The organism is Streptomyces sp. NPDC104371 (genome assembly GCF_055583785.1).
On record NZ_JBVJNF010000011.1, the window covers coordinates 55,713 to 167,410 of the forward strand.

The 111,698-nt window shown below is 68.3% G+C and carries 101 protein-coding genes, 1 tRNA gene and 26 pseudogenes (1 of these 128 only partly in view); 73 read left to right on the plus strand and 55 right to left on the minus strand.

Annotated elements, in window-relative coordinates; genetic code table 11:
• A protein-coding gene (locus tag ACZ60T_RS28250) for a hypothetical protein (protein WP_469668430.1) crosses the window boundary here: on the minus strand, window positions 1–26 show its 5' end (the start). 157 nt of this gene lie to the left of the window's left edge; 26 of the gene's 183 nt are visible here — the first part of the coding sequence; its start codon is at window positions 24–26; its stop codon lies off the left edge, out of view.
• A gap of 320 nt (window positions 27–346) precedes the next feature.
• Window positions 347–1,594, minus strand: coding sequence for an MFS transporter (locus ACZ60T_RS28255; RefSeq protein WP_469668431.1), 1,248 nt, complete (start codon window positions 1,592–1,594; stop codon window positions 347–349).
• Window positions 1,595–1,682: 88 nt separating this feature from the next.
• Here ACZ60T_RS28255 and ACZ60T_RS28260 point away from each other — a divergent pair, with 88 nt between their 5' ends.
• Entirely contained in the window at window positions 1,683–2,048 is a 366-nt protein-coding gene (locus ACZ60T_RS28260; RefSeq protein ID WP_469668433.1) for a hypothetical protein, read from the plus strand.
• A gap of 60 nt (window positions 2,049–2,108) precedes the next feature.
• On the opposite strand, the gene ACZ60T_RS28265 is transcribed toward ACZ60T_RS28260, so the two are convergent.
• Window positions 2,109–3,377: a M20 metallopeptidase family protein gene (locus tag ACZ60T_RS28265; protein WP_469668629.1), complete on the minus strand. Its 1,269-nt coding sequence runs from the start codon at window positions 3,375–3,377 to the stop codon at window positions 2,109–2,111.
• Window positions 3,378–3,695: 318 nt separating this feature from the next.
• Window positions 3,696–4,304, minus strand: a complete 609-nt coding sequence (locus tag ACZ60T_RS28270; protein ID WP_469668434.1) for a hypothetical protein — start codon at window positions 4,302–4,304, stop codon at window positions 3,696–3,698.
• Between the two features lie 406 nt (window positions 4,305–4,710).
• Between ACZ60T_RS28270 and ACZ60T_RS28275 the strand changes: the two genes are divergently transcribed.
• The gene (locus ACZ60T_RS28275) at window positions 4,711–5,457 is read left to right on the plus strand and encodes an alpha/beta hydrolase (RefSeq protein ID WP_469668435.1); all 747 of its coding nucleotides are present in this window, start codon (window positions 4,711–4,713) and stop codon (window positions 5,455–5,457) included.
• Between the two features lie 247 nt (window positions 5,458–5,704).
• Here the strand turns inward: ACZ60T_RS28275 and ACZ60T_RS28280 are convergent, their stop codons facing one another.
• The 4 genes from ACZ60T_RS28280 to ACZ60T_RS28295 all read right to left on the minus strand — a co-directional run bounded on the left by ACZ60T_RS28280 (window position 5,705) and on the right by ACZ60T_RS28295 (window position 9,892).
• Window positions 5,705–6,541 carry a prephenate dehydratase gene (locus ACZ60T_RS28280; protein ID WP_469668436.1) on the minus strand — a complete coding sequence of 279 codons (837 nt, stop codon included), beginning with the start codon at window positions 6,539–6,541 and terminating at the stop codon, window positions 5,705–5,707.
• A 365-nt stretch (window positions 6,542–6,906) separates the two neighbouring features.
• The gene (locus ACZ60T_RS28285) at window positions 6,907–7,608 is read right to left on the minus strand and encodes a class I SAM-dependent methyltransferase (RefSeq protein ID WP_469668437.1); all 702 of its coding nucleotides are present in this window, start codon (window positions 7,606–7,608) and stop codon (window positions 6,907–6,909) included.
• 362 nt (window positions 7,609–7,970) lie between these two features.
• On the minus strand, window positions 7,971–8,624 hold the full coding sequence (locus ACZ60T_RS28290) for a response regulator (RefSeq protein WP_469668438.1): 654 nt from the start codon (window positions 8,622–8,624) through the stop codon (window positions 7,971–7,973).
• Entirely contained in the window at window positions 8,621–9,892 is a 1,272-nt protein-coding gene (locus ACZ60T_RS28295) for a sensor histidine kinase (protein WP_469668439.1), read from the minus strand. Before ACZ60T_RS28295 ends, ACZ60T_RS28290 begins: the two co-directional genes overlap by 4 nt.
• A 328-nt stretch (window positions 9,893–10,220) precedes the next feature.
• Here ACZ60T_RS28295 and ACZ60T_RS28300 point away from each other — a divergent pair, with 328 nt between their 5' ends.
• Together ACZ60T_RS28300 and ACZ60T_RS28305 are read left to right on the plus strand one after the other, a co-directional pair.
• Window positions 10,221–10,793 (plus strand): GlcG/HbpS family heme-binding protein, encoded by a 573-nt coding sequence (locus tag ACZ60T_RS28300; RefSeq protein WP_469668631.1) that lies wholly within the window; start codon window positions 10,221–10,223, stop codon window positions 10,791–10,793.
• A 206-nt stretch (window positions 10,794–10,999) separates the two neighbouring features.
• Window positions 11,000–11,650, plus strand: coding sequence for an ankyrin repeat domain-containing protein (locus tag ACZ60T_RS28305; protein WP_469668440.1), 651 nt, complete (start codon window positions 11,000–11,002; stop codon window positions 11,648–11,650).
• Between the two features lie 264 nt (window positions 11,651–11,914).
• Here the strand turns inward: ACZ60T_RS28305 and ACZ60T_RS28310 are convergent, their stop codons facing one another.
• Window positions 11,915–13,444 (minus strand): APC family permease, encoded by a 1,530-nt coding sequence (locus ACZ60T_RS28310; protein ID WP_469668441.1) that lies wholly within the window; start codon window positions 13,442–13,444, stop codon window positions 11,915–11,917.
• 149 nt (window positions 13,445–13,593) lie between these two features.
• On the minus strand, window positions 13,594–14,859 hold the full coding sequence (locus tag ACZ60T_RS28315) for an amidohydrolase family protein (protein ID WP_469668442.1): 1,266 nt from the start codon (window positions 14,857–14,859) through the stop codon (window positions 13,594–13,596).
• A 175-nt stretch (window positions 14,860–15,034) separates the two neighbouring features.
• On the opposite strand from ACZ60T_RS28315, the gene ACZ60T_RS28320 reads away from it, so the two are divergent.
• From ACZ60T_RS28320 to ACZ60T_RS28335, 4 genes are all read left to right on the plus strand, one after another.
• Window positions 15,035–15,754 (plus strand): GntR family transcriptional regulator, encoded by a 720-nt coding sequence (locus ACZ60T_RS28320; protein WP_469668443.1) that lies wholly within the window; start codon window positions 15,035–15,037, stop codon window positions 15,752–15,754.
• A gap of 302 nt (window positions 15,755–16,056) precedes the next feature.
• A complete protein-coding gene (locus ACZ60T_RS28325) occupies window positions 16,057–16,539 on the plus strand; it encodes a MarR family winged helix-turn-helix transcriptional regulator (protein WP_365626028.1) in 483 nt (160 codons plus the stop codon).
• The gene (locus tag ACZ60T_RS28330; protein WP_469668445.1) at window positions 16,536–17,957 is read left to right on the plus strand and encodes an MFS transporter; all 1,422 of its coding nucleotides are present in this window, start codon (window positions 16,536–16,538) and stop codon (window positions 17,955–17,957) included. The genes ACZ60T_RS28325 and ACZ60T_RS28330 overlap by 4 nt, the downstream gene beginning before the upstream one ends.
• Window positions 17,958–18,007: 50 nt before the next feature.
• The gene (locus tag ACZ60T_RS28335; protein ID WP_469668446.1) at window positions 18,008–18,604 is read left to right on the plus strand and encodes a cysteine hydrolase family protein; all 597 of its coding nucleotides are present in this window, start codon (window positions 18,008–18,010) and stop codon (window positions 18,602–18,604) included.
• Between the two features lie 243 nt (window positions 18,605–18,847).
• On the opposite strand, the gene ACZ60T_RS28340 is transcribed toward ACZ60T_RS28335, so the two are convergent.
• Together ACZ60T_RS28340 and otr(A) are read right to left on the minus strand one after the other, a co-directional pair.
• Window positions 18,848–19,516 (minus strand): antibiotic biosynthesis monooxygenase, encoded by a 669-nt coding sequence (locus ACZ60T_RS28340; protein ID WP_469668447.1) that lies wholly within the window; start codon window positions 19,514–19,516, stop codon window positions 18,848–18,850.
• 400 nt (window positions 19,517–19,916) lie between these two features.
• The gene (gene otr(A) / locus ACZ60T_RS28345; RefSeq protein WP_469668448.1) at window positions 19,917–21,806 is read right to left on the minus strand and encodes a tetracycline resistance ribosomal protection protein Otr(A); all 1,890 of its coding nucleotides are present in this window, start codon (window positions 21,804–21,806) and stop codon (window positions 19,917–19,919) included.
• A 689-nt stretch (window positions 21,807–22,495) separates the two neighbouring features.
• On the opposite strand from otr(A), the pseudogene ACZ60T_RS28350 reads away from it, so the two are divergent.
• Window positions 22,496–22,597 (plus strand): annotated as a pseudogene (locus tag ACZ60T_RS28350) (transposase); the annotation flags it as partial.
• Between the two features lie 473 nt (window positions 22,598–23,070).
• The gene (locus tag ACZ60T_RS28355) at window positions 23,071–23,646 is read left to right on the plus strand and encodes an RICIN domain-containing protein (RefSeq protein ID WP_469668450.1); all 576 of its coding nucleotides are present in this window, start codon (window positions 23,071–23,073) and stop codon (window positions 23,644–23,646) included.
• 467 nt (window positions 23,647–24,113) lie between these two features.
• Here ACZ60T_RS28355 and ACZ60T_RS28360 read toward each other — a convergent pair whose 3' ends face one another.
• From ACZ60T_RS28360 to ACZ60T_RS28370, 3 genes and pseudogenes are all read right to left on the minus strand, one after another.
• Window positions 24,114–24,317: a hypothetical protein gene (locus ACZ60T_RS28360; protein ID WP_469668451.1), complete on the minus strand. Its 204-nt coding sequence runs from the start codon at window positions 24,315–24,317 to the stop codon at window positions 24,114–24,116.
• Window positions 24,318–24,377: 60 nt separating this feature from the next.
• Window positions 24,378–24,506 (minus strand): annotated as a pseudogene (locus tag ACZ60T_RS28365) (Tn3 family transposase); the annotation flags it as partial.
• 10 nt (window positions 24,507–24,516) lie between these two features.
• Window positions 24,517–24,879: a Tn3 family transposase gene (locus ACZ60T_RS28370; protein WP_469668452.1), complete on the minus strand. Its 363-nt coding sequence runs from the start codon at window positions 24,877–24,879 to the stop codon at window positions 24,517–24,519.
• 211 nt (window positions 24,880–25,090) lie between these two features.
• On the opposite strand from ACZ60T_RS28370, the gene ACZ60T_RS28375 reads away from it, so the two are divergent.
• Window positions 25,091–26,260 carry an outer membrane protein assembly factor BamB family protein gene (locus tag ACZ60T_RS28375; protein WP_469668453.1) on the plus strand — a complete coding sequence of 390 codons (1,170 nt, stop codon included), beginning with the start codon at window positions 25,091–25,093 and terminating at the stop codon, window positions 26,258–26,260.
• Window positions 26,261–26,466: 206 nt separating this feature from the next.
• The gene (locus ACZ60T_RS28380; RefSeq protein WP_469668455.1) at window positions 26,467–26,610 is read left to right on the plus strand and encodes a zinc finger domain-containing protein; all 144 of its coding nucleotides are present in this window, start codon (window positions 26,467–26,469) and stop codon (window positions 26,608–26,610) included.
• Between the two features lie 179 nt (window positions 26,611–26,789).
• Here the strand turns inward: ACZ60T_RS28380 and ACZ60T_RS28385 are convergent, their stop codons facing one another.
• The 7 genes and pseudogenes from ACZ60T_RS28385 to ACZ60T_RS28415 all read right to left on the minus strand — a co-directional run bounded on the left by ACZ60T_RS28385 (window position 26,790) and on the right by ACZ60T_RS28415 (window position 31,543).
• Window positions 26,790–28,193: a hypothetical protein gene (locus ACZ60T_RS28385; RefSeq protein ID WP_469668457.1), complete on the minus strand. Its 1,404-nt coding sequence runs from the start codon at window positions 28,191–28,193 to the stop codon at window positions 26,790–26,792.
• 410 nt (window positions 28,194–28,603) lie between these two features.
• Window positions 28,604–28,789 (minus strand): hypothetical protein, encoded by a 186-nt coding sequence (locus tag ACZ60T_RS28390; protein WP_469668458.1) that lies wholly within the window; start codon window positions 28,787–28,789, stop codon window positions 28,604–28,606.
• 333 nt (window positions 28,790–29,122) lie between these two features.
• Complete coding sequence (locus ACZ60T_RS28395; protein ID WP_469668460.1) at window positions 29,123–30,370, minus strand: thymidylate synthase; 1,248 nt, start codon at window positions 30,368–30,370, stop codon at window positions 29,123–29,125.
• Between the two features lie 249 nt (window positions 30,371–30,619).
• Window positions 30,620–30,916: a hypothetical protein gene (locus ACZ60T_RS28400; RefSeq protein ID WP_469668461.1), complete on the minus strand. Its 297-nt coding sequence runs from the start codon at window positions 30,914–30,916 to the stop codon at window positions 30,620–30,622.
• A complete protein-coding gene (locus ACZ60T_RS28405; protein WP_469668633.1) occupies window positions 30,889–30,996 on the minus strand; it encodes a hypothetical protein in 108 nt (35 codons plus the stop codon). Before ACZ60T_RS28405 ends, ACZ60T_RS28400 begins: the two co-directional genes overlap by 28 nt.
• A gap of 15 nt (window positions 30,997–31,011) precedes the next feature.
• Window positions 31,012–31,113, minus strand: a pseudogene (locus ACZ60T_RS28410) (transcriptional regulator); the annotation flags it as partial.
• 70 nt (window positions 31,114–31,183) lie between these two features.
• Window positions 31,184–31,543, minus strand: a complete 360-nt coding sequence (locus ACZ60T_RS28415) for a winged helix-turn-helix transcriptional regulator (protein WP_469668463.1) — start codon at window positions 31,541–31,543, stop codon at window positions 31,184–31,186.
• Window positions 31,544–31,620: 77 nt separating this feature from the next.
• Between ACZ60T_RS28415 and ACZ60T_RS28420 the strand changes: the two genes are divergently transcribed.
• Entirely contained in the window at window positions 31,621–32,031 is a 411-nt protein-coding gene (locus ACZ60T_RS28420; RefSeq protein WP_469668464.1) for a RidA family protein, read from the plus strand.
• Between the two features lie 51 nt (window positions 32,032–32,082).
• Here ACZ60T_RS28420 and ACZ60T_RS28425 read toward each other — a convergent pair whose 3' ends face one another.
• A complete protein-coding gene (locus tag ACZ60T_RS28425) occupies window positions 32,083–33,411 on the minus strand; it encodes an aspartate aminotransferase family protein (protein WP_469668635.1) in 1,329 nt (442 codons plus the stop codon).
• Window positions 33,412–33,714: 303 nt separating this feature from the next.
• On the opposite strand from ACZ60T_RS28425, the gene ACZ60T_RS28430 reads away from it, so the two are divergent.
• Window positions 33,715–36,441, plus strand: a complete 2,727-nt coding sequence (locus ACZ60T_RS28430; RefSeq protein ID WP_469668465.1) for a fibronectin type III domain-containing protein — start codon at window positions 33,715–33,717, stop codon at window positions 36,439–36,441.
• Between the two features lie 89 nt (window positions 36,442–36,530).
• On the opposite strand, the gene ACZ60T_RS28435 is transcribed toward ACZ60T_RS28430, so the two are convergent.
• Complete coding sequence (locus ACZ60T_RS28435) at window positions 36,531–36,824, minus strand: hypothetical protein (protein WP_469668466.1); 294 nt, start codon at window positions 36,822–36,824, stop codon at window positions 36,531–36,533.
• 114 nt (window positions 36,825–36,938) lie between these two features.
• Between ACZ60T_RS28435 and ACZ60T_RS28440 the strand changes: the two genes are divergently transcribed.
• Both ACZ60T_RS28440 and ACZ60T_RS28445 read left to right on the plus strand, forming a co-directional pair.
• Window positions 36,939–37,412, plus strand: coding sequence for a cupin domain-containing protein (locus tag ACZ60T_RS28440; protein WP_469668467.1), 474 nt, complete (start codon window positions 36,939–36,941; stop codon window positions 37,410–37,412).
• Between the two features lie 121 nt (window positions 37,413–37,533).
• Entirely contained in the window at window positions 37,534–38,067 is a 534-nt protein-coding gene (locus ACZ60T_RS28445; RefSeq protein ID WP_469668468.1) for an SDR family NAD(P)-dependent oxidoreductase, read from the plus strand.
• 309 nt (window positions 38,068–38,376) lie between these two features.
• Here ACZ60T_RS28445 and ACZ60T_RS28450 read toward each other — a convergent pair whose 3' ends face one another.
• Together ACZ60T_RS28450 and ACZ60T_RS28455 are read right to left on the minus strand one after the other, a co-directional pair.
• Window positions 38,377–39,453, minus strand: a complete 1,077-nt coding sequence (locus ACZ60T_RS28450; protein WP_469668469.1) for an MFS transporter — start codon at window positions 39,451–39,453, stop codon at window positions 38,377–38,379.
• Window positions 39,441–39,869: an MFS transporter gene (locus ACZ60T_RS28455; protein WP_469668471.1), complete on the minus strand. Its 429-nt coding sequence runs from the start codon at window positions 39,867–39,869 to the stop codon at window positions 39,441–39,443. Before ACZ60T_RS28455 ends, ACZ60T_RS28450 begins: the two co-directional genes overlap by 13 nt.
• 129 nt (window positions 39,870–39,998) lie before the next feature.
• Here ACZ60T_RS28455 and ACZ60T_RS28460 point away from each other — a divergent pair, with 129 nt between their 5' ends.
• Entirely contained in the window at window positions 39,999–40,265 is a 267-nt protein-coding gene (locus tag ACZ60T_RS28460; RefSeq protein ID WP_469668472.1) for an Lrp/AsnC ligand binding domain-containing protein, read from the plus strand.
• 441 nt (window positions 40,266–40,706) lie between these two features.
• On the opposite strand, the pseudogene ACZ60T_RS28465 reads toward ACZ60T_RS28460, so the two are convergent.
• A pseudogene (locus ACZ60T_RS28465) lies at window positions 40,707–41,406 on the minus strand (IS701 family transposase); the annotation flags it as partial.
• A gap of 100 nt (window positions 41,407–41,506) precedes the next feature.
• On the minus strand, window positions 41,507–42,061 hold the full coding sequence (locus ACZ60T_RS28470; protein WP_469668473.1) for an AAA family ATPase: 555 nt from the start codon (window positions 42,059–42,061) through the stop codon (window positions 41,507–41,509).
• Window positions 42,062–42,423: 362 nt separating this feature from the next.
• Between ACZ60T_RS28470 and ACZ60T_RS28475 the strand changes: the two genes are divergently transcribed.
• On the plus strand, window positions 42,424–42,969 hold the full coding sequence (locus ACZ60T_RS28475) for a hypothetical protein (protein WP_469668474.1): 546 nt from the start codon (window positions 42,424–42,426) through the stop codon (window positions 42,967–42,969).
• 113 nt (window positions 42,970–43,082) lie between these two features.
• Here the strand turns inward: ACZ60T_RS28475 and ACZ60T_RS28480 are convergent.
• Window positions 43,083–43,577: pseudogene (locus ACZ60T_RS28480) on the minus strand (GNAT family N-acetyltransferase).
• Between the two features lie 158 nt (window positions 43,578–43,735).
• Here ACZ60T_RS28480 and ACZ60T_RS28485 point away from each other — a divergent pair.
• Window positions 43,736–43,912, plus strand: a pseudogene (locus tag ACZ60T_RS28485) (IS5/IS1182 family transposase); the annotation flags it as partial.
• 130 nt (window positions 43,913–44,042) lie between these two features.
• Entirely contained in the window at window positions 44,043–44,768 is a 726-nt protein-coding gene (locus ACZ60T_RS28490; RefSeq protein WP_469668475.1) for an alpha/beta fold hydrolase, read from the plus strand.
• Window positions 44,769–45,343: 575 nt separating this feature from the next.
• Here the strand turns inward: ACZ60T_RS28490 and ACZ60T_RS28495 are convergent.
• Window positions 45,344–45,862: a hypothetical protein gene (locus ACZ60T_RS28495; protein WP_469668476.1), complete on the minus strand. Its 519-nt coding sequence runs from the start codon at window positions 45,860–45,862 to the stop codon at window positions 45,344–45,346.
• 459 nt (window positions 45,863–46,321) lie between these two features.
• Between ACZ60T_RS28495 and ACZ60T_RS28500 the strand changes: the two genes are divergently transcribed.
• Entirely contained in the window at window positions 46,322–46,936 is a 615-nt protein-coding gene (locus tag ACZ60T_RS28500) for a hypothetical protein (RefSeq protein ID WP_469668636.1), read from the plus strand.
• Window positions 46,937–47,000: 64 nt separating this feature from the next.
• Here ACZ60T_RS28500 and ACZ60T_RS28505 read toward each other — a convergent pair.
• Window positions 47,001–47,818: pseudogene (locus tag ACZ60T_RS28505) on the minus strand (helix-turn-helix transcriptional regulator).
• Here ACZ60T_RS28505 and ACZ60T_RS28510 point away from each other — a divergent pair.
• Window positions 47,767–48,122, plus strand: a pseudogene (locus ACZ60T_RS28510) (ATP-dependent DNA helicase); the annotation flags it as partial. The pseudogenes ACZ60T_RS28505 and ACZ60T_RS28510 overlap by 52 nt on opposite strands.
• An 89-nt stretch (window positions 48,123–48,211) precedes the next feature.
• On the opposite strand, the gene ACZ60T_RS28515 reads toward ACZ60T_RS28510, so the two are convergent.
• Window positions 48,212–49,327 (minus strand): PP2C family protein-serine/threonine phosphatase, encoded by a 1,116-nt coding sequence (locus ACZ60T_RS28515; RefSeq protein ID WP_469668477.1) that lies wholly within the window; start codon window positions 49,325–49,327, stop codon window positions 48,212–48,214.
• Between the two features lie 212 nt (window positions 49,328–49,539).
• On the opposite strand from ACZ60T_RS28515, the gene ACZ60T_RS28520 reads away from it, so the two are divergent.
• A complete protein-coding gene (locus ACZ60T_RS28520) occupies window positions 49,540–49,725 on the plus strand; it encodes a hypothetical protein (protein WP_469668478.1) in 186 nt (61 codons plus the stop codon).
• 580 nt (window positions 49,726–50,305) lie between these two features.
• A pseudogene (locus tag ACZ60T_RS28525) lies at window positions 50,306–50,467 on the plus strand (IS1380 family transposase); the annotation flags it as partial.
• A 9-nt stretch (window positions 50,468–50,476) separates the two neighbouring features.
• Here ACZ60T_RS28525 and ACZ60T_RS28530 read toward each other — a convergent pair.
• Window positions 50,477–50,599 (minus strand): annotated as a pseudogene (locus ACZ60T_RS28530) (IS701 family transposase); the annotation flags it as partial.
• Window positions 50,600–50,826: 227 nt separating this feature from the next.
• On the opposite strand from ACZ60T_RS28530, the gene ACZ60T_RS28535 reads away from it, so the two are divergent.
• From ACZ60T_RS28535 to ACZ60T_RS28545, 3 genes are all read left to right on the plus strand, one after another.
• Window positions 50,827–50,901 (plus strand) — tRNA-Pro (locus ACZ60T_RS28535).
• Between the two features lie 591 nt (window positions 50,902–51,492).
• Entirely contained in the window at window positions 51,493–52,359 is an 867-nt protein-coding gene (locus ACZ60T_RS28540) for a GNAT family N-acetyltransferase (protein WP_469668479.1), read from the plus strand.
• Window positions 52,360–52,486: 127 nt separating this feature from the next.
• Window positions 52,487–52,753: a hypothetical protein gene (locus tag ACZ60T_RS28545; protein WP_469668481.1), complete on the plus strand. Its 267-nt coding sequence runs from the start codon at window positions 52,487–52,489 to the stop codon at window positions 52,751–52,753.
• A 193-nt stretch (window positions 52,754–52,946) separates the two neighbouring features.
• Here ACZ60T_RS28545 and ACZ60T_RS28550 read toward each other — a convergent pair.
• A pseudogene (locus ACZ60T_RS28550) lies at window positions 52,947–53,892 on the minus strand (helix-turn-helix domain-containing protein).
• A gap of 89 nt (window positions 53,893–53,981) precedes the next feature.
• On the opposite strand from ACZ60T_RS28550, the gene ACZ60T_RS28555 reads away from it, so the two are divergent.
• Complete coding sequence (locus ACZ60T_RS28555; protein ID WP_469668482.1) at window positions 53,982–54,941, plus strand: saccharopine dehydrogenase NADP-binding domain-containing protein; 960 nt, start codon at window positions 53,982–53,984, stop codon at window positions 54,939–54,941.
• 286 nt (window positions 54,942–55,227) lie between these two features.
• Here the strand turns inward: ACZ60T_RS28555 and ACZ60T_RS28560 are convergent, their stop codons facing one another.
• Entirely contained in the window at window positions 55,228–55,830 is a 603-nt protein-coding gene (locus ACZ60T_RS28560) for a TetR/AcrR family transcriptional regulator (RefSeq protein WP_469668484.1), read from the minus strand.
• 80 nt (window positions 55,831–55,910) lie between these two features.
• Between ACZ60T_RS28560 and ACZ60T_RS28565 the strand changes: the two genes are divergently transcribed.
• From ACZ60T_RS28565 to ACZ60T_RS28575, 3 genes are all read left to right on the plus strand, one after another.
• Window positions 55,911–56,972, plus strand: coding sequence for an alpha/beta fold hydrolase (locus tag ACZ60T_RS28565; RefSeq protein ID WP_469668485.1), 1,062 nt, complete (start codon window positions 55,911–55,913; stop codon window positions 56,970–56,972).
• Between the two features lie 239 nt (window positions 56,973–57,211).
• Window positions 57,212–57,784 carry a cupin domain-containing protein gene (locus tag ACZ60T_RS28570; protein WP_469668487.1) on the plus strand — a complete coding sequence of 191 codons (573 nt, stop codon included), beginning with the start codon at window positions 57,212–57,214 and terminating at the stop codon, window positions 57,782–57,784.
• 198 nt (window positions 57,785–57,982) lie between these two features.
• Window positions 57,983–59,587 (plus strand): MFS transporter, encoded by a 1,605-nt coding sequence (locus ACZ60T_RS28575; RefSeq protein ID WP_469668488.1) that lies wholly within the window; start codon window positions 57,983–57,985, stop codon window positions 59,585–59,587.
• A 290-nt stretch (window positions 59,588–59,877) separates the two neighbouring features.
• Here the strand turns inward: ACZ60T_RS28575 and ACZ60T_RS28580 are convergent, their stop codons facing one another.
• Entirely contained in the window at window positions 59,878–60,522 is a 645-nt protein-coding gene (locus ACZ60T_RS28580; RefSeq protein WP_469668489.1) for a TetR/AcrR family transcriptional regulator, read from the minus strand.
• Between the two features lie 69 nt (window positions 60,523–60,591).
• Here ACZ60T_RS28580 and ACZ60T_RS28585 point away from each other — a divergent pair, with 69 nt between their 5' ends.
• From ACZ60T_RS28585 to ACZ60T_RS28595, 3 genes and pseudogenes are all read left to right on the plus strand, one after another.
• Complete coding sequence (locus ACZ60T_RS28585; protein ID WP_469668490.1) at window positions 60,592–61,425, plus strand: class I SAM-dependent methyltransferase; 834 nt, start codon at window positions 60,592–60,594, stop codon at window positions 61,423–61,425.
• Window positions 61,426–61,558: 133 nt separating this feature from the next.
• Window positions 61,559–62,440, plus strand: coding sequence for a class I SAM-dependent methyltransferase (locus ACZ60T_RS28590; RefSeq protein ID WP_469668492.1), 882 nt, complete (start codon window positions 61,559–61,561; stop codon window positions 62,438–62,440).
• 21 nt (window positions 62,441–62,461) lie between these two features.
• A pseudogene (locus ACZ60T_RS28595) lies at window positions 62,462–62,862 on the plus strand (transposase); the annotation flags it as partial.
• Window positions 62,863–63,228: 366 nt separating this feature from the next.
• Here the strand turns inward: ACZ60T_RS28595 and ACZ60T_RS28600 are convergent.
• Window positions 63,229–63,676, minus strand: a pseudogene (locus ACZ60T_RS28600) (Tn3 family transposase); the annotation flags it as partial.
• Window positions 63,677–63,767: 91 nt separating this feature from the next.
• On the opposite strand from ACZ60T_RS28600, the gene ACZ60T_RS28605 reads away from it, so the two are divergent.
• Entirely contained in the window at window positions 63,768–64,241 is a 474-nt protein-coding gene (locus ACZ60T_RS28605) for a hypothetical protein (RefSeq protein ID WP_469668637.1), read from the plus strand.
• A gap of 731 nt (window positions 64,242–64,972) precedes the next feature.
• Here the strand turns inward: ACZ60T_RS28605 and ACZ60T_RS28610 are convergent.
• A pseudogene (locus tag ACZ60T_RS28610) lies at window positions 64,973–65,902 on the minus strand (Tn3 family transposase); the annotation flags it as partial.
• 1 nt (window position 65,903) lies between these two features.
• Between ACZ60T_RS28610 and ACZ60T_RS28615 the strand changes: the two are divergent.
• The 3 genes and pseudogenes from ACZ60T_RS28615 to ACZ60T_RS28625 all read left to right on the plus strand — a co-directional run.
• Window positions 65,904–66,113, plus strand: a pseudogene (locus ACZ60T_RS28615) (NADP-dependent oxidoreductase); the annotation flags it as partial.
• Between the two features lie 243 nt (window positions 66,114–66,356).
• Window positions 66,357–66,976 (plus strand): annotated as a pseudogene (locus ACZ60T_RS28620) (ISKra4 family transposase); the annotation flags it as partial.
• Window positions 66,977–67,264: 288 nt separating this feature from the next.
• Window positions 67,265–67,675 (plus strand): MarR family winged helix-turn-helix transcriptional regulator, encoded by a 411-nt coding sequence (locus ACZ60T_RS28625; RefSeq protein ID WP_469668493.1) that lies wholly within the window; start codon window positions 67,265–67,267, stop codon window positions 67,673–67,675.
• Between the two features lie 271 nt (window positions 67,676–67,946).
• On the opposite strand, the gene ACZ60T_RS28630 is transcribed toward ACZ60T_RS28625, so the two are convergent.
• Both ACZ60T_RS28630 and ACZ60T_RS28635 read right to left on the minus strand, forming a co-directional pair.
• Window positions 67,947–68,915, minus strand: a complete 969-nt coding sequence (locus tag ACZ60T_RS28630; RefSeq protein ID WP_469668639.1) for a heme o synthase — start codon at window positions 68,913–68,915, stop codon at window positions 67,947–67,949.
• Window positions 68,916–69,445: 530 nt separating this feature from the next.
• A pseudogene (locus tag ACZ60T_RS28635) lies at window positions 69,446–69,832 on the minus strand (hypothetical protein); the annotation flags it as partial.
• A 4-nt stretch (window positions 69,833–69,836) separates the two neighbouring features.
• Here ACZ60T_RS28635 and ACZ60T_RS28640 point away from each other — a divergent pair.
• A pseudogene (locus ACZ60T_RS28640) lies at window positions 69,837–70,084 on the plus strand (transposase); the annotation flags it as partial.
• Between the two features lie 38 nt (window positions 70,085–70,122).
• Here the strand turns inward: ACZ60T_RS28640 and hemQ are convergent.
• Window positions 70,123–70,662, minus strand: a pseudogene (hemQ, locus tag ACZ60T_RS28645) (hydrogen peroxide-dependent heme synthase).
• The gene (locus tag ACZ60T_RS28650; protein WP_469668650.1) at window positions 70,619–70,741 is read right to left on the minus strand and encodes a hypothetical protein; all 123 of its coding nucleotides are present in this window, start codon (window positions 70,739–70,741) and stop codon (window positions 70,619–70,621) included. The pseudogene hemQ and the gene ACZ60T_RS28650 overlap by 44 nt, the downstream one beginning before the upstream one ends.
• Before the next feature lie 89 nt (window positions 70,742–70,830).
• On the opposite strand from ACZ60T_RS28650, the gene ACZ60T_RS28655 reads away from it, so the two are divergent.
• The 7 genes from ACZ60T_RS28655 to ACZ60T_RS28685 all read left to right on the plus strand — a co-directional run bounded on the left by ACZ60T_RS28655 (window position 70,831) and on the right by ACZ60T_RS28685 (window position 75,688).
• Complete coding sequence (locus ACZ60T_RS28655) at window positions 70,831–71,682, plus strand: IS5 family transposase (RefSeq protein WP_469668641.1); 852 nt, start codon at window positions 70,831–70,833, stop codon at window positions 71,680–71,682.
• Window positions 71,683–71,818: 136 nt separating this feature from the next.
• Complete coding sequence (locus ACZ60T_RS28660) at window positions 71,819–72,364, plus strand: DUF6879 family protein (RefSeq protein ID WP_469668494.1); 546 nt, start codon at window positions 71,819–71,821, stop codon at window positions 72,362–72,364.
• A 16-nt stretch (window positions 72,365–72,380) separates the two neighbouring features.
• A complete protein-coding gene (locus tag ACZ60T_RS28665) occupies window positions 72,381–73,229 on the plus strand; it encodes a helix-turn-helix domain-containing protein (RefSeq protein WP_469668495.1) in 849 nt (282 codons plus the stop codon).
• 94 nt (window positions 73,230–73,323) lie between these two features.
• A complete protein-coding gene (locus ACZ60T_RS28670; protein WP_469668496.1) occupies window positions 73,324–73,506 on the plus strand; it encodes a hypothetical protein in 183 nt (60 codons plus the stop codon).
• Entirely contained in the window at window positions 73,503–73,898 is a 396-nt protein-coding gene (locus tag ACZ60T_RS28675) for a DUF6415 family natural product biosynthesis protein (RefSeq protein ID WP_469668497.1), read from the plus strand. The genes ACZ60T_RS28670 and ACZ60T_RS28675 overlap by 4 nt, the downstream gene beginning before the upstream one ends.
• A 168-nt stretch (window positions 73,899–74,066) precedes the next feature.
• Complete coding sequence (locus ACZ60T_RS28680; RefSeq protein WP_469668498.1) at window positions 74,067–74,564, plus strand: hypothetical protein; 498 nt, start codon at window positions 74,067–74,069, stop codon at window positions 74,562–74,564.
• A gap of 566 nt (window positions 74,565–75,130) precedes the next feature.
• Window positions 75,131–75,688, plus strand: coding sequence for a hypothetical protein (locus tag ACZ60T_RS28685; RefSeq protein WP_469668500.1), 558 nt, complete (start codon window positions 75,131–75,133; stop codon window positions 75,686–75,688).
• Window positions 75,689–76,342: 654 nt separating this feature from the next.
• Here ACZ60T_RS28685 and ACZ60T_RS28690 read toward each other — a convergent pair.
• A complete protein-coding gene (locus tag ACZ60T_RS28690) occupies window positions 76,343–77,056 on the minus strand; it encodes a DUF4232 domain-containing protein (RefSeq protein ID WP_469668501.1) in 714 nt (237 codons plus the stop codon).
• 385 nt (window positions 77,057–77,441) lie between these two features.
• On the opposite strand from ACZ60T_RS28690, the gene ACZ60T_RS28695 reads away from it, so the two are divergent.
• Both ACZ60T_RS28695 and ACZ60T_RS28700 read left to right on the plus strand, forming a co-directional pair.
• Window positions 77,442–77,966: a DUF1877 domain-containing protein gene (locus tag ACZ60T_RS28695; protein ID WP_469668502.1), complete on the plus strand. Its 525-nt coding sequence runs from the start codon at window positions 77,442–77,444 to the stop codon at window positions 77,964–77,966.
• A gap of 174 nt (window positions 77,967–78,140) precedes the next feature.
• Window positions 78,141–78,423 (plus strand): annotated as a pseudogene (locus ACZ60T_RS28700) (IS630 family transposase); the annotation flags it as partial.
• Between the two features lie 11 nt (window positions 78,424–78,434).
• Here the strand turns inward: ACZ60T_RS28700 and ACZ60T_RS28705 are convergent.
• From ACZ60T_RS28705 to ACZ60T_RS28720, 4 genes are all read right to left on the minus strand, one after another.
• Window positions 78,435–78,866 carry a DUF6924 domain-containing protein gene (locus ACZ60T_RS28705; protein ID WP_469668503.1) on the minus strand — a complete coding sequence of 144 codons (432 nt, stop codon included), beginning with the start codon at window positions 78,864–78,866 and terminating at the stop codon, window positions 78,435–78,437.
• Between the two features lie 61 nt (window positions 78,867–78,927).
• Entirely contained in the window at window positions 78,928–79,653 is a 726-nt protein-coding gene (locus ACZ60T_RS28710; protein ID WP_469668504.1) for a GNAT family N-acetyltransferase, read from the minus strand.
• Between the two features lie 340 nt (window positions 79,654–79,993).
• Window positions 79,994–80,527 carry an MATE family efflux transporter gene (locus ACZ60T_RS28715; RefSeq protein WP_469668642.1) on the minus strand — a complete coding sequence of 178 codons (534 nt, stop codon included), beginning with the start codon at window positions 80,525–80,527 and terminating at the stop codon, window positions 79,994–79,996.
• On the minus strand, window positions 80,452–81,234 hold the full coding sequence (locus ACZ60T_RS28720; RefSeq protein WP_469668505.1) for an MATE family efflux transporter: 783 nt from the start codon (window positions 81,232–81,234) through the stop codon (window positions 80,452–80,454). The genes ACZ60T_RS28715 and ACZ60T_RS28720 overlap by 76 nt, the downstream gene beginning before the upstream one ends.
• A gap of 523 nt (window positions 81,235–81,757) precedes the next feature.
• Between ACZ60T_RS28720 and ACZ60T_RS28725 the strand changes: the two genes are divergently transcribed.
• The 11 genes and pseudogenes from ACZ60T_RS28725 (at window position 81,758) to ACZ60T_RS28775 (ending at window position 91,850) form a co-directional block, all read left to right on the plus strand.
• Window positions 81,758–82,366 (plus strand): hypothetical protein, encoded by a 609-nt coding sequence (locus tag ACZ60T_RS28725; protein ID WP_469668506.1) that lies wholly within the window; start codon window positions 81,758–81,760, stop codon window positions 82,364–82,366.
• A gap of 115 nt (window positions 82,367–82,481) precedes the next feature.
• A pseudogene (locus ACZ60T_RS28730) lies at window positions 82,482–83,603 on the plus strand (IS630 family transposase).
• Window positions 83,604–83,939: 336 nt separating this feature from the next.
• Window positions 83,940–84,410, plus strand: a complete 471-nt coding sequence (locus ACZ60T_RS28735; RefSeq protein ID WP_469668507.1) for a hypothetical protein — start codon at window positions 83,940–83,942, stop codon at window positions 84,408–84,410.
• A 668-nt stretch (window positions 84,411–85,078) separates the two neighbouring features.
• Window positions 85,079–85,676: pseudogene (locus ACZ60T_RS28740) on the plus strand (aldehyde dehydrogenase family protein); the annotation flags it as partial.
• Between the two features lie 113 nt (window positions 85,677–85,789).
• Complete coding sequence (locus ACZ60T_RS28745) at window positions 85,790–87,007, plus strand: Dyp-type peroxidase (protein ID WP_469668643.1); 1,218 nt, start codon at window positions 85,790–85,792, stop codon at window positions 87,005–87,007.
• Window positions 87,008–87,086: 79 nt separating this feature from the next.
• A complete protein-coding gene (locus tag ACZ60T_RS28750; protein ID WP_469668508.1) occupies window positions 87,087–87,548 on the plus strand; it encodes a COG4315 family predicted lipoprotein in 462 nt (153 codons plus the stop codon).
• 54 nt (window positions 87,549–87,602) lie between these two features.
• A pseudogene (locus tag ACZ60T_RS28755) lies at window positions 87,603–87,891 on the plus strand (IS630 family transposase); the annotation flags it as partial.
• Between the two features lie 586 nt (window positions 87,892–88,477).
• Window positions 88,478–89,104 carry a LysE family translocator gene (locus tag ACZ60T_RS28760; RefSeq protein ID WP_469668509.1) on the plus strand — a complete coding sequence of 209 codons (627 nt, stop codon included), beginning with the start codon at window positions 88,478–88,480 and terminating at the stop codon, window positions 89,102–89,104.
• Between the two features lie 416 nt (window positions 89,105–89,520).
• Entirely contained in the window at window positions 89,521–90,486 is a 966-nt protein-coding gene (pip, locus tag ACZ60T_RS28765) for a prolyl aminopeptidase (RefSeq protein WP_469668511.1), read from the plus strand.
• Window positions 90,487–90,774: 288 nt separating this feature from the next.
• Complete coding sequence (locus tag ACZ60T_RS28770; protein ID WP_469668513.1) at window positions 90,775–91,281, plus strand: Mu transposase domain-containing protein; 507 nt, start codon at window positions 90,775–90,777, stop codon at window positions 91,279–91,281.
• Window positions 91,278–91,850: a hypothetical protein gene (locus ACZ60T_RS28775; protein WP_469668514.1), complete on the plus strand. Its 573-nt coding sequence runs from the start codon at window positions 91,278–91,280 to the stop codon at window positions 91,848–91,850. Before ACZ60T_RS28770 ends, ACZ60T_RS28775 begins: the two co-directional genes overlap by 4 nt.
• Before the next feature lie 171 nt (window positions 91,851–92,021).
• Here the strand turns inward: ACZ60T_RS28775 and ACZ60T_RS28780 are convergent.
• Window positions 92,022–92,180 (minus strand): annotated as a pseudogene (locus tag ACZ60T_RS28780) (NAD-dependent deacetylase); the annotation flags it as partial.
• 63 nt (window positions 92,181–92,243) lie between these two features.
• On the opposite strand from ACZ60T_RS28780, the gene ACZ60T_RS28785 reads away from it, so the two are divergent.
• Window positions 92,244–92,816, plus strand: coding sequence for a helix-turn-helix domain-containing protein (locus ACZ60T_RS28785; protein WP_365633477.1), 573 nt, complete (start codon window positions 92,244–92,246; stop codon window positions 92,814–92,816).
• Window positions 92,817–92,839: 23 nt separating this feature from the next.
• On the opposite strand, the gene ACZ60T_RS28790 is transcribed toward ACZ60T_RS28785, so the two are convergent.
• The gene (locus ACZ60T_RS28790) at window positions 92,840–93,892 is read right to left on the minus strand and encodes an NAD(P)/FAD-dependent oxidoreductase (protein ID WP_469668644.1); all 1,053 of its coding nucleotides are present in this window, start codon (window positions 93,890–93,892) and stop codon (window positions 92,840–92,842) included.
• Window positions 93,893–94,198: 306 nt separating this feature from the next.
• Here ACZ60T_RS28790 and ACZ60T_RS28795 point away from each other — a divergent pair, with 306 nt between their 5' ends.
• From ACZ60T_RS28795 to ACZ60T_RS28805, 3 genes are all read left to right on the plus strand, one after another.
• Window positions 94,199–94,888, plus strand: coding sequence for a rhodanese-like domain-containing protein (locus tag ACZ60T_RS28795; RefSeq protein ID WP_469668516.1), 690 nt, complete (start codon window positions 94,199–94,201; stop codon window positions 94,886–94,888).
• Window positions 94,889–95,118: 230 nt separating this feature from the next.
• The gene (locus tag ACZ60T_RS28800) at window positions 95,119–96,483 is read left to right on the plus strand and encodes an MBL fold metallo-hydrolase (protein ID WP_469668518.1); all 1,365 of its coding nucleotides are present in this window, start codon (window positions 95,119–95,121) and stop codon (window positions 96,481–96,483) included.
• Window positions 96,484–96,628: 145 nt separating this feature from the next.
• Window positions 96,629–97,378: a sulfite exporter TauE/SafE family protein gene (locus tag ACZ60T_RS28805; protein ID WP_469668520.1), complete on the plus strand. Its 750-nt coding sequence runs from the start codon at window positions 96,629–96,631 to the stop codon at window positions 97,376–97,378.
• A 328-nt stretch (window positions 97,379–97,706) separates the two neighbouring features.
• Here the strand turns inward: ACZ60T_RS28805 and ACZ60T_RS28810 are convergent, their stop codons facing one another.
• Entirely contained in the window at window positions 97,707–98,507 is an 801-nt protein-coding gene (locus ACZ60T_RS28810) for an MBL fold metallo-hydrolase (RefSeq protein ID WP_469668522.1), read from the minus strand.
• Between the two features lie 51 nt (window positions 98,508–98,558).
• Here ACZ60T_RS28810 and ACZ60T_RS28815 point away from each other — a divergent pair.
• Both ACZ60T_RS28815 and ACZ60T_RS28820 read left to right on the plus strand, forming a co-directional pair.
• Window positions 98,559–99,056: pseudogene (locus ACZ60T_RS28815) on the plus strand (IS5 family transposase); the annotation flags it as partial.
• A gap of 131 nt (window positions 99,057–99,187) precedes the next feature.
• Window positions 99,188–99,418: pseudogene (locus tag ACZ60T_RS28820) on the plus strand (ATP-binding protein); the annotation flags it as partial.
• A gap of 245 nt (window positions 99,419–99,663) precedes the next feature.
• On the opposite strand, the gene ACZ60T_RS28825 reads toward ACZ60T_RS28820, so the two are convergent.
• A complete protein-coding gene (locus ACZ60T_RS28825; protein ID WP_469668523.1) occupies window positions 99,664–100,137 on the minus strand; it encodes a nuclear transport factor 2 family protein in 474 nt (157 codons plus the stop codon).
• Window positions 100,138–100,613: 476 nt separating this feature from the next.
• Between ACZ60T_RS28825 and ACZ60T_RS28830 the strand changes: the two genes are divergently transcribed.
• Window positions 100,614–101,447, plus strand: a complete 834-nt coding sequence (locus tag ACZ60T_RS28830) for an NAD(P)H-binding protein (protein ID WP_469668524.1) — start codon at window positions 100,614–100,616, stop codon at window positions 101,445–101,447.
• Window positions 101,448–101,560: 113 nt separating this feature from the next.
• Here the strand turns inward: ACZ60T_RS28830 and ACZ60T_RS28835 are convergent, their stop codons facing one another.
• Window positions 101,561–102,199: a LysE family translocator gene (locus ACZ60T_RS28835; protein WP_469668525.1), complete on the minus strand. Its 639-nt coding sequence runs from the start codon at window positions 102,197–102,199 to the stop codon at window positions 101,561–101,563.
• A 318-nt stretch (window positions 102,200–102,517) separates the two neighbouring features.
• On the opposite strand from ACZ60T_RS28835, the gene ACZ60T_RS28840 reads away from it, so the two are divergent.
• Both ACZ60T_RS28840 and ACZ60T_RS28845 read left to right on the plus strand, forming a co-directional pair.
• On the plus strand, window positions 102,518–103,099 hold the full coding sequence (locus ACZ60T_RS28840; RefSeq protein ID WP_469668526.1) for a TetR/AcrR family transcriptional regulator: 582 nt from the start codon (window positions 102,518–102,520) through the stop codon (window positions 103,097–103,099).
• Window positions 103,100–103,138: 39 nt separating this feature from the next.
• Window positions 103,139–103,897 carry a (R)-mandelonitrile lyase gene (locus ACZ60T_RS28845; RefSeq protein WP_469668527.1) on the plus strand — a complete coding sequence of 253 codons (759 nt, stop codon included), beginning with the start codon at window positions 103,139–103,141 and terminating at the stop codon, window positions 103,895–103,897.
• Between the two features lie 257 nt (window positions 103,898–104,154).
• On the opposite strand, the gene ACZ60T_RS28850 is transcribed toward ACZ60T_RS28845, so the two are convergent.
• Window positions 104,155–104,487, minus strand: a complete 333-nt coding sequence (locus ACZ60T_RS28850; protein WP_469668528.1) for an ArsR/SmtB family transcription factor — start codon at window positions 104,485–104,487, stop codon at window positions 104,155–104,157.
• Between ACZ60T_RS28850 and ACZ60T_RS28855 the strand changes: the two genes are divergently transcribed.
• Entirely contained in the window at window positions 104,474–105,448 is a 975-nt protein-coding gene (locus ACZ60T_RS28855; protein ID WP_469668529.1) for a DMT family transporter, read from the plus strand. The two genes, ACZ60T_RS28850 and ACZ60T_RS28855, sit on opposite strands and share 14 nt — an antisense overlap.
• A gap of 310 nt (window positions 105,449–105,758) precedes the next feature.
• Here ACZ60T_RS28855 and ACZ60T_RS28860 read toward each other — a convergent pair whose 3' ends face one another.
• Entirely contained in the window at window positions 105,759–106,553 is a 795-nt protein-coding gene (locus ACZ60T_RS28860; RefSeq protein ID WP_469668530.1) for a DJ-1/PfpI family protein, read from the minus strand.
• 594 nt (window positions 106,554–107,147) lie between these two features.
• Here ACZ60T_RS28860 and ACZ60T_RS28865 point away from each other — a divergent pair.
• Window positions 107,148–107,939: a class I SAM-dependent methyltransferase gene (locus ACZ60T_RS28865; RefSeq protein ID WP_469668531.1), complete on the plus strand. Its 792-nt coding sequence runs from the start codon at window positions 107,148–107,150 to the stop codon at window positions 107,937–107,939.
• 351 nt (window positions 107,940–108,290) lie between these two features.
• Here ACZ60T_RS28865 and ACZ60T_RS28870 read toward each other — a convergent pair whose 3' ends face one another.
• Entirely contained in the window at window positions 108,291–109,046 is a 756-nt protein-coding gene (locus tag ACZ60T_RS28870) for an MgtC/SapB family protein (protein ID WP_469668532.1), read from the minus strand.
• Window positions 109,047–109,399: 353 nt separating this feature from the next.
• Between ACZ60T_RS28870 and ACZ60T_RS28875 the strand changes: the two genes are divergently transcribed.
• The 3 genes from ACZ60T_RS28875 to ACZ60T_RS28885 all read left to right on the plus strand — a co-directional run bounded on the left by ACZ60T_RS28875 (window position 109,400) and on the right by ACZ60T_RS28885 (window position 111,689).
• Window positions 109,400–109,807, plus strand: coding sequence for a hypothetical protein (locus tag ACZ60T_RS28875; protein ID WP_469668645.1), 408 nt, complete (start codon window positions 109,400–109,402; stop codon window positions 109,805–109,807).
• A gap of 875 nt (window positions 109,808–110,682) precedes the next feature.
• On the plus strand, window positions 110,683–111,330 hold the full coding sequence (locus ACZ60T_RS28880; RefSeq protein ID WP_469668533.1) for a biliverdin-producing heme oxygenase: 648 nt from the start codon (window positions 110,683–110,685) through the stop codon (window positions 111,328–111,330).
• Between the two features lie 158 nt (window positions 111,331–111,488).
• On the plus strand, window positions 111,489–111,689 hold the full coding sequence (locus tag ACZ60T_RS28885; RefSeq protein WP_469668534.1) for a hypothetical protein: 201 nt from the start codon (window positions 111,489–111,491) through the stop codon (window positions 111,687–111,689).
• Window positions 111,690–111,698: the final 9 nt, after the last annotated feature.

Genomic DNA, 111,698 nt, shown 5'->3' on the forward strand with positions numbered 1-111,698 from the left:
GTGTTCCTGAACGCGGCGGTGCTCATCCGGTTCTCCTCGCCTCGCGGTAACTGCCGCCAGAATTCGCGCAGTCGGCCGTGCCGGTGAAGAGACGGCGGTCACCCTTCGGTGTCCGGGGGTCCCACCGTCGTCGGGCGCGCTATGGCTGGCGCCACACGGGCGGGCGCTGCGCGGGCCGCGGACAGGGCGGTACGAGGTGTGGCCGGACCACCACCGCGACGGCGCGCGTATTGGTGGTCCGGGAACGGAGGAGCGGAGGGAGCGGAGGCAGGAGGTCCCAGGTGGCCGGCGCCTCCGGCTCATGGTTCACCGGCGCTGTCCCGTGCTTCCGGGCCCGCGGAGTGGGTCAGGTCAGCAGGAGGGCCGCGATCGCCGGGCCGAAGGCGCCGCCCAACTGGTAGCAGAGCGTGAAGAGCCCCAGTCCAGTGGGGCGTTGACGCTGCGGTACGCCGTGCGCGGCCACCATCGAGAGGGTGGCCTGACCGGAGGCGGCGACGAAGACGGCGACTCCGGCGGTCGCCAGCAGCACCGGCGCCGCCGCCGTGACGGCCGCCGTCACCGGGGCCAGCACGCCCAGGGCCAGGAGCACCGTGAGAACGGTCGTACGGCTGAGCCGGTGGGCGTACGCGGCCATGCCCCAGGACGCCGCCGAACCGACCAGCAGTGCGACGAGGCTGCCCACGCCGACGTCGGCGGCGCTCCAGTCGGCGTCGTCCTGGAGGAACCGGGGCACCGTGTACAGAAGTGCGAAGTAGACGGTCGACAGGGCGCACACCACGCCGCTCGCGGTCAGGAAGGCGGGGGAGCGCAGCACGGCGGAGGGCAGGAAACCCTCCGGCTCGCGCCGGATCCACGCGGTCAGGGCGATGCCCAGGACGGTCGCGCACACCAGTGCCGGGACAGGGAAGCGGGCCAGGAGGACCAGCGCGCAGACCAGAGCCACCGTCAGGGAGGCGCCCACGGGGTCGAAGGGGGCGCGGGCCTCTCCCGGGCGGGGCGCCGGGGCGCGCAGGACGACGTAGGGAACCGCGAGGAGGGCGACGGCCGACAGCGCCAGGGGGACGTGCCAGGAGACGTGGTCGCTGAGCAGGGACCCGGCGAGCGGGCCGAGTGCACCGCACATGCCACTGCCGGCCGTGACCACGCCCATGCGGCGCGGGGTGCCCGCGAGGTTGATGGCGGTGGTGACCAGGCCACTGCCGCCCAGGGCCTGGGCGGCCCGTCCGGCCAACAGCCCAGGCATCGACTCCGAGGCCACCACCAGGACGGTACCGACGGCCACCAGGACGGCGCTGGTCAGTACGACGGCGCGGATGCCGCGATAACGCAGCAGGGCGGCCGCGAGCGGGGTGCACACCGCCACGGCCAGGCCGAAGGCAGTGGCCAGCCACGTCGCCGTGCTGACGGACACTCCGATGTCGTGGGCGATGTCGGGCAGCGTCGTGGTCGTGGTGTTGGCGCTCAGGGCGGTCGGGGTGGCCAGCAGACCCAGCGCGACGGCGGATATCCGGGCGTGCGGGGCGTCGGCTCCCGCGGTCAGGGTGTCGGTCGATGGCGTACGGCGGCTCTGCCGGCCGGTTAATGAGCGGTGCATGACGGTGCCTCCTCGCAGCACGGCGGTCGATGTGAAGACAGACTTCGAAGGTAAACTACACCGTGCAGTGCAGAGAGTGCACTGATGAGTGCAATCTCAGCTGTTCCAGACCGTGGCCCTGGAGGGCGCCGAGCAAGTCCCCCAAGCCATCGCGGAGATCCTCGAACGCCATCTGCGCAAGGTCGTCGACGTGCGGGAGGACCTCATCGCCTTCGGTCTTGAACGGGTCGCGGCCGTCACGGCGTTCCCCGACCACTTCGCCCTGGTGCGCACCATCGAGGCAGAGGCCACGAAGCCCCGCGGGGCGCGCGGGCCCGGAGCACGGCTCCGAGTTGCGCTGCCCAGGGCGCCGCACGGCTGCGATACGACTGTTGGCCGCACTCACAGTACGCAAGGTGATCCGCCCGGCAGCCGTGCGGCGAACAGGCCGCTCGGTGGTGAGACTTGGGACTGACGAGCCGGAGCCCGAGTGCGGGAGTCAGCCGCCTCGGGTCCTGAGCCCGGCTGGCAAGTCCTACGCCCCGTGGGTGCGTTGCGCGATCCAGCCGGCCATCGCCCGTACACCGATGCCGATGGCACGCTCGTCCGGGGAGAAGTCCGGATAGTGGGGGTAGCTCGTGGTGATGGGTGCTCCAGGAGCACGGACGCCGAGAAACGTGTACGTACCGGGGATCCGGTCCAGGTAGAGGGCGAAGTCCTCGCCGCTGAAGGGCGGGAAGGCGGTCTGAAGCTCGATGACCGTGTCACGGCCGACGGTGCGGCGTAGGTGACGGGCGAGCAGGTCGCCGTCGTGCTCGGGGCAGACCAGGGCCGGGAACGGCTCGGTGGGGAATCGTGTCACGGTGCCCGCGTACGCCATGCTCGCTCGGCGGATGTCCCCGCGGACCTCCACATACCGCTCCGGCGGCCAGCAGCGATAGGACACGTTCACCGTGGCCTCCTTGGCCGTGGCCCGGAGGGCTACGAACCGTGCCAGCGGACCGTCGGGTGTCCTGGAGTCGGCGATGATGCGCTCCAGGTCCGCAGGGGTCTGCGGCAGTGCCACGGTGGCGAGCGCGTCGATGTCGGCGCTCAGGCGTCGCGCGGCATCGACCGCGTCCGGCCCGGAGAGGGTCACCTCCGCCTTGTCCTGGCCCGGCATCCCGTAGCCCGAGGTCACGGCGAACCGGCCGACCGGGAACGGGCCGCAGTGCAGCGCATGGATCTCCTCGATACCCATACGCTCCAGCACACCCGCGTCGATCAGCGCGCGGGCGCCGGACAGGGCCTCCTCGGCAGGCTGGAAGAGGAAGACCACCGTTCCCCTCAACTGCTGCCGCAGCCGCGCCAGGACCCGAGCGACGCCGACACCCACCGCGGTGTGGACATCGTGGCCACAGACGTGGGCCGGCGCCGGACCAGTCCCGACGATATCCGAGGGCGGAACCGCGTCCATGTCCGCCCGATAGGCAACGGTCCGGCCCGGACGCGTACCCCGCAGGACACCGACGACGCCGTGGCCGCCCACCCCGGTGGTCACGGTCAGCCCCGCCGCCCGCAGCTCCCGGGCCACCACAGCGGCCGTACGCTGCTCCAGTCCCGGGGCTTCGGGGTGCTGGTGGATGTCCCGCCGCAACTCGATCAACGTGCGCTCCAGACGCGCCACTTCGGCGTCCACCGCCGCCTGTCTCACCGGCCCTCCCCACCCTCCGGCCGCAGCCGTGTCCGCGCCTGCGAACACCGTTCCCGCACCGGCCGCCGCTGCCCCGGCCAGTATCGTGCGGCGCGTGAGAGCGTGTTCCATGGGACGACTCACTGGTTTCTCCTTCGGCTCACGTTGTTGTCCGGGAACCACGATCGCCGCACACCGATGCCGCCGCCCATCCGGCCAGCCACCATGGGGGAGTGGGGGTACCCCCCTGAACGCTGTGATGACGATGCTGACGGGGCGGCCTCGTGTTCCAGGCCGACGGCGGACCCACCAGCCGTCCGGCCGCGGAGCGTTACGTGTGCAGGGCGGCTCGGCTGCGTTGGACGAAAGGAGCAGGTCGAGGGGCGTCCCATCTCACCAGGAGCGGGCGCCCTCGTGCGTAGGCGGACCGTGGCGACGATGAGTCCCGCATCACTGCCGTTCGCGCTCGGGTGGTTGGTGCTTCCTGATGGTGTGGAGGAACGCGGTCACCAGCAGCGCGGTCACCGTGACCGTCGCGGTCAGGCCCACCGCCCCGATGTACGGGAGCTGTTCGTGCACCCAGCAGGCGCCACCCGTGCGATAGCAGGAGGCGTTCCAGTCCGTGTGTCGTTTGGGGCGCCAGGTCGAGCCGATCACTCCGGCGACGAGCCAGCAAGCGGTCAGACCCGGAAGGGAGGCAGCCACCCAGGCCAGTGAACGAGCCTTGCTCACCTTCCAGTTGAGCAGTACCAACGGTGCCGCGAAGGCCACAAGAACGAGCGGTACGAGCGCACCGACGGTGGCGGCGAAAGTGTAGGCCCCGCCCGGCCAGGCGGGAGCGAGGCTGCCCCAGATGGTGCGGCCCCAGTGCATGTCGATGACGATCACGGGCGCGAGGAGGACGAGGAACACCGGGATGGTCAGGCAGCCGAACGTCGCTTCGCGGCCACTCAGCCGGGTGCGCGGCGGATCCGCAGACGGCCTGCCCGAGCGGTGCACGTAGCGCGGGCCCGAACCCGCCGCTCTGCGCCGTTTCGGCTTCGCCGAACCTCCGCCCACACCCGGTCACTCCCCGTCTTCCCGCCAACACCGTGTCCGCGGCAGCGAACGAACACCATCACCTCGGCCACCGCCCGCGTAACGTTCCAGCCCGCGCTCTGCCGCGAACACCACGAGGCGGGTGGATCTCTCGGTGCCCATGCGTGGCTGCGGCTGAGCACGATACCCGGCCCAGATGGGCAACTCCGGTGCGATGTTCCGACTCCTCGGCATCGACCACGCACCTCGTCTACGAACTCGTTTGGCGGACCGCCGCGACCACTGCTAAGTTTCCGGAGGCCGTGCGAGAGATCGAGGAGGTGGTACCCGTGAACGCAGTATCGACATGGGTGCTCCCCTCTGGAGCCACGGTCGGGCGGTAGGTCGTCCGGGAGCGCCCTTCAGTGCACTCCCGAAAGGCACGACCATGCATTTCACTTCTGAGCAGCGTCTCGACGACGGTGTCCTCGAGCGCGAATTCACCCTCGGCGAGATCCCCGGCATCCTGTGGACGCCCGCATCCGCATCCGCTTCCGCCTCCGCACCGGTGCCGCTGATCCTTCTCGGCCACCCCCCGCTCGGACTGCGCAAGATGTACCCGCGGCTGGTGGGGCGGGCCCGGCACGCCGTGGCGGACGGCTTCGCCGCGGCCACCATCGAGCTCCCCGGGAGCGGCGACCGGCCCCGTTGGCCCGCTGCCGAGCAGGCCCGCGCCGACCTGCGCCGGGCCATGGAGGCCGGCGAGCCGGTCGGCGACGAGATCATCGACGCCCTCATCCTCCCGCTTGTCGAGAAGTCGGTCCCGGAATGGCAGGCGGCCTTGGACGCCCTCCTGTCGCTCCCCGAGATCGGCGGCCCTGTCGGATACTCAGGGGGAGTGATCTCCATCGGCGTTCGCCTCGCGGTGGTCGAGCCGCGCATCGTGGCCGCCGGTCTCTTCGCCGGGAGTTTCGTGCCTCGCGCCATGCTCGAGGAGGCCCGCCAGGTCACCATCCCGCTGCACGTCCTGCTGCAGTGGGACGACGAGGGGAACAACCGGCAGGCGGCCCTCGACCTGTTCGACGCCTTCGGCTCCAAGGAGAAGTCCCTGTACGCCAATATGGGCGGGCACACCGGCGTCCCGCAGTTCGCGGGGGACGCCGCGGCCCAGTTCTTCACCCGGCACCTGAGGTGAAGCCGGGCCGTCAGGCCACCAGCAGACGGTAAGCCGCGCTGACCAGGACGCTGCTCACCAGGGGAACGTCCCGGCGCGCCTCTGCTGCTTGTGCCGTGGGCCCTTGCCGACTCGGCGGGGCCCACGCCGCGAGCTTCGGGCCGGGCATCGGGACCGAACACCCGGAGGAGCGAGCCGAGTTGCATGACACCTCTCGTGGCTCCTCAGGCAGTGAGCTGGTTCGCGGCGGCGTCGAGCGAAGGCGTGGTCAGCCCTTCAGCCGGTGCGGATGCGCGGGGTACACGCCGAGGATCCGTACCTCGGAGGAGAAGAAGCGCAGTTCGTGCAGAGCGAGGGCGATGCGTTCCTCGTCGGGGTGTCCCTCGATCTCGGCATAGAAGCGGCTGGCGTTGAGACCCGCCCCGATCTGGTAGCTCTCGATCTTGGTGAGGTTCACCCCGCTGCTCGCGAACCCGCCGAGCGCCTTGTACAGCGCGCTCGGGATGTTGCGGACACAGAAGAACAGGCTCGTCATCGTAGGCTCCCCCATGTACGGAGCCGGGGAGGACTCTCGGGACAGGACGACGAACCGCGTGGTGTTGTCCGGGTCGTCCTCGACGCCGGGGCGCAGCACGTCCAGGCCGTAGAGCCCGGCCGCGGCGGGCGGGGCGAGCGCCGCATGCCGCGGGTCGCCCAACTCGGCCACCTCACGCGCCGCTCCGGCCGTGTCGTCGCTGACGAGGGTGCGCCAGCCGCCCTCCCGCAGCAGCTTGCGGCACTGCCCCAGAGCGTGCACGTGGCTGCGTACGCACTCGACCTGGTCCAGCGTCGTGCCGGGCGCCCCCATCAGGTCGAAGCGGATGGCGAGGAAGTACTCGGCGATGATGAACAGCCCCGACTCCGGCAGCAGATGGTGCACATCCGCGACGCGACCGGCCGTGGAGTTGTCGACCGGGATCACGGCCACGTCGGCGGCGCCGAGTGTCACGGCGTCCAGGGCCTGTTCGAAGCCCGTGCAGGGCAGTTCGCCGCCCTCGGGGTACAACGCGCGTGCGGCGGTAGCCGAGTTGGATCCCCGCTCGCCCTGATATGCGATGGTCGTCACCGTGTTCAGCCTCTCTGAGGAACATCCTTCGTCGGGCGGCATCAACTGCGCCACATACCGCACCTGTTGCAGTATCGGCGCACGGGCTTCGATCAGTCACACTAGGCGGCGCAGGGCGGTAGCTGAGGGTGATGGGTTACGCTAGACTTGATCTTGAGCTGGTCACCCTGCAACTCGGGTCGGCTGGTGCTGCGTTGGTGGTCCAAGGAAAGACGCCCCGCTTCCTGCGGGGAGATGCAGGTGCAAGGCCTGCCCGGCGCTCTGATCCGAGCTCCGGTCCCCACAACGGGGGCCGGGGCTCGCGTGTTTGTGCCGTAGCCGCCGCCGCTCTGTTTGTCAGTGGCACGCTGGTCCTCGTTTGCCTGTCAGGCCGAGGAGTTCGCCCTCACCAGTAACGTATCGGCCGTGCGCGGCCCCTGCGTTGTGGTGCGCAGCAGGTCCACGGTGATCTGGGTGAACCCGGCCTCTTCGAGCAGTGCCGTCCACACCTGCTTCTGGAGCACCCAGCGGCGCATCGTGGTCTCCTCGCCGTCCGGCGTCCTGGCCATGACGTCGGCGGCCACCGCGTCAGGCTCGGCGGGGATCTTGTTCAGGTAGTGAGCGAGGGTGGAGAACACCAGTCGGCCGCCGGGCCGCAGTGCCGTTGCCGCCACGGGCAGGAGCAGGCGGGGGTCGGTGAAATCCAATGCTCCGAACACGCTGTACAGAACGTCATAGGTGTCGGCCGATGCGCGTAGATGGGCTACGGCGTCGGACGCCACGATGCGCAGGCGCGGCGCGAGGTGCCCGTACAGGTCGGTGGCCATCGCGTGCTGAGCGGGTGAGGCGTCCACGGCGACAACTCGGGCGGGCCGGTGACGGGTCGCCAGGTATGCGGCGTGCCGGGCCGTTCCCGCGCCGAGGTCTCCCACGCACCGGTCCTGCAAATCACCGAGGACTTCCGGGCCGGGGTCGTTGTCCTGGTTCCAGGTCCAGCAGAACGCTTCGGGGACGGCGCGGTCCGTGGCGGCACGGGATCGCCCGTAGTGGTGCCAGAGGTCTGGGGTGGTGGTCGTCACCCGCCTCATCCTGGCCCGCGTGACCCGGCCGTGGACCGTTTCACCGCAATCTCACCCGACTGTGTCCGGGGCGGGGCCGAGCGACCCCGAGCCCCGGATGCGTTCCGTCTGGTTGACCAGTGCGAGTGGTTGCCGAGGTAGCAGGGCCGGACTCGGCGGCGTCCGCCCACAGCGGCAGGCCGAGCTCCCGCGCCGTTGAAGGAGGTGACGGCTTTCGCGATGGGCGTCGGCTCGCTCGCCGCCACACCGCTACGCCGCCGCGCGGTGGGCGCGCTCGCGCTGATGGAGCTCGCGCTGATGGAGGAAGGACTGGCGTCGGCCGGGACCCCGGGCCGGACCGGGGCCGAAACCGGGGAGCCGCGCCATGTCCGTCAAGGCAGCAGCCGCTGCTCCTTGGCGACGGCCACGGCGCCGGCCCGGGTGTCGACGCCGAGCTTGTCGTAAATGCGCCCCAGGTGCGTCTTGACCGTGGCCTCGCTCAGGAAGAGGGCCTTGGCGATGTCCCGGTTGGTCAGCCCGCGGGCCAACTGGCCGAGGATGTCGCGCTGGCGGTCGGTGAGGCCGGGGCGCGGGCTGCGCATGCGGGTCATGACCCGCTGGGCGACGGGAGCGGACAGGGCGGTGCGGCCGGAGGCGGCGCTGCGGATGGCCGAGAACAGCTCGTCGGGGCGCTCGGCCTTGAGCAGGTAGCCGGTGGCGCCCGCCTCAATGGCACGGATGATGTCGGCGTCGGTGTCGTACGTGGTCAGGACCAGCACATGGACCGAGCCGCCGGAGTCGGCGGTGATCCGGCGAGTCGCCTCGACACCGTCCATCGCGTCGCCGAGTTGCAGGTCCATGAGGACCACGTCGGGGACGAGCTTCGCGGCGAGCGCGACGGCCTCCGCCCCGCTGTCCGCCTCGCCCACCACCTCGATACCCGGGGCACTGCCGAGCAGGGCGCACAGGCCGGCGCGGACCACAGCGTGGTCGTCGCACAGGACGAGCCGTACTGGCGCGGGCTCCGTATGTTCGGTCCTGGTCATGGCGTGGGGACCTCCGAAGGAGTGGGGCGGCGCGGGACGGCGACGGAGACGACCGTGCCGTCACCGGGCGCGGACTCAAGGGTGAGGGTGCCACCCAACTGGCCGACCCGGGCGCGGATCGCGGGCAGGCCGTGTCCGCGAACTCCGGCGGCGCGCTCCGGCAGTGCGTCGGTTTCGAAGCCGCGACCGTTGTCGGCGATGTCCAGCCGTATCTGGTCCCCGAGGTAGGTGAGGGTGAGCGCGGCCCGGGTGGCACCGGAGTGCTCCCGGACGTTGGCGAGGGTGCCCTGTGCGATGCGCAGCAGCGCGGACTGCACCCGGTCCGGCAGTCCGTGCGGCCCTGGCGTGCCGTCGACGAGACAGGACACGGTGCGTTCGGCCGTGGTCTCGCGGGAGGCCAGGCCCCGTAGGGCCGCCTCCAGGCCGCCGCCCTCGGCGAGGTCGGCGGGTGCCAGGTCGTGCACGAAACGGCGGGCCTCGGCCAGGCTGCTCTCGGCGATCGAGGCGGCGGTGCGCAGATGGGCTCGGGCCTGCGCCGGCTCGGCTTCCCATACCCGGTCGGCGGCCTGAAGGAGCATCTGCTGGCTGGACAGGCTCTGGGCGAGGGTGTCGTGGATTTCCATGGCCAGCCGCTGGCGCTCGGTGAGAGTACCCTCGCGGCGTTCGGTGGCGGCGAGTTCACGGCGGGTGCGCACCAGGTCGCGGATCAGGGCGGCCTGCCGGGTCGCCTGCCGGTCCATGTGGGTGAAGACCGCGGTCGCCAAGGCGGCGACGGCCGGCGGACCGATCACCAGGTCCACGTCGAGGCGGTCGGCCAGCCGCAACTGCGCGACGACCACGAAGGCGGTGAAGATCATCATGAGTGTGTACGCGGCAGGCGTCGGGAGGGTGCGCAGCGCGGTGTAGAAGAGCGGCACCGCGCACCAGGCGAAGCTGGGAGCCAGGACGACCAGCACGGCCCACACACCGACCAGCGCGCCCAGCCACAGCAGACCGGCGAGCGGAGGCCGGTCGGCGCTCGCGGAAGACGGGGCGACCGCCTCGGGGACGGCCGCCGTGCGACGACCGACGACGTACAGCAGGGCCAGCGCGCTGGTCAGGGCCAGGACGGCGGGCAACTGAGGCTGGGCGCTGTGCCGCTGGACGTATCGGGTCAGGGCGGAGCCAAGCAGCAGGAAGAACGCCAGGTGGACGGCGAACGCCGGCGTGCGAGCTTCGCGGTCGGCGGCCTTCGGGCCGCTTGGGGAGGGTCTGCTTCTCGACGGCATGGCTGCTCCTCCCTGGCCGGGACGTACGGACATGGCTGCCGTTCGGCGTGCGGGAGGCCTTTGGGCGGTCCTCGGCGGAGACAGCGAACACTGCCATTGTCAGCCGGGCAGTACTGGAGGGGGTCAACCGATCGGATGACCCTGCCGTCAGCCGTCCCGCGCGCCGGAACCAGCCGGTACGTCGACGGGCGCACGGGGTGAGCAGGCCGAGAGTGGAGGCACAGCGCAACGAGCGCTGCCTCCTCCGGCACCCGCACGGGTTCGGCCGTACCTACGTCGGCCACGGTCCGGGCCGGGAGGAGAGCGACACGACTGGGAGATGCTCGTAATGCAGCACAAGGCCAAGAAGTTCTCCACCCGCGCCAAGGTCGTCACCTCCGTGGCGGCCCTGGCAGCGGTCGGTGTCGGTGTGGTCGGCGCGGTGTCCGCCTCCGCCGACACCCCGGCCGCCGCGCCGGCCGCAGATGTGGCCGCGGTGAAGGACAAGGCCGCGACCACCAGCACCCACCTGACGATCGAGGCCGCCACCGACGCCGCGCAGGCGGCGCTGAAGGCCGCCCAGAAGGAGGGCCAGCAGGTCACCGTCGCGGTGGTGGACCGCGACGGCAACACGATCGTCACCCTGCGCGGCGACGGCGCCGGGCCCCAGTCCTACGACTCCGCGATCAGGAAGGCGTACACCGCCGTCTCCTGGAACGCGCCCACCTCCCAACTGGTCAAGCGCCTGGAGTCGGCCCCCACCCTCAAGGACATCCCGAACACGCTGTTCCTGGCGGGCGGCGCCCCGGTCGCCTACAACCACGCCCCGATCGCGGCCGTCGGCGTCGCGGGCGCCCCCTCCGGCGACCTGGACGAGAAGTTCGCCCAGGTCGGCGTCGCGGCGATCAGCAACGGCCGCTGACCCCACCGCTCGTACCACCCGAGTGAGCGGCGTCCCCGTCCGGGCGGACCGCTGGGCCACGGCGGCACGTGGGGTCCCCCGCCCCGCGTGCCACCGGTCGGAGCGCGCTCTCCCCACGTCCGCCCTCGCTTCCCTTCTCAGATGCTGCTCTACTTGCCGTCTTTGCCGTGCTGTTGTCCGTTGCCACTCCGTGGAGGAGTTCCGTCGTGGCCAAGAAGTCACTCTCCCCGACCGACCGCGCCCTGCTGGATGCCGCACAGCGCGGCGACGTCGCCGCCGTCCGCGAGGCGCTGGCGGCAGGCGCCGACCGGGAGGCGCGCGACGAGGAGGGCCGTACGCCCCTGCTACGGGCGGCCCTCGCCGACGAGGTGGCGGTGGCCCGGGTGCTGGTCGACGCGGGCGCGGACGTGAACGCGCAGGACGACCGCCTGGACAGCGGCTGGCTGGTGACCGGGGTGACCGGCAGCGTGGCGATGATGCGCGCGCTGCTGCCCGGCGGGCCGGACGTGACGGTGACCAACCGGTTCGGCGGGGTGTCGGTGATCCCGGCAAGCGAGCGCGGCCACGTGTCCTACGTACGCGCCGTGCTGGCCGAGACGGACATCGACGTCGACCACGTCAACCGGCTCGGCTGGACGGCGCTGCTGGAGGCGGTGATCCTCGGCGACGGCGGGCGCACGCACCAGGAGGTGGTGGAGGTGCTGCTCGCGGCGGGTGCCGACCCGCTGCTGCCGGACGCCGACGGGACGACGGCCCGTACCCACGCTGAGCGCCGCGGCTTCCGCGGCATCGCGGCCGTGCTGCGCGAGGCCGAAGACCGGGCCGGCACCGGGCAGGCGGAACGTCGGCAGCCATGAGCAGGCACACCGCGACGGCCACCCCGGTGGCATCGGCCGCCGTCACGATGCCGGCCGGGTGCGCGCCGAGCATCGACACCCCCGCCGCACCCTGACCTTCGTCGATCCCTCCCTGCGAGGCTAGGCGGCCAACTCGGGCTCGGTGGCGGTGGGGACGGCCGACCTCAGCGTCGCCGTCCGGCGTGGCCGACGCAGTCTGCCGGGGGCATCGGACGGGTGGCCGGGGGCGCTGGTTCGCTGCGGCCGCCCGTCCGGGCCCCGGGGTCAGTCGCGTTCCACGTCGACGGTGGTGAGCTGGGCGTACCGCCGTGGATCCGTGCGCCGGATGTACCGGGCCACGATGAGCCCGATGCAGAACACCACGGGCAGCGGGACGAGCAGTCCGATGTTGACCGCACCGGATGCCCCGGTGAGCAGGTCGAACCGCAGAGCCGCGAGGACGGTGAGCACACACAGCCCGAGGAAGGAGAGCAAGGGTGCCCACTGCGCCCGGAAGCCGGAAACCCCCCGGCGGTCGCGGCGGAAGAACCCGTACACCGCCAGGGCGGCGAGTGCCTGCATCGCCATGATGCCCAGGACTCCGGTGCCGTTCGGCCACAGGAAGACCACCGCGTACGGGTCGGCATCACTGAGGGCCCCTACGGCGATGAAGGCCGCCGCGAGGAGGCTCTGGACCACCACGGCGGTGCCCGGGGAGCCGCTGCGGGGCGAGACGCGGGCCAGCGGGCGGGGCAGCAGCCCCTCGCGGCCGAGGGCGTACATGTACCGGGCGGCGGCGTTGTGGAAGGCGAGGGTGGCGGCCAAGGCACTGGTGATGATCAGCAGATGCATGCTGTCGGAGAGCCACGGTCCGACGAATCGGCCGGCGGCGCTGAACACCATGTCGGGTCCGTTGCCGCCCCGCGCGACCCGCACGGCGTCCTCGGAACCGAAGGCGCCCATCACCACCCACACGGCGAAGGCGTAGAAGACGGCGAGGAAGCCGACGGCGATGAAGGTGGCCCGCGGCACCGTGCGCTTCGGCTCCCGCGCCTCCTCGGCGTAGATCGCGGTCGCCTCGAACCCGGTGAAGGCGCCGATGGCCAGGACGAACATGCCCGCCACCCCCGCGCCGCCCAGCGATGTCGGGTTCAGCACCGCGGGGTCGAGGGCGGCGGTGCCACGATGGTTCAGCACTCCGCCCTCCAGGATCAGCAGGACGAGGACCTCCAGCACCAGTGCGAGTCCCAGCACCTTGGCGCTGAGGGTGACCCGGAGCCAGCCGAGGACGCCGACGACGGCGACGCAGACCGCCGACCAGAGCCACCAGGGCGCGCCGAACCCGGTGAGGTCCTTCACCCCGCTCGAGGCGAAGAAGCCGAAGCAGGCGACGAGCCCGATCTCCACCAGGTTGTAGGAGAGGACGGCGACGTAGGCCGTCCCGATGCCGGTGGCCTTGCCCAAGCCGCGGGCCACATAGGCGTAGAAGGCGCCGGCGTTGCGGACGTGCAGGCTCATGGCGGTGAAGCCGGCGGCGAACAGCGCCAGCAGTCCGCCGGACAGGACGTATCCCAAGGGGGTGGCGAGTCCGCCCATGGCCATCGCGGCAGGGGCGACCCCGGCCACGGCCGTCAGAGGCGCGGCAGCGGCGACCACGAAGAAGACCAGGTCGGAAACGCCTATGGCGGCGCTGCTCAGGACGGTGCCGCCCGGGGCGGGTGGCTCACCGGAGTGGGCGGGCGGCTCACCGGTGTGTGGGACGGGGGTGTTCGGGTGCGCGGCGGGGGCACCGCCGGAGCCGCTGGTGGCGGACACGGGACTCCTAGATGGATGCGCTGAGTGGCTGCGGGAGGCAGCCGCTTCGGGAGGAGGGCAGGTCCGTGGAGTTCCGGCGCTGAGGACGGCCCTGCACAGAAGCTGTGAACTACGCGGGCGAGTGCGGGTGCGGCACCCGGTCGGCGGCGTTACCAGGCGCGCTGGACACCTGGCTGGGGAGCCGGCAGATCCGGCACCGGGCAGTTGTCGGTCGCCACCACCCGGCCGGCGTGTGTCACGAGCAGGCGCCGGGGGTGCGCGGCGACCGCTTCGGCGACACTGCCGGCGGCAACCGCGACGAGATCCGCGCGGCTTCCCGGCCGCAGTCCGTAGCGGTCCAGGCCCAGGGCGGCGGCTGCCTCTGTGGTGACGAGCGAGGCCGCGGTGTGCAGTTCGTCATCGGTCATGAGGTCGGAGCGCAGGCCGATGATGGTCGCCCGTTCCAGCATGTCGCCGGTGCCGTAGGGCCACCAGGCGTCGCGGATGTTGTCGGAGCCGGCGAAGACGCGGACGCCCGCCTCGCGCAGCCGCAGTACGGGCGGCATGGGTCCGGCCGGTCCGTTGGTGAGGATGGACACCTCCGCCCCCGCGAGCGCCGCCGCCGTGCGGGCGAACGTGGCGTCCTCCACGTCGCCCAGGCAGTAGGCATGGCTGACGGTGACGCGGCCGGTCAGGCCCAGTGCCCTGGTCCGGGCGGCGATCTCGCGCAACTGCGCGGCTCCGGCCTCGCCGGGGTCGTGCAGATGGATGTCGACGCCGACCCCGTGTCGCTCGGCGAGCCCGAAGACGACGTCGAGTTGCCCCTCGACGTCGCCGTCGAAGCCCTCGGGGTCGAGGCCGCCGACGAGGTCGGCACCTTCGCGCAGCGCCGCGTCCAGCAGGTCGGGGACGCCGGGCGCGGTGACCACCCCGCTCTGCGGAAAGGCCACGATCTGCAGGGTGATGAGGTCGCGGACGTGCTCCCTGACCTCCAACAGCGCGTGCAGGTTCGCCAGGCGGGACTGCGGGTCGATGTCGACATGCGAGCGGGCGTGCCCGGTGCCGTGCTCGACCATGCGGTGGACCAGTTCCAGGGCGCGCTCGGTGACCGGGGCGGTGAGCCTCCGCCGGGTGTCGAGCTCGGCGGTGACCCGGTCACGGATCGTGTCGCCCGCCGTGTGGGGCTGCCAGGGGGCTCCGAGGAAGGTCTTGTCCAGGTGGCAGTGGCCGTCCACGAAAGCGGGCAGCAGCAGTGCGCCGGCCAGTTCGATCCGGTTGTCGCCGACACTGCCGGTCGTTTCGGGGGGTGCGTCGACGGGTGTGACGCGCTCGTGGACGGCCGCGATGTGACCGTCGTGCAGGGACACGTCCGCGCGCCGGCCGTCCGGCAGGGTGGCGTTGGCCAGTACGAGGGGGGACGAGGGGCTGTTGTGCATGCGGCCTTCCGAAGGTGTGAGGGGCGGCCAGGGCTGTCCAGGCTTGTGTCGACGCGACTGCGCCGTGAGCCGAAGCGGCACGCTACTTGGTATACCGAATACCAGGCAAGGGGTCTCTTCACCTGACGGGCACTAGGATGACGTGGGAACAGCGGCGGGCGGCGGAAGGCGCAGGATGACGGAGAGCACGCGACGCACCAGCATCGGTGCGGGGGACAAGTCCCTGCGTGACCAGGTGTACGAGGCGCTGCGCGAACGCATCATCGAGGGGGAACTCGAGCCCGGCCGACGGGTCGTCGAGCGTGACCTGGCCGCCGAGTTCGGGGTCTCCCGCATCCCGGTGCGCGAGGCCATGCAGCGGCTGGAGACGGAGGGCTTCCTCACCACCCAGCCCCGCCGCGGTGCCGTCGTCTCCCAGGTGGGGGTGGAGGGCGCCGCCCACTTCTTCGACGTCCGTGAATCTCTCGAGGCGCTCGCCGCCGAGCTTGCCGCACGGCACGCCGACGCGGCGGGTCTGCGTCGGCTGGAACAGCTGCTCATACGCGCCCGCCGGGCCACCGAGCGCGGGCGAGCCCGGGACGTCGCAGTACTCAATGCCGACTTCCACCGGCAGATCGTGGTCCTGTCCGGCAACCCGCTGCTCCAGGATCTGATGCAGCCGCTGGACGGGCGGCTGCACCGGCTCTTCCGGCTGACGGCCGAACCCGGTGACGGGCCGCTGATGTGCGGTGAGCACGAAGAACTGTTCCGCGCTCTGCAAGCGGGCGACCCGCGGACCGCCGCCCGCCTCGCCAGACGACATGTCGCCAACACCCGCGCGGCAGCCCTGAAGATGCTCACCGACCGCGCCGCGGGCCAGGAAGAGCAGCCCCAGGCCGCCACCGGCTCTCGGTGAGCGGACCTCTCACACCGATCGGCCGCGCCACAGCCTGCCGCGTGTCACCTCGCGACCGGGCGAGCGCGGCCTGCGGGTGAGGGCGGGGCTCCGGCCACGCCGGGGGCAGGCGACGGCGCTGGGTGCTGCGCGACGCCCTCGGCGTCACCGGCCCCAAGTACGGCTGCGGGCTGGGGGTCTGCGCACCTACCCCCGTATCCGTGAGGCGATCGCAGCCGCTGCCGAGGAGTTCTGACAGTCTCAGGCACGAGAACTACACAAGTAACTTGCTAAAGTTGCTTGTGTAGTTTTACGCTCCAGCCATGACCGATGCCAGGCCGCAGGAGTCCCTGCCGCAGGAGTCCCTTGAGACCGCGCAACGTCTCAGCGATGCGATCAAGCGGCTGCGGGCCCGGATGCGCGCGGAGTCGGGACAGCACGCGACCGGGCTGAGCGTCACCCAACTCGGCCTCCTGGCGACCGTCGTACGTCAGGGCCCGATCACCGCGGCCCGGCTCGCCTCGATCGAGCACGTCACCGCGCAGGCCGTCGCCCAGAGCCTGGCCGTGCTGAAGGCCGCGGGCTTGATCCACAGCGAGCCCGATCCGAAGGACGGCCGCAAGAAGCTGATCAGCGCCGACCCGTCCGCGACCGAGCTGATCGACGGACTGCTGGCGGGCCGCGCCGCCTTCCTGGCTCGCGCCATCGACGAGGTCGTCGCTCCGGACGAACGCGAGGACATGGACAAGGCGGTCGAGCTTCTCGAGCGGCTCGCCGCCGCCGGCCTGGACGAGGGCGCCATATGACAACCGGCACTGTCGATACAGAGCCCTCGCCCCTCGAACTCACGCGCAGGCCCTTCGGCTTGACCTTCACCATGCCGCTCTACGTGGGCTCCAGCCTCAACCCGATCAACAGCTCCATCATCGCGACCGCGTTGGTGCCCATCGCCACCGAGCTGGGTGTCGCGGTGGGCGCTACCGCCGTCCTGGTCTCCTCCCTCTACCTGGCCAGCGCCATCGCTCAACCGACGGCCGGCAAGCTCGCCGAAGTCCTCGGTGCCCGCCGCGTCTTCCTCGTCGGCATCGTGCTGGTGCTGCTCGGCGGCATCGTCGGCAGCCTCGGCCGAAACCTCGCGACGCTCACCGTCGCCCGGGTCCTGATCGGCCTCGGCACGTCGGCCGCGTTCCCCTGCGCCATGGTGATGATCAGACGCCGCGCAGAGCAGGCCGGTCTCGACGAACCACCGGGCGCAGTGCTCGGCGGACTCGCGATCGCAGGCATGGTCACCGCGGCGGTCGGCCCGCCCATCGGCGGTCTGCTCGTGGGCACGGCCGGCTGGCGCTGGGCATTCCTGATCAACATCCCGGTGACAGTGATCGCGCTGGCGATGGCGCTGCGACTGCCCAAGGACCCACCGCTCGACCGCGCGGACGGAGGCTTCCGCCGGATCGCGCACCGCATCGACCTGATCGGCATCATCGGCTTCGCCACCTCGATGACCTCCCTGGTCGTCTTCCTGACGGGCCTGCCGCACCCCGACTGGGCCGCACTCGTGGTCTTCGTCGTCGCCGCCGTCGCGACATCCTGGTGGGAGCTGCGCCGCCGGACCGAGGCGTTCTTCGACCTGCGCGGCCTGACCTCGAACGGCGCCCTGGCCCGCACCTACGTGCGCCAGGCGCTCACCCTGCTCGGCGTGTACTCGATGATGTACGGCCTGACGCAGTGGATGGAGGCCGCCTACGGACTGTCCACCGTGCAGACCGGTCTGATGCTGCTGCCGATGGGCGCCGTATCCGCGCTGCTGTCACGGCCACTCGCCCGCCGCAATCTGGTGCGCGGCCCGGTGATCGCCTCGGCGCTGAGCATGTTGCTCGGGTCGATCGGCATCATGCTGCTTGGCTCCGACAGCCCGGTGTTCGCGCTCGTACTCGTCTCGCTGATCTTCGGCGTCACCATGGCCACCACCACCGTCGGCAACCAGACTGCCCTGTACATGGCGGCACCGGCCGACCAGATCGGCACCGCCTCCGGACTGTTCCGCACCTTCGGCTACCTCGGCACCATCACCTCGTCCGTCATCGGCGGCATCGTCTTCCGCGACGGCGCCGACGACCACGGGCTGCACAGCCTCGGCGTCGTGCTCGTCGCCGCCGGTCTCGCGGTACTGCTGCTCGTCGTCCTGGACCGCGGCCTGATGCGCCGCCGCGGCGCGGCGGTCTGAGCCGTGCGCTCCGCATCGACACTCTTCGCAACCCCAAGGAGAAACACCGTATGAACGCCTCTGCCGTTCCCACCCTCGCCCCCGAGCGGACCGCGCTGCTGGTGATGGACTTCCAGAACGGAATCCTTCCGCTCGCCCCCGAACCCGACGCGCTGCTCGCGCGCGTGCGGGGTGCGATCGCGGACGTGCGAGCCGCGGGCGGCACCGTCGCTCACGTCCGCGTGGCGTTCACGCAGGACGACTGGGACGCCGTTCCCGACCGCAACGTGTCCTTCAGCGCGATCGCCGCCGCGAAGGCGATGCACCACGAGGACGACGCCACGCAGATACACGAGACGATCAGCCCGCAGGACGGCGACATCGTCGTCCGCAAGATCCGTTACGGCGCGGCCTCCACCACCGACCTGTACGAGCAGTTGGCCGACCGCGGCATCGACACGCTGGTCCTCGCCGGGCTCAGCACCAGCGGCGTCGTCCTGTCCACACTCATGGACGCCGCCGATCGCGACTACCGTGTCTACGTCCTGTCCGACGGTGTCGCCGACCGTGACCCCGAGGTCCACCGGGTCCTCGTCGACAAGGTCTTCCCGTCCCGGGCACGCATCATCGACACCGTCCAACTGCGGGAACTGCTGCCGACCGTCTGACGGTGAAGCCTCGATATGTGTGAAGGGGGACAGCTCGACACAGCCGCCGCTTACAGGTCCGGCACGCGCCGGGCCCTGGTGTGGAAGCCAGCGCCTTGACCTCGGCAACTTGGAGCGCGGCGAACGTCGGCGGGCGACCCGACCGACCGCGGTCGCCCAGCCCCTGCTCGGCTTCTGCGCGCACCAGCTCCACACCGCTGCCCGCCGCCTGCGGAAGCTGTTCGTACAGTCGTCCGGCGTCAGCTACGCCTTGTCCACACTGTCAGAACGCTGAACCTCCGCCGGTCCCACGCCGTCCGCACCGGCGCCTGGCCCCGCGACGGCTCCGAGCAGCCGGTAGGGCCGCGCACCAGTAACGCCGTTCGCCCGAGCCACCGGTGCGTAGAGCAGGCCACGCGCACCGTCCTCGCTTACGAACACATGCGCGGTGCCCATGCCCAGGGGCGGAGCCGCCCGTAGCCGGTCGGCGGTGGCCTCAGCCCATCGCGCGGCATGAGCCGACGGCTCACGCTCGGCGTGCGCGAGGACGGCCACGTCGGTCGTGTCAACGCCGCCGCCGTCCGGCACGACGGTATGCGCCAACCGGTAGCGGACCAGCCCGGGACGCCGGATCCCCGGGACCTCGCGGTCGATGCGGCCGACCATCTCAGCCCGGTGCTCCCGAACGAAGGCGAGGTGTGCCTCGTCGCTGGTCCACTGCGCGACGCTGAGCAGCACACGCCCGTCCGCGCTCGCGAAGCAGCTGAGCCGCAGGAACGCCTCGGGGCGAAACCTGGCCGACAGCTCGTCCCACTCCCCAAGCAGTGCACGGCCCGCCCGGTCCTGCCGGTCAGGTGTGTCCACGATCCACTCGCTGATCAGCGTGGTCCCGGCGTCGGGCCGGGCCAGATCCGGCAGTTGAAGCGTTGTCACACCAATCTCCTGTCATCTTCGTGTGCCCAACACCATGAAATGTCAAGCTCGGTTGAGGTCAAGCCGCAACCTAGAACCCGAGTTACCGCCGCCGCCTCGGCGCCTGACCACAGGCACACTCCAATCCACTCCGAGGCCAACTCCCTGAGACCGCACCGTCCTTGAGTTCGAGCCGATCCAGCAGAACGACGGGATCGACATCGAGCTGCCCGGCAGGCCGTCCGCTGCGGGATCAGCGACTTGTCGCGGGTCACCTGGCAGAGAGGTCACGCTGACCGGGAGTAGTGAGGATCATCTGTGACAGTGGGGGACTGACACCACGTCAGCCGTTCGGTCCGCAGGAACAGCGCGTCCCCCCTCGGTGGGCTCGCTTCGCGCTCCCGTCGTGCCCCTACCGTCCTTACGATTCCCCCGCATCCCTCCGGTGTCGCACCTCCCGGTCCCCCGACGGACGGGACCACCACACCCCCTCCCCACGCGTGAGCCCCGCCAGCCGCAGCTCGATGTCCCGGACTCGTCGGGTCGGCAGCTCACCCGTGATCAGCCAGGAGGAGTTCCCGCCTGTCGTGTCCGTGAACTCGGCGCCATACGAGGCGAGATGGGCCGTCACGGGAGCGAGGGCGTCCAGCGGTACCTCCGCCTCGAAGGCGTGGTACGGCTCGTACAGGCGAGTGCCCGCCCGATCCAGGGCCCGGCGCAGCACGATCGGCGTGAGCCCACGGAAGTCGGCTGCCGTGCTGACCGGCGCGCAGAAGCCCGAGCGGACGAGCGTGACGCGGTAGTCCGTGACGGCGGCGCCCCGCAGGCCGGACAGCAGCGTCGTGTGCACGGTGTCCTCAATGGCCTGGTGAAAGGCCCGGGGGAGGGCGCCGAGTTCCGTCTCGTACGTGAACACCCCGCCGGAACCGCATGGTTCGGGCTCCACCCGCAGGCCGATCGTGGCCCAGTATCGGGTGTGGTCGAGCCACGGCAGCTCCTCCCAGGCCTCGCCGGTCCCGGCCGGGCGCTCGAGGAACCGGACGCGGCCCGGCGCGAAGTCGGCCTCGATGCCGAAGTCCTGGGCCAGCGTGGCCGCCAGCACCTCCATCTGGACCTCGCCGTACAGGAGCAGTGTGGTGGCTCCGGCGTCCGCGGGGCGGGCTTGGATGAGCGGGTCCTGGTCGGCGAGGGCCAGCAGCGCCGTGCGCAGTTGGGCGGCCTGGTCGGGGCGCCGGGCCCTGACCAGCGTCTCCAGCGTCGGCGGCGCGAACTGCGGGGCGCGGTCGGTGAGTTCGCCGAGACGGTCGCCGACGCGGATCCCGGCGACGCCGGAGAGCGCCGCGATGTTCCCGCCGGTGAGCTTCCCAGGGTGGCCGATCACGGCGAGGCGGTTCACCCGTCCGGGGACCTCGGTGGTCCGGCCGTCCGCCTCCCGGCGCAGAAACGTCAACCGCTGACGCGGTGTCACCTCACCCTCGTACAACCGCAGATACGCCGTCCGATCGCCGCCCGGTCCGGGGCGTACGGCGAAGACGGTGCCGCGGGGTTCGGCGGGTCCGGGCGGCGGTTCGGGCGGCGGGATCAGCCCGGTCACGGCCTCGACGAGTTCGGCGATGCCCTGGCCGCCGAGGGCGGAGCCGAAGAGGACCGGGTGGAAGGAGCCGTCGGCAGTGCGGGCGGCAAGGGCGGCGCGCAGCTCGTCGACGTTCGGTTCCGGGCCGTCCACGACCGCGGCGAGGATCGCCGGGTCGACCTCGGCGAGTGCCTCCGCCAGGTCGGTCCGCAGCTCCGGGTCGTCCCGTCGGCGTGCCTGGGCGGCGGGCGTGCCGATGCCCGTCACCTCTGTCAGTGGCACGACATGCGGCGTGAGCCGGCGCCGGATATCGGCGAGAAGCCCGTCGACGCGGGCGCCCGCTCGGTCGATCTTGTTGACGAAGATCAGCGTGGGCAGCCGCAGTCGCCGCAGGGTTCGCATCAGCACCCGCGTCTGGGCCTGCACACCTTCCACGGCGGACAGCAACAGGACCGCGCCGTCGAGGACTTCCAGGGCCCGCTCGACCTCGGCGATGAAGTCCGAGTGGCCCGGGGTGTCGATGAGGTTGATCTGGGTGTCGCCGACCGTGAAGGCGGCGACGGCCGAGCAGATGGTGATGCCGCGCTGCCGCTCGATCGCCCCGCCGTCCGTGCGGGTGTCACCGGCGTCGACGCTGCCGAGCCGGTCGATCGCGCCGTGGTCGAACAGCAGCCGCTCGGTCAGGCTGGTCTTACCGGCGTCGACGTGGGCCAGAATTCCGATGTTCAGGGTACGCATGCGTGGTCGAGTCCTCGAGAACCGTCGTCCAGTGGGGAAGCTGGGGGATTCCGAGGCGACGGCGCATGCGAGGGCTCCTGGTGTGAGGGAACACGTACGCCGCCATGATGGCCTATGTCCTTGGGTCGGCCGCAACCGAATTCAAAGCGACCGGCGGCGTGAGGGTGTTCTGACGGCCCGGACCGCTCCGGTGACGGACACGGCCGCGGCTGTGACGAAACAGGGCCGAAGCCAAGGAGAGCGCATCCAGGGACCTTGGGCGCCGACACAGAATGTAGAACTGGGACGAAGGCACCGCGGCGGGTGAGCGCTCGTGAACAGCGAGCCAGACGGCCGCCATACCTGATGCGGGGACAAGGAGCCACCATCGGTAGAGCCACAACCGGTAGGTCCTCGCGCGCCGTTCGGCTATCGGTTCACCTTGCACACGTCCGCCTCATTCTGTACTGGGACGCGTCGGGGCCGACCTTCGTCCAGTGCTCGGTGGCCCGGCGATCGCGTCAGCTTACGGCCGACTGGCGAACGCATCGTTCGAGGAGCCGGGGAGTGGACCTGGCCGTCCCAGCGAAGGTACTTGGGCGAGCGCCGAATGAGCATGCGGAGCGTGGCGAGGGCGGTGGCGAGGTAGAGGTGAAGGTCCATGGCCCTTGCGCTGCGTGCGATCAACGAGCAGCGCTCCACCGGTCTCGGTTGTCTACCGGCAGCGCAGAGACGACGGCCAACGCGACGGACGTAAGAGCTTCTCCTGGCGCGACTACCGGGACATTCGACTCCATCGACAACGGCCAGGGCATTCTGACGGCACGACAGACAGAGCCGAAATGCTCTATATGGATGGGCGATCACAGTAGGGCTACTCGCCGCGCAACTGAAGATGCACGACCCGCTGCCGAGCCGAAGCCCCGGCCCTCCAGCGGGTCATGTGACTTCTGGCGTCCCGACGCATTGGCATGCTCATAGGGCGGGGGATCTCAGCAAGGCCGGAGTAGGCCGTTGATTCTTGAGCCGCCTCTGTCGTTGGCGGCGCTGACCGCCTTGCCATATGGGTACTTGTACGACATGGACCGATTGGCCTGATTGTTACGGGTGTATGTTCTATGCCGCTTTGGGGCGTATGGGGTGGGTAGTGTTCGCGGCGGCAGACGCCGAGATTGCCTTACCAGTGGAGGTGGCGATGGCTGTTCGTGTGCCTGCTGATCGTGTCGAAGTACCAGCGCTTCAGAGACAGCGGCCAGGCAGGCCGCGACACAGAAGGGACGTCTCCATGTCCACATCCCGCCGGTTCCTCACCAGTCTGGTGCCCGCCGTGACCATGGTCGCGCTGGTTGCCAGCGCCACGCCCAGCCAGGCAGCCGGAGCCGACATCCGTCACCAGGAGATCGTGAACAAGGCCGACGGCGGACGACTCAGCACCTGGGACGACGTCGCCAACCCGGGGGTCGCCGCCGCGACCATCCGCCAGCCCAACAGCGACTACGAGAACCGCACCAGCGTGATGTGGGAGCTGGAACAGCAGGGCGACGGTTCCTGGATCGTTCGCAACGAGAAGAACGCCACGCTCTGCTTGCAGCCCGCCACCGACCCCGCCCCGAACGTTCAGCTCGTCGTCCAGGTCTGTAACGGCTCGCCTATCCAGGCCTGGCAGCGAGTCGCGGAGCAGACCAACCAGGCCGCGTCCGCAGGCCCCACCGGCTGGTGGAGCCTGCGCCCTGCCCTGAACACCCGCCTGGCCGCCGCTCCCTCCGTTGTCGGCGGCGCCTACAGTGACATCCGCCTGTTCCGCGCCACCAATAGCAGCGATCGCCTGTGGCACTACCAGTCACCCCAGAACAGCTGGTGATCTGCCGGTGAGGCAAGGGCTCTCCTCCCGCAGCCGGAAAGAAGGGGTGGCCGGGTCGCGGCAGCGCTGAGGAGACCGAGAAGGAGCTGAGGGCGCTGTACAAGCGGTGGGGCAAGGGCGTCCGTGAGTTGTCCCGGAGCTGCACGGCAATGTCGGGGATGCTCGCCGGAACCCCTCAGCTCTTCTTCGGCACCTGACGGCTCACTGCGGCCTGGCCTGGTCTGTGCCGAGTGCGACTACGACCGGCGCGAGTTCAAGGACGAGTCCTGGCCGCCGTTCGACGTCCGGCTGCCTGAGCGTCCCAAGAAGTGTCGGCTGGTGTGCGGACAGTGCTGCAAGACAGGCCGACAGCGAACCCATCGAACTGCAAAAGGAGTTGACCGCCCTGTCGCTGCGCGTGATCGGCGGGTTCGCGCTCGTCGGCGCCGACACGGAGTGGCCGAGAACGTCGACGGCAAGACCCGCTTCTACGACGCCACGGACGCCGTGCCGATGAGGCGGTCGTCGACGAGCGTGGCCGCATCGAGCGCATCCCGTACGAGCTGTGCGCCCTGGTCGCGCTGCGGGACGCGGTCCGCTGCTGCGAGATCTACGTCGAGGGCGCCGCACCATGGTGGCGCAACCCGGAGGACGACCTGCCCGGCGACTTCGAGGCCACCCGCGGTGTGCACTACGCCGCGATCCAGGCCAAGACTGGCGAGGTAGCCGCAGGCGAAGACCGTACGAACTGTGCGGCCGAGTTCTTCAAGTGCCTGGTAGGTGGGGTGCTTGGGGCCGCCGCGGGTGAAGCGCCGCAGCCCCTGCTCGGCTTCGGCAGTGCTGAGTCGCAGTGCGGTGGCGTACTTGCCATCTGGTCGTATAGCTGCTCGATCAGCTCCTAGCGGATCGGCCGCGTCGTCGAGGCACCGAGGGTGGGGTGTCGTCGGGGCGGTACGGGCGGATGCTGCCGATGTTCTTCAGCCTTGGCAGCAGGCGGAAGTTGAGCAGCTCGGTGAAGGCGAACCCGACGACGCTCGCGCCCTGGGGGTCGACTCGATCTCGGCGTCCGCGCAGTGCCGCAGCAGGCCCTCGATGGCCCCACCATGCGGTGTTCCGGGCGGCGAAGGTGGCGTTCACCAACTCTGTCACCGCAGCGCGCGGGTCGTTGACGGTGATGAAGTGTCGGCGCACGTGCCGAAGCGCTGCCTCGGTCTTGGCGTGCTCGCCGGTAGCCACGATGGCACGGATGCCCATGTTGGTGCGACCTGATGCGCGACCGCGCCGCCCGCGACCGCGCCGCCCGCGACCGCGCCGCCCGCGACCGCCCCCGGCGCCCCACCTCGATGTCGATCACGATGGACGGCCTGGAATCATGAGGCGGTCTACGTGGAGGCCGCCCTGCCCGTCTCGGCGGTCGCGACCGGCACACCCAGCATCAGCATGAGTTGTGGATGGTGGTACTGCGATGGAGAAGACATGGACGGCTCACACGGCGGCCCCGGTGGTCGCCTCGCCGCTGCTGGTGGACGGCGCCTTGATTGTGGCCGATGCGGGCGGCGGCGTGTATTCCTTCGACGCGCGAACCGGTGATGAGCGCTGGCGAAGGGCCGACCCCGTCGAAGACCGGCGGGAGCACGGTGTGCCGTTCTCCCTCACCCCGGCGCTCTGGAAGGGTTGGGTCTTCGTCGAGGCGGCGCGTGGTCTCCATGTGCTCGACGTGTGTTCGGGAGATCTTGTCCGGACGCTCGACGTCGACGGCTGCCCGACCGTTGTCGGAGACCTTCTTCTGGTGCACGCGCTCAACGCCGGGATCAGGGTATTTAGCTTGCCCGCCCTGACGCCGGTCTGGTCGAACGGCTGGAGCGGGTGGATGCGCGTGAGCCCGGCGGTCTCCGAGGAAGGTACCGCCTACGCGGCCCTGGGATTCGAGGAACAGCACACTCACGGCGGGATCCTCGCGTTCGACCCGACGACCGGCGACGAAGTCTTCCAGCGGGGCGACGTCTACGAGGGCTGCCCACTCGGCCAGACCGAGGAGGCCGAGGACTGGCTGACCTTCTCCCCGGTCCACGCGGTCGTCGGAGAAGGGCTGGTGTGGCTGCCACGTGACCGCGGCCATGAGGATGAGGGACACAGTCCGGGGCCTTGGAACACCTTGGAGATCGTCGGCCTGGACCCCCGCACGGGCGACGACCGCTGGTACCACCGACTCGACCCCGCGCTCGAGTCATATGAAGCCGGCGCCGTCGCTGTGGCCGACGGCACCGTCTATTTCGGTGCGGCGCTGTGTGGCCCCCCGACCAGTTCCATGGAATTGGACGCGGACACGGTTCTGCATGCGATCGACATAGCCTCGGGTACGACGCGCTGGACGCGGGTCCTCGAAGGGCTCGCCGCAGCGCCTGAGGCGGACGGCGGAGTGGTGTACACCGCCACGGGCCTGGGGGAGGTCAGTGCGCTCGACGCTGCCACAGGAGCAGTCCTGTGGAATGCCGATGCAGGTGCGAAGACTTCTCATCCGCACGCCTTCGTCGAGGAGCCGTCCGACAGATACGACGAGGGCGGCGTGGCCGTTCTGAAGGGAGACGAGATGCTCTACGTTCGCACCGATACTGGGGTGGTGGCGCTGCGATGACGGACGCGGTGCGCACGTGCTCGACCCCAAGAGGATGGGCGATGCGGACAGGACACGCCGGGGTCGACGTCAAGGCACTGGTGCTGCGGTGACCGGTCTTCAGCAGTACGACTGAGCTGTACGTGTTCCCGGTCGTACGCGCAGACCGCCGACAGCTCCTGAAACGCCCTCATGAAACAGTCCTGGGTCGCGAAGACTTCAAGCGCGTGGAATCGCACGACTGCCCGATGTCCACCTGCGCCGCCCACCTCGCAGGCTCCCCGTGCCGGACCGGCAAGGGCAAGGTGGCCATCCAGTACCACACCACCCGCTTGGGTCTTCTCCCACTGCCCGGGAGGGGCCGTAGCTGACCAGGCCGCTCAGCCCAATACCGTGGCCAGTCCGGCGGTTCCGACATGTGTGAACGTTTGCGGAAGCTGTGGCATGCGGTCAGCAGGCGCCACTCGCCTCGGGCGCCGTCCTCGCCGAGCTCGGCTTGAGCTGGGCGAGGACGGTGGGTCCGCATGGACGGCCCCCAGGGTTGGTTGGCCTACCAGTGTTCGTGGCGGTCGCAGCGCATGTCGTGCTTGTTGTGTTTGCCGTGCTTGTGGTGCTTGATCGTGGTGGGATCGGTGGCGGTGTGGGTGGTGGTGTCGCCGCCCCCGGTGACGGTCGCGGTGTTGATGACCTCGCCTCCGGCCTTGCAGGAGACATCGACCCGCAGCGTGATGGGCGGGTAGCTGCTCCCGGCGGGAAGGGCGTCACTGCGGGTGCAGGTGAGAGTGTCGCGGGTGCAGGTCCAGCCCGTGCCGCTGATGCTGTCGGCCCTGAGCCCCGCGGGGAGGGTATCGGTGACGGTGACGGCGGTGCCGTCGGTTGCGCCAGGTCCGGTGTTGCCGACGCTGATGGTGTAGGTGCCGTCCCGGCCTTGGGTGAACTTTCCGGTGTGGGTCTTGGTGATGGTCAACGACGGGGTGGCCACCGTGTAGGAGATGATCACCTGACCGTTCTGGTTCGCCGTCCCGATCGTCGAGGCCGCATAGGCCGTCCCGGCGCCCGTCGGAGTGGCGAAGCTGCTGCCTCCGCCACCACCGCCCCCACCCGCGCGGCCGAGACCGGTGGGTCCGGGGGTGGCGGCGCCGCCCCCGCCGCCGGCGAAGTATCCTCCGCCGCCGCCTCCCCCGGCCCCGGCGGCTACGCAGTTGCCACCGGTGTTGTTGCCGCCAGTGCCGCCGATGCCGACCGAAGTGCCGATGAAACCGCTTCCTGGGTCACCTGCGGCCGGGGTGCAGCCTCCGGTGGGGGTGGCCGCCGCACCACCGGCGCCGACGGTCGTGGTGCTGGTGCTGCCGCCTTGCCCGCCGGATCCCGGCGAACCACCGCTATCGGATGCTCCGGTGGTGCCGGCGGTGGCGTCCGGTGTGCCGCCGTTGCCGCCGTTGCCCCCCGCGACTGTGCCGGCGAAGGGGGCGCCGCCGTCGGCACCACCGCCGCCGGCGACGACGAGGAGGTCGGTGCCGGTGCTGACGCTGGACGCCCCGCCTCCTCCGGAACCTCTCCGGAACTGGCCCGTGGGATTGCTCGAAGTGCCGCCCGGAGCACCGCCGTTGTAGCCACCGGCGCCGCTTCCGTTGCACCCGGCGCTGCCGGTGCCGCCGACGTTGACGGTGTAGATCGTCGGGGCGCTGGTTGCCGGCAGCGTGGTGACGACGCGTGCCCCCGTCCCCCCGGTCCCGGTGAAGCCGCAGGCGGTGCCGGTGTTGTCGGCGCCGCCTGCGCCGTCCGCGGTGATGGTGACGACCGCGTTCGCAGGGACGGTGAGGGTCTGCGGGGTCCCGGTGAAACCGAAGTTGAACGATGGGTCAGTCCCACGTGCCTGCACCGAGGCGGTGGCCGGTGTGGCCCCCACCTGTGCGGCGGTCGCGGGCGTCAGTCCGGTGCCGGACAGAGCCACGCACAGTCCCGCTACCACCCCTGCCTGCCGCCACTGCTCACGAGCGCCGACGCCCCTGCGGGCTTGGCCTCGTCTCACCCTCACTCCAGAAGGCGGTTGTTGTGGGGCGTGATGTCTGATCACGATGTCTCCTGACTCCCTGGCTTGGGGTGAGGCCTATTTCCGCCGTGCGGCAGTGCGGCAGGCTATAGCCGAGTGGTTACTCACTGTGATTCGATATGGACGATAAGTGATTGAGTGTGGGGTTGTGTGGATGCAGGGTCCGACCTGGTGGCGCGTCATCCAGACCTTGGCCTGAGCTGGACTCGGGCTTCCTCGAATGGTGGACGTCGGTCAGGGTGGTTCAGTTTGGTGCTGGGCCTTGGTGCGCGCGCCGGTGAGGTCGACGGAGCAGTTTTGGGCGGGAGTTGTCAGCCCGCATCGGCTGTCCCCTCCACGTTGGCGAGGCTCGTCACGGTGTGGTCCGCGGCTGGGGACAGTTCGTCGTGTTCCTGGTCGGCGATGGGCGTGATGACGTGCTCGACCGCGGCGGCATGGAGCGACTGAAAGCCGATAACCCGCTTGCGCAGGCCGGAGACGCGGTCGAGGAAGGGCACCACCAGGGTGTCCCGGAACGGAGGTAGTCGAGGTACGTCCGCTGTTCCTCTGCGCCCAGGCAGCCCACGGGCCCAGCCCCAGCGACCGGTGGTCACCGTCGATCGCCCTGACCGCGCTGATGGCGGGCTCGGCGACTGCGGGGGCCACGATGCCGTCCGCACCACGCCAGGCCCGCTCGTGAGCGGACGGGGTGGGCAACTGGGTGACCACATCTGGGCGCAATGCCGGTGACTTTGGATTGCGTTGGGGTGGGTGGGGGTGCCCCGGCCAGGGTGCGCCGGAGGCACCCTGGGGCACCGAGCCCTGACCGGTTTCGCTGTCGGACGCCGTGCTCAGAGCACGCCCACCAGCACGATGACCAGGGCGGGCAGTGTGATGAAGACGGTGCCGAGGTAGACGGCGAGGACCCATCGGTGCTCGGAGGCGACGCGGGCGAGGTTCTCGGCGCAGAACAGTGGCACGGGGCGCAGGAGCGGGATCACGTAGATCGCGACGATCGCGAAGAGGTTGTAGACCAGATGTACGAAGGCCGCCTGTAGGCCGATCTTCGCGTCCGGTCCGACGCCCGCGAACGCGGCGAAGACCACCGTGAACGTCGTACCGAGGTTGGAGCCGACGACGACGGGGTACACCTGCGCCGGAGTCAGGATGCCTGTCCCGGCGAAGGGGACCAGCACGGACGTGGTGATGGTCGACGACTGGGTGACGACGGTGACTCCCATGCCGGACGCCATGGCAAGGTAGGCGTTGCGGCCGACGGCCTTGATCAGGATGTCGCGGGCTCTGCCGACCATGAGCAGTTTGAGTAGCTTTCCCAGGTAGCGGACGGCGACCAGGATCAGCGCGGCGCCGATCACGATGATGAACAGCGGACCGAGTGTGCTGCTGATGTGCGAGGTCGCTTGGATCACTCCGTGCTCTACCGGCCCGGTGGCCGCCCGGATGAAGTTGAAGTGGGACGGGTTCGGCAGCCAGTCCGTGCCGTACAACTCCTGGGTCAGCGTCCCGCTGATGTGTTTCAGCGGATGCCAGATCAGTTCGATCGGGAAGAAGACCAGCAGCGAGAGCCAGTTGTAGAAGTCGTGGACGGTCGATGCGCCCAGGGCCCTGCGGAACTCCGTACGGTGCCTGATGAATGTCAACGCGACCAGGCTCGTGGTCACGGTGGTGCCGACGTTCGCGCCCAGGATGACGGGGATCGCACCCTCGATGGGCAGCGCGCCCGACCCTACGGCGGTGACGGCGATGGCCGTCGTCGTGGTCGAGGACTGGATCAGGACCGTACCGAGAACGCCGACGCTCAGCCCGACCCACGGGTTCGCGGCGAAGGCGAACATGGTGTGCGCCGCGTCGCCGCCCAGCCCCGCGAAGCCGCGGCTGATGATGCTCACGGCACAGATCAGCAGGTAGATCAGCCCTACGACACCGCACCAGCCGAGGACCTTGGTCCATAGGGGGAGCTGGATGGCTCCGGTGTCGTTCTCGGCCGCGGGGGCCGAGCCGCCGGAAGGGGTTCGCCCTGAGACGTCATCCTTCTCATGACTGTTGTCCGGCCCGCTGTCGGAAGTGCCTTCCGCCATAGACCAAGGCTATGAGGTCCTGACGAGGGGCGCGCGTGACCGAGCGCCGTACGTGTGCGACGGACAGCCGGTGCCGTCGGTGACTGTGATCCGATGTCACAACGAACCGGCTTGGTTCGCGCCTGGCAGCCCCAAGGCTGCCAGGAAAGCCGAGGCGAGGTCTTCCGCGAACACCGCCGAACCGGGGAGCGACCGCCGGATGGTTGCTTCCACCCGCACAAACGCAACCCGAAGTCAGCGGCATCGGGTCTAGCCCGCCGCGCTGATGGTGCCCAGCAGTTCGTCGAGGAGCAGTGCCTCGCCCGGAGTGAGGTGTGCGGTGCTGTCACCGAGTGAGGCCCGAAGCGCCGACGCATGCGCCGCCGGTGTCTCACTGGCGTCGGGTGCGGCCGAGGTGTCGGTCACGATCGCGCTCAGGATCGCCTCGCGCGTCCGCGTGGACAGGAGCGTGTCGCCCTCGCGTTCGTCATGCGGGGTTCCGATGAGGGTGATGACGAGGCCGACGCCCGTGGACTGGATCATCCGGACCGCCGTCTCGGCGTCCACCCGGAGACGACGTCCCCGAACTGACGGTAGATCGTCCGCGCCTGCACACCGGCAGTCGTGCTCACCGCGCGCGTGGACACCGCGGCCCGGCCACCGGCCGCCAGGAGGTCGAGGCCGTCGCTGTCCTTGTCGGGGTAGCAGACGACGAGGATGACCTCGTCGATGGGAAGTCTGTCCCGGTGGAGGCGTAGTGGGCCCTGGCCATGCTCCCCGACCGTGAAGGCTGACACCCTTCCGGCCGGGGCGGGGGAAGACTCGGCGGCCTGCTCATTCCCGTGTGTCGAAGGCTTCGCGGGCGCGTGTGACAGCGGGCATGTTCTCCGAGGCCCATGCCAGCAATACGTTGATGGGAGGCCGCAGGGTCTTGCCCAGTGGCGTGATCCGGTACCTGATCGCCACCGGGCGGGTGGAGACGACTTCGCGTTCGATCACGCCGTTTCGCTCCAGTCGCCGAAGTGTCGCGGTCAGCGACTTCTGTGTGACCTGCGGGATGGCTCGGCGCAACTCGTTGAAGCGGCACGGGCGTTCGCACAGTTCGCTGAGAACGCTGAGCGACCACTTGTCGAGGACCTGGTCGAGCAGTTCGCGGTGCACAGGGCCGATGAGGAGTTCGTCCTCGGTATCCACGGGGAAACCTGGTCTCGTTGAAGTGTCCTTCTTCCACTAAGTAGCTTACGGATACCTAGCTCAGAGGGAGAACACCGATGACTGTCCAGCACTTCACGCCGGAAGGCATGCTGCAACCGGCTCCGTATCACCACGTGGCCGTCGGTACCGGCACGACACACGTCCACGTCAGCGGGCAGGTCGCCCGCCAGGCCGACGGGACTCCGGTCGCGCCCGGCGACCTGGCCGGGCAGGTCGCCCAGGCGCTGCGCAACACCTCCGTCGGCCTGGCGGGCGCGGGCGCGTCGTTCGCCGACGTACTGCGCCTGACGTTCTACGTGACCCGATGGAGCCCGGAGAAGATCGGCGACTTCATGGCCGGTGTGGAGGCCGTCGCCGAGGAGATCGGGCTCCAGCTCCCCATGCCTCCGGCCTCCCTCATCGGGGTCGAGTACCTCTTCGAGCCGGATGTGCTCGTAGAGGTCGAGGCAACCGCACTGCTCGGCTGACTCACGCCGTGACTGAGTACCCCCGGTTGGTGAACGGTGCCGACTGGGGGGTCAGAGGGCGGCGCAGGTGTCGCCGATCGCCTGGTCGAGGATCGTCAGGCCGAGAGACAGCTCGTCCTCGGTGGCGGTCAGCGGCGGTGCGATCCGGAACACCCCTCCCATGCCGGGGAGTTGGACGATGTTCATGTGCAGGCCGAGTTCGAGGCAGCGGCGGGTGACCCCTGTGCCCAGCTCGTCCGAGCTCTGCTTGGTCTCGCGGTCGATGACGAGTTCGAGCCCGGCCAGCAGGCCTCGGCCGCGTACGTCGCCGACGACCGCGTGACGTTGGGCGATGTCCATCAGGCCGCCGCGGAGCAACTCTCCGAGCGACCGCGCGCGTTCGTCGAGCCGGTCAGCGATCAGGACGTCGAGGACGGTGTTGCCGACTGCGGCCACCAGCGGGTCGGCGACATGCGTGGTGAAGAACAGGAAACCGCGCTCGTGCGCCTCGTACTCGATCTCGGCGCTGGTGACCACGGCCGCGAGGGGCAGACCGGCACCAAGGGTCTTGGACAGGGTGAGGATGTCGGGGACGACGCCGTCGCACTCGAAGGCGTACCAGGTCCCGGTGCGGCACAGGCCGGTCTGGGCCTCGTCGAGGATCAGCAGCATGCCGCGTTCTCGGCACTTGTCCCGCAGCGCCGCGCAATACCCGGTCGGCGGCTCGATGACGCCGCCGGAGCTGAGAATCGGTTCGACGAGGCACGCGGCCAGGCTTCCGGTCGACTGGGCGTCGATCAGGTCGAAGGCGAAGTCCAACTGGCGCCGCCAGTCCAATGAGCCGTCGGCCGTGGTGAAGTCGGGCCGGTAGGCGTTCGGCACGGGGATGGCGAAGTTGCCGGGGGCACCGGGGCCGTAGCCCTTGCGGCCGGCGCTGTAGGTGGCGGACGCGGCGGCCTGCGTCATGCCGTGCCAGGACCGGGCGAACGAGACGATTTCATGCCTGCCGGTGACGAGCTTGGCCATCCGGATGGCGGCTTCGTTCGACTCGGCTCCCGTCGTCAGCAACAGCACCTTCTCCAGCGGCGCGGGCAAGGTGTCGGCCAGGCGCCGTGCCAGATCCACCACCGGGCGGCTGAGCATGCCGCTGTACAGGTGATCGAGGGTCGCGACCTGCCGCTGGACGGTTTCGACGATCGCCGGGTGCGAATGGCCGAGGATCGCGCTCATCTGGCCCGAGGTGAAGTCGAGGATCTTCCGGCCTTCCGCGGTGAACACGAAACTGCCGGCGGCGCGGTCGATGATCTCGTGGGTGAAACTACCGCCGTAACGGACCAGGTGCCGCTCGGCATCGGCCCAGAAGGCGTCGTCGGGTGACGGGGTGGTGATCGAAGCAGCCATGTCGGTCGGATCAGCCATATCGCGACGTTACGTCGCATTCGCGCGACGCGTCCATCTCAGTCCTGTCATGACAGGCGGCAGGGTTCTCCGCGACAGGTGGCTGGATCCGCCTCCCACTCTCGCCCGTTCCCTGTCCGTCAGGTGGCTACACTCCGGCTGCCCAGGGCACCCCGCGGGGCTGACGGCGGCGTTCTGCGGGGGCTACCTGCAACACAAGGAAAGTGCTACTGCATGCGCGTGTTGAGAACGGCACCAAAGACAAGAAGCAGTCCCCAAGGCATACCTTTAGCGATCCGTCACATCGTGACCGTCGTGATCGCCCTGGCGCTGACCGTGACGGTGGCGGTGGCCGACCCCGCCCTGGCGGACCAATCTCCCGCAGCGACTGCCGACGCGTGCTCCGCAGTCACCACGCCCTTCGCACATGACCCGGCCGACCTGACCGTCAGCATGGGCTGCGCCCGTGACGCGGGCGACCTGCGCCCGCTGGCGGACAGGGACACCGACCTGGTCGTGGAGTTCCACTTCAATGTCCCCGAACGCCGTGACCAAGTACGTGAACTGATCGCCCAGCAGGTCACCGACGGCAACGAGAGCCCGGACCTCGGTGAGTGGCTTGTCAACCGCGCCCAGACCTCCGGCGTGGGCATCTATCCGCCGCAGCCTGGATCGCTGGACTTCGACGGGCATCTGCATGCCGTCGACGACAGCCTCGTCATGGTGATCCCGATGGGCGAGATCAGCAACACGGCGAACTGGTGGCAGAAGTTCATCGCCGCAGGCGTCAGTTGGGCCGTGGGGCTCGCTGTGACAGCCGGCTGCCTGCTCGCCTTCAACGTCGGGGCACCTGCCGCCGCTCCGGTGTGCGGGGCCGTGGGCGGAGGCTTCGGCGCACTCGTCGGCGAGCTGATGAACGCCGCGTTCGACAAGAGGTCGCTCGGTGACGGCGATGTCTGGGCGGAGGCGTTGGCCGTCGCGGTCTGGGCCGCGGTCGCAGGGGCCTTCGGCGGGCAGCTCCTGGAGTGGGCTTCCGCCGGCGGCGGCCAGATGGTCGCGAACCTTCAGCAGACCCTGCGCAACACCGCCGCCCGGCTGGGCAACTGGGGCTCCCCGCTCACCTTCATGAGCGACCGCGTCATCGCCATGTGGCCGAAGGTCATCGAGAACCTGCAACGACTCTCCCGCGGTGTCGGCGGGTCCGACCAGCCGCTCAAGGTCATGGTGGTCGGTGATTCGATGTCACAGGGCTACGAGGGCGACTGGACCTGGCGCTACAGGCTGTGGGAGTGGTTCAAGAACCAGCACATCGACGTCGACTTCGTCGGCCCCTACGTAGGAACCAGGAGTCAGGCGGCTCCCTCCGCCCCCAAGCCTCCTCCGCTTCCGGCGGACGACCAGATGCCCGGCGCGGAGGAACCCGACACCTGGGGTGGCTATGCGACCGACGCCTCCGAGAGCTTTGACACCGATCACTTCGCGGTCTGGGGGCGCCAGGCGGACGAGGACAAGAAGCTGATCCGGGCGATGGTGTCCGAGTACCAGCCGGACATGCTCCTGGTCGGGCTGGGGTTCAACGACCTGGGGTGGTTCGTCAGCGATGCCGAGGGCACGCTGGACAGCATGAAGACGCTGGTCGACGAGGCCCGTGGGGCGAAGCCCGATATCGACTTCGCCCTGGCCAACGTTCCCCAGCGCTCCCTCATCGGCGGCCGGGAGGATCTGCCCGTCAAGACCGCCTCGTACAACGACATGTTGAAGGAGGCCATCCCCACATGGGACTCCCTCACCTCCTCGGTGAAGCTGGTCGACTGGGCGGCTTCCTACGACTGCCACCCCGACTCGTGCCCGGCCGCCTATGACGGACTCCACCCCAACGCCGAAGGGGAGTTCCAGATCGCACGGGCCTACGAACACACACTGAGCCAGCAGTACGGCATCGGATACTTCGTGCCCGACATCCCCGCCACCATCCCGGCACGGCACACGTCCCCCATCTCGGGCCTCCGCGCCGAGACCACGCCGGGCGGGATCAAGGTGACCTGGGACAAGGTCTACGGCGCGCGCGGCTACGACGTCCGCCACCGGCGCGTCGGCACGGACACATGGAGCCAGACACGCGCCCCGGCCTCTCGGTTCGACGAGATCTGGACGGTCGACGGCGAGCAGTGGGAGTACCAGGTCCGCGTCGACGACGGCGACACCGAGTCACCGTGGTCCGCCACGGTCAACGCGGTCGCCCATCCGAAGACCGCTCCGGGACCGGAGATATTCGTCACCCTCCCCACCCCCAAGGGCATCCGTGTGTCCTGGTACGCCGCGAAGGGCCCCTACACAGACACGATCGACCGGTACGAAGTCATCGTGTGGGACAAGGACACCCCGGGAGCGTTCCTCCAAAGCACCGGTGTCCGGGGCGAGTCCGTAGTCGTCGATGACCTGATTCCCGGTCACCACTACTTGGTCGCGGTGTCCACCTGGAACAAGGCAGGCGGCGGCGTCCCCACCGTCGGCAGATCCGTCACCGTCGGCGCCCCTACGCCACCCGCGCCCGAGGACCTGGAGATCCGCAGTGTCGACGCGACCACAGTCGACCTGAACTGGCAGGGGTCACACAACGCGGCCGGTTACCGCGTCTGGGTCCGCAACCTCCTGGACGGCGGCCCGTTCACCTCCGACGAATACGTCACCGACACCACCAGCAGGACGATCGCCTTCCTGTTTCCCGGTTACTGGAATTTCGAGTTCTGTGTCACCGCGATCAACGGGTCGTTGGAATCGGACAAGTCCAACTGTGTGGGACTTCCCGACCGACCCGGCCTCCGCTCCGGCCCCGGCCCCAGCCCCGGCGTCGTCGGCGGCGGCGCGGATACCGGTACCGCAGCGGTCATAGGCGGCGATGAAGCGGTACAGGGCGGCCGGATCCACGGGCTACGGCTTGCCGTCGAGGCCCGAGAAGTCGGTGAGGCCCATTGCCTTCAGGGCATCCCGATCAGTCAGCGCCGGGATCTCCGCTGTCAGGCCTTGCCATAGGAAGAGAGAGCCCGCGCCGGGCACCCCGGCTCTGGTGGCCACCAGAGCCGGGACCGGGAGATTCTGCCTTCCTTGCCGACCCTAGTGCGTCATTCTCGATGGGCCGGGGTGTCCGCAGCCAGGGCGGCCGACGCGGCGTACGTCTCGTCCGTCGGCGCGGCGAGAAGGGCATCCACGCCTTCCTCGAACGTCGGCTCACTGGACATCGGCGATGGGTCAAGGAAGTCGGGTCGATACGCGCCATCGGCCATGAAGACCGTGAGCGCCCCCAGGTCCGGGAGCGAGAGACCACGGCGACGGCGCAGCCACGGGTGGAACAACGGGTGACGCTGCGGTTCCGTCAAGAGCCGGGCAAGACTGACCACTTCGTGGATCGGCGACATCGCCCACCGCACACTCGCGGCACCAGCGCCCAGTCGGTAGCGAATCATCGCCCTATTGTTAGGCCACCGCCGAAGTGAGTGCGAGCGTCGCGGCGAATCCCCGAGACTCGGGCCATGACCGACACAGAGTCGATTGCCGGGTTCTCCAAGGAACCTGAGCGAGCCCAACAGACGCGAACGATCCGGCTGGGCGCGAGTGGATCGACCATCGAAGTCCTCGCGGGTCCGGCGCAGACCAGCGGGACCGTGAGCATCTACCGATGGCGCATGGCGCCGTCCAGCCGGGGACCCGCTCCGCACTTTCACACGACGTTCAGCGAGACCTTCATCGTCGAAGAAGGTGAAGTCGCCTACTTCGACGGGCGGGTCTGGCGAACACTACGGCCCGGCGACACCGCGCACGCTGCGGCGGGTGACATCCACGCGCTCCGGAAGGAGCGCGCGGAACCTGCCACCCTCCTGATGGCACTCTCGCCAGGCGTACCGCGGGAGGAGTACTTCGCGCAGCTCGCCACCGTGAACGAGCGGGAGTTGAGCGGGCTTCACGCAGCACACGACAACCACTTCGTTGACGACTACGGGCGGTGAGCGCACCGACAACGGCGCGCACCCCGCCTCCCTCGACCGGCTTCGGCACCCTCGGTGAGATCGCACTCACCGTCGCCTGAACCACCCCTTCCCCAACAGGACTCCCAGCAAAGGACTCACAGTGCCCAGTATCGCCATCGTCGGAGCAGGCCCCGGTATGGGCCTGGCCATCGCCCGTACCTTCGGCTCCCACGGCTTCGACGTCGCACTCATCGCCCGCAACCGCGACCGGCTCGACGACCTGGTCGGCCGCCTCGTCGCCGAAGGCATCACCGCCGCCGCGTTCCCCGCGGACGTACTCGACCCCGACGCACTCACTCATGCGCTCAAGGACGCCGCAACCCGCTTCGGCGGCATCGACGTTCTGAAGTACTCCCCGGCCAGGAGCCTCGAATCCACGCTGCTCACCGCTCCGTCCGAGACCAACCCGTCCGATGTGCAATGGGCGATGGACTTCCTGCTCTACGGGGCCCTCGCCGCCACCCGGACCGTGCTGCCCGCAATGCGCGAGGCCCGCGCGGGCACCCTGCTCTACACCAACGGCGCCGGCTCGGTCGACCCCACTCCGATGCTCGGCAACCTCAACGCCGCCCAAGCCGCGCTGCGTAACTGGGTGTTCAGCCTGCACAAGGAACTGGCCGACACCGGCGTCTAGGCCGCACACGTCGCCATCGGCGCGTGGATCGGCACGGACGGCCCGCCCGGAGCACCGGCGGCCTCGGCCGAGGACATCGCCCCCCTCTACTGGGACCTGCACACGCGGCACGACGAAGTGGAGCGCGTCTTCACTGTGCGACGCCGTTACCCCGCCCCGCCGTCAGAGAAGACATGCACCGGCGCGGACTGGAGCAGGCGCAGTGCTGTTGCCGACGAGCCGGGCCTTCAGGAGCCGTTCGTCGCGGCGCGGGCGCTCGGTGTTGGGGCGTGCGCGGATACGCGTCAACGGGGCAAGGGCCTGGTGGAGTTACGACTCTCTGGTCCCATGCTGTCGCCTGGCCGTGACATCGGCAGCGCGGGGTTCATCCGGGCTCGTGGGCGACGGGCGTCGCGGGAGCATCATGGCCGTGGTCACCGCAGTGGCGAGGATGAGTGTGGCCGCGAGGCAGAAGGCGTTGCGGGCGCCGGTGAGTACGGCAGCGGCCGGGGCGGCGTCGCTGGGTTCGGCAGCATGCAAGAAGATGCTGCCGAGCAGGGCGACGCCGAGAGTGCCACCGAGTTGCTGCACCGCGTTGAGCAGGCCCGCGGCGGAGCCCGTCTCGTGCGGGCGGACTCGGTGCAGGGCGGTGGTGAAGAACGGTACGGCGTACAGGCCTTGACCGATCCCGGCCACGGCCAGCGCGGGCAGGAGCAGCCAGGGGAAGGAGGCAGGCGGGCTGGTGGCGTACACGGCGGCGGCCGATACGACTCCGGTGAGCAGGGCCAGCAGCCCGACGCCCATGACCCGGGCCCCGTAGCGGGGTACGAGCCAGGCACCGGCGGCCCAGGACGACAGCGCCATCGCCGCGGACCAGGGCAGCAGCGTGAAGCCGGCCGAGAGGACGTCGCGGTGCAGGCCCAGTTGTATGTGCAGCACAGCCACCAGCATCAGGCCACCCACCACCGCGAAGAACAGCACGCTGGACACCAGTGCGGCGGTGAAGCCGCGGTCGACGAACAGGCCCGGCTCGATGAGCGGGCTGTGACCGCCGTGGGCCCGCCGCCGTTGCTGTGCGGCGAAACCCGCCAGTACCGCGCCGCCGGCGGAGAGCATGACCCAGCACCAGCCTGGCCAGCCATATGCACCGCCCTGGATGAGCGGATAGACGAGCAGGCCGCTGCCCAGGGCCGCCAGCGCCGTACCGGTGTGGTCCAGCCGAGGCCGGGGCACGGCACGGTCCTCCCGCAGCAACGGCGTGAGCGCCAACACGGCCGCGCCGAGAGGGACGTTGATGAGGAAGACCGCGCGCCAGGAGGAACCGAGCACATCCGCGTGGGTCAGCGCACCGCCGACCACCGGGCCGGTGACCGCGGCAAGCCCCATGACCGGACCTATGGTGCCCATGCCCGCGCCAGTTCAGGGCCGGTGAACAGGGCACGGATCATGCCGAGGGTCTGCGGGATGATCAGCGCCGCCGCCGCACCCTGTACCGCCCGCAGCGCGATCAGCACCGCCGTCGACGGCGCGAACGCGCAGCCCAGCGAGGCCAGAACGAAGCCGATCATGCCGAGGCGGAACACCCGTCGTCGGCCGACGATGTCACCCAGCCGCCCGCCGGTGATCAGGAAGGCGGCGAACGGCAGGGTGTACGCGGCGCTGAACCACTGGATGCTGGAGGCGGGGCCGCCCAGACCGGCGCGGATCACAGGGGCGGCGACGGTCATGACGGTGGCGTCGAGGAGGTTCATGGCTTCGGCGACCAGCAGCACGGCGAGTGCGGCCCAGCGTCGCCGTGGAGGCTGGGTGGTGGAGTACGACATGCACCCGAGAGTGCGTGCCGCCGTCGAGCCACCTCCACTCTGGGCGGCTGAAATGCTGACGGCCAACTCTTCTTCGACGTCGAACTCGACTCCACCCTGCTGGGCATCACCACACAGGCGCTCCTGTGGATGTCCGTCGCCCCCGCCCACCTCGACCGGGTCGCCCGTACCCTGGCCCGGCACCCTGAGTTGGCCTACGTGGCCGCCGTCACCGGCCCCCACAACCTCACCGCCCATGCCCTGTGCCAAGACCCGGCGGCGCTGCACCGCTACCTCACCGAACGCCTGGGCACCTTGAAGGCGATCCGCACCCTGGAGACCGCGCCCGTGCTGAGCACGCTCAAGATGGCCGGACCACTCCCGACCACCGGCAAGCCACCCACGCGCCGCCGCTAGCTCCGCAACGAGCAGTGGCCATACGTGTTCCTACCGCGCCCGTAGCGAGTTCGGCCACCAGTCGCGAACGCGCGCTGCCCCATACGACGGGCAGCGCCGCAACCTCCACTACCGCTACGACCAGCATGACCGTCTCGCCCGTACTGCCCGGCGTTCGACCACCGGGTATGCCCCCCGGGGGCGTCCGTCAGCCTGAACGGCGTTGATCGAAGTCAACCGACTGACCAAGCGCTACGGGGACGTCCTGGCGGTCAGCAACATGAGTTCCGGCGCGCCCGCGCCCACGTCACCGAGCGCACCCCGCAGACCGCACAATGCCCCTGCCCGGTGCCGTCGCAGCGGGGGAGTGGGGGGCGGTGTCAGCGAGGGACCGGCATGGGGTAGCGGTCTCCCAGACCTCGGCTGCAGTCGGTCGCGACGACCAGGACCAGCACGCCCTCAAAGCTTCTGCCAGGCCCGCTTCGGGGGCCTCTCGACCAGGGTGTCGGCGCGGATTTTGCCCGCGCGGGTGGTGATCTGGTGGTCGCGGGCGACAGCGAGGACGTAGCCGAGTTGCCGGTGCTCCAGCGCGGCCCGCAGGTGCGGGTTGCTCCTGTAGACCTCGTCGCCTGCCACCCAGGACACCAATACGCCGGCGTCCAGGGCGCGACCGACCATACGAGCGGCGAGTGCGGGTTTCGTGGCGAAGCGCACGGTCTCGGGTATCCCGGCGGCTTGGCAGCGGGCCGTGTCCTGGGCCCAAGAGCGCGGAACATACAGTTCCCGGTCGATCGCCGCGTGGCCGCGCGGGGTGGAGTAGGCGAGACAGACGGCGACCTGGCTGTTCTCGATGCGTCCGGCGGTGCCGGTGTACTGGCGCCGGACCCCGACCGTGGCGGTGCCCTTCTTGAGATCGCCGGTCTCATCGACGACCAGCACCGCCTCGTCGTCCTGCAGATGCTCGATGACGAAGCCGCGCAGATCGTCGCGGACCGCATCGGCATCCCACCTGGCCCTGGACAGCAAATGCTGCAAGCCGTCCGGGGTCGCGTTCCCGGCATGCTCGGTTCTTGCGCGGCAGGTCCGACAACAGGCCAAGAACGAACTCCCGTGCCCGGCGCCGTGGTTCCACGCGTGCGAACCGTGGCGCGATGCGGCCCATCAGGGACTCGAGCATGTCCTGCCAACGAGCTGGATCTACGCTGTGACCTGCGGCCACCGACTGATCTTCTGTCTTCACACACGGACCAGCCCATCAACGATCATGATCTGCGAGCGAAATGAGGTCGAGCCCAACCGGTGGCGGCCACTACCTCCCGCGCGATGTCAACGACGAGCCGTCCGTCCGTCGCCACTCGCTCGGTCTCCGCGGGGGCCCGCTGGTCCAGGAGCCGTGCCTTGCGGACACTTCCTTCCAGCTCCTGCTCGAACTCTGAGCCGAGTTCTCGTCTCACCAGCCGCTCGCGGGCAGTGGCATCGGAGGCGGTGAGCAGGACCCGTACGATCCCCACTCCGGCCCCCAAGGCACGCTCGAACATGCCTGTCGCCTCCGGCAGTACACTCATGGTGTTCGTATAGATCAGGCGCCGGTAGCCGCGCTGGGCAAAGTTCGCCCACACGGCAGTCAGATTGATCTCGGTGATCTCCGCGCGGTGAGGGTCGCCCTCTGGAGCCGGATGCACCTGCCCCATGAAGTCACCATCGATGATGGCGTGAGCGACCGCCTCGGAGCGCAGTAACGCCGAAACCTCCCAACCCACCGTCGTCTTGCCGACACCAGCTCGTCCTCCGATGAGCAGTACTTCTGCGTGATCCATGGGAGCAGCGTGCCAGCGGGCGACCACCTCACGCGATCCGATATCGATCCGGTCGTCCGATCCCAGCCCTGCCCGCAAGATCACGACCTACGGCTGGAGTACTAGAGTTCTCTTCGACGAGACAGTTGTCGGGGGCCGGGGCCGGGGCCGGGGCCGAACGGGCTGGGTGCCGCACCCCGCGCCGAGGCTCGCAACACTCCCGGTCCGCCGCCCTCTTCTCGTTTCCGTCACCGGCGATCAACGACCTGAACTCGCGCTGCCTCGCATTCCTCCACGTACCCGTACGCGAGGACGACGTTCTGTGGCGATGCCAGTGATACTGGCGTGACCGGATGCAAGAAGTGACCCGCTGGGGGGCGTAGATGGGGAACTTTCAGGTACATCGAGGAATCCCGTTCGCAGACTGGAAGAACCCGGCAACCGCTGCCAAGGTCTACGCGAGGTGCAGTACTCCCCGCGGTGAGGTGACCCTGATCCGGGAACGCGGCCCACGGACCCGCCCGGAGGACCACGCCGATGCGGTGGAGAGCTGGACGGTGTCACTGCGGGATGGAGAAGCCACGCTCAAGGTCCATCGGCTCGTGGCGGACCCGCTGTTGTTGCGGTGGCGGATCCGGCAGGGGTTCGAGGGCGAGGTGGACGGGGAAGCGCTCCGTTTCACCGGCAGGTCCGCGCTGCGGCGCTCCCGCCGATCGGTCATGTACGAAGGGCCCACGATCGATGTCCGGATCGTGCCGCGCGCGTTCAGCCTCCGTCTTGTCGAGCGGGGAGAGGAGATCGGATTCCGCTCATTCAGCAATCAGTGGGAGTTGCTGGACCCTACGGATCAACCCGTGCTGGCCGTCTGCCTCTTCGAGTGGGCCGGGTTGGCGGACGTGCTCAGAACACCCGTGCTCCGGGACTTGTGACGAGGCGGCCCACGCTTCGTCATTCAGCACCCCAGAATGCCTCACCCCGACCGGTTCGTCAGCAGGTTGGAAACGACTCAGTGGTTGGTGATGGGCATCTCGTGACCACGAGCCTACGCAAGTTCCTTCCGCATCAAGGTGCACATCGTTTCGTGGCGGCGCAATGATCCATCAGGGGCTTGCTCGTCCCACGAATCCGGGTCGACGGCCATACGCGACATAACCCAGCCTTTCGTACAGCGCCCGTGCCCGGGGGTTGCTCTCCTCCACACCGAGCGTGGCCTGCCGCAGACCGCGGTTCCTGATCGGCAGTTCTGCGGCTTTGACAAGGAACATGCCGATCCCGCAGGACTGCAATGCGGGGTGGACTGCCAGTTGCCACAGAGTGACGACCCCCTTCTTGACCTGATAGTCGACGCCACCCTTCGCCACAGGGACGTCTGTTACAGGGCAGGCAGACCGCAAGGTAGTCGACCTCGCCGACCCGGACGCGTTCCAACTGCTTGGCGACGCCGACCAGATGGTTGATCAGACTCTGCCCACCTGCACGACGCCAGGTCCGCGTGTACCAAATCACGGGATGGCAACTTCAATACGACGTCGATCATCTTCGGTACCTCTGGCGAGTCAGCCTTCATGCCGATCACATCGATCACACAGGGTGCAAACCCCTTTCCACTAACCACACTTCCGCTTCCCGGGCCACCATCGTCCATGAGATCGAACGGAGGCCACCACGAATGGGCGGCAGTTGAATGATCTCGCCGTGACCGGCGTGATCACGGCGCCCGAGCCGCCAAGGACAGCCCCGTTCACCGGTCTGAGCCTGCGCCAGTTCGGCAAATCGGTCACCGCGCTACGGCGCGAGGGCGCGGACCCGGTTCGCAACGGAAGGCCGTGGAGCCTGCCGCTGCCGGACCGGCTCCCGCTGATCACCGCTTACGGCGTTGTCAGCTATTGAAGATCAGGGCCAGAATCGTGTGGCTGAAAACCCGAGTTGCTGGCTGGGGATGGTGTTTCGGCTGCTGGTGAACGCCAATCTCCGGCACGACCTGTCCGTATAACCTCCGGACATGGTTGATCAACGCTCGGTCGACGTTGGCGAGGTACGGCTGGCCTATCAGATGTCGGGTCCTCCGGGTGCTCCGCCGCTCGTCCTGTTGCACGCGCTGGGCGAGGATGCCACCGACTGGGAGGCGGTTGTGCCCGCCCTCGCCGAGAGCCGAAGGGTGTATGCCCTCGATCTTCGCGGTCACGGCCGAAGCTACTGGCCGGGGGACTACTCACTCAAACTCATGCAGGCCGATGTGCTCCGGTTCCTGGACGAACTGGGACTTGGGCCAGTGGATCTGATCGGGCACTCCATGGGCGGGATCGTGGCCTACTTGCTCGCGGAGGACCATCCGCAGCGGGTGAGTCGGCTCGTCCTTGAGGATGTGCCGGTCCCTCGTCCCCGGGAGTCAAGCACCCAGGCTAGGCCGGACGGCGCCCTGTCCTTCGACTGGGAGATGGTGCTGGCCGTCAGGCGGCAGATCGACCAGCCTGATCCCAGGTGGCTGGAGCGACTCGGCCAGATCACCGCCGAGACCCTCGTGCTTGCCGGCGGCCCACACAGTCATGTTCCCCAGGCCGGTGTCGCCGAGCTCGCCCGCCGCATCCCTGGCGGGCGAGTGGCCACCATCCCGGTTGGACACCTGATCCACCACGCAGCGCCGGAGGCGTTCACAGAGGCGGTTTCGGCGTTCCTGGGGGAAAGTTCCGTCCTGCCCGCCAAGCATGGGCGCGGTCACAGGCCGTGACGTGCGACGGCTGCACGGGTTCTTCGAGTGTGACCAAGAAGTGGGCCCGTGCGGCTTTGTCCCATCTTGCCTTCACAGGCGTCTCGCGTGCACATCTCGGCGGTTTGGTCGAGGAGTTGGCCAGGCCGTGGTAGGCCCGGCGGGAATCGGCATTGCATCAGCGGCGGGGAGGAAAGCGTCACCGTGCCGCTGGGGCTGGCCGCAAGCACGAACTGGTGTTCACTGACCGAGTGCTGGTCGCGCTGGTCCACCTGCGCACTCAGCTCCGCATGCCGCGCTCGCCGAGTTGTACGGAGTCGGCCGCTCCGCCGTCACCGATGCCATCGGCGCGATCCGCCCGCTGCTTCGCCGGCCTGGTCTCCGACCGAGCCGCCCAGCGGCCCACCCGCCGCAAACCGAGCACCGAACTCGTACCCGTCAGTCCGATGACCTGTTAAATCACCCACCAGCTGAACTCCCAGGCCATCACGCCTCAACATCAATAGCCGACGTCGTCGTTACTGGCTGACGAACCTGGCGCCGCGCCACCCCCACCGCTTGGGGTATCCAAGTCGGCTGCGGACCGGATCGTCGACTCAGTACGGGCCACCGCGGAAGAGAACGCTGTGGTGGTGGCGTGGACGGTCACCGCGCTCGTGGGCTGCGTCGGAACGGTCCGCAGGGGCCGAGAGCCAGGAGAGGACCCGGAGAGCTGTCAGACGGGCCAGCACCTCGTCACGGTGCTCAGCAGCCTTCATCCAGGCCGGCAGCCGGGCGAACATGCCCATGGTCGTGGAAGTACGACGCTCGCGCAGCCGCGCGCCCACGTAAGCGGCGAGGGCGTCGATGTGCTCCTCGTTGTAGGCCCACAGAATCTGTCCGGCACAGCGGGTCTGAAGCCACAACGGCCGCCGGAAGAAGGGATCTTCTGTGCCGCCGGGCACCGCACCGACCAGGCCGGTACCCCGCTCCTCGGCCGTCCAGTCGGCGACCGCGCCGCAGTTGTCGCAGGCGAGGCGGCGGGGCTGGAAGAGCAGAGAGCTGGAGTACTCCGGCGCCGTGAGGCCGGGCAGAGGCGCAACGAGCGCGCGACCACCACACGTTGGACAGACCACGAGAACCCGGCCGGTGAACCGGACGAGCCACGTGCCGTAGTCGCGGTGGCGGACCGGGCTCGGGCGTGCGGGCTCAGAACAGGAAGTCCCGCTACTCCTCCGGCAGTTGCGCGCCCGTCTGAGCCTCGAGTCCGGCAAGCTCCCCCGGGGTGAGCGGGTCCTCCACGATCCACCTGTGTCTCCATGCCCCGAACACCTCGCTGCGCCGGAAGCCCCGCACCCGCCGCCTCGACCCACTGACGTGTGCTCACCCACCACTGATCAGTTATGCGTGACCCGTACAAGCAGCTACCGACACGCGGTCCCGACGGGCTCAGGAACCGCTCGAAGCCGCAGGCCTCCAGGGCCTGTTGTTTGTTGCGAAAGCCGAACACGGGGCGGCTGGGCCTGGTACCGACGTTGCCGCCGGTGACCGCCGCCCATGGAGGCGGCGCGATCGCGATCGGTACGGTGACTCCCATGGGGTTGGACATCACGGTGATGATCGCAGACTGGTCCTGGCTGGGGGAGGTTCCGCCCCGGGAGCGGCTGCCGCGGCTGAGGAACGCCTGGTATGCCGACGAGACGGGGTTGTGGGATTTCGACGCACCGGCGGTCGAGGGCGACTGGGAGTGGCCACGGGGACCCAACAACGCCTTCTTCGCCGTATACGAGTTCCGGCGCACCTGTGGCTCGTTCAAGCCGCACTTCTGGGCGGGGCAGCGGTGGGAATCCGTCCGCGACCATGTTGATCCTCTGATGCGGGCCGAGTTGGACACGTTGTTGCTCGGGTTGATCTGGATCGGGCTGGACGGTGAGGCGGAGCACACGGATCCGGGCTTCTTCAGCGACGACCCCAGTGGCTATGGGTTGCTGCTCGCCCGGTCACCAGACAGTGTGCGGGAACTGGCCGCGACCTGGGAGCGGGTACGGCCTCGCCTTGGCGGGATGCAAGGAGCCTTCGCCGAGCATGCCGCCGCTCCCGAAGGTTGTGTCGGCAACTTCGGCGCATTCACAGACCTGTTGGCGGAGTGGGGCCACGTCCTCACCGAAGCCGCCCGACGGGGCTGGGGCGTCGTGGGGCTGAGCGAGTAGAGCAAGGCCGTTCCCCTCGAAACCGGGTGGCTCGGTGAGGATCCAGGGCCAGAGCGGCGATCCCTCAGTTGCCGGACGTACGGTCGTCGAAGTAGATCACCAGAGTCTGATCGGGCTGTTCAGCCAGGTGAAACGCGGTGTACGCGTAATCAGTCACCCCGAATCCCGGGCGTCGTAGCCGTTTTCGCCCGCCACGCCGGGCCCGCACGTCGTACCGCGGCCACCAAGCTCGCACTTCCGGGCATCCCGTAGTCAGCTCGTCGATGAGCCCCTTGTACCGCGTTGCCCGGGTGGCGCCCGGCCAGTGCCCGCAGGCGGGCGGGCAGGCCCTGCGCCTCCGACTCCCAGTCGACCAGCACGTCTTGGGCCGCGGGTTCGAGGGACACTCAGCGGGCGAAGTTCGCTGCTGCGGCGAGGTCGGGGGAACAACTCCTCGGCTGCCCGGTTGCAGCTGAGCACGTCGTAATTGCCGCCGATGAGGTACGCGCACTGCGGCTGGAGCAGGTGAGGGACGGCCGCCATCTCGGCTGAGAGCGGCGTGGGTTCTTCATTGGCGGCCGCAGGTGTGTGACCAGAGAGCCGAAAGAGGTGACTGCGCTCATGCCGGTCGAGTCGCAGCACCGAGGCGAGGGCGTCGAGCACCTGGTCCGAGGCGCGGTTGTCCCGGCCTTGCTCAAGGTACGTGTACCAGGTGGCGCTGATCCCGGCGAGCAGAGCGAGTTCCTCCCGGCGTAGTCCCGGCGTACGGCGCCGACCTGTATGCGACAGGCCGACGTCCTCGGGGATGATTCGCGCCCTGCGGCTGCGCAGGAAAACGCCCAGCTCACGACATTGGTCGGGCTCTTTCGAAAGGGGCCCCGGCGGACAGCGCCGGTGAGGCATACGAAAGAGAAATCGTCGCCGAGCGACTGACCAAGGAAATCGGCCGACTGGAAGGCGCCGAAAAGGGACTGATCTTCGGGCGCATCGACTGGACGGATGGCACGGCCTTGCGCATCGGGCGGATCGGACTGCGATACGGAGGAGGATGACCTGCCTGTGCTCGTGGACTGGCGCGCGAACGCGGCGCGGCCCTTCTACGAGGCGACACCGGTCCACCCGACGGACCTGCGACGGCGCAGGCACCTTGCGCATCGAGGAGCGCCCGGTCATCTCGGTGAGCGACGAACCGCTGGACGAGACCGCCCAGGTGTCCTGGTGGTGGGCCCGAACTTCTTCTTGATCGTCGGATTCGACGTTGAGCAGACACTCCCGCTCGATGCGCGAACCGCCGGATCACAATGGCACGATGACGAGGGCGGTGTCGTCCCTGATGCCTCCCGGCGGGAACAGGTCGGCCAGCAGGGCATCGGCGAGGGTGTCGGCATCGGCTGTGCGGTGGCAGGCGAGGGAGTGGGCGAGCCGGGCCAGCCCGGTGTCGATGTCCTCGCGTCGGCGTTCGACCAGACCGTCGGTGTACAGGACGAGGAACCCGCCCTCGGTGAAGGACATGGTGGCCTGCGGCCAGGGGCCGTGTTCGAGGCGGGCGCCGAGTGGTGGGTTGGTGGCCCGGTCCAGGAACTCCACGGTGCCGTCGCTTCGCAGCAAGGCTGGTGGCGGGTGGCCGGCGCTGCTGTAGGTGATGTCGTGGGTGTTCCAGTCGACGAACGCGTTGACCACCGTAGTGTTCTCGGCGCCGAGGACAGAGTGGGCGTACAGCTCCAGGACCTCCAAGGTTCGGGCGGGACCGTCGGCGGCGCGGGAGACGGCGCTGAGGGCGCTGCGCAGTTGCCCCATGACACTGGCCGCGGACAGTCCGTGACCGACCACGTCACCGACGGCGATCCCGAGGCGGTCGCTCGGCAGATCGACCAAGTCGTACCAGTCGCCGCCCACCTCCAGCATGTCGACGGCGGGCCGGTAGCGCACTGCCGCGGGGTGGCGTCCGGCCGGGTGCGGGACGGGCAGCATCGCATCCTGGAGGCTCAACGCGACGACGCGGGCCTGGATGAGTTCGGTGACCTCCTCCACCCGGTGAAGCAGCAGCGCAACCCTCCCGTCCGCGCCCAGGACGGGAATGTTGATCATGCTCCAGTAGCGCGCGTCCACCACCCCGTGCGGCACGGTGCCCGTCGGCTCGAACCCCTGCAACTCCATGGCCTCAGGCTTGCCGGTCTCCGCGACCCGGTGCAGTGACGCCTCGATGTTGCGCACGGCAGCCGCGTTGGGGTGGTCCGGCCACTCAGCGTAGTCGTCGGGCATGTAGTGGCCGATCACGTGCTCGCGGCTGCGACCGAATGCGCGCAGCCATTCCTCGTTGACATCAGCGAAGAACAGCTGCGTGGTCAGGAGGGCCACCGCCCCGGGAAGGGCGTGGAACACCGCCTCATAGTTGATCCCCGGCTCCCTCATGACTGTCCCGCCTCGACGTAGCAGTACCTCCCTCCTCACACGATGTCGCCTTTGCGTGACACGCGCCTCTGGAGTCGCGCCTCGACGGTCCCGTCGCGGCATTGGGAGGCGGTTTGGGCGGTGCTGAGAGATGTCACTGGCTTACCACTGGGCGTAAACCCCGTCACCAGCGGCCCAGCCCGCTGTTCTACGGGGTCAAGGCGCTGATAGCGATGCTGCTTGCCTGGACCCTCGCGGGGCCGACGGCTCCTGCCGGACGCGCCTACGTCGCGGTTGCCACAGCCCTGCTCATGGTCGACGCGCACACGGTGTGCCGCTCGGTCGCGACCGCGGGAGCCATCACGGTCATCGCGCTGCTCACGGTCCTGGTGGGCTCCCGCCGTACCGCCGACGGGTGACCTGGTCTCGCCTGTGTTCCAGACGCTGGGCGGCGGGGCCGTCGGCATCGCGGTCAACGCCCTGGTGCTGCCCTTGCTGCACGTGGACGAGTCCGACTCCCACGCGGTCGGGGGCTTGCTGCACGACATGGGCGTCGGCCTGGCCCAGGGGGAATTGCGCTCGAGGGCCCACGTCTGGCTGCACCGGAGGCGCCAACTCGACAAGCACCTGGCGTTCGCCCAGGAACAGATGAGCCATGCCGACGAGAGTCTGCGCTGGAACGCACGCTGCGTCACGCGCAGCCGGCGCGGCGACGTGACGTACGGGGAACTGTTCGGGGGCGCGCGCTGCCCGAAGTCATCCGGAGACGAAGTCATGAACCGTGGTCCTGCTCAGCGGAGTCGCGAGGTTCGCCACCATGGAGCCGATGCGCGCGAGCGGCCTGTGAGTGGAGTGGCTCTCCGCGAGAGACGTCCCTTTGGGAACCTCCCGGACTGCTCTGCGGAGTTACCACCCCGTACGGGCAGGACGGGTCTCCGTTGGTCACCGCGACGACGGAGGTCCGCGGGCGAAGACGGTGCGGCGTACGTTTCCCCAAGGCCGGTCGCCTCCGATCCGACGGTGTCCCAGCTGATCAACACCCTTGCCGCTTCGGGCGAGAAGGCGCTGACCGCGATCCGCACCGCGCGTTCCGAAGTCTGCGAACAAGCCTGGGAGTTGGCTGGCGGCCAGGCTCCGGATGCCGACGGGCAGGTGATCGTCTACACCGTGCAGGTACTCGACGACGTACTCGCCGACGTCATCACGGACGGCGTCGGCATCCCAGGAGGCCCGGCACAGCAGATGCTGCATGCCGTGCGGACTTGCTTCCCTGGCCCACTCCGCGATCGTCCACAGCGACCCGCTGATCGTGCTCACAGGTGAAGCTCGGGTTGCGCGAACGCCTGAAGGGCCGCGAACAGCGCCGCTCCCTGCGCCTGCCCGAGGACCATCCAGTCGTCAGGCAAGTCACGAAGGCCCCCTGGCAGTTCACGCAGCGCGGGTTCGGCGAGTGGCCGCGGAGCTACGGCATTGGTTGCCTCTGTCCGTCAGCGCAGATGAGGACTATGATCACCAGCAAGGCGGGGTCGTAGCACAGAGGTAGTGCGCCGCGACGGCATCTCGGAGGACGTCGGTTCGAATCCGACCGCCCCGCCCCTCATTCGAGCGACGCCTGCTGACCGAGACGCAGTCAGTGACAGACAGCGTGCCCGATCCGGTGACAGCTACCGCGCCTCATGGTCACAAGGCCTCGGGAGCCAAAGTACCTACAGGCACGCGCAGTCTGTGGCGTAGAGCAACAAGAAGAAGGCAACCATGGCGGGTTGAAGCCGGCCGTAGTCAGGGAGGCCAAGCCCCGACGGTAGCCCTTCGCCAGGGCGCGGAAGATCTGCCAGGCGCCACGGGCGAGGAACAGGCTGAGCGGTCCAACCCCCGCGAGTGTCAGGCGCGGGCTGACGGACCGGCTCAGGTAGGCGATGAGCACCAGGCAGGCAAGCAAGGCACACGCAAGCAGGCTGAGCGGGTTCTGCGATGTCTCGCCAGCCGTCGCGGGTTGCGCTCGTACGCTCTGGCGCATGATGGACCCCGAGGTGCCTGAGCGGATCACCGCGCGCCGCGTGGAGCGGGGCACCGAAGCTGCTGGGCTGTTGCGGGAGCAGAAGCTCTTGGCCGGGCCGCTGCGAGAGTAGCGGCCCGACCCGGTTAATCGGTTGTGGACCTTCGGGGTGGAGTGTTTGATCCCGGCTATGACGACTGTGCTGGGAACGCCGACTGTCGACGGGGTGCGCGAGGCCATGGCCGTGCTGCGGGAGTGGCAGTACGACGGAGCGCCGATGCAGTTGCATTCGGGGGACATCGGCTGGAACTACCGGTTGGGAACGGCCGAGACGGCCGCGGCGGTCCGAACCTGGAGCCGGGGCGGGCGGATCCTCGCGGTCGGGATGTTGGACTCGCCGATGGTGGTGCGGATGACGGTCGCTCCGGACGCTTTCCGGGATGAGGGCTTGGCGCGGCGGCTCGTCGAGGACTTCTCGCTGCCTGAGCGCGGCGTGCTGCCGGAAGGAGCGGTGTCCGTCGAAGCGCCGCCGGGGCTGCTGCTCCACGACCTGCTGAGCAAGGAGGGCTGGGGTGTCGACGAGCCGTGGACGCCGCTCTTCCGAGACCTCACCGAGCCGGTGGAGGACCTCGGCGTGCGGATCAAGTCGATCGGCCCGGAGCAGGCGCAGGACTTCGCGGACGTCCTGCGGTCGGCGTTCAACACCTCGCGGCCTACGCGCGAGTACGTGCACGCCATGTCGGCGGGACCGTTCTGCTCAGACGCCCGCTGCCTGGGCGCCTATGACGACCAGGGCAATGTGGCGGCGGTGGTGACGGTGTGGTCGGCCGGCCCGGGGAAGCCGGGGCTGGTCGAGCCGATGGGCGTACACGAGGACCATCGTGGTCGCGGCTACGGTCGGGCGATCACCGTGGCCGGGGCGGCCGCGCTGCGGGAGATGGGCTCGTCGAGCGTACGTGTATGCACGCCTAGTTCCAATGTCGGTGGCGTCGCCACGTACAAGGCGGCCGGGTTCGAGGTACGGCCGGAGGTGCGGGACCGGATCCGGACGGCCTGACGCCGGGGCTGCTCGGTCAGCGGCAGTCCGGGGCGTAGATCGTCCGGCAGGTGTGGGATTCCGGTCTCCCAGCCGCCGTCACGGGTTGCGTTCGTATGCTCCGGCGCATCATGGGCCCCGGAATGCGGTGCAGGTGGCGGGGCGGGCGGTGCGGCTCGTCCCGGACCAGGCGTCAGGGGTGGCCGAGTCCGCGCTGTCGGCGGACTACCAGCGCATCCCGGCCGCCGTGCGGCAGGACGGCGGACCGGTCGCCACTCGGGCCGACGATGAGGTGTTGGGTCTGGACACCGGGGTGCGGGGCAAGCTGGAGCCGCTGCACGGGAAGTTGACCAAGTCGGCCGATCGCGGCTGGCTGTACAAGCGGGGTGACGGCAGGTTCACCGTGCGCCCGTAGCCGCTGGACTCGAAGGACGAGTGGGCATAACTGGTGCTTCCCGGGCGGAAGTTGAGTTTGGTGTGAAGAAGAACAACGAGTCCGTCGAGGGCCCTGACGGCCTTGTCTGTACCACCCGCCTGCGGCTGTCGAGCGCCACCTTGAACGGTTGACGGCAGGTGGTTGATCGCTCGATCGCGTGAGGGCCGCAGACTCACGCCCGGAACGTGCGGCGATAGGTGTCCGGCGGTACGCCGATCGTGCGGTGGAAGTGACGGCGCAGTCTTGTCGCCGTGCCCAGGACCGAGGTCGAGGCGATGGTGTCGACGCTGTCGTCCGTAGTTTCCAGTAGCTCCTGCGCGCGCCGAATCCGCTGCGTCAGCAGCCACTGGAGCGGGGTGGTGCCGGTGACCGAGCGGAAGTGGTGGCCCAGGTGACGCGAGCTCATGTTCGCCTGGCGGGCCAGGTCCTCCACGGTGAGCGGCTGGCCCAGCCGCCGCATCACCCAGGGAAGCAGCTCGGTCAGGGGATGGCCGTCCTGGGCAGGCACCGGTGTGATGACGAACTGGGCCTGGCCACCGGCTCGGTGGGGCGGCACGACCAGGCGGCGGGCGACCACGTTGGCGACCGCCGAGCCGTGGTCACGGCGGCCCAGATGCAGGTACAGGTCCATCGCCGCGGTCTTGCCCGCGGACGTGAGCACGTTGCCGTTGTCGACGTAGAGCACGTCCGGGTCGACCTTCACTCGGGGGTAGCGCTTGGTCAGTTCCTCGGTGTGGGGCCAGTGCGTGGTCGCGTGCAGCCGTCCGGCAGGCCCGCGGCTGCGAGCACGAACACGCCTGTGCACAGGGAGACCACCCGTGCGCCCGACTCGTAGGCCACGCGCACCGCTTCGACAAGTCGCCCGGCGGGTCCTCGCCGACGTCCGCCAGGGCGGGGACGATCACGGTGGCGGCGTGTGCCAGCCGGTCGAGCCCGCAGTCCGGCTCCAGCAGGAACCGGCCGACCCGGACGGCTTGCGTGCCGCACACCCTGACGTCGTACCAGGGGCCTGGCAGGGCGGCCGGTGCCGAGCCGAAGGCCTCGTAGGCCAAGGCCAGTTCGAAGTGCAGCATCCCGTCCGTAGCGGCGATCGCGACGGAGCGCGGGACACGACTCATGTCGGGAATCGTGCGGGTCATGTCGTTCCGGACACTGGGAACGAAACAGGATCTCCCCAGCGGATCACTTCGAGCACGCGGGAGCAGGCATGGAACCGGGTCGGAACGTGGCGGTGTACAGGGCCTACGGGCACACCGGGCGGTTCGTGGTCGCGGAATTGCGCGAGCGCGGGTACGTCCCGACGCTCGTCGGTCGCGACCAGGACAAGCTGCTGGCGCTGGCGCGGGCCCAACCGGGGCTCGAGGCGCGGCAGGCGGCGGTCGACGATCCGACCTCGCTCGACCGCGCGTTGAACGGCGCGGCCGCCGTGATCAACTGCGCCGGGCCCTTCGCCACGACCGCCGCCCCGCTGCTCGAGGGGGCGCTGCGCGTCGGCGTCCCGTACACCGACGTGGCGGCCGAGATCGAGGCGCGCCTCGACACGTTCGCGCACTTCGCCCAGCGCGCCCGTGCCGCAGGCACCGTGGTGGTCCCGGCAATGGCCCTGAGTAGTTGGCATCCCACTGCCGGAACGCTCGCCGCGGGCGCGGTCTCGGGGCAGCGACGGGGTGGCCGCTGTGTCCGCTACACCGGCGGCCGACTGGAGCACCACGACGACGCCCTGCCGACCCTGAAGTGGCCCTTCCCGGACCCGCTGGGCCCCAGAGCGTCATTCGGGGAGTTCACCATGGCCGACGTCGTCACCGTTCCCAGCCACCTGGCCGTCCCGGAGGTGTGCACGTATATGACCGCGAAGGCGCCTGCTGACCTGTCCGCTCCTGACGCCTCGGCACCGACCGCCGTCGACGAGCGCGGTCGCTCCGCGCAGACCTTCGTCGTCGATGTCCTCGTCCGCTCCGGCGGCATGGAACGCCGCGCGGTGGCCACCGGTCAGGACATCTACGCCATCAGCGCGCCGCTCGCGGTGGAGGCCGTCGACCGCATCCTCACCGGCCGGACCAGGACTACCGGCGTCGCCTCCGCGGGCGCGGTCTTCGGCGCCCCGGACTTCCTGCGCGCCTTGTCCGCGCACCTCTCGCTGCACGTCCCGCTCGACACACGCGGCTGACCGGCGACCCGTGTCGGAACCCGGACCTGAGCCGACCGATCACCCATGTGGCCGACCGTCCGGGCCGACCGCGATCCCACCGCGTTCCTCGAGCCGCCGCACACCCCGCTGTGTGGAAGGCCGCACAGCCCCGCAACCAAGAACAACACCCAAGCCGAGGTGCGGCGGGTCTTCTCCGATATGCGTGTCGCGGTCAGGCCGAGTGATTCAACAGGGCCAAGTTCCGAGCCCACCACGGAGGTTCGACCACACGGTCAGTCGGCCCGATCCCTGGCGACCTGGAGGGTCAGGAACGGGGCGTGGCCGGGCCGCGGATTCCGTCGAGGACCAGGTCGGCGAGTCGTTCGGGCAGGTCGGGGTCGAGTGGTTCGCGGGTGGTGAGCACTCTGAAGTGCAGGGGGGCGACCAGGGCTTCGAGGGCGAAGGCGGGGTCCGTGGCGTCGGGGATCTCGCCGCGTGCGATCGCGCGTTGGATCATCGTGCCCACCTGTTCGTGGCGTGCGCGCATGAACTCGGCACGGGCGCGGCCGAGTTCGGGGGTGTCGCGGGCCGCGGCCATGGTCCGGGCGATGGCGTGGCCGAGGGGGCTGGACAGGTAGGCCGCCACTGCGGTGGCGAAGGCGGTCAGGTCGCCGCGCAGTGATCCGGTGTCGGGGGTGGGCGACTGCTGGTCGCTGTGGCTGAGCAGGGCGTCGCCGAGGAGGTTCTCCAGGGTTCCCCAGCGCCGGTAGACGGTTGTCTCGTGGACGCCGGCCCGTGCCGCGATCTCGCCCATGCTCAGGTTCTCGACGCCGCGCTCGCCCATGGTCCGGAGGGCCGCCTCCAGGACCGCGCCACGCACGCGGGCGGAGCGGCCTCCCGGGCGGCGGCGGATTTCTGCCTCACTCACACACCCAGCTTAATGCATGGACTTCTTGCGTTTACGGTTCTAGCGTTAACGCAAGGAGAACTTGCTTCAGGAGGAGCGCGATGTCATACCGATGGGAGCAGGACCCCCAGGACCTGTTCACCGAGCGCCAGGCCCAGATGATCGGCTCCGGGCTTCCCGCCGAGGACGTCGCCGCGGTGCGCGCGGCCGTGACGCTGATGTGGCCGGACCGGCCCGGCGGGTGGGTGCACGAGTGGTCGGCGCTGGCCGCCCGCTACGCCGCCGAAGGACTGCACAGCCTGGCGGCCTCCGCATACGGCTACGCGAAGTTCCCCGTGCTGGCCGACGACGCCAAGCGCGCCGCCCTCCGGCACCAGACCGAGCAGTACGTACTGGCCTCGGCCGGCTTCCCGGTGACCTTCGAACGGCGGGTCCTGGACATCGCCCACCAGGGCGCCACGGTGCCGGTCCCCGTCCACCTGTACGCCGCCCCCGGCGTCGGCGCGCAGGCCCCGGTCCTGCTGGCCAGCGGTGGCGTGGACACCTGGAAGACGGACCTGCACCAGGTCATGGTCACCATGGCGCTCAACACCGGCGCGCGCGTACTGGCCTTCGACATCCCCGGCACCGGCGAGAACACCTCGGTCCCGCTCGGCCGCGAAGGCGCCGGGGTCATCGACGGGCTGATCGCCGCGGCCCGCGAGCTGGGCAACGGCACGGTCGCGCACCTGGGCATATCGATGGGCGGCTACTACTCCGCCTACAGCGGTCTCAGCGGCAGGGTCGACGCCGCGGTCGTCCTCGGCGGACCCGTCGAGGCCACCTTCGCCCGCGACCGCAACTGGAAGTTCGGCATGGCGGACATCGTCGGCAACGCCGTGGGCTTCGACCATCAGCCCACCCCCGGCGAACTCGCCGACCGCTACGCGTCGATGTCGCTGCGGCCCCTGCTCGACCAGGACACCAACGCCCCGATGCTGATCGTCAACGGCGCCGACGACGTGCATGTGCCCCGGCCCGACACGCTCGTCTTCGCAGGCCGTCGCGACACCGAGGTCCACCTTCTCCCGGACACCGGCCACTGCGCCGTCTCCAAGTCCGGCGAGACCATCCCCCTGATGGTCGGCTGGCTCACCGGGCAGCTCGGGACCACCGCGGCCTGAAGCGGCAAGTGGCCTTCACCCGCCCTCGTGCCGAGTGAAGGCCACACCAGCGGCACGGGCGGCGAGCCCCCACCGGCGGCATGAAACCAGCCGGTGAGCGACCCGCCGCCCGCGCCCCGCCCGAACACACCTGAACCGGGACGGACGAGCGGACACCGACCGAGCCGACCGGCAGGCCGGTGGTGCCGTGCCGCCCCCTACGACCAACGTGCCGCGCCCCTTACGACCAAGAAGGAACCATGAGCCTTCCTCCCCTGCACCGCGTGGTGACCGGGCACGACACCCACGGCAAAGCCGTCGTCACGAGTGACGGACCGCTGCCCACTGTCGTCGAACTCGACGCAGCCGCCGGAAGCGTCTTCCACGAGGTGTGGAGCACCGCCACGTTCCCGGTGGTCATCGACAACGGGCCGGACCCGACCACCGGGCCCCTCACCCTGGCCCCCGCCCCGCACGGCACCCGTATCCGCTTCATCGACTTCCCGCCCGAGTCCGAGGAGACCCTCGACCCCTCACGCGCCAAGGGGATCTTCGCGGAGATGGGCGGCGAGGACGCCTCCACCGTCGGCACGGACGCGCCGCACCCGCTCATGCACCGCACCGAAACACTCGACTACGGCATCGTGATCGAGGGCGAGATCACGCTGGTGCTCGACGACTCCGAGGTGCCCCTCGCGCCCGGCAGCGTCGTCGTGCAGCGCGGCACCAACCACGCGTGGGCCAACCGGTCCGGCCGGCCGTGCCGCATGCTGTTCGTCCTGATGGACGGGCAGTACGAAGCGTCGAACGCCCCCGCACCGACCCACGCCTGACCTCACGGGAGACCTCCGGAGGCCGACCCTGGGACCGGCCTTTGGAGGTTCTCCCGGCCTCTGTTCCGACGTGTTACCGACCGCCGACGACACGTTGCAGGCCACCGACGACACGTCGGACGGCGACCGAAGAGCACCAGCCCCCGAACGCCCCTTGGAATCAAGGGAATCACGCACTCAGGAGCACGAGTGAAGGACATGACGCAAGGAAACGAGAGAGCCGGTACCCGGCAATGGATCGGACTCGCTGTCCTGGTGCTGCCGTGCATCTTGGCCTCCATGGACATGGCGGTCATGTTCGTCACGCTCCCGGCGCTCTCGGCCGACCTCCGGCCCAGCAGTTCACAACAGCTGTGGATCATGGATTCGTACGGGTTCCTGCTGGCTGGTTTGCTCATCACGATGGGCACTCTCGGAGATCGGATCGGGCGGCGGCGGGTCCTGCTGACCGGCGCCGCGGCCTTCGGCCTCGCCTCGGCCCTGGCGGCCTGCTCGACCAGCCCCGAAATGCTCATCGCGACCCGCGCCCTCATGGGCATCGCCGGAGCCTCGCTGGCTCCCTCCACCCTCTCCCTGATCCGGAACATGTTCCTCGACGAACGGCAGAGGGCCACTGCCGTCGGCATCTGGACGGCCGGTTTCGCGGGCGGCGCCGTCGTGGGCCCGATCATCGGAGGTCTGCTCCTCGAGCACTTCTGGTGGGGCTCGGTCTTCCTGATCAACGTCCCCGTGATGATCCTGCTGGTGGCCCTCGGCCCGCTGCTGCTGCCTGAGTACCGAGACCCCGAGCCGGGACGCTTCGACCTGCCTGGCGCTCTGCTGTCCCTGGCAGCCGTCCTCGCCGTGATCTACGGCCTCAAGACGACGGCGGGACACGGTTTCGGCTGGACCGGGGCCGTGTGTGCGGCCGTCGGACTCAGTGCCGGAACCCTGTTCGTCCGCCGTCAGCGCAGGGCCGCCCATCCGATGATCGACCTCGCGCTGTTCCGCACACGCCGGTTCAACGTGCCTCTGCTCATCGACGCGTTGGAGGCCTTCGCGATGGTCGGATTCTCCCTGTTCAACTGGCAGTTCATGCAAATCGTCCTGGGAATGGGGCCGTTGGAGTCGGCGCTGTGGTCACTGCCCACCTTCCTCGTGATGCCTGTGGGTATCGCCCTGGCCACGGCGACGGCACCGCGTATCGGCAAGCCGAACGTGATGACCGCCGGGCTGACGGTGGCAGCCGTCGGCTACATCGCCCTGGCACTGATCCGGGCCGACTCGGGCATCGTGCACCTGGTGAGCGCCCTGGCTGTGGTCTCCATCGGCATCGGGGGCGTGTCCGCCGTGGTCACGGAGGTGATCCTCTCCGCGGCACCGCCGGAGCGAGCCGGTGCCGCCTCAGCACTGGCGGAGACCTCCGCCGAGTTCGGCGGTGCGCTCGGCATCGCGGTCCTGGGCAGCATCGGCACGGCCGTCTACCGCTCGCAGATGGAGTCGCAGGCCCCCGCCGGTCTCACCCCCGGGCAGCGGGCAGCGGCGGCGGAAACCCTCGGCGGCGCCGCCGACACCGCGGCGACCCTGCCGCGCCAGACCGCACAGGCTCTGCGCGAGGTGGCCTTCGACGCCTTCAGCCACGAGATGCGGATCGCCGCGGTTGCCAGCGCCGTGGTGACGGCGGGCGGAGCCGTTCTCATCGCCTCCCTGCTCCGCAACGCCAAAGGGTCGGTAGCTGTCCCAGGAGCGGTGCGGGAGCACACGACAGGACACGACGGCGAGGACAACGCCAACGGACTGTCCGTCAAGACGCCCACGTCGTAGAAGTACGGCCGGCAGGACGCCACGATGCGACCGGACCGACGGCGCCTACCGGACCGTACGACGTCAGAAGGTCGCCAACTACGTCCTGCGTCGTCTCGATGCCGGTGGCGGCACCTGGGCGGAGATACACCCGCTGAACCGGTCATAGGTGTGCCACGCCCGCCCCACTGGCTCACCGTCCACCGCCGACTCGACACCGCTACGAGCCCCCCGCAACTACCTGGCCTTCCTCGGCCTCGCCGCAGCCATCTGCTGCTGACACACGGCTCGTTCGCCTCACCACACAGGTCTCACTCGCGGTCGGGTACGCCCGGCGTGAGGAACTGGAGGGCGAGGGTGTCGGCCGCCCATCGCTCCCATGCGGAGGGCGTCCAGGCGCGGTCGCGGGTGAGGGTGAGGAAGAGTTCAGGGCTGAGCAGGGCATAGAGAATGTCGGCGGTCTTGTCGACTGTCAGGCCGGGCCTGGCCCCTGGCTTGTCCAGCAGCGCTTTGGCCGCTGCGGTATGCACGGCGTAACGCGGATCTCCGTGTTCGGGCCACACCTCTCGCAGCTCGGGGTGGGCGGCGGCTGCGGCGCGGACCATCTCGGAGATGGCGGCGACGCGCTCAAGGATGGTGCGGCTTCCGGTCACGAGTGCGGCAAGGCCGCTGTCGGCGTCCGGCGCTTCCACGACCTGCGCGAACCAAGGGCGGTCCATCGTTGCCACCGGCACGTCATCGCCCGCGATGGCTACATCGACCAGTTCCTTCAGCAGCCCGGGCTTGTTACGGAAGTTGAAGTAGATGGTCTGGATGGCCACGCCCGCGAGGTCGGCGACCTGCTGGAGCGTGGTAGCGCCATAGCCGTTCGCGACGAACAGCTCGGTGGCGGCGGCAATGATCCGCAGACGTGTACGGGTGGCCCGGTCCGACTGAGGCGCCTTGACATCACTCATGACTAGAGCCTACATCTAGAGTCGACTTCTAGAGGTCGACTCTAGAACCGTGTGTGAGGGAGAACTTTGATGTCAGCGATCGCCAACCAGGAGCAAGCCAAAGCGTGGAACGACTGGGAGGGCCGGCTCTGGGCCGACCACCCTGAGCGCTACAACGCAATGCTGGACGCCTTCAACGTGCCGCTGTTCGCAGCGGCCGACATCGCCGCCCACCACACTGTTCTGGACGTCGGCTGCGGCACCGGGCTCACCACCCGCCTGGCCGCCCGCCACGCGCACCGCGGCCACGCGCTCGGCATCGACCTGTCCGCGCCCATGCTGGAACGGGCCCGCCAAGACGCAGCCGCCGAGAACATCACCAACATCACCTTCGAGCAGGGGGACGCGCAGGTCCACCCCTTCGCCGGGCCCGGCTTCGACACCATCATCAGCCGCGGCGGCGTGATGTTCTTCGCCGACATGGTCGCGGCGTTCACCCACCTGCACGACGCCCTGGCGCCGGGCGGGCGCCTGGCCTTCCTCGGGCCACAGCCCGGCGGCCCTCACAGCGCCTACGCACGGGCGACCGCGGCGCTCACTCCCTACCTGAACGAGCCCTCACCCGCCGCGCGCGGCATGGGCTCCCTGCTGGACCCGGCACGGATCACCGAGGTGCTCACGGCGGCGGGCTTCCGCGCCATCGAGATCACCCCGGTCGGCGCGGACATGGGCTTCGGTGCGGACGCCACTGACGCGGCCGACTTCATCTTCTCGATGGGACCCACCCACCACAACCTGCGAGACGTGGACACGGCCACGGTGGCCGCACTGCACGCCCAGGTGCAGGACGCCCTCGGTGAGTTCGAGACGCCGCAAGGCGTGCGCATCCCCGGCGCCGTGTGGATCGTCACCGCCGCACGCTGAAGCCCGCCCGTCGCCCCGCGTGGGCGACGGGCCATCAGCAGAGGGCTTGGACGCCCGCTGACCTCGGCGGTTGGACGAGCCCAAAAGCTTCCTGAGCAGACGCCCATACTTTCTCTCCGACGGAAGCGATCCGATGCACGAACTCGCCAACACCGCACAGTTCGAGGCCTGGAACGGCGACGAAGGCCGACACTGGAGCGATCGCCACGGCCGCTGGAACGCGATCAACCAGGGCTTCAATCAACCGCTGCTCGAAGCCGCCGGGATCGGCCCCGTGGACCGGGTGCTCGACATCGGCTGCGGCGCAGGCCAGACCACCCGGCTCGCCGCCAGGGCCGCCTTCCGCGGCGCGGTTCTCGGCCTCGACCTTTCCGGGCCCATGCTCATCAGGGCACGCGCCCAGGCCGCCGAGGAGGGCTTGGCCCGGATCACCTTCGAGCAGGGCGACGCCCAGGTCCATCCTCTGCCCACATCCACGTTCGACGTGGCCATCAGCCGGTTCGGGGTCATGTTCTTCGACGACCCGGTCGCCGCGTTCAGCAACATCGGCCGGGCCCTTCGCCCCGGCGGCCGACTCGCCTTCGTCTGCATGGCCGACCCGACCCGCAGCGAGTGGGCGCCCGTGTTCGGCACAGCACGCGCCTCTCTGCCCCTGCCTGCCGAGGAGCTGGCCACCCCCGACGGGCCAGGGATGTTCTCACTCGCCGACCCCTCTGTAATCCACCGGATCCTGGAGGACACAGCCGGCTTCGACAAGGTGCGCACCGAACCCGTCGAGACCCTCAGTGACTTCGGACGCGATGCCCACGAAGCGGCCGAGCACCTGCTCGGATCAGGCCCCGGCCGACACCTGGTCAAGCTGCTCGACTCCGCGAGCAGCGTCGACAGCGCGGACCGACCGAGCGGCACCGACAGCGTACGAACCGCGTTCACCGCCGCTCTTGCCGCCCACGAGCAGCCCGCAGGCGTCCACCTCCGCACCTCCGCCTGGCTCGTGACCGCGACGCGACGCTGAGCATCGCCGCCCGGCCCGCCACTGGGGAGACCCACGCCCGCGCTGCCATCATGGCTGACCGAACCGCTCTGGGACCAATTCGCGGCTCTGCTGCCCGGCCGGTGTATCACCCGGACCGTCCGCTCGGCTGCCACCGCCCGCGGATCAGCGACCGGGTCATCTTCGACAAGCTCCTGCAACTGCTGCGCTTCGGCTGTTCTTACGAGGCGATCGCCGACACGACCTGCTCGGCCACCACGATACGAAACCGCCGCGATGAGTGGATCCGACTCGACGTCTTCGCCCGGCTCAAGCAGATCGCGATGGAGACCTACGACCGAATCGTCGGCCTCGTCCTCGACCAGATCGCCGTCGATGGCTCCATCACCAAGGCCCCCGGAGGCGGCGAGGTCGCCGGACGCTCACCGGTCGACCGCGGTAAACACTGCACGGGCTTCTCGTCGTCCCGGACCTCGACGCGTACGTCGCCCAGACCTCGTAGCGGGCCGTGGGGCTCGGCCAGGACCTCGCTCAGGAGACCATCGGGGCGGCATCCGCGAAGGGTGAGGACCTCCCGTGGCAGCGGGACCGGGTCAACGAACAACCCTTCGACGCCCGCGCACCTCGCCCAGAGCTGCTCCTCGCCATCTTCGTCCTCCTGAACCAGGAGGTATTCCACCGGAAAGCTCCGGTCCCACCTGGCGTGATCTGCGATGCGCACCCAACCCCCGTACGCGTGAGCAATCTTCGCGCCTACGATACGGACCCGCCTGGCCCGGGGAAGACGGAGGACGGTTGCTCGCCCTCGGTCACGTCTCGTCGGCGGCGCTCAGATCGCGCAGAGGGCGCAAGCCGCCGGGCAGTTCCGGCAGACGGAACGAGTACCGGCCGAGCATAGTGACGTGGTGCCGCACGAACGGGGAGAGCCGGGCGACGCCCTCGTCACGGACGTCGAAGCCGTCGGCGCGGAGTTGGGCGACGGTAGCCAGGCTTATCGGCCAGACGAAGGATGTGCAGTGACTTCGAGATCCGCCCGTAGTGCGCCATCGCGTCGCCCAGCGGGGTGGGCCGGCCGTCACGGGACAGCATCCGGATCACGTCCCAGGCGCGGACGGCTCCGGTGTGGATGGAGCCGATGATCCGCAGGATGTCGTCCCAGTGCCGCTCGATGCGCCACATCTTCTGGTCCGGCAGGTCGGCCAACTACGGCGCGTATGTGTACCCGGCCAGGGTGAGCAGGCCGAACACGATGTCGCTGTTTATGTGGACAGTTCAAGTTGATCTTCTTTCGTCGGAGTAGCTACCCGCATAGAGTGAGATCTTCGATGGAGTGGCAGGGGTGGCGACCGTGGAAATCACCGTCCAGTGGATACGGACGTCCTGGACGAAGCAGTCCCGGGGAGGAGAGGCTGCCGCCCGTAGGAACGCGGCCCCGGTCGGCTTCACTGTCCCGGCTTCGCCGCCCCCGTTTGCGCATGTGGTCCGCATGCATGAGCAAGACGGCTTCGAGCCCCGTGGCGGACAGGAAGACCTGCGCAAGGCCGATGTCCAACTGCGTGAAGTCGACGGCCGGTTGAGGGTGCTTCCCCGAGTGCGGCCCTTGTTTGCCATACCCCCGCGGCCGCGACGGCCTCCGGCTGTCCGTCTGGCACCTGGACAGTGGGTCCGCTGGCAGCTCAACTACCGTTTCAGCAGCGCGGCAGGGATACGGGACTGGTCGTACTGGATGGACACCTTCAACATCGCCTACGGCCCGGTGGACGCCGATGTGTTCTTCTCGGAGCCCACTGTGTACGTGGACGAGCGAGGACCGCTCCGGTAGCTCCACCACCGGTGTTCGCTGGTGCAGCGGTGGCGTTCGACCTCGCGGTCCCAGCCACGTTCGGCCGCGTCGCGGGCGAGCGTCAGCTCGACCTCGCGTCGTGCTCGCAGCCGTGGTGCGTACTCAGGTGTGGTGACGAATTCTGCGCAGGTCAGGTAGAGGTCGCACTCGCAGGGGCCTTCGGCGGGGAGCCGGAGGCAGCGGCCGAGTTCGAGTTCGGTCTTGAAGAAGTTCGTCTTGAGCCAGTCGGCCGAGGTGTCGGGCAGCTCGCCGTTGCGCAGTTCACGTCGGCGGCCGGGCCGACGATGGTGGCACCGGGTCCAGGCACGGCCTGGTAGCCGCGCAGGACCTCCTGGTCGCTGTGGCCCACCCGGTCGGCCAGCGGTGCGGCGAACCGCGCGGCCAGGTCCGGCCACCGTTCACGAAAGGCCCGGTCCACGACGCGCTCCTGGCGGGACTTCGACCGGGCGCCCTTGGGATGGTCGTCACGATGGCGGACCACCACGCGCTGGGAGCGGTTCAGTCCGCCGGACGCGATCGCGCTACTGGAGTACCTGCGGTCGGTGCCGTCCCGTCGTCCGCGTCGCCGGATGACGCTGTCGGTGGTGACGATGGCTACCGATGGGCCGGTGACCAGGCTCGCGGCAAGCACGGTGAACCGGATCCTGGCCGCGGTGTCCTGGTTCTACGAGTACGCGATCCTGGCCGGGCTGCTGGAGCGGGCCAACCCGATCGAGAAGCGCCCGGAGGCCGCCGCCCCACGCCCGAGTGAGCGGGATCGACGCCTGGGCTTCGATCAGGGTCGCGTTGGCGGCTCGGGAGGACTCCAGCCGCAGGTAGGTCTGGTCGACGTGGGAGAGCCGGCTGTACTTCAGCGCGTCCAGACCGCCGATTACCGGGGTGTAGCCGACGTTGCAGCCGTGCGCGACCAGCAGTTCGGCGATCGTGACGTGCAGATCCCGAAGGCGGGCTTCGCCGCCGGTGACCGAGGTGAACGCCTGGTCGGCGCCGGTCCAGGAGAACACCTCCAGCAGCACCTCGGGCAAGTCCACCCTGGGCAGCATCGCGTTCACCGCCGTTCGCAGCTCCAGCAGCGAGGCCGGTTCAGGCTCCGGCTCCAGCGCGGCGAAGTGCAGCCGACCGTCGTCGAAGGCGATCTGCGCATTCGCCGACAGCCGGGAGGCGACCTCCCGGTAGGTCCCGTCCAGCAGCGCGGCCCGCGCCGCCAGGTGCTCGCCCGCCCCTTCGGGCAGACCCAGGGAGGCCGGCACGGTCGGCTTGGCCTGCTCCCACGCCTCCCCTGCCAGCAGCTTCGCCCGCGGGTCGCCCCACTTGGAGGAGTTCTTGGCGAACACCTCCTTGCACCGCAGCATCCGGTGGAACTGCTCCAACAGGCAGAACGTGTACGCCTTCCAGTCCACCGTCCCCGGCTCCTGGCGCGGGGCAGAGAGCACCAGGCGGCGCCAGGAGCCGGCCAGTAGGGTGGTGTCGATCTCGGCGGAGCCTACCTTCTTGCGGCCCATCAGATCCCGCAGCGACTTCAACGCCTTCAGTACCGGCAGCCCCTCCGGAGTGGCGCCGAAGTCCACCACCTCGACCAGCAGCTTCAGGAACGGCCGCACGGTGCCGGACCGGGTGACCAGCATCGCGCGCCACGCCTCACAGAAGGTGATCTCCATCGCCGATCTCGGTGTCCGATTCTCTGGCGTGGCCGGGAACGTGTCCGAAGCGCTCGTCGTGGCCGCCGAACCTCATCTCGTGGGGAATGCTCCACATCCCGTCGAGAAGGCGTACATGCTCGCCGAGGCCGCGGCCGCGCACATCGACAGTCAGGTAGGCCACACTCGCGGGCGCCGGGTCATACTCGTCTGACTGCGGGATGAGTGATTCGAGCTGAAGGTTCTCCGGAATTGGCAACCGGCTGCGTGTGGCAGCTTTGTCGTGGTAACCGAGGGCCATCAGTGATGGCCGGAGCAGGGCGCAGGCAACGCCCGCAGGGAGGCCTGGACGGCGGTGTATGTCTGCCACCCCGAGATGACGGATGGCCACGGCTATACGTGTACCCGGCTGAGCGCATTCGCGCGTACGCCGACATGCAGCGATCAGTGCCGGGCCCGCCCAGGGCCGAAAGCCGAGAACAAGTGGTGCGCCGTCTCCCTGGTCCGCCCGCCCGAACAGGTCATCGCCGACGCCTTGGACCAGGCCCACGCCCGCGACCCGAAGCACCTGCGGCCCTTGATCGTCCTGGTCGACGGCGCCCGCCACCAGCTCGACCTGATCACCGGCCTGGATGGCCGCTCACGCTTTTACAAGCCCGGCACCGCCGAGGCCGGCCTGGGCCGCCGACCAACTGACCGCGATCCTCGCAGGCCACGCCACCCGAGCCACCTACGAGTTGACCGTCCAAGCTGACGGGGGAAGCACTCCCGGCTGCCCGGCGCGAGGCCGTCGAAGCCTGCTAGCGCTACCTCCCAGGCCGCCTCGACCAGCTCCGCTACGACACCGTCCTCGACAAGGGCGGGCGGCCGATCGCCACCGGCGCGGTCGAAGGCACCTGCCGCCACCTGATCGCCGACCGCCTCGACATCACCTGTGCCCGCTGGGGCCTGCCCAAAGCCGTCCGCCGACTACGCGCCCTCGTCTCCAACGGCGACCTCGACGTCTACTGGCGCTCCCACGCCACCCGCGAGCACCAACACCTCTACCTCGACCAGCAGATCTACCGCCTTACCGCTCGCGCGGATCGACCGCGCCGCGGCGGTTTCCGGGGCCACGTCCGGTGCCGTGAACCAAGCGTGAGGGCAACACTCTGAGCTTGCATCGGATGGCGGGGTGTGCGCGTGCACCGTGACGGGGGAGAGTCTGAGGTGAGCGGGACGTTGGCAACGTACTGGTGAGACGGCAACGCCATACAGGTGACCTGCTGATTCCGATACGGTGGGGTGCTCGGACAGCAGGGAAGGAAGACTTGAATGGCAGACGCGAGGGATGCTCGCTCGGCGCGATACCCACTGAGTCCAACGATGATCATGATCTTCCAGGGGCGTTCCTTGGAGGCGCGAGTGGAGGACTCACTAAAGGGTATCGGCCTGTCCTTGCGTCGACTTGGCCTCTTGGGGCACCTGCGGCAGGACCCAGGCATCTCGTTCAGCGCACTGGCGCGGCGAGCGGGGATCAAGGTGCAGAGCCTGCATCCGATCATCGAAGCGCTGATCTCTGACGGATACGTCACCACGGTCGGTGGTGTTGGGCAGGGTCGCGCAGCGGTCATCGAGCTGACGGACCGTGGCGTGCGGATGCTCGAGCGAGGAACGCAACTGATCGCAGAGCACGACCAAGAGGTGTTCGCGGAGGAAGAGTGGAAGGACCTCGGCACGGCGCTTACTCGTCTCGGGGAAGCGTTGTGGCGCGAGCATCAGGAGTCGTCATCATAGGAGTTGAGTGACCGCTCCGGCGGCTACCATCGCGGTCGGGTTGCTCCCTACCCTCACCATCGCTTGGGAAATCGGGAAGACCAATGAGGGCCGGAGTGGCCCTTCTGCCCGTCGTGACAGTGGAGAGTACGCAGGGGGTCAAGGACTCGACGACACCGATACCGTTGTCGATCAGATCAGGTCCTCGCCAATTTTCCGGCCTGCCGTGTTCGCCAGGTTCTTATCAGACGCACATTGGCTGTTGAGTCGTTGCCTGGTCATTTCGCGGGCCTCAGTGACTTAGGAGTGGATCAACAGCTACTGCGGCAAACAACAATGCGAGATACGCATTTGATGCAGCGAACACTCGCATTGGCCGAGGGGAGGCTGCCGCTCGACGGGCGGCGACCTGAAACCGAAGGGCCTCCCATACGAACCATGCTCCACCGGCTGTAGCTACCGTTGAATAAATCCAGTTCATTCCAGCAATGGGAATGAGGAGAAGCGATGTTACGGCGGTCGCGGCGGCGTACGCAGTTACTCTCTTTGCCACGTATTCGATATTTCGGATCGCGCCGAGCATTGGGACGTTGACGCGACGGTAGTCCTCGCCGTACTTGACGGACAGCGGCCAATAATGCGCCGGGGTCCAAAAGAAAATTACAAGGAAGAGCGTTACCGCCGACCACGAAACGTTCCCTGTCTCTGCTGCCCAGCCAATGACCACAGGAAAGCAGCCGGCGATTCCGCCCCACACGATGTTCTGCTCGGTGCGGCGCTTCAGGATGATTGTGTACACAACGACATACCAGAGAATCGCGCAGACAGACAGTACTGCGGCCAGGTAATTCACCAGGCAACAGAACCAGACCGTCGAGGAGATTGCCAGGAGCCAGGCGTAGATCAGGCCGGACCGCGGTGTCACCTCCCCGGTTACCAAAGGGCGGCCAGATGTGCGTTTCATCTGGGCATCCATGTCTCGATCCAGGTACATATTGAAAGCCGAAGCGCTGCCTGAGCTTATCGATCCACCGATGAGCGTCACCACGACGAGCGACAAATTCGGCAAGCCGCTATGAGCCAGAACCATGGTCGGTGCAGTCGCGACAAGCAGGAGCTCCATAACTCGCGGCTTTGTCAAGACAACATAGGCGCGGATGCGTAGAAATGCTCTATATGCAATTGCGGCTGACGTGTCGTGGGCGACATGGGGCACGAGTGATTTACCCCGGTCTTCTGCCTCTCGGACCTCCGTCGGCACACCGTTCCGTCGAGTCTCTCCGCCGCTCACAACGGCCCACCTTTCCGGCGCAGGGCAGCAAGCCTCGCGGCTGCTTCCGCATCGACTCTTGATCTGCGCCGCTTACAGTCTAACTGTAAGTTTAGGAGTCCTGGACGGGGCCGATGATCCGCGCTGCTCGGCCGACAAGTAGACGCCGAGACAGGGACGTTGCGACCCCTGGTACACGCGGAGTGGGCTCCATCCCTGTCGCGAGCCGACTGACGCCAGGGGACAGGCGACGTGAAGGATCTTCGTGATGCCAGTGCATCGCCTGGCCTCGCCGTTGCCGACGGCGGTGAGGCGATCGCGGGTCTTGCCGAGCTTGCGGAACTACGGCGAGGTGTTCGGCCTGGTCGCCTCCACACACGGCTGCTGACTTCCCTCGCGAATGCCGACAAGGCCGAGTCGGGACGAATGCGGCCCGGTAAGTCCGGAGCCAACGCTGTCACCGATCACATTGCAGTGTTGTTCGACCAGGCGCTCATGTAGATCACGAGGGTCCATTGCGTCTACTCCCAGCGGAAGAACTTCCGGCGGCCACCAGCCCCGCAACCGCCCACCCGGCCGAGGATCCCGTGGTCGCCGACCGGCAGGCCAGCACCGTGCTGCAGCACGTCCCGCAACCCGTTCGAAGGGGCGGCCGAGACGGGTTGCAGCCCAAGCACGTCCCGGGCAGCGGAGGGGAACTCGTCCAGCGGGACGGTCGCCCCGCCGACGACGAGCAGGAGTAGGAAACCCAGGTTGGCGGCGGCCAGGGTGGCCTCGGCCCTGAGGGGGCTGGCTATCAGCAGCCCCAGCCCGGTGAACGCCGTGGACATCACGGCGAGAGCAAAGATGCCAGGCGCGAGGAAGTCGACAGGCTTCCCCGCGCCGGTATCCGCGATGTCCGCGGAACTGACGGTCCGCGCCCGTGGCATCGTCCCCGTCATCGCCCGCCGAAGCACACCACACGGCACTGGCCTGGGCCCCTACCGGTGGGTGGTCGAGCGCACGATCGCCTGGCTCCACGGTTTCCGTCGGCTCTGCATCGGCTGGGAAGGCGCGCCGACACCCACGTAGCCTTCATCAAGCTCGCCTGCTGCCGGATCACCCACCACCAACTCGACTCATTGTGTTGGCTGTTGTCAGCCCGCCGCCTGTGGATCTGACGGCGGTGACGGCACAGTGGGGGAGCGGCTCAGGTCGCTCAAACACCAAGTAGTTCGTACAGCTCGTGGAGCTCAATTCGCCGACCTGTAAAGAACGGTGTCTCTTCACGCACATGCAACCGTGCCCGTGTGGCGCGGAGTGTCCGCATCATGTCCACGAGGTCAACGGGATCGTCAGCTTCAAGCGGAAGGATCCACTCGTAGTCGCCGAGGGCGAACGCAGAGACCGTGTTCGTGAGGACCGAGCCGTACGCCGCTCCGACGCGACCATGCTTAGCGAGGAGATTGCGCCGCTCTTCTTCAGGGAGCAAGTACCACTCATAACTCCGATTGAACGGGTACACCGTGAGTCAGTCAGCCGGCGCGACACCCCTGACGAAGGCCGGCACGTGGGCCGGATTGAATTCGGCCTCGCGATGGACGCCCATCGCATGCCATACCGGATGCAATCCCTTGAACACCCGCTCGCGTCGCAGCATGCGCGCAGCCGACTGCAGCCGTTGCGGGTCTGCTCCGTGCAGCCAGACCATCAAGTCAGCTCCAGCAGACGGACGAGAGATTGTCAATCGACCTCTCATCAACCACCGGTTGGTCCTCCCCGATGCTGTATACGCTCCACAGCGCGAAGGCGGGACCGGCTGTTTCGTTGTTGCTCACGAAAGTCTCCTTAGAGGGCATCTGATCTAGGTAGTTGGTAGTTAGGGGTGTTTTTGTGACTGATGGCGTTGGTGGTCGTTGCACCGTGTGTGAGTGATCGTCGTCCATACCGCAGTGATGTGTCCGATGCCCGCTGGGCCTTGATCGAGCCGGTCTTTACCGCCTGGAGGGCGGCACGGACCGGCCCCGGAACAGCGGCTCGGGTGCACGACCTGCGGGAGATCGTCAACGCGATCCTCTACGTCAACCGCACCGGCATCCCGTGGGAGTACCTGCCGCACGACTTCCCGCCGTGCAAGACCGTGTACGACTACTACGCCAAGTGGGAAGCCGATGGCACCACCGAGCAGGTCCACGACCTGCTACGGGACAAGGCGCGTCGAGCCCACGGACGCAGCACGGAGCCGACCGCGGCCGTGGTGGACGCGCAGAGCGTGAAGGCCTCGGGCAACGTCGCCGAGACCAGTCAGGGCATCGACGTCGGCAAGAAGATCAGGGGACGCAAGCGACACCTGATCACCGACACCCTCGGGCTGGTTCTGACCGTGCTCGTCACCGCGGCATCCGTGCACGACACCGCCGGCGGCAAGCTTCTGCTCGACGACCTGACCGCGGCACACCCCAAGGTGACTAAGGTCTGGGCCGATGGCGGTTACCAGAGCAGCAGGTTCAACCACGGCGCCGAGCTGGGCATCGACGTGGAGGTGGTTCAGCGACCGCAAGCGCAGGGGTTCCAGCCGCTGCCGAAGAGGTGGGTGATCGAGCGGACCTTCGGCTGGTTGATGCAGCACCGCCGCCTGGCACGCGACTACGAGGCCCTGCCGCAGAGATCCCGGGCAATGATCCACTGGGCGATGGCTAACAAAATGTCCCGCGAACTCACCGGAGAATCCACGCCAACCTGGCGAATCGAAACGGACATCCCACTCACAACAGCGTGAACATTGATCAGACGCCCTCTTAAAGCCCTGGTCGGCTCCACCGAGTGGGTCGCCGGCCACAAGACGGGGATCCCCGCGCACGAGCGGGTGATCCGGATTCCGTTCCGCATGGTGCAGATTCTCAAGGAGGCGTGCGATGCCGCTGAACGCGCAGCAGCTGAACACCGCGACGTTCGCTGAACTGCTCGCCGACACCCACCACACGGCGGTCCACCTGGAGATGCGCGACCTGTACGCCGTCGGCGACGAGACGGACGACTACGCCGCCTTCCTGCGCACCGGCCTCCCCAACCTCGACCCCGGCCGGTCGTTCTGGCCACAGTGGATGCCGCTCGTGAAGGACGCGGTCGCCCGCGGCGTGGCGATGCGCCGCGCGAGGATCGTCTCCGAGCCGGTCACCGACTACATCCGCTACGAGCACGCCATCACCCCGCTCAACCTCCAGGCCGGAGAGGACGTGCGCTGGCTGCCCCGCCGCCGCGCCTCCGACATCCCGCTGCCCGGCAATGACTTCTGGCTCCTGGACGGCGAACTGGTGCAGTTCCACCACTTCACCGGCACCGGCGACTGGGCAGCCGACGGCAAGGAACGCACCACCGACCCGGCCGCTGTAGCGCTGTGCCACGCCGCCTTCGAGACCGTATGGGAGCGCGGCATCCCGCACGCGAAGTACACCGTCTAGGCCCCTGAGCAGCCCCATGAGCGCATCCCCATCGTCCAGCGCACAAGCAGCCCGTGAGGCGCTCGCTGTGCGCTTGCAGCACCTGCGCAAGGACGCCGGCCTCACCGGGAAGGAGCTTTCCGCCCGGTGCGGCTGGCACCCCGCGAAGACCACCCGCATCCAAAAGGGCGAGGCCCCGCCCTCGGACACCGACATCCGCACCTGGTGCACGGCCTGCGGCGCCGACGACCAGGCCGACGACCTCATCGCCACCGCCCGCGCGGTCCACTCCATGTACATGGAGTGGCGCCGCCTGCACCGCACCGGCATGCGCAAGGTCCAACTGGGCTGGAACGCTCTCCACGAGCGCACCCGTGTTTGCCGGGTCTACGTCTCCAACGTGCCGCCGGGCTTCTTCCAGACGCCCGGCTTCGCCACCGCCCTCATGGAGCAGATCACCCGCTTCCAAGGCACCCCCAACGATGTCGCCGAAGCCGTTGCGGCCCGGATCGCCCGCTCCCGGTTCCTCTACGAGGGCGGCCACCGCTACGTCGTCCTCATGGAGGAATCCGTCCTGCGCTACCGCACCGCTGACCCGGACGCCATGCGCGGGCAGCTGCGCCACCTTTTGGCCGTGATGCCGCTGACGTCCGTCTTGCTCGGGATCATCCCGTTCACCGCGCAGCGCACCGTGTGGCCTCTGGAGGCGTTCTACGTCCACGACGACACCACGGCTGTGGTGGAGACGCTGACGGCGGAGATCAAGGTGACGCAGCCGCGCGAGATCGCCGACTACGCGAAGGCGTTCGCCGGCCTCGCGGAGATGGCCGTGTACGGCGACGCCGCGCGGGCTCTCATCGAGGCCGCGATCGACGCCCTGGAGTGAACTTCCGCAATTACACGCAATTTCATTGAAGAGCGAGTGGCGGCCTCCGTAGCGTCGAACGACAGCGACGCACCCAGCAACGGAGGCGGTGCCCATGAGCGCACCCACACCCGCCGGACCCGCAGCAGAGGGATGCGGACTCCAGCCGCACGCCTTCGGCCGGCCTTCCCCGGCGCTGATCGCCCGCGCCGACCGCGGCTACGCTCGGTTCCTCGCCCAGGCTGCCCTGGACGACCGCACCGGCGACCAGGACACCGACGCGGCGAGGCACCGGTGAGCGACACCTACACCGTGCTCCACGACCCCCACGGCCTGGTCGACGCCGAATTCCCGCTGGACCGCGCTCCGTACGAAGCGCTCGTCACCGTCGTCCTCGCGTGGAAGAACCCGAACCTCACGCCCCGCGACTACGAGCAGATCGTCCTCCAACTGACCGGGCACGCCCGCGCGGTCGCCGCCGATGTCCAGCGCCATGCTGCCGCCCTGCCGAAGAACGACGGCCGCGGCGCCCTTGCCGAAGTCATCCTCCGCGAAGCCGCCGGACGCCTCTGCGCTCCGGTACAGGGCACCGCACGCTGCGCCCAGAACCGTGCCCGGCTCGTACGGGCGCTGTACGAACGGCTCGACCGCCTCGAGGAAGCCGCGCCCACCGATGCCGGCACTTCCTGAAGCGCCCCGCACAAGGGCGCGAGCACGGATCTTTGAGTGCACTGATGGCTGACCAGCGCCAGGACGATCTGGGCCCGCCAGAAGTATGGGAGAGGACACGCGATCTGCCTCCATGAGCCACGGGCACAGCGGGAGGATGAGTTCATGACATCGTTACATGAGCCGGTGATGGAACTGGTGCGGGCTTCCCTTGACTCCTCTGCGGAGCGGGCGCGCACGCGCCAGGACTCGCCCGTGTGCCAGGTAGTCATCCAGGCAGCGGAGTCCGATCTCGCGTCCGGCGGGGCGGACAAGGTCATCCAACTCGCCGTCGGGACGGGCATGACGGCGGCCGGCCTGACGACCTGGCTCGCCCAGGAGCGCGGCCTGCAAACAGACGAGCTAGTCACCCAACTTGAGCAGGCCCGGCCTCAAGGAAGGAGCCTGCCAGGACCCGTCCTCGAGATGCTGAAGTCACTACTGACCGGGCCACCCGGGATGCAGCAGGCAGCCGAGTTCATGGTCGCCCTGTTTCACAATGACGAGGAAGCCTTCTACGACCTCATCGTCGATCTGGGCAGCTACACGGCCGTCTGCATCGGCATGCTGAACGCGCTGGAAATCAGCAGCGTGGAGGAGACACTTGAGGACCTGGAGGACATGCTGATCACGTTCTTCACCAGGTGACCGGCCAGGAAGGTGCCCGCTCCGTCCGGGGCGGGCACTGCCGCGGCAGATCGGCCGCAACTCGCCGGGCCCCACATCGCACGGTTCTGCCGTCCGAGGAGCCGTGTGAGCAAGGGGCCCGACAAGCGGCCCGTTCAACCACAACGGTCAGGACGCACGGTGCGAACCTCGCACGGGTAGCGAGCACTCCGAGATCAACTTCACCAGGGAAGAACACGTACGGCCCAGCCAGCGGCGCGGCGCATGCCCTGCCGCTCGATGACCTTCCAGGGGGTAGCGGTGACCGGATCGACAGGCAGGGACTCCGCACTCAAGCGAGCCCGTCTGGCTCAGAACCTGACGCAGGAGGAAGCGGCGGACCAGCTGAACCAGATCACCGGTGGGGCGACGGACGCGAGTTTGCTCAGCGCGTGGGAGTCGGGGCGTAAGCGGACGGGGATGAGGAATCGCCGGGCGTTGAGCCAGCTGTACCGGGAGCGCTCCGAGGCGCTTTTCTCCCACCAGGACGGGGCCGGCACCGCGAGCGCCCTGGAGGCCATGGGTACTGGCGTGGTGGTGTTGAGGCCATGGTCGAGGTGGTGGCCGGAGCGCGCGAACATCTGGTGGTCACGGGATCCCGCAGCCGGGAGAAGGCCTACCTGGCGGCGATCGAGACGGCCTTGGCGCAGCGGCCCGATCTGGTGCACTACCGCGTGCTGTACGGGCCGCCTCGTCATCGAGGGTTGTCCGAGCACCTGGAGCGGCTGCTGGAGCTGCGCGACCCCGGCGAGCGCCGTAACGGCGTCGGCGCCGCCATCTTCTGCCACCTCGCCGCGGCCGTCAGCCGCCAGCGCGACCACCTCGCGGGCACCCTCGCCGTGCTGCTCGATGTTGACGAGCACACCGGCAACTTCGGCGGGGCGAAGGCCCTCATGCAGGCTATCGACCCCGCGACCATCGGAGGAGCCATGATCGGCTATCCCGGCGACCACGAAGTGGTCGTCGGCGGCCGAGGTGTCTTCCGAGCTCGCCTTCAGGTCTACGGCACGGCCGGCCACTCCGGCTCCTCCAAACCGACCCCGGCGAACGCCGTCAGCCGAGCGGCCCGACTCGTGACCCTGCTGGAGAACCAGCACCCAAACTGATTGTCACCGAGTTCCACGGCGGCGAGGGATTTACCGCAGTCCCTGACCACGCGGTCATCGGCATCGACGTCCGCCTCACCGACGTCCTAGACGCGAAGGCTGCCGAGGGGTTCGGCCTGCCCTACTCCGGCCTCCACAGCACCGACGAGCAGGCCGACCTCTCCGCGCTTCCCGTGATCCAGGCCGCTTATCACCACGCAGTGCTCACCTTGATGGATCTGCGGCCATGATGTCCTGCGGACCGAGAACGGTCCGCAGGACACCTACTTGATCAAGCCTGAGGCGAACCGGCACCGCCGTTCTCGGGCGGGCCGTCGTGACCCCGGTCCTGGTCCTGCTCGTCATCGTGACCCGAGCGGAATCTGCGAACTTCGGCTGCCAGACCCAGGCCGGAGGTGAGGACGCTGAGGCAGCCGGCGACTGTCGAGAGGTAATCGACCACGGAAGGGCCTTCCGGACGCGGTGGTCCGAGCCTCTGCGCGAGAGCATGGCGAAGCCACGGGCCACCTGACAGGTGTCCGCCCTGAGCACTTCGCGCGGCTGTTCTCCGGGGTGGCGGAGAGGGTGAGGGCGCACGCGTTCAACATCATGGTGGCGCCCCCGCAGCAGTTCCTGAGCGGGGCCAGCGGTGCGGGGGCGGGGTCAGCCGGCCGGTCAGCCGCCGACCTTGCCCACCGGGCTGACCTCTATCTTCCCGCCGTCCTGGCCGTCGGTGACGGCGAGCGTGCCCGCAGGCCACGTCAGGGTGACGGGCTGGGTCTCGTTCGGGGGCGTCACCACCATGTCGGTCAGCCGCACGCCGGAGCCGCCGGTGTTGTTGACCGGGTACGTGATGTTGAAGGCGGCGGTGTCGCTCTCCTTGAGGATCTGCGGCACGGCCTGCTCGCCGTTGCGGTCCACGGAGAAGGTGTCGCCGAGGGACGTCTTGATGTCGACACCCGGGAAGCCGCTGATACGGCAGTCGGCGCTGCCGATGTTCTTGAAGGTGACGGTGACGACACCGTTCGTCTCGTCCGTGGTGTTGTTGGCGGCGGTGGTTTCGAGCACGTCGGTGCGGCACACGTCGGCGTAGCCGGCGCCGGTGTCACCGTTGCCGGTGCCCTGGCCGCTCCTGCCGGTGTTGGTGCCGGTGCCGGCGCTCTGGCCCGCCTGGTCCGACCCGCCGGTGCCACCGGTGCCGCCCGCCTGGTCCGACCCGCGGGTGCCACCGGTGCCGCCCGCCTGGTCCGCCGACGCGGTGGGGCTGGCCTGCGTGTTGCCCGACGCGATGTCGTCGCCGTTGCAGGCGGTGAGGGCGAGGGTGAGGACGGCGGTGAGTGCTGCGCCGATGGTGGCGGTGCGCTTGCGGGAGTGGAACGTCGTACGCATGTGAATTCCCCGAATGCATGGCGGTTGAGTACGGAGGTGCAGTCGCGGCCCGGAACGCGCGGCGAGCCGCTACCCCGCTTGACCTGCTGACACTTGAAGCATCCCGCCCGTCGCTCACGTTTGGTTATCGCCTCGCTTACGTCCTGCTGTCGTCCCTCGGCACGACTCAGGCACGCACCTACAGCGACCAGCCCCAGACCTGAACCCGCTCGCCGAAGACCCCGCCGCCTTGAGGACAGGACCCGCGCGGCGACGACAGGCCGACTTGGCTCGTACCCGCAGCCCACAGCCCCGCCCAGCCCACCGACTCACCCCGACCGACAAGGCCGACGGACCACGATGAAGTAGTGGCAAATCCGGTGGACAGCCTCGGGATACTGCTGTCATGGCCGTCACCCAGCAGCTTGCCCGAGTCTCGGCGGAATACCTCGCCGCCTGCCGTCAGTCAGCCGATGAATCACCGGAAGGAGACCCTCACTGGGATCCGCCGTCCGCCGACTGGCTCGATCTGGACTGGGCGCCGGCCATGCTGGAGCGCGTCTGCGAACTGGCGCGGCTCGACGCTGTCCATCTGAAGGCGCTCAGGCGCGCGACCGATGGAGACACCAAGATCAATTTGAGCTTCCTCAACACACACCCGCATGCCATCGGCCCCTTCGGCCCCACCCCAACGGCCCTTTCGGCAACCGAAGTCGCCTACGTCTCCACACTGCTCGGAGGGATCGACATGCGGGCGATCCTCTCGGTCCTGCCAGCTGACAACAGCGATGCGGGCTTCGATATCGGCCACGGCGCCGAGGGGCTCACCGGCAGCCCAAGGGAGTACCTCGCGGGTCACTTCAACGCCCTGCGCGAGTTCTATGAGGAGGCCGCCCAAAGGGGCCTTCTCGTCGTGCTCTGGTGGGACTGACCACCTGGGGACGTTGACCACAGCCCTGGGGAATTACGTCACCGTCGACATCGATCGAGCAGCAACCATGGAAGTACCGCACGCCGTGGGTGCGGTGGTAGGTGGCGGGCAGCCAGTCGAGGTACCCCGGTTCGGCCCTGCCGGAGCCTGCGGTGAACCTGATCCCGAGCGGGCCGAATCCGCCGCCGGGCGAAGAACAAGGTCGAGCTGTGCTTCACTCCGACCTACGCCGGCCAGCCCCATCGAGGCCCACTTCGGCAGTTCACCCTGGCCAACTCCCACCACCGCAGTCACCCCGCCCAGGACCGGGCCCTGCACCGCTACCTTCGCTGGCGCAACGCCAACGCCCGCATCCCGAGGTACTTGCCGCCCACGCAAAGAACGCGCCCGCATACGCAGCGAGAAGGGCTTCCGCTGGGGCGGACCCCCCTCGCACTCGCGGTCTGACACCGCCTGACGGCCAGTGACTCAAAATCCTCGGAACACGTTGTTGTCGTCGACGGCGCCGACGAACTCATCGAAGTCCATGTTCGCGCCCGACAGATTGTTCTCGATGCTCCACAACTCGGCTGCTACAACGCGGACACAACACTGACGCTCAGACCGCAGGGCCACCACGAGGAGCGGCCGTTCAGCCGAGGCGACAGTTACAGAGTCCGCCAGAACCACGAGTGGATGACGGTACCCCGTAGGGATCAGGTCGAGGGCCTGACCGAGCGTCAATCCCTCGTACCTGCGGTCATCGACGAGTGCGTCGTTGGCCAAGAAACCGTCCTTGCTGGGCAAGAAGAGCGCCTTCCGCAGTTCGTCCCAAGGGCCGTCTGCGCCGAGAAGTCGGTGCGCACGACGAGGGCTTCCAAGGTGCAGGGGAGCTGGTTCATGCGCGGACAGTACCGCCAACCCGGTGAACCTACGCGGTCACAGCACTAGCTGTGGTTGGGTGCTCTGCGAGGGGATTGCGTCATATTTCAGTGGCGGAACCGCCAGCAGTTCGGCTCGGTGCTGCCGAACCAGTGCTGAGGCAGAGGGAGGTCGACTTGACGGCCGAGTGCCGCAGCCAGTGGACATCGATCTCGCGCCCGTTCTGCAGGGTGTGGCGGGGCGGACCATCGTCCTCGACGAAGCCGGCAGCAGCCAGCGCCCGGGCGGATGCGGTGTTCGTGGGCTCGTGGCCCGCTCGTACGGTCTGAAGCCCGTGGTGGGTATGGCCGAGGAGTGCGGCTGCCTGGAACAGTTCCGCGCCGAGCCCCAGGCCACGTGCGTGGGGAGCGAGTGATCCCCCGATCTCCCCGGTGTCTGTGTGCAACAGCATGGACCCGGCGTATCTGCCGTCGTCCAGCCTCACGACGATCAGTCTCTCCAACTGGTCCGGGAGAGGCTCGAAAGGGGCGGTCAGCAGGTGCCGGGGAAGCGGAGAGGGGAGACGGGAGCCAGGGTCCCCGGGACGCATATCGACGAGGGCCTGCCGGACGTGGGTATCGGCCACGATGTATTCGTCTTCCCACCCGAGCCACCGCTGGGCCTCGAAGTCGGAGGCGGCGGCCCAGCCGGCCACCAGGTCCAGCATTGATTCCGGGGTGTAGAGCAGGAGGCGCTCCGTGCGCAGGGTGTGCCGTCGATTGCCGCATGCCTTGGGCAGAGGGAGCTTGGATATCGCCGTCCCACGGCGCAGGCGTGACCAGATCATGTGCCCTCCTGGAGAACCCGACGACCGACTCGGCCGGGCTCGATGTGGCCGGATTCTAATGGCTGCAGGTTCGGGCTCGGAGGCCTGGCTGCCGCCGTGAGCAGCGCGGTTACGCGCTTGAGCCGGGACTCGCACTCGGGGCACAAGCCGCTCGTTGACCGTAGGTCTCCCGAAAACCACCATCTTCCGGCTGAGCTGCGATACGAGGCACAGGCTCCAGCCGTGCGTCGCGGCTCGTCACAGCGGTGCCCGGAATTCCGTCAGAAGGTGCCGCGCGTTCGTCGCCGCGGAGTCCTCGACAGCAGTCGGGGACGGAGCGCAGCACCGGCCGGTGCCTCTCTCACGTGGCGGCTGGTGCGTGTTCGCGGTTCTCGGTGAATGTGCTGTGTCGGTAAAAGGAGTAGGCCTTGCTCACTGCCTGGAGGAGGTTGGCAAGGGCGAGAGCCGCCCACAGGGCGGCAAGCCCTCCGGCTGTGGCGATCGGAGCGGCGGCAGCGGCCAGGACTCCGTAGCAGATGAAGGTCGACACGAAACTCGGCACGGTGCGCTTGAGACCGATGAGGCTGAAGCCGACGACTGCCTGCAGCGCGTCGGTGACGACCACGGCCAGCACCAGCGGCAGAAGGTCCGTGATCTGTGGCCGTACATCGGCATCCTGGGTGAACAGCGGAACGACCCATGAACTGAGGACAATCACCACTGCCGCGATGAACCCCACAACGACCAGTGCCAGCCACGTTCCCGCCCGAACGCTGCGCCGGATACGCGCGCTGTCGTGCTTCGTCGCGTAGTCAGAGATCAGGGGGATAGTGGCTTGGCGAACTTGACGAGTACCGTGCCGGCCAGCGGAATCCCTACGGTGCCCAAGGTCCAGACCTGCTTCACATTGGGTCGCCCCGGATACAACGAGCGGCCTTTGAGCACGGTAGAGCGGCGGAGGGACACCTGGTTGACGCAGGCGCTGATCACGCTGGAGGCGAGCATGGCGATGCCTGCCCCGGTCAGGCCGTAGCTCGGCAGCGGGCCGGGACCACCCACGAGGAGGAGGAACAGCGTGGTGGATGCGGCGGTGCCGAGCAGTCCGGCCCGCATCACCAACGTTGAGTGGCCCAATGCCACCAGGACGGACGTGGCTGACGAGCTGACCGCGATGGCAAGCACGCTGCAGGCCAGCAGGAGGGGGAAGGTCCCCAGTTGGTCGAGGGTGGTGCGGGTAACCCCGGCTGCTTGGCCGATCAGATGAGCGGACGCGACCGCCGCTGCGGCGAGGGCGCCGACGGTGATCGCGAGCCACGTTCCGCTGCGCACCACGGGCAGGAGACGGTCAGGATCCTCCTTGCTCGGTGTGACAAACGGCATCACGCCGCGCAGCGCGCCCGCTACCGTGGCGGTAGCGGGGCTGAACACGGCCATGCCGATGGCGAAGGCCGCGAGGGTGGCGGTGGCGTGGTTGCCGAGCAGTGCGGTGTCGACCAGAGCGCCGGCTGAGGCGGCGATCATCGTCAGGTACAGCGGGAGCGCTGCCGCCGCTATCCCGATCCACGTACTGCGTCCAGCTGGTCTAGCCCCCTTGCTGATCACGGGTTCGATCATCACACTGCGGGAGCCGACAGGTCAGCGGAAGTGGCGAACTTGGTCCAGCTGGGCTCAGCAGGCAGGGTCAGTCCTGCGTGGCCTGGCGGGCTCTTGCAACCAGGCCCGCGCCCTCATCGAGGGCGGGCACCCTCTGGCAGGGCTGGTGGTCGCCGGTGAGCCTCCCCGGTACCCTGATCGCGAACCGAGTGGCGCTGGACCGGGTGAACAAGCTGCCGGAACTAGTCGACTAGCTTGCCCGGGTACGGAGTGCGTCGGCAAGAAGGTGTTGCGCAGGGCCTCGTCGCTGGTTGCGCTGGCCTGGGCGATCTGGGTCGTCGCGAGCGTCATCAACGACGTTTCCTCCTGTTCGTGGTGCCAGGGACCGGATCCCCGGTCTCGAGTTGGGAGAGCCCGGCCCGGCCCGCCACACACATCACCCGACGCTGGCGTGGCCACCTCCACGCGACTGATGAAAGCCCGTGCCTCAGCAAGCAGTGCTGGGGCACACACGATCTGGAGGGACTTCTTCATGCACAACCCGCAGCCTATGCCGAACCGTCGTCTGTTCTTGTTAGCGGCGGCCTCGGTGCTGACAGTCTGCACCTTGACCGCGTGTGGAGCTGGCACCGGCGCCACGGCGAAGGGCGGCTCCCAGAGCAGCGCCTCAGCCACGCCGAAGCGGCTCGTTCTCGGCCAGCCCGGCCCGGTGCAGGAGTTGGGACAGGCGGCCTCGAAGTTCCAGATCACGCCGGTGAAGGTGGTCGAGGGCACCCATGACGACCTCAAGGAGCTCGATGATCCGGGCAAGTACAAGGCGAAGAAGGTCGCTTGGGTCTACGTGAAGGCGAAGAACGTCGGCAGCAAGGTGGCCAAGAACACCCTCGTGATGAACGATGTCGGGGCGGAGGCGAGCGGGATCCCGGCTCAGGGGCTCCTGGTGCTGATGGGTGATCTGAGTAGTCGGCCGAAGGACTGCCTGGGCAACAATGGCCGCGTCGAACTGGGTACGGACGATATCTGGAAGCCGGGGGAGCAGCGCACTGTGTGCGAGCCTTACCTGCTGCCCGTGGACACGAAGATCACCGACGTCACCTATTCTCAGGGCTTCTACAAGGAGCCCTTGAGGTGGCGTGTGTGACTCAAGGGTTCGGCATCCGAAGAGGGACCTAGTGCTGTGACCGCATAGGTTCACCGGGTTGGTGGTCGTGGCGGTTGGATGTGCAGTGACGTCCGACCCGACCGCTGGAGGCGCGGTGGCTGAGCCTGTCCGTGTGCGCAGACTGACCGACCAGGAGGGGCAGCGGCTGCAGCAGATCGTGCGCCGCGGCAGCACGAGTTCGGTGCGTTATCGGCGCGCGATGATGCTGCTGGCCTCGGCCGGCGGGAACCGGGTGCCGGTGATCGCCCAGCTGGTGCAGGCCGACGAAGACACGGTCCGGGATGTGATCCACCGGTTCAACGAGATCGGCCTGGCCTGCCTGGACCCTCGATGGGCGGGAGGCCGTCCCCGCCTACTCAGCGTTGACGACGAGGACTTCGTCGTCCAGACGGCCACTACCCGACCTGCCAAGCTTGGCTAGCCCTTCACCCGCTGGTCACTGCGCAAACTCGCCGCCTACCTGCGGAAAGTCCACGGCCGGCTCATCCGCATCGGCCGCGAGGCGTTACGTTGCCTGCTCGCACGCCGCGGCGTGACCTTCCAGCGCACCAAGACGTGGAAGGAGTTCCCCGACCCGGAACGTGAGACGAAGCTGGACCGGATCGAGGAGGTACTGGACCGCTTTTCGGACCGGGTCTTTGCGTTCGACGAGTTCGGCCCGCTCGGGATCCGGCCCACCGCAGGCTCGGGCTGGGCCGGTCAGGGGCACCCCGACCGGGTGCCCGCCACCTACCACCGCACCCACGGGGTGCGCTACTTCCATGGTTGTTACTCGGTTGGCGACGACACCCTGTGGGGCGTCAATCGCGGCAGGAAGGGCGCCGGAAACACGCTGGCCGCGCTGAAGTCGGTCCGCGCCGCCCGGCCCGACGGCGCACCGATCTACGTGATCCTGGACAACCTGTCCGCCCACAAGGGCGCCGATATCCGCCGCTGGGCGAAGAAGAACAAGGTCGAGCTGTGCTTCACCCCGACCTACGCCTCGTGGGCCAACCCGATCGAGGCGCACTTCGGACCGCCGCGGCAGTTCACCATCGCCAACTCCAACCACCCCAACCACACCGTGCAGACCCGGGCCCTGCACGCCTACCTGCGCTGGCGCAACGCCAACGCCCGCCACCGCGACGTCCTGGCCGCCGAACGCAAGGAACGCGCTCGCATCCGCAGCGAGAAAGGCATCCGCTGGGGCGGACGCCCTCTCAAAGCCGTCGCCTGACCAACCCATGAACCCATGCCGCTACGGCACCAGCAGTCGGCGGGGACGAAGTGCCGGACGTGTGGTCTTGGTGCCGATGGCTCGCCGCACTGTGAGACGTGCTATGTTTCAGGCAGACTGTAAGTGGCGTGAGGGGGCGCAGCCGTAGCTGAACGCTGGGAACAGCCAGGCTCTTGCGGTGCAGCCCTATCGCGATCGACCGACCGCCAGTACGCCCGGCAGGCCACTTCGCACCGGACATCCAATTCCCAATGGAAGCATTTTGGGTGCTGGGCTAGCTATAGGAGCAGCAGTGTTCGTCACGTATTTTTCACGATCCGCAAAGTGCACCGGATCATGACCAAGACCCTCCTTTCTCTCCACGTCCTGGCTGCCATCATCGCGATCGGCCCCGTATCCGTTGCCGCCAGTATGTTTCCGCCGGCTGTCCGCCGTGCCGGGGCGAACGAGTCCGAGTCGGGTATCTCCGCGGCGGCTACAATCCAACTCCTCCACCGAATCTGCCGGGTCTACGCTGGCATCGGTCTGGCTGTCCCGGTATTGGGATTCGCCACCGCCTCGTACATGGGTGTCCTCGGGAGCGGATGGCTGATCGCATCGATCATCCTGACAGCGGTGGCGGCCGGTATCCTCGTCGTCCTCGTATTGCCTAGCCAGGACAGGCTCCTTGGCCGCATCATCGACAACGGCACCATAGAGCGATCACACACTGCTCAACTGGCCATGTATACAGGCATTTTCAATCTCCTGTGGGCGGTGGTCACTGTCTTGATGGTCGTCCGTCCCGGCTCCACCACGGGAGCATGAACATGGACCGCAGTCGTGCCCCTCTAAAGATTGCGGCCTTGGTCGAACTCATCTCCTTGGTAGTTCTTCTAATGAATCTCGCCATGGTGCATAGTGCGTCAGTTGCATCTTTGATAGGCCCGATGCATGGATGTGCGTATTTGGTTGCGATCGGCAGCGTGCTCCGCGATCCGCTGAAGCGAGGTGTAATCGTCGCTCTGGCTTTCATTCCTGGGGTAGGAGCTACTCTCGCTCTGCGGCAGCTCTCATCTGTCGGGAAGTCTGTGTGCAGAATCCCTGCTCCATGAGGGTGCTGAGGGTGCTGTGAAATTTCCACCGCGCAGCGCCTTCAGGAAGCAACGTGCAGCGAATTTCTGACTCGGTCGAACCTGTGATTCTGGCAAGCGAAAGGCATCTCGCCTGGACCGCAGGTTGGCGCCTCTGAACCGGATCTGCCTTTAGATCCCTGGTCCACCGCTCCGAGTCGTCTGGCTTGGCGGGACCGGGCCGACTGCTCCAGTCGAGGTGGCCAGGCTGAAGCCGGTCTGGCCGTGTGCGATCTGGGTCGGGGCGCCGTACCGGTGGGCGGCCCGTGGCCCATCTATCAGGGACGACAAAGCGCTGGGCATCGCGGAAGCGGAGCGCACCTGGGCGGGCAAACCGCACGTGAGCAGATCGAAAGGAAGCCAGTGGCAGTATCGCCAGTTCGGAGTGTCCGCCCCCACACGGGGAGGCAACGCACAACACCTGGCCGACGAGGTGACGCCGGAAGAGCTCGACAGTGCGGTCCGCGGGGCTTGCTCCGCTCGCCGACCGCGCCGGGCGGGCAGCGTTCCTGCGGACTACGGCCGACTTGCTCGGCGAGGCGAGCAAGCGTGTCGTTGAGACGGCCGATGCCGAGACCGCGCTCGGCCCGGCCCGCCTGACCGGCGAACTCGCCCGTACATCGGCCCAGTTCAGGGCATTCGCTGAGTTCGTGGAGGATGGCTGGTTCCTTGACGGCCGCATCGACCACGCCGCCCCAGCACGCACCCGGCCGTGGCTCAACCTGCGTCGCTACAGGGTGCCACTGGGGGTGTTCGCCGTCTATGCGGCGACCAACTTCCCGCTCGCCTAATCGATGCCGGGCAGCGACACAGTGAGCGCGCTCGCCGCCGACTGCCCCGTCGTCGTCAAGTCCCCGACCACCCGGCCACGTCCGTGTTCTGTGCCTCCCTCATCAAACGGACCGCCGCGCAGCATGGTCTCCCGGAAGACGTGCAAATCCTCGTGCGCGGTTTCGAATCCGACTCAAATGCCTGAGCCCGCCTGTCGCTCCACCTCGCCAGGATCTTGTGTACCGCCGCGATCTCAAGCGCAGCACCCATTTACGCGCCAACAGGAAGACCTGACCGATGAACATGAAGAAACAGACCCGACGCAGGTTCCTGACTGGTGGCGCTGCTGCCACTGTAGGTGCTGCGGCAGTTGGAACTGCCGCCGGAATCCATCTCTCCCATAATGGAACGGCCGGCGCAGAGCCCTTGTCGAGACCCCATGCACCCGCCACCATCCCATTCTTTGGCGCCCATCAGCCAGGCATCGCCGATCCGACCCCAAGCAATGCGGTCTTCCTCGCCTTCGATCTCAAAACCTCGGCAACGAAGTCAGACCTGGCGGACGTCATGCGAGCGTGGACAGATCTTGCAGCGGCACTGATGAGGGGAGACACCTCAGTCGATACATCGTTGGTGTCTACTGGCTCAGCGCCAGGAAAGTTCACCATGACCGTCGGCCTCGGAGGCACCGCCCTCGATCAACTTGGCATACCGCGCCCGCCTGTCCTCGTCGACCTACCATTGTTCCCCGGCGATGAACTTGAAGCCGCGGCTTCACATGGCGGGGTCTTCGTGCAGCTTTGCTCTGATGACGCCGTATACCTCGGAGGCGCTGTACGCGCCGTCCGCGCCGCCGCGAAGCGTGTTCTGCGGCCTCGCTGGCAGTTCAACGGCTTTCGCGGTGCTGCCGCGTCGACCAGTAGTAGCAACGGCCGTAATCTCATGGGCCAGATCGACGGCACCAACAACGCCGCCGTCAGCCGTGCGTCCACAGGAGGGCCGGTCTGGGTCGACGCGGCTTCGCCAGAATGGATGACCGGCGGTAGCTACGTCGTCGTGCGCCGATTCCGCATGCTCTTGAGCGCATGGGAAAGCGCGGGGCCGAACACACGGGACCGTGCGGTAGGTCGGTACATCTCATCGGGAGCACCGCTGGGGGCGGACAAGGAGTCCGATCCCGTCGATCTGAGCGCTACGGACTCGTCCGGAGCGCCACTCATCCCGCACGACGCTCACATCCGCCTGGCCGCGCCCCGCCGCGGCGCCGGTGAAGAGATGCTTCGCCGGTCCTATTCCTACTCCATGGGACAGGCAGGTGGCTCCGCAGGAGACGAAGAAGCTGGGCTGATCTTCGTCTCCTACCAGGCAGACCCCACCACCAGCTTTATACCGGTACAGCAGCGACTGGCCAAAGCAGATGCCCTCGCACACTTCACGCTGGCTACGTCCAGTGCCCTGTTCGCGATCCTGCCCGGCGTCGTTGGGAAGCACGACTGGTATGGGCGGTCCCTTCTGAGCTGATCCCAATTGGCCTTGGCCGTAATGCCTGATTCCCACTCGGATGAAACTGGACAGGAAAGATATAGGTATGCCAGTGTCTATGTACCGCTTGTTCTCAGCTGCCATGACTATGGGACTCGCCGCCACACTCGTTAGCTGCTCGTCCGACGACTCGGCAGGAGATACTGCTCGCGCATCAGCCATAGCAGTGTTGGACTCCAAAGATCTCGGCGACATACTCGTTGATGGTGAGGGCAACGTTCTCTATATCTTCAAGCCTGACGACGCCTCAACCGTCAGTTGCACGTTCGGCTGTGCGACGGAATGGCCCCCTCTCTCGGCCATCGACGGCAAGTCCCCCGAAGCTGCTGATGGTGTTGACGCAACCCTGTTGAGCACTCTGGCCAATCCCGCCGGCGGTCACGTCGTCACGTATCACGGCTGGCCGCTGTACCGCTATGCCGCTGATCAAGCACCTGGTCAGCACCTCGGGCAAGACGTCTTCCTGAACGGCGGCGACTGGTACGTCATGAGGCCTGACGGTAAACCTCTCATCCCATGAAGTATCAAGCCGTGATGTCGAGGCTGTTGGTCAGGCGAGGGCGTGGTGCGTGCACTGGACCTCGGGCGGAGGTATGCACAGGGCGGAGACTTGACGGACGCCAGCAGGGTCGCGCGGGAGCGGCGACGACTTCGGGGCTTCGAGGACGGGGACAGAAACAGCGGGAGCGCCGCTGCGTTGCGGGTGAGCGAGCGGTCGGTGGAGCGGTGGCGCCGGGCCTGGCGGGAGCAGCGCGAATCCGGGGTGCTGCCGAAGGGAGGCGTCGGGTTGGCTGAGGCTCAGCGAGGACCAGGCCGCCTGGTTGGAACGGGAACTGAAGCGGAGCCCGCTGGCGCATGGCTGGTTCGCGTGAACCGAGTTTGCGATGTCGGTCTGTTTTGACGTCACTGAGGGTCTTGCGGTGGGACGGTGGATTGTGCTTCTGCCGTTGGGGGCTTCATGGGGACGTCGCAGTCGAAGGCCGATCTGTACGCAGTCATCTGCCGCGATCACCAAGAGGGCATGTCACAGCGGGCGTTGCAGCGCAAGCAAAACGTCACCTGGCGGACCGTGCGTCGGGCGCTTGACGGCAAGTGGCCGGAGCCGCGCAGGCAGCAGCGGCACACTGTTGCCGCAGACGCATCTGCCGGGGGCTGAGGCGGAGGTCGACTTCGGCGAGGTCAGCGTGGTGCTGGCCGGTGAGATGACGCGTCTCTACCCGTTCTCGCTGCGGCTCTCGTATTCGGGCAAGGCAGTGCGCCGACCCGTTGACCGCACTATCGGTGTGTCTTCCGCCGCGGCGGTTGCGGAGGCGAGGTCCGGCACCGCCGGGGATCGCGGCCGTGGAGTCCCGGCCGCATACCGGTTGCCTGTTCTCTTACAGCCGTGGTTTTCTGAACTCCCTTCGTACCTACGCACTATGTCCTTTTGGGAGCCCCTGAACGCACCCTATGATCGCTGCCGGGCTGGCCTTTGCTGGCGTGGCCATGCTCATCAACATGGCACCCGGTCCCGACTCGCTGCTCGTTGTCCGAATGTCCGTGGCTCAGGGCAGGCAGGGCGGACTGGCCGCCGCCCTGGGTATTCTCGCCGGCTGCATGGGCTGGAGCGTCGCGACAGCCGCGGGTCTGACGGCCCTGCTGACCGCATCCCAACTGGCGTACGACACACTCCGCGTGTGCGGCGCCGCCTACCTCGTCCTCTTGGGAGCCATGGCACTCTGGCATTCCAGAAAGCTCACCGACCCTGAACCGGCAGGGCGGACCACCGTCCCGGCCAGCCGCTTCGCGGCATTCCGCGTTGGCCTGGGAACCAATCTCCTCAACCCCAAGGCGGGCGTGTTCTACATGAGCCTGATCCCGCAGTTCGTCCCGCGAGACGCACAGATGTTCAGCGCGACGATGCTCTTCACCGCCATCGACGTGATCGAGCTGGCTGCCTGGTACTGGCTTCTTACCCGTGCCGCCGCGGCGCTGAGCGAGCGCATCCAACGTCCCGTGTTCCGCCGCCGCCTTGAACAGATCACCGGCGTGGCCTTCCTCGGCTTCGCCGCCAACCTCCTCACCGACCGTTCGTAGACCTCCAGCCGTATCCGCGCCTGCAGGATCGCCAGTCGGCGGCACCTACCGAAGCAGATCTCCCCGTCGGCACACAGTCCGTGGACCTTGGCGGCTGCCGACCCGCGGCAACGCCACAGGCGCAGGCTCGAGGATTCGCGAGGCACGGAACGCCCCTGCCCGTTGCTGCCGGGCGGCTGGTCGGCAAGACCGAGCCGGAAGCAGCAGATGACCGTGCCGTGCGAAGAGACCCCATCTGCAAGCACGACCGGGCTCTTCGCCACCTGGAGCACCCCGATTCAGCCCCTACCCACGCCATCAGGCGACGACAGAACCACTCAAAGAGTTACGAACCGCCCTCTTAATGCTGGTGCCGTTGTTCCGGTCGGCGAGTAGCCTCACAAGGTTGCTTTCCATGCCTGCAGCAGGAGATCGCCGTGGCCCAACCGTTTCCGCCCATCGAACCGTTTTCACATGGCCTCCTGGATGTCGGCGACGGTAACCAGATCTACTGGGAGTCCAGTGGCAACCCCGACGGAAAGGCAGCCCTGTGCGTGCATGGCGGGCCCGGCAGTGGGGGACGGCGTGGCAGCCTCAAGATGTTCGACCCCAAGGTCTATCGGATCGTCCTGTTCGACCAGCGTGGCTGCGGTGAGAGCCGACCACACGCATCCGATCCACGCGTCAGCCTGGAACACAACACGACCGAGCACCTGATCGCCGACATGGAGCGGCTGCGCGAGCACCTGGGCATCGAGCGCTGGCTCCTCTACGGCGGCTCCTGGGGCTCGACATTGATCCTCGCCTACGCCGAGCGCCACCCCGAGCGGGTCTCGGAGATGGTCATCGTCGGCGTCACCATGACCAGGCCAGAAGAGACTGACTGGCTCTACCGCGGCGTCGGACGCCTGCTGCCCGGTCCGTGGGAGGCATTCCGCGACGCGCTGCCGGAGACGGACCGGGGCGGCAACCTCGTAACCGCCTACAACCGGCTGCTGAACAGCCCGGATGAGACGGTCCGAGGCAAGGCGGCAAGTGACTGGTGCGCTTGGGAGGACGCCGTCATCGCACACGAGGCACTTGGCAAGCCGGGCGCGTACAGCGACAGGCCCGCCGATGCGCTGATGGCCTTCGTCCGGATCTGCGCACACTACTTTGCGAATGACGCCTGGCTCGAGGACGGACAACTGCTTCGCGACGCGCATCGGCTGGCTGGGATCCCGGCCGTACTGATCCACGGCCGACTCGACCTCGGCAGCCCGCTGAAGACCGCGTGGGAGTTGGCCAAGGCATGGCCGGACGCGCAGCTGAAAGTGATCGACGACTCGGGCCACACGGGCAGTCCCGCGATGCAGGACGCGATCCTGGAGGCGATTGAGCGGTTCGGCAAGAACGGGCGTTGACCGGCTCCGCATCGTTGCCGGCTCCTCGAAATCAAGTGCAGAGAAGGGTGTTCGCCACCGCAGGTCAGGAGGGTTCTATTGTCGGCCCGGCATCGAGGGCGCCCACGAGAAGGGCGAAGTCGAGGGCCAGATCGGCTACTTCCGCCGCAACCACTTCACTCCCGTCCCCGAGGTCGTCTCACTCACCGAGCTGGACGAGCTGGTCGACCAGTGGGACCAGGTCGATGAGGCACGTCGGCTGCAAGGCCGCACTCGCAGCATCGGGACTACTTCGCAGGTGAACAGCGCTTGCTCAAGCCTCTGCCTGTCGAGCCGTTCGAGACGGGACGCTGGTTCATTCCCCGGGTCGACCGGTTCAGCCAGATGAGTGTTTGCGGCAACACCTACTCCGTCCCGGTCCACTTCATCGGACGGCAATTGAGGGTGCTGCCGCATGCCAACGAGCTGATCGTCTATGACGGTCGGACCGTGATCACGTGGCATGAACGTCTCGGCGGCCGCAACGGCTCCTGCCTCGTCCTGGACCACTATCTGGAAGTGCTGATGCATAAACCGGGCGCGTTTCCGGGGGCGACGGCGCTGGAACAGGCCCGCTCCGCAGGCCGGTTCACGCCCGCTACCGGCATGTCCTCGACCCGATCCTCAAGGGATGGCTCGCGAACGGTATTGAGAGCCTGCGCGAGATCACCCAGGACGACATCAAGCGGGCCATCGCCACCCGCAAGGGGACGCCGGCCCGCTCGATCCACATCGTCCTGCGGAACGTCTTCCGGGCCCTTCGACAAGAGGGCGTGATCTTCCGCGATCCCACCCGCGGCCTCGTCTTCGCAGGAATCAACAAGGTCCCGCCGTCCGTGCCCTCGGACCGGCTGGCCGGCGTCCTCAGCCACGCGCGGAACGACTTTCAGCGCCTCGTGATGGTGCTGGTCTGCGTCCACGCGCTCAGCGGCACCGACATGCGCCACCTACTGCTCACCGACCTCGACCTGTCCCGTGAGCGCCTCATCGTCCGGCGCCCCGGCAAACGGCACATCATCCACCTGGACGAACTCACCTACCGCTGCGCCTCCGCATGGCTCCGTGAACGTCACCGCCGCTGGCCGGTGACCACCAACCCGCATCTGCTGATCAACCGATGGACCGCGGTAGACACCAGTCACCCGCCCATCGGCACCACATTCACCGCCATCTTCCGGCCCACCGGACTCACAATGCCGACGCTGCGGCAGGACCGGACCCGCGATGAGGCGTTCGAGGTCGACGACCCGCTCCACCTGATGCGCCTGTTCGGCATCTCGTCTCACACCGCAATGCGGTACATCACCGCGGCCCACCCCGAACGCACCGCGAAGCTCCCACGGTGAGGCGAGCACACAGCGCAGGGGAGCAGGTCACCTCTTCGGATTCGAGCCCCTCGGCCGCCGACTGCGCTCGGGTGATCGGAGTCCGCTTCGTCTTCGCCCTGCACGTCGCGCACGCGTGGACCGAGTCCCGGCCGTCATCGACATCTCGCCCGCGACTGATCACTGCTCAGGGACGGCCGTCTTCCGAGCGCCGTGGTCCGCGGCGATCGCTGTCGGCTGCACCTGAAGGGTGGTCCCCACCGCGAGGGACACCGCGCAGGCCTTGGCGATCGCCAAGGCCTGCGCCAGCACCTCCGGGTCGAGCCGCTCGCCGAACATCATCGTCGCGGAATGCTCAGTTGCTGCTCGAACTCGAATTGGAAGGGGCCATGCCGTTTCGGGCAGTATCAGGGTGTGAACAACGCGAAGAAGGACGTTCTGGATGCGGTCGGGCCCCGTCTGCGGGAGCTGCGTCGCCGGCGGGGGATCACGCTGGCTGAGCTTGGCCAGCGGACCGGAATCAGTGAGAGCACGCTGTCTCGTCTGGAGGGCGGCAGTCGCAAGCCGACTTTGGAACTGCTGCTGCCGCTCGCCGAGGTGTACGCGGTGCCTCTCGACCACCTCGTGGGCGCGCCCCGTACGGGAGACCCGCGCATCCACCTGCGCCCGGTGACCCGGGGAGGCATGACGTTGATACCGCTCAGCGATCCCGGCGGCGCGCAAGCGTACAAGCTTCTCATTTCACCCGCGCCCCACAGTGAGCCGGAGCTGCAGACCCACGACGGTTTTGAGTGGATCTATGTGCTTGCCGGACGGCTCAGGCTGCTGCTGGGTGAGCAGAGCCTGAGCCTCAAGCCAGGCGAGGCCGCGGAGTTCGACACGCACGTGCCGCACTGGATTGGCGCCGACGGCGACCAGGCCGTCGAACTTCTCATCCTGCTCGGACGCCAGGGAGAACGAGCCCACCTGCGGGTACGCGCCACCTGACCCGGTTGCGGGGAGCGCGGTGCTCAGTTCCCGCCGAGCAGGGAATCCAGGCCGTGCGCACGGCTGCCCTGCACCCGCCGCGACACCTCGGCCTCCATCGACGCGCTGACCGCTCCACCGTCCCTCGCGGCGCGGGCGGCGGCTTCCGCGTCGGCCTTCAGCAGGTCCATGTGGATCGCGGCGGCCGCGGTGGTTCCGGCTGCTGCCGCGGCGGGAACCCCGGCCAGCACATCGCTGACGTTCCCCGCTGCCCACACGCCCTCGACTCCGGTGAACCCGGACGCGTCCACCTTGAGCTGCTCTCCCAGGCCCATGGGGTGTTCCTGCATCGTCACGCCCAGCTGGTCCAGGAAACCGGCGCGCGCGAGGAACCGGGGGGCGACCACCAGCTGCTGGACCGGCAGCACCGTACGCGACGCCAGCCGCACGCCCGCCAGCCGGTCCTGGCTGTCGACCTCGAGCCCGGCGACCTCACCGTCGACCACGCCGACACCGAGAGCGGCCAACTGCTCCCACTGTTCGTCGGCCAGCTCCATTCCGGTGTGCAGGAACAGCGTGACGTCCTTGGACATCTGACGGAACAACAGTGCCTGGTGGAAGTTGCCGAGCACCCCGATGACCTTGTCCCGGACTTCCCAACCATGGCAGTACACGCAGTGCAGCACGTCCCGCCCCCACCGTTCGGCCAGCCCCGGCACGTCCGGCAGCACATCGACCAAACCGGTGGTCACCAGCACCCTGCGCGTCCGTACGCGCTGCCCGCTCTCGGTGACAACCCAGAAACCTGCGCCGTCCCGGGAAATCCGCGCGACCTGCCCCGAAGCGACACGACCGCCGTACGAAGCGACCTCCTCGCGCCCGAGCCGCAGCAGCTCCAGGGGAGAGATGCCCTCCCGGCCGAGTACACCATGGGCGCCAGCAGCCGGAGCATTACGCGGCTCGCCCTTGTCGATCACCAGAACCGACCGGCGCACCCGGGCCAGATTCAAAGCTCCGGACAGGCCGGCGGTCCCACCCCCGACCACCACGACGTCCCAGGTCTGTTCATCATCTCGTATCAACTCGAATTCGCTCATGCCGTCAGCGTGCGACTGGCGCCACGAGCGCAGCAAAGGTTCATGCCGTCCTGGCAAGACGCCCGGTCGATCGGCGGGGTCATCACCGGCGGCGGGAGACCGGGCGCCCCGGGCCATGCCGACCATCTTGCCAGTCCAGCAAGAGGACTCGTCGCCTGCGGACACGTGTGTGCAGGCTGCGTCCAGACGGTTCCGGCCCCCAACTGAAAACCGGTACCTCCAGGACTCGGTCGCGTTTCCCGTATTCGTCGGGAATCCCTCCGGTTCGAGCGGCATGTCGGGTCGAAATACTTGAGGAAGCAGCAGATGGAAAATCGCCACGTTGTGATCATTCCGATCGAGATCGACGAGGAGAAGGAAGCCTCTTATCTCGCCGCGTGGCAGGATGCCGCAGAGGTGATGGCGGCTCAGCCCGGTTTCATCCGGACATACATGTTCCGCACGATCGTTCCGGGGAGCAAATTCTCTCTCGTCAACGTGGCGGAATGGGAGTCCACCCGTCACTGGGAAGACGCGATGAATGTCTGCCCGATGATGGGACAGCAGATAGCCGTCGTCCATGCCTCGAACTACGAGGCGATCCGGACGGTCCTGCCCGCGCAGGACCTAAGTTCCGGCGACGGTCGCATGCCCGTTGACCTGTCTCCTGTCGAGGCGCGTCGCCGCGCCGCGGACGGGGAACTCACGCTGGTCGATGTCCGTGAAGACGACGAATGGGCAGCGCGTCACCCGGCTGACGCCGTCCACGCCGCACTCAGCACACTGCCGGCGTCGCTGTCGGATCTGCCTGACGGCCCACTGGCCTTCGTCTGCCGCACGGGCAACCGCAGCGCGCAGGGCGGCATGCAGGCGATCCGCGCAGGCCGGTCCTCCGTCTACAGCGTGGCGGGCGGCCTTGAGGCGTGGGAAGCAGCAGGGCTGCCGGTCGTCCTTCCCGGAAGCGAGAGCGCGGTGAACAACGGCGACCGTGCCAAAGCTGCGGTACGTGAGAGCTGACGAAAGCAAAACCGGCAAATAACCGTCGCATACGTCCGCCGGAACGAAGCCGGCCGGATACGCCGTCCGCTCGCAGCCTTCGGGATATTCGCTACCGCCATTCCTCGGTCATTGTTTACGCAATGGCCCCGGACATGAAAGCCGTGGATATCGCGAGTGTTCCGAAGCTGCGGCGGCGGTTTCCCGAGACGGAATTACCCGGGTATGCCATCCCGGAGAGGAGTCACACCATGTTTTTTGTCGACACCCTGGAGTTCGAGGGGCTGGGCAACCGTAGTTATCTGGTCGGCGGTCGGAGAGCGGCGGTCGTGGTCGATCCGCCGCGGGACGTCGACCAGGTGATCGCCCTCGCCGCCCGGCGGGGGGTACGCATCGCCTATGTGGCGGAGACGCACGTGCACAACGACTACGTCACCGGCGGCCTGGAACTGGCCCGCCTCACCGGCGCCCGCTACCTGGTCCCGGCTGACGCCAACGTCTCCTTCGCCCGTACTCCCGTCACGGACGGCGACACGGCCGAGGTGGACGAGCACCTGGTGCTGCGTGCGATAGCCACCCCGGGCCACACCCCGCACCACACCTCATACGCACTGGAGGAGGACGGACGCGCGGTGGCGGTCTTCACGGGCGGCTCGCTGCTGATCGGCTCCGTGGGACGTCCGGACCTGGTGGACCCGCGGTTGACCGAGCAGCTGGCCCGCGCGCAGCACGCCTCCGTCCACCGGCTGGCGGCGACGCTCGATGACGAGGTGCCGGTGCTGCCCACGCACGGTTTCGGCAGCTTCTGCTCCTCCTCCCAGGCCGAAGGCGATGCGACCACGATCGGCCAGGAACGCGCCGGCAACGACGCTCTCACCCTGGACGTGGACACCTTCGTGAAGCGGGTCCTGGCCGGGCTGGAAGACGTGCCCGCCTACTACACGCACATGGGCCCGGCCAACGCCGCCGGCCCCGCGCCCGTCAACCTGACCCCGCCCGAACCCGCCGACGCCGCACAGATCGCCGAACGGCTGGCGGCGGGTGAGTGGGTGGTGGACCTGCGCAACCGGGTCGCCTTCGCTGACGGCCATGTGGCCGGATCGTTCAACTTCGAGGGCACCGGCAAGCTGGCCACCTATCTGGCCTGGCTGATCCCGTGGGGCAAGCCGGTCACCCTGCTCGGCGACACCCATGCGCAGATTACCGACGCGCAGCGAGAGCTGACCCGAGTCGGCATCGACCGCCCGGCCGCCGCCGCCACCGGAGATCCAGCCGCCTGGGTCGTTGAGGGGGAACAGCTCGCCTCCTTCCCCCGCGCAAGCTTCGCCGACCTCGCAGATGCACACAAGCGCGGCGGGAACGTGGTGGTACTGGATGTGCGCCGGGATTCCGAACGCGCCAACGGCTTCATTGAGGGCTCCGTGCACATCCCGCTCCACGAACTGCCCGGCCGGGTCGGCGACGTGCCGGACGGCACGGTGTGGGTGCACTGCGCCGGCGGGATGCGCGCGGCGATCGCCGCTTCTCTCCTGGACGCGGCCGGACGACAGGTCGTCGCCATCGATGACGGCTTCGAGGCGGCCGAGGACGCGGGCCTGAGCCTCACCCGGTCATGAATCCCTTGCTCCACCTGCACAGAAGGCACGTGATGTTCCTCTCCCGCCAGGCTCTTGGCTGCCTCGGCCCCGTACAGGCCCACCCCCGCGTCACCGGGACGGGAATGCCGTCGGCCGGCGACAGCGGACACAGTGGGCGAATAGCGTGACCGCCCTGATCCTGGCCCTGATCGCAGGAGCCGTCGTCGGCCTGATGCTCGGCGCCCTCGGCGGCGGCGGCAGCGTCCTGGCGGTGCCCGCCCTGATCTACCTGCTCGGCTTCACCCCAGCCGCGGCCACCACCGCCAGCCTGATCATCGTCACCGCCACGTCTCTGACCGCCCTGTACGCGCACGCCCGGGCCGGGCGGGTGCGGTGGAAAGCCGGAGCGGCATTCGCAGCCGCCGGGATTCTCCCGGCGGCTGCAGCCGGAGCCGCCTCCGCCCACCTGCCCCAGACCGTCCTCACTCTCGCCTTCGCCGCCATAGCGGCCCTCTCCGCCATCAAAATGCTCCGGCCCGCTGACACCGCCCGCCTCAAAGCCGGCGGTGTACGGCCGGGCAAGGCAGCCGGGGCGGGCGCCGCACTCGGCACGCTGACCGGACTACTCGGTGTGGGCGGCGGCTTTCTCGCCGTCCCCGCCCTGGTCACCGTCTTGGCCTTCGAGATGGAGGCCGCCATCGGCACCAGCCTGCTGGTCATCACGGCCAACTCGTTGGCTTCCCTGGCCACTCGCTCCGGCGCCGCCGTCTCGCTCGACTGGGCGCTGATCGGCCCGTTCATCGCAACCGCGATACTGGGCGCCTGGGACGGCAAACGCATGGCCGCGAAGGTCTCCGCGCCCCACTTGCAGCGCATCTTCGCCGTGGTCCTGCTGGCCGTGGCCGCCTTCATGCTCGCCGACGCCGTGACGTGACGGCAGCCCAGACCGGCGACAACTTTTCCAGGCAGGCCCGCATCCGCCCAGTATCCCCGGCCGCGAACCCGCCCTCCTCTCCGGTTGGGAACTTCCCGGCACCGGATCTCGCCGCCCCAGGCCGTTCGGACCGGTGGTAGTCGGAGTACGACCGAGATGCGGGTCATGGGGGGCAATGCGTTGATCTTGAAGCCCCGGGAGCCCTTCTGTCTGGGCTCGTGAGGCTATTTGCTGTGGCCGTGTCCCGGATCGTCTGGGTGCCAAGGTGCGTCGGACCGCGTGCTCAAAAAAGAGCTCGTCTCACTTGGTGATGTGGCCTGCTTGATGGTCAGTTGTTCCGGCGCAAGGTGTCGTGTTGCTCGGCGCTGTTGGACCTCTGACCCTCCTCGCGAAGGTTGGTGACGAGACCGGGCGCAGCGACGCCAATGGGGTGCTCGAAGGCTTCTGCGGCTACCTCTCGGGCAATGGCCGGATCTGTGCCCGGCCAAAGGTGGGTGAGCATGAGTCGGGCGGCGCCTGCCTGGTGGGCGTACTGGCCGGCCAATCGTGCGGTGAGCAGGTACGGTGCGTCGGCGGTTGGCACCTGGTGGATGTACGTGGCTTCCGACAGGAACAGGTCGACGCCTTGCGCAAGGCGCAGGAGGTCGGAGCTGGGGCCGGTGTCGCCGGTGTAGGCGAGGACGGCCTCGGGTGTGGTGAGCCGAATGCCGGCATTGGGTACGAAGTGCGGCAGGAGCCAGGTGTCGGTGGTGAAGGGGCCGATATCGAACCGGTCACCGGGGGTGAACCCGTAAAGGTGGTAGGCCTTGGCGAGCATGCTCGGTTTGTCGAGTGCCAGAACGGCGTCGACCGCGCCGTGCGGGGCGTAGACGGGCAGAGCGGGCGGTGGGTCATTGCTCAGTCCCCGGGCCCGTAGCAGAGGGTTGAGGTCGGCGCAGTGGTCGGGGTGTCCATGGCTGACGAGCACGGCGTCGACCGCGTCGACGGTGCTGTGCTGGAGCAGGCGCGGCAGTGTGGCATATCCGGGGTCGATGAGCAGGCGGAATCCGGCGTACTCGACGAGGTAGCCGCTGCATGCCTGGACTGCTGTGGGCCACGCACCGCAGCCGCCGAGAATCGTCAGTTGCATGACACGAGACCCTAGCGCCGTGCCTTGGCTGTGACCAGGCGATTTCCGAGCATGAGGGGCGAGCATGGTCGAGACTCTGATTCCGAGACTTTGTGGGAGCTGTTCCAGCGGGTAGTGCCTTCGGTTCCGACGCGGCCGCAGGGCGGCGGCCGACGGCGGCACGGCGACCGTGAAGTCCTGGCGGCGATCGTGTTTGTAGCCACGACCGGCTGCACCTGGCGGCAGCTTCCCCCCCCGTTTTCGGCCCCTCCGGCTCGACCGCGCACCGACGCTTCGTCGAGTGGACCAAAGCTCGGGTGTGGGCCAAGCTGCACCGACTCGTCCTGGATGAACTGGGCTCACGCGGGGAACTGGACTGGTCCCGGTGCGCCATCGACTCGGTGAACATGCGGGCCCTGAAAAAGGGGGACCTGACAGGTCCGAATCCTGTGGACCGGGGCAAGTACGGGTCGAAGATCCACCTGATCACCGAGCGGACGGGTCTGCCCCTGTCCGTCGGCATCTCCGGTGCCAACGTCCACGACAGCCAGGCCCTGATCCCGCTGACTGACTCAGTGACGCGTGACCTACTGCTGTCCCGGAAGCGGCTGCCAACCCGTACGCGGGGCCCCGCAATCCGGGGGCGCGCGTACGGGTTCCTGTCGTTTGGCACCCAGGATTCCTGGAACCTGCGTGCCTTCCGTTGCGGAGCGGAGTTGCTGTTCCAGGTCCTGACCGAACGTGGGGAGAAGAACAGCGTCGCCATCGCCTCGAACGAGTCAGCGGCTGGACGAAGACGTTCACCTACCCGCGGCTCTGCGCGGCCATCGTCGACCGGCTCACCTTCAACGGCGCGATCATCCAAGACCGGCACCGAGTCATTCCCTCTCGCCCACACCAGGGCTCTGGGCGAGCAGGCCGCTACCGGCTGAACCGGACCCCACACGACGGGGTGCCCGACAGCCAGCCGAAACCCAGAGCCGGAATGGCCGGTCAAGGGTGACCTAAGGTCATCGCCGCAGGCGACGCCGAAGGCGCTCTTGACGGGACAGGCTGGCTCTCATCATGACCAGGCAGGCGGCCCCGCGCTGCGGCAGCCCTGACGGGCTGCCGCAACACAGCTCCCTTCCGAGTCCCCGGCAATGACTCTCACCCGGTGGCTCATGCCAGAGCGGGTTCAGTCCTCGGCTACTGCTTCAAGCCGCTCGGTCGGTCCAGCAAAGGCCAGATACAAGGACCGAGAACTGAGGAGCCAATGGCCTTCGACCTTGAGGAACGTGTCCTCGTAGTGGCCGACCTGCGTCGGGGCACGAGGGGGCGCGAAACCGCCGGCATGTCCGTCGACACGGTAGGTCGTGAAGTAGGTGGTCGCGGTGGCCGTCGACTCTGATGTGACGGTGACCAGGATGTTCGTGCATATCCGGCGCGAGAGCCGGTCCGCGGGTCGACCAGCGAAGTACGACCGAAGTGCGTCACGGCCTTCAATCCGGCGGTCGCCTTCCGCCCACTCCCAGAACCCGACATCCGTGAAGAGATCTGCCACGTCGCCCGGGTCACCGAGGTCGAGCTTGTGGACGAACTCGACGATGAGGCGTTCGCACGCTCGCTCGGCAAGCAGACGGTCTATGTGATTCAGCGCTTCAGTAACCATCCCCATGTCGTATCAGGATGATCAAGGGCGTCGCGACGGCTTTCTTGTCGCTGCACGCATCCGCGAGCGCCTTCGTCTTGCCCCGTGGCTACGACCAACTACTGAACCGCGCTGGCCAGTGACATCAATTCTCATCGGCATTGATCATGAGAGATCAGCGCAAGTGACTCCCGAACTCGCCTTCTACCTGTGCTGGTCACCATAGAGATGCCCCTGCCGGAACTGGTCCGCGTCGCCGGTGCCCGCCGGAGCGTCGAGGAATGATCGTGACCCGATCGCGTTGACCGTCCCCGAGATCCGCCGCCTACTCACCGCAGCGTTCAACTCACCGCCCATGTCCACAACCAGGCTGCCGCAGCGGTCCAACTGGCGCCGACAGCACCAGGCAACAGCCCGCCGCCGTCTGCTTGACCCGAAGCGTGATTGAGGTTCTAGCGTGTCGTCTACTTGATCATCTGATGACGGGAAACACGCCCATGATCCTCGTGACCGGAGCCACCGGAAACATAGGCAGTGCCCTGCTGAAGGAGTTGCACGCACGCGGTGTCGGGCCGCTGAGAGGGCTCACCCGTGATGCCGCACGGGCCGTCTTCCCCGATGGGGTCGAGGCCGTGGAGGGCGACTTCGCAGAGCCTGCGTCGTTGAAGCCCGTGCTGGAGGGGGTGCGCTCACTGTTTCTCGTGTCGCGTCTGGGCTCGGACGCCGACATCCTCGAAGCTGCCCGACAGGCGGGCGTGGAGCACGTCGTGCTGGTGTCGTCCATCACCGTCCAGACCCACCCGCACCTCGGCCCCGCCGGGGAGAACCTGACGGTGGAGCAACTGCTCAAGGCGAGCGGCATGGCCTGGACGATCCTGCGGCCGACGCAGTTCGCGTCGAACGCCCTGATGTGGGCCGCTTCCATCCGTGGCCACGAGACCGTCCACGCGCCATACGCCGAGACCGCGCTGCCAACCATCCACCCTGCGGACATCGCATCGGTGGCACGCGTGGCACTGACCGAGCCCGGTCACCGCGGCCGTACGTATGCCTTGACCGGCCCAGAGCCAGTGACCGCCCGACAACAGGTCGAGGCCATCGCGGCAGCACTGGGCCGGGAGGTTCCCTTCGCCGAGATCAGCCGCCAGCAGGCCCACGCACAGATGGCCGCGGTCTTCGGCACCGAGGCCGCGGACGCGGTGCTCGACGTCACCGGCGGAGACGTGAACCACGAGTTGCAGATGGTGCGTGACACGGTTTCACAGATCACTGGAACGCCGGCCCGCCCGTTCCGGCAATGGGTTTCGGAGAACGTCAACGCCTTCCGTTGAATCGCCCGGCCTGAGCACGTTCATCCGTACTCGACTAGCACGTTCAGATGTACGCCGACACCTGTCCGAGCTCGGCGGTGAGCATGGTTTTGCGCCATGGCAGGCATGGTTCCTCAGTCGCTGAGAGCGAGCCGGATACCGAAGGCGGTGATGACGGTCCCGGTGATCCGGTCGAGCAGGCGACGGGCCTGAGGCTTGCGGAGCCAGCCGTGCAGCACTCGGGCAAAGCCGATGAGGACGGCCGACCACATCAGGCCGATGACGATGTGCACCGTGGTGAGCAGCAGCCCCATGGTGAAGTGGTTTGCGCCGGCGGGGACGAACTGGGGCAGGACGGCGACGTAAAAGGCGCCCATCTTCGGGTTGAGGAGGTTGGTGAGTGTCCCCTGCCGCCAGCCGCCGGTGACTGAGTCCTTCGCGGTGAGCAAGTCGGATTCGCTGACGCCGGTCGTCGGCAGGCCCCGGAAGGTGTCCCGCAGCATGCGGACGCCCATCCAGACGAGATACGCGGCGCCGATCCAGCGCAACGTCACGTAGGCGAGGTGCGAGGCCGTGAAGAGCGCGGTCACTCCCAGGGAAGTGAGCGCACCCCACAGGAGGGTGCCCGACTGGATTCCGAGGACGACGCCCCAGGCTCTGCGGCGCTGGCCGACGGCAGAGGTGCGCAAGATCAGAGCGGTGTCGAGACCAGGAGTCAGAGTGAGAAGCCCTACAACCAGGGCGAAGGACCACAGAGAAGTGCTTATTGCCATGGAAGGCCAGCCTATGACACCAGCCATCCGACCTGTGCACACACCCCCCTGTGGTCAACACGTACTGGGCCACCCCTGATTCAGGAGACAGGTCCGACATGCACGTCCGACATGCACGCCCGGCGCGACCTCTCCGGGCCGTGACCCAGGCGAACGTCCCGTCGACGATCTGCCGCAAGGGCGACTACACCGCCGGTATCCGGTATTCGGTATCCGGTATCCGGTCGCCGGTCTCGGTCACGAACAAGGAGAAGGAGCTGGGCGGAGGAGCGTCCGCGTGCAGGTGCAGCTTCTCGACAGAATTCTGTACCTACTAGTATGTACATTATGGTTGTGAACACGAGGGACCGCCTCATCGAGAGCACCCGCACGCTGCTGTGGGAGCGCGGCTACGTCGGGACCAGCCCGAAGAGCATCCAGCAGTTGGCCGGTGTCGGCCAGGGCAGCATGTACCACCACTTCTCCGGCAAGGAGGAGCTGGCGCGTGCCGCGATCGACCGCACGGCCGAGGAGATCGGCGCCGCCGCAGATGCTCAACTCTCCGTTCCCGGCGGGGCTGTCGAACGCATTGCGGCCTACCTCCGCCGTGAGCGCGACGTCCTCAAGGGCTGCCCGATCGGCCGACTGACCCAGGATCCGGACGTCATGGCCGCACCCGTCCTACGGGAGCCGGTCGAGGAGACCTTCACCTGGCTGCGCACCCGCCTGGCGAGCGTGGTGACAGAAGGCGTCGACGCCGGAGAGCTGAGCCCGGCCATCGATCCGGCGGCCACGGCGTCGGCCATCGTCGCCACGCTTCAGGGCGGATACGTCCTCGCCCGAGCCGCAGACGATGCAAGGCCCTTCGAGCAGGCCATCGAGGGAATCCTCGCGCTGCTCGGCGCGTACTCCGCCCGCTGAACACCGAACGCCTGACGAGAGCCAAGGGAACACGAAAGCATGCGTATATCCCGCGCTCCGCGCACCCAGGTGTCAGCCTCGTCCGAGTGGTTCACCGGAGACGCCCGCATCGAAGAACTCGCCAGCCCGGAAGGCCCGTCGCGTACGCAGGTCGACAGTGTCCGTTTCGCACCGGGCGCCCGCACGCGCTGGCATCGCCATCCGGTCGGGCAGGTGCTCGTGGTCACGGAGGGCACGGGGCTCGTGCAGCGCCGCGGTGGAGAGGTCGAGACCATCCGCACGGGCGACACCATGAGGATCGAGGCCGGTGAGTGGCATTGGCACGGCGCGACACCCCAGGGCGCGATGACTCATCTGGCCATTGAGGAACTGCCGGAGGACGGGAGGTCAACGGAGTGCGCGGAGGCAGTGACGGATGCTGAATACCAGGCTGGCCACAGCAGCGAGGGTGGAGGGCAGGCCGAGTCGGTGCAGCCGCTCAGCCGCGTGATCGTCATGGACCAGAAGCTGCCGGAGCCGCTGACCACCCAGCGCGTCGAGATCCGGCGGATCACCATCGCCCCCGGGTACGCCGGCGGGCTGCACACCCACAACGGGCCGGTCTTCGGCAGCATTGAGACGGGCTCGGTGGTCTACCAGATCGAGGGCGAAACCGAGACCGTACTCAAGCCCGGTGACGTGTTCTACGAACCCGAGGGCGTGCGCATCGCACGCTTCGACGCACAGGAAGAGGGCGTGACCTTCCTCGGGTACTTCCTGCTCGCCGACGGCGTGAACCCCGAACTCGTCTTCCCCTGAGCCTGACCACTGACCACGCCGGTCGGCGAGGCTCAGGAGCCTTCCAAGGCGAAGGCGCGATCCGCTGCCGTCCGGATCGCGGGGGTCAAGTCCGCGATCCTTTCAAACTGGTCACGCCGGGCGCTCAGGCCCAGGACTCCGGGGCACATGACTACGTGGCGAGCGTCAGCGATGACGTCCCAGGCGCTCGAGCCGGCACCGAGTCCTACCGGCTCCAGGCCACCGAGGCCGAGCACGGCGCCCGGCGGCCTGGCCGCTCAAACGGACGGAAGGGACGGCTTGGTCCGCTCGACGGCGTTGAGGACGGAGTCGAGCAGACCGGGGAAGCGGGCGTCGAGCTCGTCACGGCGCAGGGTGTTGACGCGGGAATTTCCGGGAGCGGTCTCCTGGCGGATGATTCCGGCCTCGCGCAGCACCTTGAAGTGCGCGGACAGGGTCGACTTGCTGAGGTTGATGCCGAAGGTCCCGCACGGCTTGCCGTCGGCTTCCGCAAGAGTCCGCACGATCTGCATCCGGGCCGGTTCGGCCAGCGCATGCAGCACGGCATAGATGTTGATGTCCTCGGCGCGGGGGTGGATGAGCGGCTTCACAGCACTGTTCGCCGCCGCAGCCGCCGGGGGCCTGGCCACCGCCCTCGCCTTCGGCGGTATGTTCACCGTCGCCAAGTCCGCCTTCGGCCACGTAGATCCCTTCCATCTCACTCTGGCCCGATTCGCCCTCGGCTCGGCAATCTTCGTCATCGCCCTGCTGATCGTCGAAGGCCGCAGGGCCCTGCGCACCGACGGGAAGTTCCTCAAGCTCTGGGGGCTCGGCTCGCTCGGGTTCGCCGCCTTCAACCTGCTCACCTACGTCGGCCTGCAGTCCACCCCGGCCCCCACCGCCTCCCTGATCATGGCCGCAATGCCCGCCATCACCGTCATCGTCATGTGGGTCCGCACCAATAAGCGTCCAGCCGGCATCACCCTTGGCCTGGTCCTGCTCGCCCTGACCGGCGTGGCCATGGTGCTGGGCAACGGCAGCCCGCTCGCCGTCTTCACCGGCGGCATCGGCGCCGGCGGCCTCTACATCCTGGCGGGAGTGATCGGCTGGGTCATCTACACCACCAGCGCCGCCGACTTCCCGACCCTCTCCGTCCTGCGCTACACCGCCATCACCAGCGCCCTGGGCACCCTCACCATCGCGATCGTCACCCTCACCGCCGGCGCGCTCGGCTTCATCCCCACGCCCGGCCTGGCCGACTACACCGCCACCTGGTGGCAGATCCTCTACATGGCCGTCCCCGCCACCGCCGTCGCGATCCTCGCCTTCAACCACGCCACCCGCACCCTCGGCCCCGCCAACGGCGTCCTGTTCATCAACCTGGTCCCGATCACCGCCTTCGCCATCGAAGCCGTCCGCGGCCACCAGCCCACCACCCCCGAACTCGCCGGTGTCACCCTCACCCTCGCCGCCGTCATCGCCAACAACCTCTACGGCCGCCGCACCGCCAAGAGCATTCCCGCAGCCGCCCCCGCCGTCGACGCCGAGAAGCCACTGACCACCGCGGTCTGACGAACAGCAACCCCGGCGTATGACCCACGCCCCACCAGACTCCGAAGGGAGCGCCGCACAGCGGCGCTCCCTTCAGTGGTGGCCAACTCGCCTCCGTCCTGGGCGTCCTGCGTCTCGAGGAAGGCTCCCGGGTTCTCAGCGCAGACCAGGGCGAGGAACCGAACCTGCTGACGCAGACGACGATCCGGGTCACACACACTGCGCGAGTCGGGAGCTTGCCTCCCGCTACTGACCTCGGGTCGGCGGCCGCCTTGACGTCCGTGTCGTACTCGTGCGGGTGATGGACCTGGTCACCGTTTCAGCGCCGTGGTCAGTTGTTGACGATGCCGACGGTGGGGTCGGCGTTCTCGTCTGCCGCAAGGTGCGAGCTTGTTGCCGCACGCTGTTCCAACAGGTGGGACACAGCGTGTCGGAGGGCGGTGTCGGGCTCGGCCATGAACCGCGTGCGCAGCGCCACAATTTCGGGACCCGCGCTCTCCGGCGACCCGGCGTTGAAGGGCGGCTCCGGGTCGTACTCCATGACGAGCTGTGCAAACCGTGCGGCCTTCTCGCCCAGGGCGTGCGCGACGACGGTGAGCCCGAAATCGATTCCCGCGGTCACACCGCCCCCGGAGAACCTGTTCCGGTCGATGCACACACGTTCCGTCGATACCTCGACGCCCAGCCGTGCCAACTGGTCCCGGGACGCCCAATGGGTGGCTACGCGGTAGCCGTCGAGCAGTCCGGCTGCCGCAAGGACGAGCGGACCGTTGCAGACCGCGGTGATGTAGGAGGCAGTCGCACCGCGGTCTGCCAGGAAGGCGATGGTGGCCGGGTCGAGCATCGGCTTGTACACCATCCCGCCACCAGGAACGAACAGGATGTCGAGCCGCTCGGGGCAGTCATCGAAGGTGGTGGTGGGAGCGATGGTCATGCCGCCGTCGTCCGAGACGACAGGGTCGAGGCTCTCGGCCACGAGGTGGACCTTCATGCCCGCCAGTACAAACGTGGTGTATGGGCCGACAAGGTCGAGTGTGGTGTGTCCCTCGTAGAGAAGCATGCCGACTACCAGCGGCTGTGCATCGCCTGTCAGGTGATCGGGCCAATTCGTGGTTCGATCCGTCATTTTTCGGAACCTCCTGAATTGAAACGCTTGTAGTGCTCCTGCCGTACCGCAACGCGGGAGGCGGGTGCTCCACGACGCCGTTCACCGACAGGAGCGGAGACTGCCTCATCCACAAGTTACAGTCAAACTGAAAGCTTCGGCTGAGTGAGGTGCCGTGCCCGTTCCGCGGCCTGGCATCGAGTCCGGTGAACGCCTCGGTCGGCACCGCTGGAAGATCGAGCGGTCGATCAACTGGCTCTTCGGCTGCCGCCGTCTCGCCGTCCGAGGCGAACGGAATGGCTGGTTCTTCTGCTTCTGTGCCGCGGTGAGCTTCTTCTCGCGGGTCCGTTTGGCTCCGGTGATGATCACCAGGTCGTCGGGGTCCTGATCGCGGTCGACGAAGCCGAGGTCGACGAAGCCGAGGTCGGCGGCCAGGAGGGTGCCTCGTTACGACCCAGCGCATACGCACCCGCTGCGCGACCACCAGGCGGGGGAGCCTGTGGGCACCTTTGACGCCCGCTAATTTCGTTGAGCCCGCACCTGTGATCGTGTTGGCTGGCGGCACCGAGCTGTCAGTAACGCCGGTGTCCACTTGGCCGTAGCAGGGAGTTAAACGTGCAGGACATTGTCGTCGACCCCGGTGCCCATAACCGGGCGGCCTGGGACAAGTACGTCCAGGAGGGCAACGAGTGGACGAGGCCGGCGAGTTCTGAGGAGGTCGAGCGCGCCCGCACGGGCGACTGGTCGATTGTTCTCATCGGGCATGAGCCAGTCGACCGCTCCTGGCTGCCGACGGACCTGACCGGCAAGGACGTGCTGTGCCTGGCCTCCGGCGGTGGCCAGCAGGGTCCGATCCTCGCCGCCGCAGGGGCGCGGGTCACCGTGTTCGACAACTCGCCCCGCCAGCTCGGCCAGGACCAGATGGTGGCGGCGCGCGACGGACTCGAGTTGCGCACCGTCCTGGGTGACATGCGCGACCTCAGCGCCTTCGGTGACGCGGCATTCGACGTTGTGTTCCACCCGGTCTCGAACCTGTTCGTACCCGACTTGGCGCCGGTGTGGCGTGAGTGCTTCCGCGTCCTGCGACCGGGCGGAACTCTGCTCGCGGGCTTCCTCAACCCTGATGTGTACTTGTTCGACCACGAGGCCCTCGACGAGCGCGGCGAGTTGGTCGTCGTGCACAAGCTGCCCTACAGCGATGTCACGCAGTACTCCGCAGAGGAACGCGCCACGAAGTTCGGCGCGGATGCCGCTCTTGAATACAGTCACACCCTCACCGACCAGATCGGCGGGCAGCTCGCCGCAGGGTTCGTCCTCACCGGCTTCGCAGAAGCACCGCACCAATCCGACGCATCCGCCCAATACATGTCGAACTACTTCGCGACGCTGGCGGTCAAGCCGGGCTGACCCAGCCGCGGCGTCGGCCGAGACGGTGGTGAACAACCAAATGCCGTCCGAAGATTGGCCACGGACACGGGCCTATTCGATGTGGCCCATCTCCGACTGGCCAAGTGGAGTGCTGTGCCAGCCGCCCCCCACTGACTTCGCTGACCCGCTGACGTCAAACGATCGAGACCACAGACAACCGCCCACGACCGGCACGAGCACCCGCGACCCCCGCCATGCCGCCACCCTGACCAGCCAGTTCAGGAAGGTGGATCTTCATCGATCACGGCTCGATACACGCCCTGGAACACCGTCAGGCACGCGTGGTCTGAGGGCAGTCCGCGTTGTCCAGAGTGCGGTGGGCTGGTCTGCTCAGTAGGGGCCTTCGCCTTCGGGGCCTCCGAGGCGGAGGACTCCGTCGAGTTCGGCGAGTTCGGCCAGAAGGTGGTGCACATTGCCGGTGCCCTCGATGAACAGGTGTACCTCGGTGGCGCCGGCGCCGAGCCCGGTCTCTTCGGTGCCTTCTTGCCAGGGTGCGCGCTCGATCCGCACGTTGAGTACGCGGAATCCTACGGCTGTGCAGCGTTCCAGGATGCGGGGGAGGGCTCCGTATCCGGGCAGGTAGGACAGTTGCAGATCGGTCTGTTCGGGGGTGGAGATGGCCGGGAAACGGCGGGTGATCAGCGGGTAGCCGCGCACGATGAGGAAGTGTGCCGTGGCGACGGCGAGGGCGAGCAGCCACAGCCCGCCGCCGCACGCCATTCCAACTGCCGCGGTCAGCCAGATGGTCGCGGCTGTGGTCAGCCCGCGCACGATGTCCCGCCGTACGAAGATCAGCCCGCCGCCGATGAAACCGATGCCCGTGACGATCTGCGCCGCCACCCGGGAGGGGTCGAGGACGACGTTCGGCAGGCCCAGCACATTGGCGAAGCCGTGCTGGGAGACCTCCATGAACAGCGCCGCTCCGACGCCTACCAGCGCGTGGGTGCGCAGACCCGCGCTCTTTTGCTGGAACGCCCGCTCCAGGCCGATCAAGGTCGACAGCAGCAGGGCCAGGCCGAGCTCGGCGAGCTGCCGCAGGCCCTGACCGCTGCTCGGGTTCCACAGTTGCGATGCACTCCAGTGCATAGTCCCCCCACCCGTCAGTTCTTGCCCGGCTTGCGGCGCTGCCCGGCGACCAGCCGGAACCGCCTGATGCCACGTCAACTTGCTGCTCGCCATCGTAGGGGGCTATACCCGACACAGCCTGACAAGGGACGTTTCTTCAGAAGTTGTTGTCTTTTCGTGGATGGTTGACAGGTTTTCGCTGGGTGTGGATGGGTGCGGTGGGCTTGTGGGAGTAGTGGCCTGTCATGTCTTCGCTCCCCTGGGGGTCTCGAGTGCCGTCGGTCGTCGGGCTGCTGGGACGGTGCGAGGTCGCTGCTCGGCGTCGAGTGGGCGGGCTGCGTGAGGAACCCGACCGTATCCAGGCCGGGTTGGCCGTGGCGGATAAGGGCTGGCAGAAGTGGGTGATCGCCCGACGGCGGGTCGGCAGGGGCTCCCGCATCGACGGAGCACCACTCACCGAGCTGATCGACGGGTTCGAGATCGCCGCCGGTATGCAGCCCGCAGGCGACGCCTACGGCGGTCTGATCCCGGAGTTCTTCCGGTTCGGCCCGATGCAGAATCACTTCCTCAGACGGTCCACCAACACGATGGGGCCGAAGACACCCGTTCTCGGCGGTGAATGCCGCGAGTGGGGGGTGCTGGCCTCTCACGGCCCGCATCGACGCGACAGCCGACCTCGTGACCTTGGACTCCTTCGAGCAACCTCACCGCACAGCACGCACACGGCGTTCGGCCCGTTCCATTTCAAACGGCCCCATAAGACGACGCCTTGCTCGCTCTGAGCGCGCAAATCAGCTCCGATATAAGGTGAGTTCACCCGCGCCATACCGTCAGGCTCAGCAGGAGTCGCCGCATGAATCCAGCGGAAAGCCACACGGACGAGGTCGTATTGAGCGCTGGAGAGTACGACGCTGTCAGGGCCGCCCTCGCTGGTGTCACCAGGACCGGACCTGGGGCACAAGCCCACTCCCTCGACTCTCTCCTCGCACAGTGGAGCGCCTTGGTGGACGAGGTGGAAGAGGGCTACCCGTGGTCCGCGCCTGAGCTCAGCCACGACCTCAGGTGCCGGATCGCGCTCGCAGAAGCCTGGCCCATGCTGCCCCTCACGTGTTCGCGCGATCAGGCAACCGGACCTCGATGGCATCGACGAGCGCTATCGCCGGGCCACGATTCCGTGGCCTAGCCGCCCCGAGGAAGGTGCTCGATGGTGGACATGGCGTGTTCCCCGGCGCCTTGAGATCGAAGCTCCAGAGCAACGAGATCCGGACTGGCCGCTGGGATGGGAGATGATGCCGTTCCCTCGACCCGCTTCCGTGGAAGTCGTCACTTGACAACACGTGCCGATCCGACGCTGACCAAGTTGATGTAGTTCAGAGAAGCCTGCGTCCGCTGCCCCGTCCTTATGGTCACTCCTGCGGAACGGCCACGCCTGATCGAGATCCGGGACAACCTCACCGCACGCATCACCGAAGCCGAGCAGCGATTTGCAGACCCGGTCAAGGCCCTGGAGGACCCATCTCCCTGGGCCGAAGGGCTGCTCACTTCGAGGAGAACCCGTCCCTGCGAGGGCGGGCGGGCTCTCTCTTGTACGATTTTACCGACAGGCTGTCGGGAAAGCCATTGACTTAGGTAAGGCTTACCTTAGAGGATGTGTCTCATGGACTCTTTCTCGTGCCTCATCCGCACCGCGTCCCACGAACAGCACACGGAGGCGGAGACCTCGACCTTCATGAGCGATCTGCTCGGCGGCCAGCTCGGCGTGGACGCCTACGCCCGCTACACCGAACAGCTGTGGTTCGTCTACGAGGCACTGGAGAGCGCGGCCGAGCGGCTGGCCGGTGACCCGGTGGCCGGTCCGTTCATCCGGCCGGAACTGCTGCGGCTGGCCGCCCTGGAGCAGGACCTGGCGCATCTGCGGGGCGCCGACTGGCGAGCGGGCCTGGACGCCCTGCCTGCGACCCGGGCGTACGCCGACCGGGTGCGCGAGTGCGCCGAGGAGTGGCCCGGCGGTTACGTCGCCCACCACTACACCCGCTACCTGGGCGACCTGTCGGGCGGCCAGATCATCCGCGACCGGGCGGAGAAGACCTGGGGCTTCGCCAGGAAGGGCGCCGGGGTGCGCTTCTACGTCTTCGAGGAGATCTCCAACCCGGCCGCCTTCAAGCGCGAGTACCGGGAACTGCTGGACGGGATACGAGCGGACGATCTGGAGAAGCAGCGCGTCACGGCCGAGTGCAAGCGGGCGTTCGCCCTGAACACGGCGGTGTTCAGGGCGCTCGGTGAGGAGTTCCCGCTCTCCGCGTGAGTGCGCGGTCGGCCGGCGGTCAGTGCTCGCCCGGGGCGTTCCTCTCGGCGAGCTCCCGCAGCTCCGCCATGTCCTCGGCATCCAGGCCCAGTTCGGCCGCCGGCGCGAGCAGCGCGGCGATCTCGCCGGACCGGCCCCGCTCCGAGAGACTGCGCGTAATGGACGAAGGCGGCCTCGTCCCGGTGCTCCATCGCGTCCCGGTAGCGGCGGTCGGCCAGGAGGGCAAGGTTCAGATAGGCGTTGATCTCCCCGTCCTCTTCGACGGCGGCCTCGTAGCGGACGATGGCCTCCTGGGGGAAGCCGGTGTCGGCCAGGTGCAGCGCGTAGGGGAAGTGGGACTCGGGGATCCCCGTCGGTGACGGCTTCCC

Coding starts and splice junctions, on each gene's coding strand:
- ACZ60T_RS28435 (WP_469668466.1), bottom strand. CDS start 36,824: ATGTCGCCGATCCACGAAGTGGTCAGTCTTGCCCGGCTCTTGACGGAA.
- ACZ60T_RS28870 (WP_469668532.1), bottom strand. CDS start 109,046: ATGCACTGGAGTGCATCGCAACTGTGGAACCCGAGCAGCGGTCAGGGC.
- ACZ60T_RS28355 (WP_469668450.1), top strand. CDS start 23,071: ATGTCCACATCCCGCCGGTTCCTCACCAGTCTGGTGCCCGCCGTGACC.
- ACZ60T_RS28255 (WP_469668431.1), bottom strand. CDS start 1,594: ATGCACCGCTCATTAACCGGCCGGCAGAGCCGCCGTACGCCATCGACC.
- ACZ60T_RS28450 (WP_469668469.1), bottom strand. CDS start 39,453: ATGGGCACCATAGGTCCGGTCATGGGGCTTGCCGCGGTCACCGGCCCG.
- ACZ60T_RS28290 (WP_469668438.1), bottom strand. CDS start 8,624: ATGACCAGGACCGAACATACGGAGCCCGCGCCAGTACGGCTCGTCCTG.
- ACZ60T_RS28455 (WP_469668471.1), bottom strand. CDS start 39,869: ATGTCGTACTCCACCACCCAGCCTCCACGGCGACGCTGGGCCGCACTC.
- ACZ60T_RS28570 (WP_469668487.1), top strand. CDS start 57,212: ATGAGCCTTCCTCCCCTGCACCGCGTGGTGACCGGGCACGACACCCAC.
- ACZ60T_RS28425 (WP_469668635.1), bottom strand. CDS start 33,411: ATGGCTGCTTCGATCACCACCCCGTCACCCGACGACGCCTTCTGGGCC.
- ACZ60T_RS28470 (WP_469668473.1), bottom strand. CDS start 42,061: ATGGATCACGCAGAAGTACTGCTCATCGGAGGACGAGCTGGTGTCGGC.
- ACZ60T_RS28325 (WP_365626028.1), top strand. CDS start 16,057: ATGACCGATGCCAGGCCGCAGGAGTCCCTGCCGCAGGAGTCCCTTGAG.
- ACZ60T_RS28795 (WP_469668516.1), top strand. CDS start 94,199: ATGGAAAATCGCCACGTTGTGATCATTCCGATCGAGATCGACGAGGAG.
- ACZ60T_RS28750 (WP_469668508.1), top strand. CDS start 87,087: ATGTACCGCTTGTTCTCAGCTGCCATGACTATGGGACTCGCCGCCACA.
- ACZ60T_RS28375 (WP_469668453.1), top strand. CDS start 25,091: ATGGAGAAGACATGGACGGCTCACACGGCGGCCCCGGTGGTCGCCTCG.
- ACZ60T_RS28585 (WP_469668490.1), top strand. CDS start 60,592: ATGTCAGCGATCGCCAACCAGGAGCAAGCCAAAGCGTGGAACGACTGG.
- ACZ60T_RS28835 (WP_469668525.1), bottom strand. CDS start 102,199: ATGGCAATAAGCACTTCTCTGTGGTCCTTCGCCCTGGTTGTAGGGCTT.
- ACZ60T_RS28860 (WP_469668530.1), bottom strand. CDS start 106,553: ATGACGGATCGAACCACGAATTGGCCCGATCACCTGACAGGCGATGCA.
- ACZ60T_RS28745 (WP_469668643.1), top strand. CDS start 85,790: ATGAAGAAACAGACCCGACGCAGGTTCCTGACTGGTGGCGCTGCTGCC.
- ACZ60T_RS28580 (WP_469668489.1), bottom strand. CDS start 60,522: ATGAGTGATGTCAAGGCGCCTCAGTCGGACCGGGCCACCCGTACACGT.
- ACZ60T_RS28735 (WP_469668507.1), top strand. CDS start 83,940: ATGACCAAGACCCTCCTTTCTCTCCACGTCCTGGCTGCCATCATCGCG.
- ACZ60T_RS28265 (WP_469668629.1), bottom strand. CDS start 3,377: ATGGAACACGCTCTCACGCGCCGCACGATACTGGCCGGGGCAGCGGCG.
- ACZ60T_RS28275 (WP_469668435.1), top strand. CDS start 4,711: ATGCATTTCACTTCTGAGCAGCGTCTCGACGACGGTGTCCTCGAGCGC.
- ACZ60T_RS28490 (WP_469668475.1), top strand. CDS start 44,043: ATGGTTGATCAACGCTCGGTCGACGTTGGCGAGGTACGGCTGGCCTAT.
- ACZ60T_RS28330 (WP_469668445.1), top strand. CDS start 16,536: ATGACAACCGGCACTGTCGATACAGAGCCCTCGCCCCTCGAACTCACG.
- ACZ60T_RS28475 (WP_469668474.1), top strand. CDS start 42,424: ATGGGGAACTTTCAGGTACATCGAGGAATCCCGTTCGCAGACTGGAAG.
- ACZ60T_RS28825 (WP_469668523.1), bottom strand. CDS start 100,137: ATGGTTACTGAAGCGCTGAATCACATAGACCGTCTGCTTGCCGAGCGA.
- ACZ60T_RS28800 (WP_469668518.1), top strand. CDS start 95,119: ATGTTTTTTGTCGACACCCTGGAGTTCGAGGGGCTGGGCAACCGTAGT.
- ACZ60T_RS28575 (WP_469668488.1), top strand. CDS start 57,983: ATGACGCAAGGAAACGAGAGAGCCGGTACCCGGCAATGGATCGGACTC.
- ACZ60T_RS28725 (WP_469668506.1), top strand. CDS start 81,758: ATGCACAACCCGCAGCCTATGCCGAACCGTCGTCTGTTCTTGTTAGCG.
- ACZ60T_RS28295 (WP_469668439.1), bottom strand. CDS start 9,892: ATGCCGTCGAGAAGCAGACCCTCCCCAAGCGGCCCGAAGGCCGCCGAC.
- ACZ60T_RS28460 (WP_469668472.1), top strand. CDS start 39,999: ATGTCCGTCGCCCCCGCCCACCTCGACCGGGTCGCCCGTACCCTGGCC.
- ACZ60T_RS28420 (WP_469668464.1), top strand. CDS start 31,621: ATGACTGTCCAGCACTTCACGCCGGAAGGCATGCTGCAACCGGCTCCG.
- ACZ60T_RS28370 (WP_469668452.1), bottom strand. CDS start 24,879: ATGGGCATCCGTGCCATCGTGGCTACCGGCGAGCACGCCAAGACCGAG.
- ACZ60T_RS28790 (WP_469668644.1), bottom strand. CDS start 93,892: ATGAGCGAATTCGAGTTGATACGAGATGATGAACAGACCTGGGACGTC.
- ACZ60T_RS28625 (WP_469668493.1), top strand. CDS start 67,265: ATGATCATGATCTTCCAGGGGCGTTCCTTGGAGGCGCGAGTGGAGGAC.
- ACZ60T_RS28500 (WP_469668636.1), top strand. CDS start 46,322: ATGGGGTTGGACATCACGGTGATGATCGCAGACTGGTCCTGGCTGGGG.
- ACZ60T_RS28440 (WP_469668467.1), top strand. CDS start 36,939: ATGACCGACACAGAGTCGATTGCCGGGTTCTCCAAGGAACCTGAGCGA.
- ACZ60T_RS28690 (WP_469668501.1), bottom strand. CDS start 77,056: ATGCGTACGACGTTCCACTCCCGCAAGCGCACCGCCACCATCGGCGCA.
- ACZ60T_RS28685 (WP_469668500.1), top strand. CDS start 75,131: ATGGTCGAGGTGGTGGCCGGAGCGCGCGAACATCTGGTGGTCACGGGA.
- ACZ60T_RS28540 (WP_469668479.1), top strand. CDS start 51,493: ATGACGACTGTGCTGGGAACGCCGACTGTCGACGGGGTGCGCGAGGCC.
- ACZ60T_RS28845 (WP_469668527.1), top strand. CDS start 103,139: ATGCGTATATCCCGCGCTCCGCGCACCCAGGTGTCAGCCTCGTCCGAG.
- ACZ60T_RS28710 (WP_469668504.1), bottom strand. CDS start 79,653: ATGATCTGGTCACGCCTGCGCCGTGGGACGGCGATATCCAAGCTCCCT.
- ACZ60T_RS28300 (WP_469668631.1), top strand. CDS start 10,221: ATGCAGCACAAGGCCAAGAAGTTCTCCACCCGCGCCAAGGTCGTCACC.
- ACZ60T_RS28695 (WP_469668502.1), top strand. CDS start 77,442: ATGGCCGTCACCCAGCAGCTTGCCCGAGTCTCGGCGGAATACCTCGCC.
- ACZ60T_RS28520 (WP_469668478.1), top strand. CDS start 49,540: ATGCTGCTTGCCTGGACCCTCGCGGGGCCGACGGCTCCTGCCGGACGC.
- ACZ60T_RS28880 (WP_469668533.1), top strand. CDS start 110,683: ATGGACTCTTTCTCGTGCCTCATCCGCACCGCGTCCCACGAACAGCAC.
- ACZ60T_RS28285 (WP_469668437.1), bottom strand. CDS start 7,608: ATGAGGCGGGTGACGACCACCACCCCAGACCTCTGGCACCACTACGGG.
- ACZ60T_RS28760 (WP_469668509.1), top strand. CDS start 88,478: ATGATCGCTGCCGGGCTGGCCTTTGCTGGCGTGGCCATGCTCATCAAC.
- ACZ60T_RS28590 (WP_469668492.1), top strand. CDS start 61,559: ATGCACGAACTCGCCAACACCGCACAGTTCGAGGCCTGGAACGGCGAC.
- ACZ60T_RS28680 (WP_469668498.1), top strand. CDS start 74,067: ATGGAACTGGTGCGGGCTTCCCTTGACTCCTCTGCGGAGCGGGCGCGC.
- ACZ60T_RS28660 (WP_469668494.1), top strand. CDS start 71,819: ATGCCGCTGAACGCGCAGCAGCTGAACACCGCGACGTTCGCTGAACTG.
- ACZ60T_RS28855 (WP_469668529.1), top strand. CDS start 104,474: ATGAGCGGCTTCACAGCACTGTTCGCCGCCGCAGCCGCCGGGGGCCTG.
- ACZ60T_RS28515 (WP_469668477.1), bottom strand. CDS start 49,327: ATGAGGGAGCCGGGGATCAACTATGAGGCGGTGTTCCACGCCCTTCCC.
- ACZ60T_RS28810 (WP_469668522.1), bottom strand. CDS start 98,507: ATGCAACTGACGATTCTCGGCGGCTGCGGTGCGTGGCCCACAGCAGTC.
- ACZ60T_RS28830 (WP_469668524.1), top strand. CDS start 100,614: ATGATCCTCGTGACCGGAGCCACCGGAAACATAGGCAGTGCCCTGCTG.
- ACZ60T_RS28885 (WP_469668534.1), top strand. CDS start 111,489: ATGGACGAAGGCGGCCTCGTCCCGGTGCTCCATCGCGTCCCGGTAGCG.
- ACZ60T_RS28565 (WP_469668485.1), top strand. CDS start 55,911: ATGTCATACCGATGGGAGCAGGACCCCCAGGACCTGTTCACCGAGCGC.
- ACZ60T_RS28670 (WP_469668496.1), top strand. CDS start 73,324: ATGAGCGCACCCACACCCGCCGGACCCGCAGCAGAGGGATGCGGACTC.
- ACZ60T_RS28395 (WP_469668460.1), bottom strand. CDS start 30,370: ATGGCGGAAGGCACTTCCGACAGCGGGCCGGACAACAGTCATGAGAAG.
- ACZ60T_RS28555 (WP_469668482.1), top strand. CDS start 53,982: ATGGAACCGGGTCGGAACGTGGCGGTGTACAGGGCCTACGGGCACACC.
- ACZ60T_RS28335 (WP_469668446.1), top strand. CDS start 18,008: ATGAACGCCTCTGCCGTTCCCACCCTCGCCCCCGAGCGGACCGCGCTG.
- ACZ60T_RS28320 (WP_469668443.1), top strand. CDS start 15,035: ATGACGGAGAGCACGCGACGCACCAGCATCGGTGCGGGGGACAAGTCC.
- ACZ60T_RS28315 (WP_469668442.1), bottom strand. CDS start 14,859: ATGCACAACAGCCCCTCGTCCCCCCTCGTACTGGCCAACGCCACCCTG.
- ACZ60T_RS28840 (WP_469668526.1), top strand. CDS start 102,518: ATGTACATTATGGTTGTGAACACGAGGGACCGCCTCATCGAGAGCACC.
- ACZ60T_RS28665 (WP_469668495.1), top strand. CDS start 72,381: ATGAGCGCATCCCCATCGTCCAGCGCACAAGCAGCCCGTGAGGCGCTC.